Origin of the sequence: Cohnella kolymensis (genome assembly GCF_000829465.1) — a bacterium.
Classification (GTDB): domain Bacteria; phylum Bacillota; class Bacilli; order Paenibacillales; family Paenibacillaceae; genus Cohnella; species Cohnella kolymensis.
This window is the reverse complement of sequence record NZ_JXAL01000016.1, coordinates 115,344-225,031: the sequence shown is the minus strand read 5'-3', so window position 1 is coordinate 225,031 and position 109,688 is coordinate 115,344. Positions and strand designations below refer to the sequence as shown.

General features: G+C 49.8%; 139 protein-coding genes and 5 pseudogenes (2 of these 144 cut by a window edge). 30 read left to right on the top strand and 114 right to left on the bottom strand.

Going from position 1 to position 109,688, the window contains the following annotated elements; genetic code table 11:
- The 8 genes and pseudogenes from SD71_RS11185 to ilvB form a co-directional block, all read right to left on the bottom strand.
- Positions 1-24, bottom strand: the start of a protein-coding gene (locus SD71_RS11185; protein WP_041062759.1) for a hypothetical protein. It extends 402 nt beyond the left edge of the window; only the first 24 of its 426 coding nucleotides appear in the window; it begins with the start codon at positions 22-24; its stop codon lies beyond the left edge, outside the window.
- Between the two features lie 173 nt (positions 25-197).
- Entirely contained in the window at positions 198-746 is a 549-nt protein-coding gene (locus tag SD71_RS11180; protein ID WP_041062755.1) for a peroxiredoxin, read from the bottom strand.
- Between the two features lie 135 nt (positions 747-881).
- Positions 882-1,961, bottom strand: a complete 1,080-nt coding sequence (gene leuB / locus SD71_RS11175) for a 3-isopropylmalate dehydrogenase (RefSeq protein WP_041062752.1) — start codon at positions 1,959-1,961, stop codon at positions 882-884.
- A 169-nt stretch (positions 1,962-2,130) separates the two neighbouring features.
- Complete coding sequence (locus tag SD71_RS11170; RefSeq protein WP_041062749.1) at positions 2,131-3,327, bottom strand: aminotransferase-like domain-containing protein; 1,197 nt, start codon at positions 3,325-3,327, stop codon at positions 2,131-2,133.
- A 21-nt stretch (positions 3,328-3,348) separates the two neighbouring features.
- Positions 3,349-4,899: a 2-isopropylmalate synthase gene (locus SD71_RS11165; RefSeq protein ID WP_041062746.1), complete on the bottom strand. Its 1,551-nt coding sequence runs from the start codon at positions 4,897-4,899 to the stop codon at positions 3,349-3,351.
- 157 nt (positions 4,900-5,056) lie between these two features.
- Positions 5,057-6,050 (bottom strand): annotated as a pseudogene (gene ilvC / locus SD71_RS11160) (ketol-acid reductoisomerase).
- A 169-nt stretch (positions 6,051-6,219) separates the two neighbouring features.
- Positions 6,220-6,705, bottom strand: coding sequence for an acetolactate synthase small subunit (ilvN, locus tag SD71_RS11155; RefSeq protein WP_041062743.1), 486 nt, complete (start codon positions 6,703-6,705; stop codon positions 6,220-6,222).
- A pseudogene (gene ilvB, locus SD71_RS11150) lies at positions 6,702-8,446 on the bottom strand (biosynthetic-type acetolactate synthase large subunit). Before ilvB ends, ilvN begins: the two are co-directional and overlap by 4 nt.
- Positions 8,447-9,043: 597 nt before the next feature.
- Here ilvB and SD71_RS11145 point away from each other — a divergent pair.
- Complete coding sequence (locus SD71_RS11145) at positions 9,044-9,499, top strand: GNAT family N-acetyltransferase (protein ID WP_041062741.1); 456 nt, start codon at positions 9,044-9,046, stop codon at positions 9,497-9,499.
- Between the two features lie 50 nt (positions 9,500-9,549).
- On the opposite strand, the gene SD71_RS11140 is transcribed toward SD71_RS11145, so the two are convergent.
- From SD71_RS11140 to SD71_RS11120, 5 genes and pseudogenes are all read right to left on the bottom strand, one after another.
- Positions 9,550-9,789 (bottom strand): hypothetical protein, encoded by a 240-nt coding sequence (locus tag SD71_RS11140; RefSeq protein WP_041062739.1) that lies wholly within the window; start codon positions 9,787-9,789, stop codon positions 9,550-9,552.
- A gap of 179 nt (positions 9,790-9,968) precedes the next feature.
- Positions 9,969-10,329 (bottom strand): annotated as a pseudogene (gene rplT / locus SD71_RS11135) (50S ribosomal protein L20).
- A 32-nt stretch (positions 10,330-10,361) separates the two neighbouring features.
- Positions 10,362-10,562, bottom strand: coding sequence for a 50S ribosomal protein L35 (rpmI, locus tag SD71_RS11130; RefSeq protein ID WP_041062737.1), 201 nt, complete (start codon positions 10,560-10,562; stop codon positions 10,362-10,364).
- 16 nt (positions 10,563-10,578) lie between these two features.
- Positions 10,579-11,169: a translation initiation factor IF-3 gene (infC, locus tag SD71_RS11125; protein WP_082034180.1), complete on the bottom strand. Its 591-nt coding sequence runs from the start codon at positions 11,167-11,169 to the stop codon at positions 10,579-10,581.
- Between the two features lie 231 nt (positions 11,170-11,400).
- Positions 11,401-12,639, bottom strand: a complete 1,239-nt coding sequence (locus SD71_RS11120; RefSeq protein WP_041062735.1) for a glycosyltransferase family 2 protein — start codon at positions 12,637-12,639, stop codon at positions 11,401-11,403.
- Between the two features lie 484 nt (positions 12,640-13,123).
- Between SD71_RS11120 and SD71_RS24915 the strand changes: the two genes are divergently transcribed.
- Positions 13,124-13,432 (top strand): hypothetical protein, encoded by a 309-nt coding sequence (locus SD71_RS24915; RefSeq protein WP_235427075.1) that lies wholly within the window; start codon positions 13,124-13,126, stop codon positions 13,430-13,432.
- Positions 13,432-13,647: a phosphatase PAP2 family protein gene (locus SD71_RS24910; RefSeq protein ID WP_235427085.1), complete on the top strand. Its 216-nt coding sequence runs from the start codon at positions 13,432-13,434 to the stop codon at positions 13,645-13,647. The genes SD71_RS24915 and SD71_RS24910 overlap by 1 nt, the downstream gene beginning before the upstream one ends.
- Before the next feature lie 463 nt (positions 13,648-14,110).
- On the opposite strand, the gene trmB is transcribed toward SD71_RS24910, so the two are convergent.
- Both trmB and SD71_RS11105 read right to left on the bottom strand, forming a co-directional pair.
- A complete protein-coding gene (gene trmB, locus SD71_RS11110) occupies positions 14,111-14,887 on the bottom strand; it encodes a tRNA (guanosine(46)-N7)-methyltransferase TrmB (protein ID WP_041062733.1) in 777 nt (258 codons plus the stop codon).
- Positions 14,888-15,046: 159 nt separating this feature from the next.
- A complete protein-coding gene (locus SD71_RS11105; RefSeq protein WP_041062730.1) occupies positions 15,047-15,232 on the bottom strand; it encodes a hypothetical protein in 186 nt (61 codons plus the stop codon).
- A gap of 298 nt (positions 15,233-15,530) precedes the next feature.
- On the opposite strand from SD71_RS11105, the gene SD71_RS11100 reads away from it, so the two are divergent.
- The 6 genes from SD71_RS11100 to SD71_RS11075 are packed head-to-tail and all read left to right on the top strand — an operon-like array spanning position 15,531 to position 19,604.
- Positions 15,531-16,490, top strand: a complete 960-nt coding sequence (locus tag SD71_RS11100; protein WP_041062728.1) for a TIGR01212 family radical SAM protein — start codon at positions 15,531-15,533, stop codon at positions 16,488-16,490.
- 1 nt (position 16,491) lies between these two features.
- Positions 16,492-17,070 carry a class I SAM-dependent methyltransferase gene (locus tag SD71_RS11095; protein WP_041062726.1) on the top strand — a complete coding sequence of 193 codons (579 nt, stop codon included), beginning with the start codon at positions 16,492-16,494 and terminating at the stop codon, positions 17,068-17,070.
- A 12-nt stretch (positions 17,071-17,082) separates the two neighbouring features.
- The gene (locus SD71_RS11090) at positions 17,083-17,481 is read left to right on the top strand and encodes a VOC family protein (protein WP_041062724.1); all 399 of its coding nucleotides are present in this window, start codon (positions 17,083-17,085) and stop codon (positions 17,479-17,481) included.
- Positions 17,482-17,486: 5 nt separating this feature from the next.
- On the top strand, positions 17,487-18,458 hold the full coding sequence (locus SD71_RS11085; protein ID WP_041063149.1) for a type I phosphomannose isomerase catalytic subunit: 972 nt from the start codon (positions 17,487-17,489) through the stop codon (positions 18,456-18,458).
- Positions 18,459-18,513: 55 nt separating this feature from the next.
- Positions 18,514-19,023, top strand: a complete 510-nt coding sequence (locus tag SD71_RS11080) for a hypothetical protein (protein WP_041062722.1) — start codon at positions 18,514-18,516, stop codon at positions 19,021-19,023.
- Between the two features lie 59 nt (positions 19,024-19,082).
- Positions 19,083-19,604 (top strand): MogA/MoaB family molybdenum cofactor biosynthesis protein, encoded by a 522-nt coding sequence (locus tag SD71_RS11075; RefSeq protein ID WP_041062720.1) that lies wholly within the window; start codon positions 19,083-19,085, stop codon positions 19,602-19,604.
- Positions 19,605-19,667: 63 nt separating this feature from the next.
- Here SD71_RS11075 and mgrA read toward each other — a convergent pair whose 3' ends face one another.
- The 4 genes from mgrA to SD71_RS11055 form a co-directional block, all read right to left on the bottom strand.
- Entirely contained in the window at positions 19,668-20,657 is a 990-nt protein-coding gene (mgrA, locus tag SD71_RS11070) for an L-glyceraldehyde 3-phosphate reductase (RefSeq protein ID WP_041062717.1), read from the bottom strand.
- 23 nt (positions 20,658-20,680) lie between these two features.
- Complete coding sequence (locus SD71_RS11065; RefSeq protein WP_041062714.1) at positions 20,681-22,426, bottom strand: B12-binding domain-containing radical SAM protein; 1,746 nt, start codon at positions 22,424-22,426, stop codon at positions 20,681-20,683.
- Between the two features lie 84 nt (positions 22,427-22,510).
- Positions 22,511-23,509 (bottom strand): hypothetical protein, encoded by a 999-nt coding sequence (locus tag SD71_RS11060; protein WP_041062711.1) that lies wholly within the window; start codon positions 23,507-23,509, stop codon positions 22,511-22,513.
- Between the two features lie 160 nt (positions 23,510-23,669).
- Positions 23,670-24,662 carry a Gfo/Idh/MocA family protein gene (locus tag SD71_RS11055; protein WP_041062708.1) on the bottom strand — a complete coding sequence of 331 codons (993 nt, stop codon included), beginning with the start codon at positions 24,660-24,662 and terminating at the stop codon, positions 23,670-23,672.
- Between the two features lie 135 nt (positions 24,663-24,797).
- Between SD71_RS11055 and SD71_RS11050 the strand changes: the two are divergent.
- Positions 24,798-25,600 (top strand): annotated as a pseudogene (locus SD71_RS11050) (Cof-type HAD-IIB family hydrolase).
- Positions 25,601-25,677: 77 nt separating this feature from the next.
- Here the strand turns inward: SD71_RS11050 and SD71_RS22190 are convergent.
- The gene (locus SD71_RS22190; RefSeq protein ID WP_052476158.1) at positions 25,678-26,046 is read right to left on the bottom strand and encodes a helix-turn-helix domain-containing protein; all 369 of its coding nucleotides are present in this window, start codon (positions 26,044-26,046) and stop codon (positions 25,678-25,680) included.
- Positions 26,047-26,202: 156 nt separating this feature from the next.
- On the opposite strand from SD71_RS22190, the gene SD71_RS23600 reads away from it, so the two are divergent.
- On the top strand, positions 26,203-26,415 hold the full coding sequence (locus tag SD71_RS23600; protein WP_152619420.1) for a hypothetical protein: 213 nt from the start codon (positions 26,203-26,205) through the stop codon (positions 26,413-26,415).
- Here the strand turns inward: SD71_RS23600 and SD71_RS11035 are convergent.
- The 4 genes from SD71_RS11035 to cysT are packed head-to-tail and all read right to left on the bottom strand — an operon-like array spanning position 26,394 to position 30,185.
- The gene (locus SD71_RS11035) at positions 26,394-27,476 is read right to left on the bottom strand and encodes a sulfate ABC transporter substrate-binding protein (protein WP_041062701.1); all 1,083 of its coding nucleotides are present in this window, start codon (positions 27,474-27,476) and stop codon (positions 26,394-26,396) included. The two genes, SD71_RS23600 and SD71_RS11035, sit on opposite strands and share 22 nt — an antisense overlap.
- Before the next feature lie 42 nt (positions 27,477-27,518).
- Entirely contained in the window at positions 27,519-28,583 is a 1,065-nt protein-coding gene (locus SD71_RS11030; protein WP_041062698.1) for a sulfate/molybdate ABC transporter ATP-binding protein, read from the bottom strand.
- A gap of 1 nt (position 28,584) precedes the next feature.
- Entirely contained in the window at positions 28,585-29,382 is a 798-nt protein-coding gene (locus SD71_RS11025) for a sulfate ABC transporter permease subunit (RefSeq protein ID WP_041062695.1), read from the bottom strand.
- A complete protein-coding gene (cysT, locus tag SD71_RS11020) occupies positions 29,379-30,185 on the bottom strand; it encodes a sulfate ABC transporter permease subunit CysT (RefSeq protein ID WP_407637537.1) in 807 nt (268 codons plus the stop codon). Before cysT ends, SD71_RS11025 begins: the two co-directional genes overlap by 4 nt.
- 246 nt (positions 30,186-30,431) lie before the next feature.
- On the opposite strand from cysT, the gene SD71_RS11015 reads away from it, so the two are divergent.
- Entirely contained in the window at positions 30,432-30,833 is a 402-nt protein-coding gene (locus SD71_RS11015; RefSeq protein ID WP_041062689.1) for a secondary thiamine-phosphate synthase enzyme YjbQ, read from the top strand.
- A 58-nt stretch (positions 30,834-30,891) separates the two neighbouring features.
- On the opposite strand, the gene SD71_RS11010 is transcribed toward SD71_RS11015, so the two are convergent.
- From SD71_RS11010 to SD71_RS10995, 4 genes are all read right to left on the bottom strand, one after another.
- Positions 30,892-31,524 (bottom strand): YigZ family protein, encoded by a 633-nt coding sequence (locus SD71_RS11010; protein WP_041063146.1) that lies wholly within the window; start codon positions 31,522-31,524, stop codon positions 30,892-30,894.
- A 15-nt stretch (positions 31,525-31,539) separates the two neighbouring features.
- Positions 31,540-32,220, bottom strand: coding sequence for a TerC family protein (locus SD71_RS11005; protein ID WP_041062685.1), 681 nt, complete (start codon positions 32,218-32,220; stop codon positions 31,540-31,542).
- 93 nt (positions 32,221-32,313) lie between these two features.
- On the bottom strand, positions 32,314-33,207 hold the full coding sequence (locus SD71_RS11000; protein ID WP_041062683.1) for a hypothetical protein: 894 nt from the start codon (positions 33,205-33,207) through the stop codon (positions 32,314-32,316).
- An 85-nt stretch (positions 33,208-33,292) separates the two neighbouring features.
- The gene (locus tag SD71_RS10995; protein ID WP_041062681.1) at positions 33,293-34,642 is read right to left on the bottom strand and encodes a glucose-6-phosphate isomerase; all 1,350 of its coding nucleotides are present in this window, start codon (positions 34,640-34,642) and stop codon (positions 33,293-33,295) included.
- Between the two features lie 179 nt (positions 34,643-34,821).
- Between SD71_RS10995 and SD71_RS10990 the strand changes: the two genes are divergently transcribed.
- Together SD71_RS10990 and SD71_RS10985 are read left to right on the top strand one after the other, a co-directional pair.
- On the top strand, positions 34,822-35,724 hold the full coding sequence (locus tag SD71_RS10990; RefSeq protein ID WP_041062679.1) for an NAD(P)-dependent oxidoreductase: 903 nt from the start codon (positions 34,822-34,824) through the stop codon (positions 35,722-35,724).
- A gap of 54 nt (positions 35,725-35,778) precedes the next feature.
- Positions 35,779-37,098: an ATP-binding protein gene (locus SD71_RS10985; protein WP_152619419.1), complete on the top strand. Its 1,320-nt coding sequence runs from the start codon at positions 35,779-35,781 to the stop codon at positions 37,096-37,098.
- A 1-nt stretch (position 37,099) separates the two neighbouring features.
- Here the strand turns inward: SD71_RS10985 and SD71_RS10980 are convergent, their stop codons facing one another.
- A complete protein-coding gene (locus SD71_RS10980) occupies positions 37,100-37,381 on the bottom strand; it encodes a DUF3817 domain-containing protein (RefSeq protein ID WP_041062676.1) in 282 nt (93 codons plus the stop codon).
- A 616-nt stretch (positions 37,382-37,997) separates the two neighbouring features.
- Here SD71_RS10980 and SD71_RS10970 point away from each other — a divergent pair.
- Positions 37,998-38,825 carry a hypothetical protein gene (locus tag SD71_RS10970; RefSeq protein WP_041062670.1) on the top strand — a complete coding sequence of 276 codons (828 nt, stop codon included), beginning with the start codon at positions 37,998-38,000 and terminating at the stop codon, positions 38,823-38,825.
- A 116-nt stretch (positions 38,826-38,941) separates the two neighbouring features.
- Positions 38,942-39,418, top strand: coding sequence for a hypothetical protein (locus SD71_RS10965; protein ID WP_041062667.1), 477 nt, complete (start codon positions 38,942-38,944; stop codon positions 39,416-39,418).
- A gap of 81 nt (positions 39,419-39,499) precedes the next feature.
- Here SD71_RS10965 and ppnP read toward each other — a convergent pair whose 3' ends face one another.
- From ppnP to SD71_RS10945, 4 genes and pseudogenes are all read right to left on the bottom strand, one after another.
- The gene (ppnP, locus tag SD71_RS10960) at positions 39,500-39,814 is read right to left on the bottom strand and encodes a pyrimidine/purine nucleoside phosphorylase (protein ID WP_041062664.1); all 315 of its coding nucleotides are present in this window, start codon (positions 39,812-39,814) and stop codon (positions 39,500-39,502) included.
- A 20-nt stretch (positions 39,815-39,834) separates the two neighbouring features.
- Positions 39,835-41,841, bottom strand: a complete 2,007-nt coding sequence (tkt, locus tag SD71_RS10955) for a transketolase (RefSeq protein WP_041062661.1) — start codon at positions 41,839-41,841, stop codon at positions 39,835-39,837.
- 120 nt (positions 41,842-41,961) lie between these two features.
- Positions 41,962-42,860 (bottom strand): annotated as a pseudogene (gene purU / locus SD71_RS10950) (formyltetrahydrofolate deformylase).
- A gap of 44 nt (positions 42,861-42,904) precedes the next feature.
- Positions 42,905-44,038 (bottom strand): deoxyribonuclease IV, encoded by a 1,134-nt coding sequence (locus SD71_RS10945; RefSeq protein WP_041062658.1) that lies wholly within the window; start codon positions 44,036-44,038, stop codon positions 42,905-42,907.
- 136 nt (positions 44,039-44,174) lie between these two features.
- Between SD71_RS10945 and SD71_RS10940 the strand changes: the two genes are divergently transcribed.
- The 4 genes from SD71_RS10940 to SD71_RS24905 all read left to right on the top strand — a co-directional run bounded on the left by SD71_RS10940 (position 44,175) and on the right by SD71_RS24905 (position 46,017).
- A complete protein-coding gene (locus tag SD71_RS10940) occupies positions 44,175-44,609 on the top strand; it encodes a DUF2621 family protein (RefSeq protein ID WP_041062655.1) in 435 nt (144 codons plus the stop codon).
- Between the two features lie 61 nt (positions 44,610-44,670).
- Entirely contained in the window at positions 44,671-45,093 is a 423-nt protein-coding gene (locus SD71_RS24430; protein WP_041062652.1) for a hypothetical protein, read from the top strand.
- A 17-nt stretch (positions 45,094-45,110) separates the two neighbouring features.
- The gene (locus SD71_RS10930; RefSeq protein WP_235427074.1) at positions 45,111-45,800 is read left to right on the top strand and encodes an NAD-dependent epimerase/dehydratase family protein; all 690 of its coding nucleotides are present in this window, start codon (positions 45,111-45,113) and stop codon (positions 45,798-45,800) included.
- A gap of 103 nt (positions 45,801-45,903) precedes the next feature.
- Entirely contained in the window at positions 45,904-46,017 is a 114-nt protein-coding gene (locus tag SD71_RS24905; RefSeq protein ID WP_235427073.1) for a DUF1731 domain-containing protein, read from the top strand.
- A gap of 51 nt (positions 46,018-46,068) precedes the next feature.
- Here SD71_RS24905 and SD71_RS10925 read toward each other — a convergent pair whose 3' ends face one another.
- The 9 genes from SD71_RS10925 to SD71_RS10885 are packed head-to-tail and all read right to left on the bottom strand — an operon-like array spanning position 46,069 to position 54,224.
- Positions 46,069-47,628: a DUF6382 domain-containing protein gene (locus tag SD71_RS10925; protein WP_041062649.1), complete on the bottom strand. Its 1,560-nt coding sequence runs from the start codon at positions 47,626-47,628 to the stop codon at positions 46,069-46,071.
- Between the two features lie 49 nt (positions 47,629-47,677).
- Positions 47,678-48,166 carry an A24 family peptidase gene (locus tag SD71_RS10920; protein WP_041062646.1) on the bottom strand — a complete coding sequence of 163 codons (489 nt, stop codon included), beginning with the start codon at positions 48,164-48,166 and terminating at the stop codon, positions 47,678-47,680.
- A complete protein-coding gene (locus SD71_RS22185) occupies positions 48,163-49,134 on the bottom strand; it encodes a TadE family protein (protein WP_052476156.1) in 972 nt (323 codons plus the stop codon). The genes SD71_RS10920 and SD71_RS22185 overlap by 4 nt, the downstream gene beginning before the upstream one ends.
- Positions 49,097-51,376 carry a hypothetical protein gene (locus tag SD71_RS10910; RefSeq protein ID WP_041062643.1) on the bottom strand — a complete coding sequence of 760 codons (2,280 nt, stop codon included), beginning with the start codon at positions 51,374-51,376 and terminating at the stop codon, positions 49,097-49,099. Before SD71_RS10910 ends, SD71_RS22185 begins: the two co-directional genes overlap by 38 nt.
- A 30-nt stretch (positions 51,377-51,406) precedes the next feature.
- Positions 51,407-52,105 carry a hypothetical protein gene (locus SD71_RS10905; protein ID WP_152619418.1) on the bottom strand — a complete coding sequence of 233 codons (699 nt, stop codon included), beginning with the start codon at positions 52,103-52,105 and terminating at the stop codon, positions 51,407-51,409.
- Positions 52,098-52,295, bottom strand: coding sequence for a Flp1 family type IVb pilin (locus SD71_RS25555; protein WP_052476154.1), 198 nt, complete (start codon positions 52,293-52,295; stop codon positions 52,098-52,100). The genes SD71_RS10905 and SD71_RS25555 overlap by 8 nt, the downstream gene beginning before the upstream one ends.
- 32 nt (positions 52,296-52,327) lie before the next feature.
- Positions 52,328-53,257, bottom strand: a complete 930-nt coding sequence (locus SD71_RS10895) for a type II secretion system F family protein (protein WP_082034178.1) — start codon at positions 53,255-53,257, stop codon at positions 52,328-52,330.
- On the bottom strand, positions 53,176-53,916 hold the full coding sequence (locus SD71_RS10890) for a type II secretion system F family protein (protein ID WP_041062635.1): 741 nt from the start codon (positions 53,914-53,916) through the stop codon (positions 53,176-53,178). The genes SD71_RS10895 and SD71_RS10890 overlap by 82 nt, the downstream gene beginning before the upstream one ends.
- Positions 53,913-54,224: a type II secretion system protein E gene (locus SD71_RS10885; protein ID WP_326998737.1), complete on the bottom strand. Its 312-nt coding sequence runs from the start codon at positions 54,222-54,224 to the stop codon at positions 53,913-53,915. The genes SD71_RS10890 and SD71_RS10885 overlap by 4 nt, the downstream gene beginning before the upstream one ends.
- Before the next feature lie 85 nt (positions 54,225-54,309).
- Between SD71_RS10885 and SD71_RS23970 the strand changes: the two genes are divergently transcribed.
- The 5 genes from SD71_RS23970 to SD71_RS10855 all read left to right on the top strand — a co-directional run bounded on the left by SD71_RS23970 (position 54,310) and on the right by SD71_RS10855 (position 57,344).
- Positions 54,310-54,483, top strand: a complete 174-nt coding sequence (locus SD71_RS23970) for a hypothetical protein (protein WP_161793378.1) — start codon at positions 54,310-54,312, stop codon at positions 54,481-54,483.
- A gap of 357 nt (positions 54,484-54,840) precedes the next feature.
- On the top strand, positions 54,841-55,164 hold the full coding sequence (locus tag SD71_RS10875) for a hypothetical protein (protein ID WP_041062626.1): 324 nt from the start codon (positions 54,841-54,843) through the stop codon (positions 55,162-55,164).
- 67 nt (positions 55,165-55,231) lie between these two features.
- Positions 55,232-56,488, top strand: a complete 1,257-nt coding sequence (locus tag SD71_RS24895; protein WP_041062623.1) for a hypothetical protein — start codon at positions 55,232-55,234, stop codon at positions 56,486-56,488.
- Between the two features lie 389 nt (positions 56,489-56,877).
- The gene (locus SD71_RS10860) at positions 56,878-57,066 is read left to right on the top strand and encodes a hypothetical protein (RefSeq protein ID WP_041062616.1); all 189 of its coding nucleotides are present in this window, start codon (positions 56,878-56,880) and stop codon (positions 57,064-57,066) included.
- 86 nt (positions 57,067-57,152) lie between these two features.
- Positions 57,153-57,344 carry a hypothetical protein gene (locus SD71_RS10855; protein WP_041062613.1) on the top strand — a complete coding sequence of 64 codons (192 nt, stop codon included), beginning with the start codon at positions 57,153-57,155 and terminating at the stop codon, positions 57,342-57,344.
- Positions 57,345-57,405: 61 nt separating this feature from the next.
- Here SD71_RS10855 and SD71_RS23965 read toward each other — a convergent pair whose 3' ends face one another.
- From SD71_RS23965 to SD71_RS10835, 6 genes are all read right to left on the bottom strand, one after another.
- Positions 57,406-57,558 carry a hypothetical protein gene (locus tag SD71_RS23965; RefSeq protein WP_161793376.1) on the bottom strand — a complete coding sequence of 51 codons (153 nt, stop codon included), beginning with the start codon at positions 57,556-57,558 and terminating at the stop codon, positions 57,406-57,408.
- Positions 57,555-57,707: a hypothetical protein gene (locus tag SD71_RS23960; protein ID WP_161793375.1), complete on the bottom strand. Its 153-nt coding sequence runs from the start codon at positions 57,705-57,707 to the stop codon at positions 57,555-57,557. Before SD71_RS23960 ends, SD71_RS23965 begins: the two co-directional genes overlap by 4 nt.
- Complete coding sequence (locus tag SD71_RS10850; protein WP_041062611.1) at positions 57,704-57,898, bottom strand: hypothetical protein; 195 nt, start codon at positions 57,896-57,898, stop codon at positions 57,704-57,706. The genes SD71_RS23960 and SD71_RS10850 overlap by 4 nt, the downstream gene beginning before the upstream one ends.
- A 145-nt stretch (positions 57,899-58,043) precedes the next feature.
- On the bottom strand, positions 58,044-58,568 hold the full coding sequence (locus tag SD71_RS10845; protein ID WP_052476152.1) for a hypothetical protein: 525 nt from the start codon (positions 58,566-58,568) through the stop codon (positions 58,044-58,046).
- Between the two features lie 162 nt (positions 58,569-58,730).
- Positions 58,731-58,970, bottom strand: a complete 240-nt coding sequence (locus tag SD71_RS10840) for a hypothetical protein (RefSeq protein WP_041062610.1) — start codon at positions 58,968-58,970, stop codon at positions 58,731-58,733.
- A 2-nt stretch (positions 58,971-58,972) separates the two neighbouring features.
- Complete coding sequence (locus SD71_RS10835; protein ID WP_052476151.1) at positions 58,973-59,224, bottom strand: hypothetical protein; 252 nt, start codon at positions 59,222-59,224, stop codon at positions 58,973-58,975.
- A 140-nt stretch (positions 59,225-59,364) separates the two neighbouring features.
- On the opposite strand from SD71_RS10835, the gene SD71_RS10830 reads away from it, so the two are divergent.
- Positions 59,365-59,601: a hypothetical protein gene (locus SD71_RS10830; protein WP_041062607.1), complete on the top strand. Its 237-nt coding sequence runs from the start codon at positions 59,365-59,367 to the stop codon at positions 59,599-59,601.
- Here the strand turns inward: SD71_RS10830 and SD71_RS10825 are convergent, their stop codons facing one another.
- The 50 genes from SD71_RS10825 to SD71_RS10585 form a co-directional block, all read right to left on the bottom strand.
- A complete protein-coding gene (locus SD71_RS10825; protein WP_041062604.1) occupies positions 59,602-63,165 on the bottom strand; it encodes a hypothetical protein in 3,564 nt (1,187 codons plus the stop codon). It abuts the gene before it with no gap.
- A gap of 12 nt (positions 63,166-63,177) precedes the next feature.
- Complete coding sequence (locus SD71_RS10820) at positions 63,178-64,572, bottom strand: hypothetical protein (protein ID WP_041062601.1); 1,395 nt, start codon at positions 64,570-64,572, stop codon at positions 63,178-63,180.
- 160 nt (positions 64,573-64,732) lie between these two features.
- The gene (locus SD71_RS23055) at positions 64,733-64,870 is read right to left on the bottom strand and encodes an XkdX family protein (protein WP_082034176.1); all 138 of its coding nucleotides are present in this window, start codon (positions 64,868-64,870) and stop codon (positions 64,733-64,735) included.
- A gap of 14 nt (positions 64,871-64,884) precedes the next feature.
- On the bottom strand, positions 64,885-65,148 hold the full coding sequence (locus tag SD71_RS10815; RefSeq protein ID WP_041062598.1) for a hypothetical protein: 264 nt from the start codon (positions 65,146-65,148) through the stop codon (positions 64,885-64,887).
- A gap of 11 nt (positions 65,149-65,159) precedes the next feature.
- Positions 65,160-65,714 (bottom strand): hypothetical protein, encoded by a 555-nt coding sequence (locus tag SD71_RS23590; RefSeq protein ID WP_152619417.1) that lies wholly within the window; start codon positions 65,712-65,714, stop codon positions 65,160-65,162.
- Between the two features lie 8 nt (positions 65,715-65,722).
- Positions 65,723-66,064, bottom strand: a complete 342-nt coding sequence (locus tag SD71_RS10805) for a hypothetical protein (protein WP_041062593.1) — start codon at positions 66,062-66,064, stop codon at positions 65,723-65,725.
- Positions 66,065-66,457 (bottom strand): hypothetical protein, encoded by a 393-nt coding sequence (locus SD71_RS10800; protein WP_041062590.1) that lies wholly within the window; start codon positions 66,455-66,457, stop codon positions 66,065-66,067.
- Between the two features lie 11 nt (positions 66,458-66,468).
- Positions 66,469-68,241 (bottom strand): hypothetical protein, encoded by a 1,773-nt coding sequence (locus SD71_RS10795; RefSeq protein ID WP_041062587.1) that lies wholly within the window; start codon positions 68,239-68,241, stop codon positions 66,469-66,471.
- Complete coding sequence (locus SD71_RS10790; protein WP_152619416.1) at positions 68,228-68,617, bottom strand: hypothetical protein; 390 nt, start codon at positions 68,615-68,617, stop codon at positions 68,228-68,230. The genes SD71_RS10795 and SD71_RS10790 overlap by 14 nt, the downstream gene beginning before the upstream one ends.
- A gap of 16 nt (positions 68,618-68,633) precedes the next feature.
- Complete coding sequence (locus SD71_RS10785) at positions 68,634-69,263, bottom strand: hypothetical protein (RefSeq protein ID WP_052476149.1); 630 nt, start codon at positions 69,261-69,263, stop codon at positions 68,634-68,636.
- Between the two features lie 194 nt (positions 69,264-69,457).
- On the bottom strand, positions 69,458-69,733 hold the full coding sequence (locus SD71_RS10780) for a hypothetical protein (protein ID WP_041062578.1): 276 nt from the start codon (positions 69,731-69,733) through the stop codon (positions 69,458-69,460).
- Positions 69,734-69,742: 9 nt separating this feature from the next.
- Complete coding sequence (locus SD71_RS10775; protein WP_041062575.1) at positions 69,743-70,105, bottom strand: hypothetical protein; 363 nt, start codon at positions 70,103-70,105, stop codon at positions 69,743-69,745.
- A gap of 67 nt (positions 70,106-70,172) precedes the next feature.
- Positions 70,173-70,301 (bottom strand): hypothetical protein, encoded by a 129-nt coding sequence (locus SD71_RS25550; RefSeq protein WP_268747731.1) that lies wholly within the window; start codon positions 70,299-70,301, stop codon positions 70,173-70,175.
- Between the two features lie 88 nt (positions 70,302-70,389).
- A complete protein-coding gene (locus SD71_RS10770) occupies positions 70,390-71,136 on the bottom strand; it encodes a N4-gp56 family major capsid protein (protein ID WP_235427083.1) in 747 nt (248 codons plus the stop codon).
- 20 nt (positions 71,137-71,156) lie between these two features.
- Complete coding sequence (locus SD71_RS10765; protein ID WP_052476147.1) at positions 71,157-71,354, bottom strand: AP2/ERF family transcription factor; 198 nt, start codon at positions 71,352-71,354, stop codon at positions 71,157-71,159.
- Between the two features lie 273 nt (positions 71,355-71,627).
- Positions 71,628-72,263 carry a hypothetical protein gene (locus tag SD71_RS10760; protein ID WP_041062572.1) on the bottom strand — a complete coding sequence of 212 codons (636 nt, stop codon included), beginning with the start codon at positions 72,261-72,263 and terminating at the stop codon, positions 71,628-71,630.
- A 79-nt stretch (positions 72,264-72,342) separates the two neighbouring features.
- A complete protein-coding gene (locus SD71_RS10755; RefSeq protein ID WP_041062569.1) occupies positions 72,343-74,070 on the bottom strand; it encodes a portal protein in 1,728 nt (575 codons plus the stop codon).
- A gap of 1 nt (position 74,071) precedes the next feature.
- Positions 74,072-74,275 carry a hypothetical protein gene (locus SD71_RS10750; RefSeq protein WP_041062566.1) on the bottom strand — a complete coding sequence of 68 codons (204 nt, stop codon included), beginning with the start codon at positions 74,273-74,275 and terminating at the stop codon, positions 74,072-74,074.
- A 2-nt stretch (positions 74,276-74,277) separates the two neighbouring features.
- Complete coding sequence (locus tag SD71_RS10745; protein WP_082034175.1) at positions 74,278-75,615, bottom strand: PBSX family phage terminase large subunit; 1,338 nt, start codon at positions 75,613-75,615, stop codon at positions 74,278-74,280.
- Positions 75,612-76,046: a terminase small subunit gene (locus tag SD71_RS10740; RefSeq protein ID WP_082034207.1), complete on the bottom strand. Its 435-nt coding sequence runs from the start codon at positions 76,044-76,046 to the stop codon at positions 75,612-75,614. Before SD71_RS10740 ends, SD71_RS10745 begins: the two co-directional genes overlap by 4 nt.
- Positions 76,047-76,668: 622 nt before the next feature.
- On the bottom strand, positions 76,669-77,850 hold the full coding sequence (locus SD71_RS10730) for a hypothetical protein (protein WP_041062559.1): 1,182 nt from the start codon (positions 77,848-77,850) through the stop codon (positions 76,669-76,671).
- Positions 77,851-78,081: 231 nt separating this feature from the next.
- A complete protein-coding gene (locus SD71_RS10725; protein WP_041062556.1) occupies positions 78,082-78,504 on the bottom strand; it encodes a RinA family phage transcriptional regulator in 423 nt (140 codons plus the stop codon).
- A gap of 365 nt (positions 78,505-78,869) precedes the next feature.
- Positions 78,870-79,163 (bottom strand): hypothetical protein, encoded by a 294-nt coding sequence (locus SD71_RS10720; RefSeq protein ID WP_041062553.1) that lies wholly within the window; start codon positions 79,161-79,163, stop codon positions 78,870-78,872.
- Between the two features lie 3 nt (positions 79,164-79,166).
- The gene (locus tag SD71_RS10715; RefSeq protein WP_041062551.1) at positions 79,167-79,541 is read right to left on the bottom strand and encodes a LuxR C-terminal-related transcriptional regulator; all 375 of its coding nucleotides are present in this window, start codon (positions 79,539-79,541) and stop codon (positions 79,167-79,169) included.
- Positions 79,538-79,726: a hypothetical protein gene (locus SD71_RS10710; RefSeq protein WP_041062548.1), complete on the bottom strand. Its 189-nt coding sequence runs from the start codon at positions 79,724-79,726 to the stop codon at positions 79,538-79,540. Before SD71_RS10710 ends, SD71_RS10715 begins: the two co-directional genes overlap by 4 nt.
- The gene (locus SD71_RS10705; protein WP_041062546.1) at positions 79,723-79,947 is read right to left on the bottom strand and encodes a DUF3310 domain-containing protein; all 225 of its coding nucleotides are present in this window, start codon (positions 79,945-79,947) and stop codon (positions 79,723-79,725) included. The genes SD71_RS10710 and SD71_RS10705 overlap by 4 nt, the downstream gene beginning before the upstream one ends.
- The gene (locus SD71_RS23955; RefSeq protein ID WP_161793374.1) at positions 79,944-80,117 is read right to left on the bottom strand and encodes a hypothetical protein; all 174 of its coding nucleotides are present in this window, start codon (positions 80,115-80,117) and stop codon (positions 79,944-79,946) included. Before SD71_RS23955 ends, SD71_RS10705 begins: the two co-directional genes overlap by 4 nt.
- Positions 80,114-80,956, bottom strand: a complete 843-nt coding sequence (locus SD71_RS10700) for a hypothetical protein (protein WP_052476146.1) — start codon at positions 80,954-80,956, stop codon at positions 80,114-80,116. The genes SD71_RS23955 and SD71_RS10700 overlap by 4 nt, the downstream gene beginning before the upstream one ends.
- Entirely contained in the window at positions 80,950-81,123 is a 174-nt protein-coding gene (locus SD71_RS23950; protein ID WP_161793373.1) for a hypothetical protein, read from the bottom strand. Before SD71_RS23950 ends, SD71_RS10700 begins: the two co-directional genes overlap by 7 nt.
- Positions 81,120-81,359, bottom strand: a complete 240-nt coding sequence (locus SD71_RS10695) for a hypothetical protein (RefSeq protein WP_041062544.1) — start codon at positions 81,357-81,359, stop codon at positions 81,120-81,122. The genes SD71_RS23950 and SD71_RS10695 overlap by 4 nt, the downstream gene beginning before the upstream one ends.
- Positions 81,360-81,433: 74 nt before the next feature.
- A complete protein-coding gene (locus SD71_RS10690; protein ID WP_041062541.1) occupies positions 81,434-81,889 on the bottom strand; it encodes a class I SAM-dependent methyltransferase in 456 nt (151 codons plus the stop codon).
- Between the two features lie 12 nt (positions 81,890-81,901).
- Complete coding sequence (locus SD71_RS10685; RefSeq protein ID WP_041062539.1) at positions 81,902-82,258, bottom strand: RusA family crossover junction endodeoxyribonuclease; 357 nt, start codon at positions 82,256-82,258, stop codon at positions 81,902-81,904.
- Positions 82,255-82,524, bottom strand: a complete 270-nt coding sequence (locus SD71_RS10680) for a hypothetical protein (RefSeq protein WP_041062536.1) — start codon at positions 82,522-82,524, stop codon at positions 82,255-82,257. The genes SD71_RS10685 and SD71_RS10680 overlap by 4 nt, the downstream gene beginning before the upstream one ends.
- A gap of 73 nt (positions 82,525-82,597) precedes the next feature.
- Positions 82,598-83,050, bottom strand: coding sequence for a hypothetical protein (locus tag SD71_RS23575; protein ID WP_152619413.1), 453 nt, complete (start codon positions 83,048-83,050; stop codon positions 82,598-82,600).
- 135 nt (positions 83,051-83,185) lie between these two features.
- Entirely contained in the window at positions 83,186-84,538 is a 1,353-nt protein-coding gene (locus tag SD71_RS10665) for a replicative DNA helicase (protein ID WP_041062528.1), read from the bottom strand.
- A complete protein-coding gene (locus SD71_RS10655; RefSeq protein WP_052476145.1) occupies positions 84,535-85,308 on the bottom strand; it encodes a conserved phage C-terminal domain-containing protein in 774 nt (257 codons plus the stop codon). Before SD71_RS10655 ends, SD71_RS10665 begins: the two co-directional genes overlap by 4 nt.
- A complete protein-coding gene (locus tag SD71_RS24425) occupies positions 85,308-85,823 on the bottom strand; it encodes an HNH endonuclease (protein WP_200889586.1) in 516 nt (171 codons plus the stop codon). Before SD71_RS24425 ends, SD71_RS10655 begins: the two co-directional genes overlap by 1 nt.
- 4 nt (positions 85,824-85,827) lie before the next feature.
- Positions 85,828-86,139 (bottom strand): hypothetical protein, encoded by a 312-nt coding sequence (locus SD71_RS10645; protein WP_041062525.1) that lies wholly within the window; start codon positions 86,137-86,139, stop codon positions 85,828-85,830.
- Position 86,140: 1 nt separating this feature from the next.
- Positions 86,141-86,473: a hypothetical protein gene (locus SD71_RS10640; RefSeq protein ID WP_041062523.1), complete on the bottom strand. Its 333-nt coding sequence runs from the start codon at positions 86,471-86,473 to the stop codon at positions 86,141-86,143.
- Positions 86,474-86,485: 12 nt separating this feature from the next.
- Positions 86,486-86,860, bottom strand: a complete 375-nt coding sequence (locus SD71_RS10635) for a single-stranded DNA-binding protein (RefSeq protein ID WP_041062519.1) — start codon at positions 86,858-86,860, stop codon at positions 86,486-86,488.
- Positions 86,861-87,136: 276 nt separating this feature from the next.
- On the bottom strand, positions 87,137-87,925 hold the full coding sequence (locus SD71_RS10625) for a PD-(D/E)XK nuclease-like domain-containing protein (protein ID WP_041062515.1): 789 nt from the start codon (positions 87,923-87,925) through the stop codon (positions 87,137-87,139).
- Positions 87,922-88,548, bottom strand: a complete 627-nt coding sequence (locus SD71_RS10620) for a Sak single strand annealing protein (protein WP_041062513.1) — start codon at positions 88,546-88,548, stop codon at positions 87,922-87,924. Before SD71_RS10620 ends, SD71_RS10625 begins: the two co-directional genes overlap by 4 nt.
- Positions 88,545-88,913 carry a hypothetical protein gene (locus tag SD71_RS10615; RefSeq protein WP_041062511.1) on the bottom strand — a complete coding sequence of 123 codons (369 nt, stop codon included), beginning with the start codon at positions 88,911-88,913 and terminating at the stop codon, positions 88,545-88,547. Before SD71_RS10615 ends, SD71_RS10620 begins: the two co-directional genes overlap by 4 nt.
- A 151-nt stretch (positions 88,914-89,064) precedes the next feature.
- A complete protein-coding gene (locus tag SD71_RS10610; protein WP_041062508.1) occupies positions 89,065-89,364 on the bottom strand; it encodes a hypothetical protein in 300 nt (99 codons plus the stop codon).
- A 93-nt stretch (positions 89,365-89,457) separates the two neighbouring features.
- A complete protein-coding gene (locus tag SD71_RS10605; RefSeq protein WP_041062505.1) occupies positions 89,458-89,664 on the bottom strand; it encodes a hypothetical protein in 207 nt (68 codons plus the stop codon).
- A 157-nt stretch (positions 89,665-89,821) separates the two neighbouring features.
- Entirely contained in the window at positions 89,822-89,965 is a 144-nt protein-coding gene (locus SD71_RS23945) for a hypothetical protein (RefSeq protein ID WP_161793372.1), read from the bottom strand.
- Positions 89,962-90,285, bottom strand: a complete 324-nt coding sequence (locus tag SD71_RS10600) for a hypothetical protein (protein WP_041062502.1) — start codon at positions 90,283-90,285, stop codon at positions 89,962-89,964. The genes SD71_RS23945 and SD71_RS10600 overlap by 4 nt, the downstream gene beginning before the upstream one ends.
- Positions 90,286-90,610: 325 nt before the next feature.
- Complete coding sequence (locus tag SD71_RS22180; protein ID WP_052476144.1) at positions 90,611-91,552, bottom strand: helix-turn-helix domain-containing protein; 942 nt, start codon at positions 91,550-91,552, stop codon at positions 90,611-90,613.
- 174 nt (positions 91,553-91,726) lie between these two features.
- Positions 91,727-92,233, bottom strand: coding sequence for an HNH endonuclease (locus SD71_RS10590; RefSeq protein ID WP_052476143.1), 507 nt, complete (start codon positions 92,231-92,233; stop codon positions 91,727-91,729).
- 192 nt (positions 92,234-92,425) lie between these two features.
- Entirely contained in the window at positions 92,426-92,617 is a 192-nt protein-coding gene (locus SD71_RS10585) for a helix-turn-helix domain-containing protein (protein ID WP_041062500.1), read from the bottom strand.
- 187 nt (positions 92,618-92,804) lie between these two features.
- Here SD71_RS10585 and SD71_RS10580 point away from each other — a divergent pair, with 187 nt between their 5' ends.
- From SD71_RS10580 to SD71_RS22175, 3 genes are all read left to right on the top strand, one after another.
- Entirely contained in the window at positions 92,805-93,176 is a 372-nt protein-coding gene (locus SD71_RS10580) for a helix-turn-helix domain-containing protein (RefSeq protein WP_052476142.1), read from the top strand.
- A 193-nt stretch (positions 93,177-93,369) separates the two neighbouring features.
- Complete coding sequence (locus SD71_RS26210; RefSeq protein WP_152619412.1) at positions 93,370-93,600, top strand: helix-turn-helix transcriptional regulator; 231 nt, start codon at positions 93,370-93,372, stop codon at positions 93,598-93,600.
- A gap of 227 nt (positions 93,601-93,827) precedes the next feature.
- Positions 93,828-95,306, top strand: coding sequence for a recombinase family protein (locus tag SD71_RS22175; protein WP_052476140.1), 1,479 nt, complete (start codon positions 93,828-93,830; stop codon positions 95,304-95,306).
- On the opposite strand, the gene SD71_RS10570 is transcribed toward SD71_RS22175, so the two are convergent.
- From SD71_RS10570 to SD71_RS10545, 6 genes are all read right to left on the bottom strand, one after another.
- Complete coding sequence (locus SD71_RS10570; protein ID WP_082034173.1) at positions 95,251-96,231, bottom strand: CpaF family protein; 981 nt, start codon at positions 96,229-96,231, stop codon at positions 95,251-95,253. The two genes, SD71_RS22175 and SD71_RS10570, sit on opposite strands and share 56 nt — an antisense overlap.
- On the bottom strand, positions 96,194-97,336 hold the full coding sequence (locus SD71_RS23565) for an AAA family ATPase (RefSeq protein WP_041062496.1): 1,143 nt from the start codon (positions 97,334-97,336) through the stop codon (positions 96,194-96,196). Before SD71_RS23565 ends, SD71_RS10570 begins: the two co-directional genes overlap by 38 nt.
- 137 nt (positions 97,337-97,473) lie before the next feature.
- Positions 97,474-98,061, bottom strand: a complete 588-nt coding sequence (locus SD71_RS10560) for a guanylate kinase (RefSeq protein WP_041062493.1) — start codon at positions 98,059-98,061, stop codon at positions 97,474-97,476.
- 35 nt (positions 98,062-98,096) lie between these two features.
- Entirely contained in the window at positions 98,097-99,029 is a 933-nt protein-coding gene (locus SD71_RS10555; protein ID WP_407637536.1) for an SPFH domain-containing protein, read from the bottom strand.
- Positions 99,029-99,463 carry an NfeD family protein gene (locus SD71_RS10550; protein WP_041062486.1) on the bottom strand — a complete coding sequence of 145 codons (435 nt, stop codon included), beginning with the start codon at positions 99,461-99,463 and terminating at the stop codon, positions 99,029-99,031. Before SD71_RS10550 ends, SD71_RS10555 begins: the two co-directional genes overlap by 1 nt.
- Before the next feature lie 286 nt (positions 99,464-99,749).
- Entirely contained in the window at positions 99,750-100,019 is a 270-nt protein-coding gene (locus SD71_RS10545) for a hypothetical protein (RefSeq protein WP_041062483.1), read from the bottom strand.
- A 285-nt stretch (positions 100,020-100,304) separates the two neighbouring features.
- Here SD71_RS10545 and SD71_RS10540 point away from each other — a divergent pair, with 285 nt between their 5' ends.
- Positions 100,305-100,496 carry a hypothetical protein gene (locus SD71_RS10540; protein ID WP_041062480.1) on the top strand — a complete coding sequence of 64 codons (192 nt, stop codon included), beginning with the start codon at positions 100,305-100,307 and terminating at the stop codon, positions 100,494-100,496.
- Between the two features lie 21 nt (positions 100,497-100,517).
- On the opposite strand, the gene SD71_RS10535 is transcribed toward SD71_RS10540, so the two are convergent.
- From SD71_RS10535 to SD71_RS10490, 10 genes are all read right to left on the bottom strand, one after another.
- Positions 100,518-101,231 carry a peptidoglycan recognition protein family protein gene (locus SD71_RS10535; protein WP_161793371.1) on the bottom strand — a complete coding sequence of 238 codons (714 nt, stop codon included), beginning with the start codon at positions 101,229-101,231 and terminating at the stop codon, positions 100,518-100,520.
- Between the two features lie 124 nt (positions 101,232-101,355).
- The gene (locus SD71_RS10530) at positions 101,356-102,357 is read right to left on the bottom strand and encodes an amidohydrolase family protein (protein ID WP_052476136.1); all 1,002 of its coding nucleotides are present in this window, start codon (positions 102,355-102,357) and stop codon (positions 101,356-101,358) included.
- A 32-nt stretch (positions 102,358-102,389) separates the two neighbouring features.
- Positions 102,390-102,584: a 4-oxalocrotonate tautomerase gene (locus SD71_RS10525; RefSeq protein WP_041062477.1), complete on the bottom strand. Its 195-nt coding sequence runs from the start codon at positions 102,582-102,584 to the stop codon at positions 102,390-102,392.
- Positions 102,585-102,611: 27 nt separating this feature from the next.
- Positions 102,612-103,394: a 2-keto-4-pentenoate hydratase gene (locus SD71_RS10520; RefSeq protein WP_041062473.1), complete on the bottom strand. Its 783-nt coding sequence runs from the start codon at positions 103,392-103,394 to the stop codon at positions 102,612-102,614.
- A gap of 25 nt (positions 103,395-103,419) precedes the next feature.
- Positions 103,420-104,439 (bottom strand): 4-hydroxy-2-oxovalerate aldolase, encoded by a 1,020-nt coding sequence (gene dmpG / locus SD71_RS10515; protein WP_041062470.1) that lies wholly within the window; start codon positions 104,437-104,439, stop codon positions 103,420-103,422.
- Between the two features lie 13 nt (positions 104,440-104,452).
- A complete protein-coding gene (locus tag SD71_RS10510) occupies positions 104,453-105,337 on the bottom strand; it encodes an acetaldehyde dehydrogenase (acetylating) (RefSeq protein WP_041062466.1) in 885 nt (294 codons plus the stop codon).
- A gap of 45 nt (positions 105,338-105,382) precedes the next feature.
- The gene (locus tag SD71_RS10505; protein WP_041062464.1) at positions 105,383-106,162 is read right to left on the bottom strand and encodes a 2-keto-4-pentenoate hydratase; all 780 of its coding nucleotides are present in this window, start codon (positions 106,160-106,162) and stop codon (positions 105,383-105,385) included.
- A 19-nt stretch (positions 106,163-106,181) separates the two neighbouring features.
- Positions 106,182-107,666: an aldehyde dehydrogenase gene (locus SD71_RS10500; protein ID WP_041062462.1), complete on the bottom strand. Its 1,485-nt coding sequence runs from the start codon at positions 107,664-107,666 to the stop codon at positions 106,182-106,184.
- Positions 107,667-107,735: 69 nt separating this feature from the next.
- Entirely contained in the window at positions 107,736-108,638 is a 903-nt protein-coding gene (locus SD71_RS10495; RefSeq protein ID WP_052476135.1) for a sugar phosphate isomerase/epimerase family protein, read from the bottom strand.
- 193 nt (positions 108,639-108,831) lie between these two features.
- Positions 108,832-109,688, bottom strand: the 3' portion of a protein-coding gene (locus SD71_RS10490) for a bifunctional 3-deoxy-7-phosphoheptulonate synthase/chorismate mutase (protein WP_041062460.1). 217 nt of this gene lie beyond the right edge of the window; only the last 857 of its 1,074 coding nucleotides appear in the window; the start codon falls outside the window, past its right edge; its stop codon occupies positions 108,832-108,834.

Genomic DNA, 109,688 nt, shown 5'->3' with positions numbered 1-109,688 from the left:
GCTGGCTCCGCAGCAGAAGCTCATCGCTCTTCCCCTCCTTCAGTGGTGCGCCTTTAATTCTACACACTATATTCTCTACTCACAAACACAATTCCTGCCGCCGACCGATACCCAAAAAAGTTACAATTTTTTAAGAAAAAAACAGCGCTCCCCGGAAGATGGTTCCGGGGAGCGTGTTATAGGCTTGTCCGATTTGATTATTTCGCGACGAGGTTCTTGTCTCCAGCTTTCCAGTTCATCGGGCACAATCCGCCGGATTGCAGAGCGGAAAGTACACGGACAGTTTCCTCTACGCTGCGGCCGATATCGTTGTGGTTAACCACTTGATATTTCAATTCACCTTCAGGGCTGATAATGAACAGACCGCGCAAAGCGACGCCTTCTTCTTCAATCAGAACACCATAATCGCGTGCAACTTGTTTCGTAATATCCGAAGCAAGCGGGAAGTTCAATTGGCCGAGGCCGTTGTCGTTTCTAGGTGTATTAATCCAAGCGCGGTGGCTGTGTTTGCTGTCTACGCTGACGCCGAGAACTTCCGCATCCATTTTCTTGAACTCATCATACGCTTCGGAAAGCGCAGTGATTTCCGTCGGACATACGAAAGTGAAGTCGAGCGGGTAGAAGAAAAATACGAGCCATTTGCCGCGATAATCTGCCAAAGATACGTTTCCGAAGTCCTGACCGTTGCCCAGCGCAGTCTCCATCGTGAAGTCCGGTGCGGGACGTCCAACCATACGTTCTGCCATCTTTGTAATACCCTCCTGTCAGTCCGGCCTCTGCAGCCGGTACCATAATGTTCACTTAAAAAATGGTACCATTCGAGGACAGGCTAGTCAAGACGATAGCAATTCTTTTTTTAGAATCGTTATAAATAAAGGTTTTTATCGTAACATTGCTGCCACAATTAGATCGCCCATTGCCGTCGTGCCAATCGCTTTACTCTTGTCTACCGCGATGTCTCCGGTGCGATGTCCGGCATCCAGCACGTTTTTGACGGCACGCTCGATCACATCCGCCGCTTCTTCATAGCCCAGAGTGAGGCGGAACATCAACGCTACCGACAAAATCGTTGCAATCGGGTTTGCGATCCCCTGACCTGCAATGTCCGGTGCGGAGCCATGAACCGGCTCGTACAGCCCGAAGCTTCCTTCACCGAGCGAAGCGGATGACAGCATTCCGATGGATCCGGTGAGCATTGCCGCTTCATCACTGAGGATATCTCCGAACATATTCTCCGTTACGATAACATCAAAGCTCGACGGACGGCGGAGAAGCTGCATGGCACAGTTATCGACCAGCACATGCTCCACTTCGACATCGGGATATTCCGGGGCAATCCGGTTAACGGTTTCCCGCCACAGCCTTGAAGTTTCCAATACGTTCGCTTTATCGACGGAAGCCAATTTTTTACGGCGCTTTTGTGCAACTTCAAACCCTTGATGCACGATGCGCTCGATTTCCGTTTCGTTGTACACGCAAGTGTCGACGGCTTCCCGGCCGTTCTCGGAATCGCGGCGGAATTTATCTCCGAAGTAGATCCCGCCCGTTAATTCCCGAATCACGATCAGATCCGTGCCTTCGAGAACTTCAGGCTTCAGGGTGGAGGCATCCTTGAGACAGTCGAACACGACCGCCGGACGAATGTTGGAGAACAGCCCGAGCGCCTTGCGAATCCCTAACAGCCCTGTCTCCGGACGCAATTCCTTCGGATTGTTGTCCCACTTAGGGCCGCCTACAGCGCCAAGCAGAACGGCGTCCGCTCTGCGGCACATCTCCAGGGTATCGTCCGGAAGCGGAGTTCCTCTCTCATCAATCGCGATTCCGCCGAACAAGCCGCGCTCCAGCTCAAACTGATAGCCGAACAATTCTTCCGTACGTTTCAATACTTTTTCCGCTTCCGCAACGACTTCAGGACCAATCCCGTCGCCTGCGATCACGGCAATTTTTTTAACTTCAGCCATAAATATGTTCACTCCCGAATAGGTTTTGTCGCTCTGATCTCTTTCTCAGTTTTAGCACATTTTCGGCAAGAGGCAAAATAGATAATTGCTATGAGTTCAATAGGATTGAGCTATGAGACGAGCAAAAAAGGGGGCCATGCACGCTGCATGCCCCCCTTAACAAGAACAATTAACGAACCAACACGCTTTCCAAAGCCTGCGACAAACGGCACATTCCGGTAATCGTACCTTCGAAGTCGGTATGCGTGAAGTTCAAGCGCATCGTATTGTGCTGCGGATTCTCGGCATAGAAGGTGGCACCCGGAACAAAGGCCACACCCAGATCGACGGCCGTCTTGAGCAGCTCGGCCGTGTCGATCTGCGCGGGGAGCTCCAGCCAAAAGAACATACCGCCTTTGGGCTCCGTCCATTTGACACCCGGCCATTGCTGCTGCTCGAGCAAGTCTGCCATCTGCCGCATCCGCTTCTCATACTCTTTACGGACGAAGGAGATATGCGCATCAAGATCGAAATGCTCCATCAATTGATAAAGGGTTTGCTGGTCCAAAGAACTGGAGTGCAAATCAGCAGCTTGCTTCGCACGGGCCATATGGCGAATGATATCCGGATCGGCCATCACCCAGCCGGTACGAAGCGCAGGAGCGACGGTTTTGGAGAATGTGCTGGTGTACACCACACAGGAGCCTGCAGGGTGCTGATCCAGAGAAAAGATGGACGGGTAAGTCACCGCAGCATCCCCGAATTTTAGCTCGCCATAAGGATCATCCTCAAGAATAAGGGCATCGTTTTCCCGGCACAATTTCAAGACTCCCTTACGCCGGTCCAGGCTCCATGCTTTACCGGTCGGATTGGAGAAGGTCGGGATGACGTAGACCATTTTGGGGCGGTACTGCTTGATCTTGGCCGCCAAATCCTCGAGATCCATGCCTTCGGCGTCCGTTTTTACCGAAATCAGCGATGCTCCGTAAGAACGGAACACTTGCAGAGCTGACAAATAAGTCGGCCGCTCCACCAGGATCACATCGCCCGGATCAATATAAATGCGGGTTAACAGATCGATCGCTTGCTGCGAACCGGTGGTCAAGAGCATGTCATCCGGCGTGACGGACACGCCTTTGCGTGTCATCCAGCGGCAGATACTTTCCCGCAGCGGCAAATAGCCTTCAGTCAGACCATATTGCAGCGCCTTATTGCCCTCTGCCATCACTCGTTCAAAAGCATTCCTTACGGCAGCGACCGGGAAATGCTCTTCAGCCGGCAGCCCGCCTGCGAACGATATCACCGATTTTTTCTGCGTCAGCTTTAAAATTTCACGAACCGCCGAAGATGAGAACGTACCTAATCTGGCGGAAAACCGGTAGTTCATCTTTATTTCCCCATTTCGCTCTTAGATCAAAGTTACGTTATCGCGACGATTGCGGGCCGGCGCGTTACGCTTATCGATGAGCCGGTTCAAGGCATCCACGTATGCACGTGCGCTTGCTTCCAGAATATCGGTACTGACACCGCGGCCCTGCGCACTGTTGTCGCCCTGTTTGAGGACCACATGCACTTCGCCGAGCGCATCGGTTCCATCGGTTACGGATTTGATCGAATAGTCGTCCAGCTCTACGGTTTCACCTGTCAACGCGTCAATGGCCTGATATATCGCATCCACTGAGCCGTTACCTTCGGCTTTGTGTTCCACAAGCCCCTTGACAGTCTTCAGCTTAACCTTGGCGGTTGGCGTAGTATGAGTATCGAAGGATACGATTAACTGTTGCAAAGCAAACACTTCAGGCGTGTCGATCATTTTCTCTTCCAACAGCGCCCTCAGATCCTCGTCAGTGACGGTTTTCTTCCGGTCGGCGATGTCTTTGAACTTGCCGAAGGCGGCATTCACTTGATCCTCGGTCAACTGTTCGTAGCCAAGGTCGATCAGCTTCTCACGGAATGCGTGACGGCCGGAATGTTTGCCCAGTACCAGCTTGCTCTCTTTCAGGCCGATCGTATCCGGTGACATGATCTCGTAAGTGCTCTTCTCTTTAAGCATCCCGTCTTGATGGATACCGGATTCATGAGCAAAAGCATTCGCGCCGACAATCGCCTTGTTGCCGGGAACGACCATACCCGTCAGCTTGCTTACCAACCGGCTCGTTCTGGCGATTTCCGAAAGATGCAGCGAGGTCTTCGCTTGGAAAAACTCGGCTCTCGTCTCCAGAGTTAACGCCACTTCTTCCAATGCCGTGTTGCCTGCACGCTCACCGATGCCGTTGATCGTACCTTCAATTTGATCGGCGCCGTTCAAGATAGCAGCTAGCGCATTGGCGGTTGCCATGCCTAAGTCGTCATGACAGTGTGCCGACAGTTGAATACGTTCTATCCCGGGCACTTTTTCTTTTAACGTCTTGAAAATGTTCCCGAATTCCTGCGGAGTCATATAACCGACCGTATCCGGTATATTGACAACCGTCGCGCCCGCGTTAATAGCCATCTCCGTAACCTCGCACAGAAATTCCAGTTCCGTACGCCCGGCATCCTCAGGAGAAAATTCGATTTTATCAAAATACTGCTTTGCATAACGGATCGCGCGTTCCGCATTCTCAAGCACCTGTTCCTTCTCCATGCGCAGCTTATGCTTGCGGTGGATCGGCGACGTTGCGAGGAAAAGATGAATACACGGATCTTGCGCGCCTATAAGAGCTTCTTTTACAGCATCGATATCCGGCTCCCGCGAACGGGCCAGGCCGACGATTGTAGCATTCTTCACAGCGCGAGCAACTGCGTTAACCGCAGCCAGATCACCTGGGGATGCTGCGGGGAATCCCGCCTCAATCCGGTCTACGCCCAGCTTTTCCAACTGCAGCGCGATTTCCACTTTTTCTTGCGTGTTAAGGTTAACGCCGGGCGATTGCTCACCGTCTCGCAGCGTCGTATCGAAAATATAAATTTTTCGCATAGCAGGGCTGAACCCGCACACCTCCTGAAGGGCAAATCGGCTTTTTAAAAATTATAGCATAACGAGCCTAGGCTTTAAGCCGGTACGCCGCGCTTTTTTTTACGCTGTTTTAATAAAAACCCCCAGCCATGGCCGGGGGTATACATATCGGAACGGATTACTTCTTGATCCAGTGCATCATGCCGCGCAGCTCGGCGCCGACCGTTTCGATCGGATGCTCGGCTTCGTTGCGGCGGGTAGCCGTAAGGAACGCACGGTTGGATTGGTTTTCCAGGATGAAGTCGCGAGCAAAACGGCCCGATTGAATATCTTCGAGAACGCGCTTCATTTCTTTTTTTCGTCTCGTCCGTTACAATGCGAGGTCCGGTAACATAGTCGCCGTATTCCGCAGTGTTGGAGATGGAGCTGCGCATCGAAGCCAAGCCGCCCTCGTACATGAGGTCGACGATCAGCTTAAGCTCGTGCAAACATTCGAAGTAAGCCATTTCAGGCGCATAACCGGCTTCAACGAGCGTTTCGAAACCGGCTTTGACAAGAGCGCTCGCGCCGCCGCAAAGAACGGCCTGCTCACCGAACAAGTCGGTTTCGGTTTCTTCGCGGAAGGACGTTTCGATTACTCCCGCGCGGGTGCAGCCGATTCCTTTGGCGTAGGCCATGCCGATCTCGAATGCTTTACCGGTACCGTTCTGGTGAATGGCGATCAATCCCGGCACGCCAAAACCTTCGACGTAAGTACGACGAACCATGTGGCCCGGGGATTTAGGCGCTACGAGAAGAACGTCGGCGTCCGCCGGTGCTACGATTTGTCCGAAATGAATGTTAAAGCCGTGAGAGAACATGAGAGCGGCACCTTTTTTAAGGTTTGGCTCGATTTCATTCTTGTACACGCTGGCTTGCGTCTCATCCGGCATCAAAATTTGTACGACATCGGCTTTACGAGTTGCATCCGCAACGGACAGAACCTCGAAACCGTCATTGCGCGCGCTGTCTGCGGATTTACCGGCGCGAAGTCCGATTATCACGTTAAGTCCGCTGTCGCGCAGATTTTGTGCTTGGGCATGGCCTTGGCTGCCATAGCCGATTACCGCGATTGTCTTGCCTTTGAGAACGCTCAGATCCGCGTCTTTTTCATGAAATAAGTTTACTGCCATTGGGTTGTGTTCCTCCTTCAAATGAATGCGCTTGTTATAGCAACCCTCGAAACGGGCGTTCCAAGAGAGAGCGGACTCAGACAAGTCAAGCTTCGGCTGAAGGATGCACGCTTCTCTCCTCGGACCCCCGTTCCGAGCGGGTGGTTCATACGATCCGACAGCGGAACGGTTAACGGCTGCCCCGCGTCATTGCAGTGACGCCGGTGCGGGACAATTCACGGATACCATAAGGCTTCAGCAGCTCGATCATCGCGTCTATTTTATCGGTATCGCCCACGACCTGGACGATTAACGTGGACGGCCCGATGTCGACGACGGCTGCGCGGAAAGTTTCCACAATGCCCAGAATTTCAGGGCGTACAGAAGGATCCGCTCCGATCTTGATCAGTCCGAGCTCGCGCCCGACCATCGGGCTGCCGCTCACATCAACGACTTTAATGACATCGATCAGCTTATACAATTGCTTCTGGACTTGCTCCAGCGTGCGGTCATCTCCCGTACTCACAATGACCATACGGGAGAGTCCCGCCTCCTCGGAAGAACCGACCGTGATGCTCTCGATATTGAATCCGCGGCGGCCGAACAGGCCGGATACCCTTTGCAATACGCCAGGCTGGTCGTTGACCAGAATAGAGATTGTGTGTTTACGGTTCATTCGGCATCCCCCATGATCATTTGATCGATCGTGCTACCTTGAGTAACCATCGGATACACATTCTCATGCTTGCGGACCACGAATTCCACTACAGCCGGACCCGGATGCCGTAATGCTTCCTCCCATGCGCTCCGCGCTTCTTCCTTGTTTGAGGCGCGGAAAGCTTTGACGCCGTATGCCTCCGACAGTTTGACGAAGTCCGGGCTGCCGGACAGGTCGATATGACTGTAGCGATTGTCGTAAATGAGTTCCTGCCATTGCCGCACCATGCCGAGCACTTGGTTGTTGAGAATGGCAACTTTAACAGGGATATTGTTGATCGCACAAACTGCGAGTTCCTGCGCGCACATCTGCATGCCGCCGTCACCGTTGATCGAGACAACCGTGCGGTCCGGATTTCCCATCTGTGCGCCGATGGCCGATGGGAAACCGAAGCCCATCGTGCCGAGTCCGCCTGATGTAACCCATGAACGCGGCTTGTTGAACGGATAATATTGCGCAGCCCACATCTGGTGCTGGCCGACGTCGGTCGTCACGATCGCATCGCCATTCGTCGTTTCGTGAATCATCGATACGACCCATTGCGGCTTAAGTTCGGTGTCGGAATCGATATATTTGAACGGCTTGGCAGCTTTCCATTCGCTCAGCTGAGCGCGCCAGGCATCCGCGTTCTCGGCGCGTTTCGCCAGTGTATTGGCAATTTGCAAGACCGCCCTGACATCTCCGACGATCGGGATATCGGTCTGCACATTCTTGCCGATCTCCGCAGGTCGATATCGATATGAACGATTTTCGCTTTCGGCGCGAACCCATCCAGCTTGCCGGTTACGCGATCGTCGAAACGAGCGCCGATATTGATCAGCAAATCGGCATTCTGAATGGCTGTATTCGCTGTCCACGTTCCATGCATACCCGGCAGGCCAACGTGAAGATCGTTACCGCTCGGAAATGCGCCAAGACCCAGCAGAGTCGTCGTTATCGGAATTCCGGTCTTGGTAACGAATTCGTACAGTTCCTCATGGGCGCCGGAATAGATCGTACCGCCGCCAACCAGCAGCAAAGGCCGCTCCGCCTTTTCAATGGCGCGAATCATTTTGTCCAGTTGATTCCTGTTCGGCTGAACCGTCGGGTTGTAGCCGCGCAGCTCCACCTGATCGACAGGCTGAAATAAAATTTTCTCTGCGGACACGTCTTTCGGAATATCGATCAGCACCGGCCCTTTACGTCCGCTGTTCGCAATGTGGAATGCTTCATGGATGATGCGCGGCAAATCTTCCGCCTTGCGGACCAGATAGCTGTGCTTGGTGATCGGCATCGTGATCCCGACGATATCCGCTTCCTGGAAAGCATCCGTACCGATCAGGCTTGTCGCTACGTTACCTGTGATAACGACCAGCGGCACCGAATCCATATACGCCGTGGCAATGCCCGTCACAAGGTTCGTGGCTCCCGGTCCGGAAGTGGCGATACAGACACCCACCTTGCCGGTTGAACGCGCATATCCGTCAGCGGCGTGGATTGCCCCCTGCTCATGCCGTGTCAGCAGATGATGGAAATCCGAGAAACCGTGCATCGCATCATAAATGTACAGTACAGCGCCACCCGGGTAGCCGAACACGCATTCGACTCCCTCGATTAACAAACTGCGGAGCAGGATATCGGACCCTGTGATGACTTCAGGCTTACTCCATTTTTGAATCAATTCTTCTTTGGATTTCAACGCGGCGTTCAGTGCGCTCATCTTTCTTCCTCCTTTCAACGTGCGAACAATGGAGTGCGCCTTTGGCGTCACGGGTTGTTCGTCACGAACGTGCGAACAATGGAGTGCGCCTTTGGCGTCACGCATCGTTCGTCACGATACAAAAAAGCCTTTCATCCCCGACGCCAATTCTGGCTGTCTGGGACGAAAGGCTGTTCCTTCCGCGGTACCACCCGAGTTTGCCGCGCACTTCGCAGTAGCGGCCTTCAGAAGTATGATTCCACCGTGCTATGTACGGATATGATGTCATACCTCAGCGCAATAACGTGCGCGAACCCGATTCACCCTAATGCGCCCGGTTCGGCGGTTCAGGCGAACAGCTCCGAGGAGACGTCGCGTACAGGGATTAAGGCATCGGTCTCAGCTATTCCGATACTCTCTGAGCAAAAGAGCCCTATCGCTTTTTCCTCTTCACGGCTGTTTGCGTTCTTTCGATTAGCATCAATTATATTATTCACCAAGGCATCCGTCAATACGCAATGTTCGCCGTTACCGGGGTTTTAACTTGTTCATATGTTAGTAACGGATACATTCGCTAAGGGGAGCATTGAATATACTGAAATTCGGGAGGAACTCCTGATGATCCGTTGGAGGCAATCGGCCGATGATAAAGCTATTGTAGAGCTTGTCCGCACGCAGTTGGTCCCTATTTCCCCGTGGCAGCATCCTCCGGAAAGCCGCTTGAGTGAAGATATTAAAAACCGGCTCCGGCGCGGTCCGACCTTGGTGGCATCCCGAAGCCGTGATAGCAGTCCATTCGGATTTCTCCACATGGAACTTCAGGGAACGACCCTGTTCATCGATTTGCTGGCGGTTGACGGCAGCTTCCAGAATAAGCATTGGGGTTCTGAGCTGATGAATGAGGCGGAGCAATACGGACGCGAGCAAGGATGCACAATCGCGCGCGTGTATGTTGATGAAAGCAACAGCAAAGGTCTGCGATTCTACGAACGACTCGGCTACACCAAAGTGAGCCATATCAAAGAGCTAAAGGTCAATGAGCTGATTAAGTCTTTGCAACGCTTCTGGTCGTAAAAAACGGGACCGCGTAAAGCACGGTCCCGTTTGTCTTCTTGTATAACCTTTTACCAAAAGAATCCGTCGAATCCGAATCCGAAAAACGGAGTAGTTCCTATCGCAAGCAAATCAAACAACACTAGCGGTAAAAAAGCTTGGGTATGAGCTTTGCCTTTCGGTTCCTCCATGATCAACTCATTGCCTCTAATGCCGATCAGCTTACCTGAGACAACCGAACCGTCTTTGCGCATTGCATAGATCCGCTGACCCACCATCTCACGGACTTGTGAACGACTAACATGCGCCATAGTTAACCCCTCCTTTCTAGATGCCGACGGAAGAGGTGCCCCGTTCGCCGTCATCCTCGTGGTCCTTTAAGTTATGACAAAAAAAGCCTTGCGGCTTGCACCTTTGTCCTACTTAGGGGAAATGGGGCTCAGCTATCGGGCGCAATAAAAAAAGCTCCGGTTGCCCGGAGCCTCTGTCATTACGCGTTGATTTTTTCTTTGGCAGCGCCGGCCAGCGAGTTGAACGCGTTGATGTCGTTCACGGCCAGATCGGCGAGCATTTTGCGGTTCACTTCGATGCCGGCCAATTTCAAGCCGTACATCATCTTGCTGTAGGACAGGCCGTTCTGGCGGGCTGCCGCGTTGATCCGCACGATCCAAAGCTTGCGGAAGTTCCGCTTCGTCTGACGACGGTCGCGGTATGCGTACATGAGGGACTTCATTACCTGTTCTTTTGCTTTTTTTAAACAGGCGATGCTTCGCGCCCCAGTAACCTTTAGCGAGTTTCAACATTCTATTGCGACGGCGGCGTGTTACGAATCCGCCCTTGACTCTTGCCATGATTCATTACCTCCCGGAAGTTTCTATGACGATTATTTCAAGTTTGCGAGTTGTTGTTTCATACGGTTTACGTCGCCTTTCGCCATCATCGGTTGGCTTCCCAACACGCGCTTCTGGCGTCCCGATTTGTGGGACAGCAAGTGGTTCTTGTAAGCTTTATGGCGTTTCACTTTACCTGTTCCGGTAATTTTGAAACGGTCTTTCAAGCTGCTATGTGTTTTCATCTTAGGCATCAGTTATATCCTCCTGTCAGTGGCTTTGTTTCGGAGCCAAAATCATTATCATGCTGCGGCCTTCAAGCTTCGGCATGCGTTCGACGACACAAAGCTCACCGACTTCGTTCGCGACACGCTCCAGAATCTTCTGACCGAGTTTGGAGTGAGTTATTTCACGACCACGGAACCGCACGGAACATTTCACCTTGTCGCCCTCATTCAAAAACTTGATCACGTTACGAAACTTCGTCTGGTAGTCATGTTCCTCGATGTTCGCACGAAACCATACTTCTTTGAGGTCGACAATCTTCTGATTCTTCCGGGCTTCCTTTTCCTTCTTCTGCTGCTCGTAACGGAATTTGCCGTAGTCCATAATGCGGCACACCGGCGGTTTCGCCTGCGGTGCTACGTTAACCAAGTCAAGATTCGCGTCAATGGCCATCTGCATTGCTTCACGGAACGGCTTGATGCCGAGTTGTTCGCCTTCAGAGCCTACGAGCCGGACTTCCTTCGCCCGAATTTCCTCGTTGATTTGATGATCCTTGCTAATAATGTTCCACCTCCGAATTGAAATGTCGTTTGAGTTATTTGCAAACAAAAAAATGCGAGCCGCATTGACCCGCATCCTAGTCCTAACGTATACGGTGTTACAAGGCACTGCGGCCTGTAATCCGTGTTCCGTGGGCTACGCCATACCCGTCAGCCAAAGCCGATCAGGTGAGAAGCGGGTGCTTCTGCTTGCGCGTGCTGAATAATATTCTGAATCAGTCACAACGAACACTATACCATGCGCATATCGGGATGTCAACGACAAGTGACGGAACAATCCCCGGGACAGTGCCCGGGGAAGCGGATCCTACATCTGTTTGCCTTGAACTTCTTCCAAGCGAAGAACGCGCGTATGCTGGGTGTGACTCCAAGTTTTGTTGTTTTGCGTGAAAAATGCCCAGAACGTGATCGGCCACCAAGTGAAGAAGAAAATCGGGAACAGAACCAGCTTGAGATACATCCGCCAATCGACTTTTTCGAGCAGCATAGCAAGCGGTGTCTGCATGTAGATGTATATCGATATCGGAATCGCCAGCCATGCCGGTGCAAGTGAATAGATGGAATCGAAATACGGATTGCCCGGCAGGAGCAAATCGAACCAAAGCGTGACGGTAATCAAGAAACCGAGCAAGAAATTGTAGGCGTTAAATACATAAAACGCGGCGTCGATTTTGGCCCAGCTTCGTTCTTTGATGCCCTGCCATAAAAGCGGGAGCATGTAACGCCGGGATACGTCGAAATGCCCTTGCATCCAACGCAGCCGCTGGCGGGAGGAAGCCTTGAACGAGATCGGCTTCTCGTCGAACACACGTGCTTCATAATTAAATTTAGGGTAAATATTACGTTGAATGCAGCGGATCGTAAATTCCAGATCCTCAACCAGGCTCGTAGCTCCCCAGCCCATTTCCTTCAGGAGTGCGGTATCAAAGCACATTCCCGTGCCGCCGAGGAAGTTGGAGAGCCCCAGGTTGTAACGAGGCATCTGCCATAAACGGTTACAGAACCAATAAGTAATTCCGTTCGCAGCGCTCACCCATGAGTCGTGCGGGTTTTTAGTGTCCAAGTACCCTTGGATAACACGGTGTCCGTTGCAAAGATCCTCATTCATATATTGCAGGAAGTTTGTGGCAACCAGGTTGTCGGCGTCGAACATGACGATTGAATCGTATTGGCGAGGGCGGTTCCACATCTCCTTGAGCATCCACTCAATCGCATACCCTTTTCCGCGTTGGTGAGGGTTAAAACGTTCGCAAGCGAATACGCCAGGATATTTGCGTACGACGTCAGCCGTTCCGTCCGTACAGTTGTCACAGATTACGAAAATATCAAACAGTTCACGAGGATAATCCATTTTTAAAAGGTTTTCAATCAGTGCGCCGACAACAGCTTCTTCATTATGAGCGGCGACGAGCAGTGCGAACGATTTTGTTGGCTTGTGCGTGATCCGTTCCTTCTTGCGGTACCAGCCGAAGAACGACAGCACGACCTGATACGTGCCGATCAGGAAAAACAACACCTGAATGACGAGAAGAAAAGTGTTTAACATATTCAGTTGTACCCCTAACCCTATTTTCATACCCTTTTTCTCTCTATACGCTGCATGTCTATCTCTCTTCGGTCGGGAGCCGAAGGCACATCCTTGATTGTGTTCGGTTTTGTACCGTTTGTCAAAAGCATGGAATCGTCATATTCGCGGCATTCCCCGGGCATCCGCTGTTCTCACAAGCAGAGCGTTCCTGCATAACCGGATTTCCTCGCTATGCTGTCTGTTTTCGCCGGTTTACACTCGTTTTACTTCCGAAGTCCTAGTTATTCCACACGATTGTGACGCTGGAAGCGAGCAAAAGGTTTCGTGAAACATTGTAAATATCTCCATAAAAAAGTTTACCCATCCGCTGTACAATGTAAAACGCAAAAAGAGGTACGAGTTAACGCCGAATTAATACATACGTAACAAATGCGTTATAAAATTGAAATAGACCGACTACGCCGGGCCGGCAAATTCACGGCCGCGAAAAGGAGATGACTTATTGAGCAGAATATATCGAATGCTTCAGGAAGTGGAGCGTCCGTTGTTCCTGCACGTTAACAGTCGTTGGAATCATGCCGTGTTGAGTTGGATTTTTCACGTGATGTCCTTTGTTGCCGGTGCGTCCTTTAGCCTTTGCTTCTCGATCGCCTGTGCGCTATTTGCTCCGGAACCGTGGAGTACGGCCGGCTGGCAGGCGCTGGCGGCCATTGTCGTCAGCCATATTCCAGTAGCAATCGCCAAGAAGAGCGCACCAAGCTCCGTCCGCATCAAGTATTCCCACAAATCAGAACGAACCGTCGGCCGTTGATGGACCCGTCCTTCCCTTCGGGGCACACTACCGCAGCTTTCGCCATGTTAACCCCGTGGATGCACATGGAGCCGCTGCTCATCCCGGCACTGCTGCCGATTGCAATCGGTGTCGCCTTATCCCGTATTTACTTCGGACTGCACTTTCCAAGCGACACCGTTGCAGGCGCCCTGCTGGGAACGGGAACCGCGCTGCTTGCCGCGATATGGATATAGTATGTGCTGTTAAAAGAATGAGACTGCCTGCGGCAGTCTCATTTCGGTTATTGTGTCTGTGTGTGCGCAGTTGAGCCGGTTTTGCCGGGTAACTAGTCCGGTCCAGTGGGCGAGAGCGCCGAGTTAACCGGTTTTTCCGACTAATTCCCCCGTCCGAGTAGCCGCGAGCATCGAGTTAATCGGTTTTTCCGGACATCACTTCCCCGAATAGTCCAGACGTTCGTTAGGTCAAATTTTAGACGATCTCGCCAAGTTGAGCCTCACAATACGGTGCGTTAGTTCAATTTCTAGACGATCTCGCCCGCACGAGCCAAAAAACACGACGCGTTAGTGCAAATTTTAGACGATCTCGGCCATTCGATCGCTCAAACACCTTACGTTAGTTCAAATTTTAGACGATCTCGCCCGTAGCGCCCAAACAGGCAGCGCAATTACATACATTCGGACTAGGTCCATGTCCTCATCAATCAGCCGGCTCCGGATCAACTACCGGCGAAGGTTCCTTCGCGTCTGCCCGGCGGGATTGCTCGGCCAAGTCCTGAGCTACCACAAGCCGGTGCTGATCGCGCACCTTGGCGCCGATCACGGCTTCCAGCCGGTAGATCGGCATTCCCTGGGCTACGAACTTGGTCTCGTACTCCGTTAAGACGAGGTCATGTCGGACCCCGTGCCGATGCAGATCCAGCGAGATGTTGCGCATTTGAATCTCGATGTCGGAGAAGCTGTTCAGAGAAAACTCGAATAATGACAGCGAGTCGGTCTTAAAATGAATTTCACCGATATCACTCAGCACATATTTATATTTCATCAGGAAACGCGGATGTGTGAGGCGGCGTCTCGCATGCTTCGATTTCGGCCAAGGGTCGCTGAAATTCAAATAAATACGCTCCAGCTCGCCCGGCTCGAACATCAATTCAAGCTCCTCCACATTGCCCCGCACAAGCGCCAGATTGGGCACTTCATCGAGCCCTTTTTCCTCTTTCCATAGTGCCCGCGCTTTTTCACTGCCCCTGCGGAGAAGCTCGTCGTATATGTCCATGCCGATATAGTTGATCCCGGGATTATTAGCGCTCATTCTACTGATGAATTGTCCTTTTCCCATGCCGCATTCAATATGGATCGGTTGGTCGTTCCCGAAAAACTCGTGCCACCGCCCTTTGAGCTTATGCGGCTCCAGCACTACAAGGTCCGGCTGCTGCTCCAAGCTTTCCCGTATATTTTTCCTGCCGCGAAGTCGCATTCCTCATCCCTCCCGCAACACTAGGTTGCATTAACGTCAATGCATCCTATTTTGCCCAAAGTGCGCCCGCTTGTAAAGGAGGTTTTCGTCCATCCGTCAAACACAAAAAAACCGGCACCCTCTGCGGGCAGCCGGTGTAACGCGTCGAATGCGGGAATCTTAATTCATAGGACGGTACTCATTCAATTGATACTGGCCTTGCAGTGCGTTGTTCAGCTTCTTCTTCGCCGACACTTCGATATCATGGTTGTTGTAAAACTTGATACCCGATAGAGCCATGACTTCTTTGAGAGTAAGCTCGACCTTCACGGTATCGTCACCTTGCGGGATGCGAACTGAATTCATGTAACTCACCTCTCCAATTCGATTTACACTGGGTATAGCCGGCACGTGAGATGGAAATGGTGTGAATTCTACTGCCAGATGATCCATAATAAAGGTGTGAGTTTATACGGGTTTGGCGCATTTCTAATATAACATACCATGTTAGGTATTTCAAGTTGGAAACGCTTTATTTTTAATGTTTGTTCTGCATAAGAAAGGCATGCATTTATTCGTTTCATGCATGAGCACCCGCCTGCCTCGCAATTTCCCCCTCTTTTCGCTACAATTAATTATGACTTCATTAAAGGACGGATGCAGCATGGCAACGGATCAATTAGATATTCAAACCCCCATGACGTGGGGAGATAAGAGATTTCATACGTGGAATTACGAAATGCGGGAAACGTTCGGCACCAAAACATTCAAAGTAATGCTGGATGCCGGCTTCACTTGTCCCAATCGGGACGGGAGCATAGCAGCCGGCGGCTGCACGTTCTGCAGCGCGCGCGGTTCCGGCGATTTCGCGGGCAGCCGCCGCAACGATCTGGTTACCCAATTCAATGAAGTCCGGGACCGCCAGCATCTCAAGTGGCCGGAAGCCAAATATATCGGTTATTTTCAAGCCTATACGAACACTTACGCGCCTCTGGAAACCTTGCGGGAATATTATGAGGTCATTTTGGAGCAGCCCGGTGTTGTAGGATTATCCATCGCGACTCGTCCCGATTGCCTCCCCGATGATGTCGTTGATTATCTCGCCGAACTGAACAAGCGAACTTACCTGTGGATCGAAATGGGATTGCAGACGGTTCATGAATCGACTTCGCAATTGATCAATCGGGCGCATGATACGGATTGCTTCCGAGACGCGGTGAACCGCCTGAGAGCCAAGGGCATCCGGGTCTGTACCCATATTATCCACGGCTTGCCGGGAGAATCCCGCGAAATGATGCTGGAAACAGCCCGCCAGGCGGCAGAGATGGATGTGCAAGGCATCAAAGTTCATCTTCTTCATCTTATGCGAAAAACCCCGATGGTACGGCAGTGGCGGGATGGATTGCTGAGATTCCTGGATATGGATGAGTATATCAACCTGGTCGTGGATACTTTGGAGATGCTTCCGCCTCAGATGATTGTTCATCGCCTCACCGGAGATGCTCCTCGCGACCTGCTGATCGGGCCGATGTGGAGCCTCAGAAAATGGGAAGTGCTGAACGCCATCGACGCCGAGCTGGTTCGCCGCAACAGCTGGCAGGGTAAAGCTTGGAGGGGGAGCTAATTTGGGTTTCCTCTCTGTGTTGAGCCAAGCTCAGCGATTTGTAACGGAGCGGGTACGTCCGGGCGACATTGTCATTGATGCAACGGCGGGTAACGGTGTTGACACCTTGTTCCTGTCCAAGCTTGTCGGTGCCGGGGGCAAGGTGTTTGCGTTTGATGTGCAGCCGGATGCACTTGAACACACGCGTAAGCGGCTGGAATCGGTGCGGGATCAGGAGGCGCTTGCTCCCGTCACTCTGCTGCACACGGGTCATGAGCACATCGCCGAAAGCATCCCGGACACCTGTCACGGACAGGTCGCAGCCGTCATGTTTAACCTCGGCTACCTTCCGGGCGGGGAGCATTCGGTTACGACGATGCCTCCCACTACATTGATCGCTCTGCAGGCGGCATTGAAGCTGCTGCGTACCGGCGGAATACTCACAGCTATCGTCTACCCCGGCCATCAGGGTGGAGATGAGGAAGCGCAAGCCGTTGAGGCTTGGGCATCAGGGGTTTCCTCTTTAACCGCACAAAGCGTTATTTACCGATTTCCGCAAAAACAAGCTGCCCCTTTCCTGGTGGCGCTGAACAAACGATAGGAGGATCACAGAATGGCAGTCCGCAAAATCGAGCATGTCGGCATTATGGTAAACTCTCTGGACAAATCGATCCCTTTTTATGAATCAGTAGCGGGTATGGAGCATCTGGAGACGAACACCCATACGAACGGAGTGATTCGCCTTGCTTTTCTCTCGTTCCCGGGTTCCCGCGATACTGAAATCGAATTGATCGAAGGCTTTGCCGGTGAGCTGGCGAGTGCGGGACGTGTTCACCATGTCGCTTTTACCGTAGACAATATTGAAGAAGAATATAAACGTATCCGCTCGCTGGGCGTTGAAGGCCTCGACGAGGAGATTACGACATTGCCCAATGGCAGCCGTTACTTCTTTTTCGCCGGTCCTGACGGAGAAGCGGTGGAATTTTTCCAGTGTGCGAGAGGAGGCAAATGATCGGTATGAGCATACAACCTTATCCTCTGCATTTTAAACCGGAGTTCAAAGAGCGGGTTTGGGGCGGCCGGGCGTTGGAACGCTTCGGATTCGATGTCCCTCAAGGAGCGATCGGGGAAGGGTGGATGATCGCCGATCATCCGAACGGGGTTTCTCATGTGACGAACGGCGCATTGGCTGGAAAAGGGCTCGACGAAATTCGCGAGTTATTCGGGGACACGTGGTTCGGATCAAAAGGCGGCAGCTCCAATAACGGCCGTTTCCCTCTATTGATTAAGCTGCTCGACTGCAACGACGACCTCTCTGTCCAGGTACATCCGAATGATCATTACGAGAGGCTTCCCGCAGGTGAGCTCGGCAAAACCGAAATGTGGTACGTGCTTGACGCCAAACCCGGAGCTAAAATCATATACGGGCTGGAACAAGGCGTCGATCGCGCCTCACTGGCGAAAGCCATAGATGAAGGCCGCATTATGGATTGCCTTCAGGAAGTAAACGTTCGAGCCGGCGACACTTTCTACATTCCGGCCGGCACCGTTCACGCTTTGTGCGCAGGTGTCCTCGTTGCTGAAATCCAGCAGAATTCCGACACCACGTACCGGTTGTATGACTACAATCGGCCCGGACTAGACGGTAAACCGCGTGAATTACACATTGAGGATTCCCTGAATGTCATCGCCTACGAAGGCTCAGGCGCAACCCGAATGGCTACGGACAATGCTAAGCCGGGAGAGTGGCTTGCACTCGCATCTTCTCCTTACTTCACCACCGAAAAAGGAGTCGTACGCGGAGAGTGGCGGCTCACGACCACCGGCGAGAGTTTTGTCGTTATTATCGTCGGTGAAGACTCGGGCAGCATCGAATGGTCCGCCGGCCGCGTCGACGCCAAGGCGGGAGACTGCTTCTTGCTTCCCGCCAACTTGGGGCAATATACATTGGAAGGTTCAATGACGGTGCTCCGCAGCCAAGTACCATAAAAGGAGATTGCTCCTGTTTTGTCGAATGTAATGAACAGGAACCGGATGATGCGTAATGTCGAAAGGACGGGGTCTCGTGCGTCAATGGATGGTATTGGCGGGATTGGGAATCGGTGTTTGGGCTGTGGCCATACTTTTTTTCGTGCTGTTCGGAGATTACGTGCTGCTGGAAGTGGGAGATCCGTATTTCGGTGCTTCACTGTTTCTGTTAGAAATGTTAGCCTTTTTGCTACTGATCGGCATGGCTTTGGTCGTAAGGCTGAAATTGTTCCACGAGCGCGGCTCGGCCACGCGATTCGCCTTTGTTGCCACTGCAGTGGGATTGCTTTTGAATACGGCGGTTGTATGGCATAGACAAGCTGTGTTTCCCGCGTTCAGCGAAGGCCAGCACCACGCTTTCACTGTCTGGATGACACTCGCCTTTGCGCTTGCCTTGGTTGTGCCGGCGGTCATGGATCGTTTGGTCAGAGAATCGCTTCGACAAGTCGACAAATCGGATGTTCAGTCCGAATCTTCCATGAACCCAGCGGACTCCCCGGCCTTGCAGTCGGATGCCACAGAGTAACAACGAACTTAGACGGCGGCGAACCCTTCAGGGTTCGCCGTTCTACTTGGGAGGAATATATGATGTCCGCATCGACCGAACAGCATCGGCGTGAGGCGCCGGCGAGCGTATCCTGCATGGTGATTACAGTGTCCGATACGCGCAACGAGGAGACGGATAAAAGCGGCAGCCTTATTCGGACCTTATTGGAGGAAAAAGGTTTTACGGTCGCCGCGTACGCAATCGTTCGCGATGAATATGAGGGCATTAAGGAGCTGCTTCACAGCGCGGCGCAGAATCCCGATATAGAAGCGGTGCTGCTGAACGGCGGCACCGGAATAGCCGAACGCGACACAACGTATGAGGCGGTGCGTGACAGCTTGAACAAGGAGATGCCCGGCTTCGGGGAGATTTTCCGTTATCTCAGCTTTGCTGAGGATATCGGGCCGGCAGCTATTCTTTCCCGCGCGATTGCAGGCACAATGGGCACAACAGCGGTATTCTCGATGCCCGGATCGACCGGTGCCGTCCGCCTCGCCATGACACGGTTGATCCTGCCGGAGCTTGGACACGTAATGCGGGAGCTGTATAAGGATAAATAGCAGAAAAATAGAAGGTTGTGCTTACAGCGATTATCGCGTTAAGCACAACCCTATTTTATTGCGTTACTTCAATACAGCCTCGATACGGTCAAGTTCATCGCCGGTGAAATCCAAGCGGTCAAGCGCGGCCACGTTGTCGTCGAGCTGGCTGACCCTGCTTGCGCCGATGAGCACACTCGTTACCCGCCCGCCGCGCAGCACCCAGGCGAGCGCCATTTGCGCCAAAGTCTGGCCGCGTTCCGCTGCGATGTCGTTTAAGCGGCGGACCTTGTCCATCTTTTCAGGCGTAATGCTGCTCTCGCTTAAGAAAACGGAAGCGCCGCCGGCACGGGAGTCTTTCGGAATCCCCTCAAGATATCGATTGGTAAGAAGTCCCTGTTCCAATGGAGAAAAGACGATCGAGCCTACTCCATTCTCTTCTAATAAATCTTGAAGTCCGTCTTCGATCCAGCGATCGAACATGCTGTAGCGAGGCTGGTGGATGAGCAATGGCGTGCCCAACTGCTTAAGTATGGCGATAGCTTCTCTCGCTTGAGGCTCACGATAGTTGGAGATGCCGACGTACAATGCTTTGCCGGAGCGCACAATGTGATCCAATGCCGCCATCGTCTCTTCCAAAGGCGTTTCAGGATCAGGGCGGTGATGATAAAAAATATCGACGTAGTTGAGTCCCATCCGCCGCAAGCTTTGATCCAGGCTGGAGACTAAATACTTGCGCGATCCCCATTCCCCGTAAGGCCCTTCCCACATATAGTAGCCGGCTTTCGTGGAGATGACCATTTCGTCGCGGTAAGGCTTCATATCGGAGGCCATCAACCGTCCGAACATTTCTTCTGCCGAACCCGGAGGCGGTCCGTAATTGTTCGCCAGGTCAAAATGAGTGATGCCCAGATCGAATGCATGCATAACTAAATTCCGGCCATTCTCGAACGTGTCGATGCCTCCGAAATTATGCCATAATCCCAGTGAAACAGCAGGCAGCTTCAGACCCGAGCGTCCGCAGCGGTTGTACTTCATCGTTGCGTAGCGTTCGGAGCTTGCTTTATAAACCATTGAACCGTCACCTCTCGCCTCTATTATTTGGCAGCTGCCGCTTGCCCGTCCGGCTGCGGCAGCGCGACGAACTGAGGAGGCGCCTCTTCACCGGAGTACAGAACGACAAGCGCCGTCGGGTTGGCACGATCCACACGGCCCTCTTCCATCCAGGCTGCGTAATCAAAAGTAAGCCGGTCCAGCACCGCTTTCTTTTGCAGATCGCGCTCATCCATACCGAGCCGTAGTGCGGCGTCCTTCAAGCCGGTCGTCCAAGCTTTTTTATCCAGACGTTCTTCCCACCACAGCTTCCGCGGCTTGTACTTGTGCTGGAGATAGTAGTCGATCTTTAATAGACCGAACGCCACATCCAGATCCAAATTCTCAGGCGCATCGGCCTGCAGGAATTCCCATAAGCGCGAGAATAAATCCTCGAGCTGATGCCCAATCCGGCTCCAGCCTTTGGACTCCCAATAATCCCCGAACGCCTGGAAAAAATCGAAGGGAGATGGGTAAGCCTGTTCAATCAGGTATTCCATCGTCCGATCCATGCGGTGCGCGTTCCAGAATTTTTCCAGCACATCCTCCACACGTTTAATCCTTACAATATCGCCGAAAGGCATGAGATCGTTGCCCAGCATTTCGTACGGCGCACGTTCCATATAAATATATCCGTATTTATCGGCGTCATTTCGCAAACCGGTGCCGCGCAGCATTTTGAGAAAGCCGAGCTGAAGCTCTTCCGGACGCAGCGCGAATACATCGTTAAACGTTTTTCGGAAAGTGTCATAGTCTTCATGAGGCAGCCCGGCGATCAGATCGAGATGCTGATCGATTTTGCCGCTTTCCTTCACCTTCGTCACCGTACGGGTCAGCTTGGCAAAGTTCTGTCTGCGTTGAACCGCCAAATTGGTCGGATCATTCGTAGACTGCACGCCGATCTCGAATCGAAACACGCCTGCAGGCGCATTCTCCGCAAGGAAGTCGAGCACTTCGGGCCGCATAATATCCGCCGTGATCTCGAACTGGAAAACACATCCCCTGTGGTTGTCGATCAGGAATTGGAAAATTTCCATCGCATATTCGCGTTTGATGTTAAAAGTACGGTCCACAAACTTGATCAGCTTGGCGCCGCTGTCTATCAAGTAAGTCAAATCGGCCTTAACCCGCTCCATATCGAAATAGCGGACGCCCACCTCAATACTGGACAAGCAAAACTGGCAGCTGAACGGACATCCGCGGCTTGTCTCAAAATAGACCACACGATTGCGCAGAGAAGGAATATCCTGCTCGAACCGGTGCGGAGACGGGATGACGTTCAGATCCAATTTCGGACGAGGCGGTGTGATCACAACCTCTCTGTCTTTACGGTAAGCCATTCCGAAGACAAAGTGGTATTTTTGCTCACCGGCGATCTGCCGGAGCAAATCCCGGAAGGTTTCCTCCCCTTCGCCCATGACGATGAAATCCACGGCCTGCAGCCTGTCCATCCATTCCCCGGTGTCATATGAAACTTCCGGTCCGCCCAGCACGATTTTCACATCCGGCAATACCTTGCGAATCATATCGACAACCGCGATCGTCTCTTCGATGTTCCAGATATAGCAGGAGAATCCGATCACATCCGGCTTCCGCGAGAACAAATCAGCGGCAATGCTCATGACCGGGTCTTTGATCGTATACTCTGCAATACCCACGTCAAACTCGCCTTGGCTGAAAGATTTCAAATAGCGCAAGGCGAGCGATGTATGAATATATTTAGCGTTCAGCGTCGCAACGACGACATTCATCACGTATTTCCCCTCTTGTTGTGCAGCATTATCATCTCTATTGTAACGGAAAATGGATGAGGAGGAAAACGCGATGATCGGCGGTCAGCTGCCCGGCAGCGCAGCGCGCGCTTTTGATTCCAGTGAATCCCGGAAGGCGGCGTACTCCGCGACATAGACTTCGTCGCCGTTTTTGTTTTTGGCCGCTACGGCATCTCCGGTTGTGTTCAGGATGTCCAGCAATTCCCGGGTAAGCTGCCCGGTTATCGTTCCGGAATGCGCGACGGCCGTTTGTTCATAGTGGGTTTTCAGGTCAGGGAGAACCTTGTAGCCGGTGCCGAAGATCGGAGTATTATCCATGCCTGTCAAATAGTATTGGAGATATTGGATAAAACGGTCCTCCGCTTTCTGTCGTTCGGGGGAATCCGGAAAGGTCATTACGTAGCTTTCCGCTGCAAGAGTACGCTTGGTCAGCTCATCCCAGGTAATGACAAGCGCCGCATCGCTGGCCGATCTGGCGTCCGACTCCATTGCCATCAGCGACAAGTAGGCCTTCATTGCGGTCGACACTTGTTCTCCGTTAATAAGCAGCTTGCCGTAGTCCACAACAGGGAATACCATTCCTTCTGCGGTGTCCAGCTTGTAGCCTCCGGCCAATGTTTGTTCAACCAGCATTCGTACGGATTTGTCTTCAATGCCGGTCAATTGATCCTCGGTGAAGGGCCAGCTGAGCTTCAGCAACTGCTGCTGCACATTTTCCGCTTGGAGCCTCTCTGCCGCTTCATTCAAGTTCTTCTCATAATAGGACTCCATAACCCGGATAAATTCATCCGCTTGAGCGGGTCCTGCCCCTGCCATCATGTCGCGCATAGACTGCAGCAGCTCGTGTGCCGGAGCATCAGCCAAAGCCTTTGCCCGAAACTGTTCAATGAGAGTTTGATCACTGCTTGGGCTGGGCGGAGGCGTCAAAGTTTCCGTCGGCATGGGAGAAACCGCAGAAGGCGCAGGAGTTTCCTGATCAGACGTCGCCTTCCGGGCACCGCAGCCGGCCAAGGCAGCACATAAAGCAATAACGGATATCACAACCACCAACCGGTTCCTCATATAGCAACAGCCTCCTCGTTGTAACGGTCTTGGCAAGGAAGACTTCCATTCTTTGCCGGCATCGTCATCTTCTACCTATTACAACGGTAAATCGGTGAATTTGGTTGCAATATAAAAAGCCCGCCGGGCAGGCGAGCAGTTCTTGACGCAGCGAAGGTGATTACAGAGTCACACGCTGCCGAGTGCGGGCGGATCCGAGACAAGCATCGATAAGTCTCATATTGTTGACCGAATCCTCCGGTCTGTATGCCGGAAGTTCTTCTCCCCGCACAACTCTTGCGAATTGATCCGATTGGCGCACATAGGCGTCTACCCCATACGGACCTTCCCTGCGGCTGAAATCTCCGATGTACACGGCAATATCGTCGGTCTCGGCGGAAGGAAGGAAAGACGGATTCAACACGATTCGTCCTTCCGTCCCGACGATCTCCAGCTCATTGCGCGGTGCCGCCCACATGCCGCAATCGAAGGTCAAAGCCACATGCCCCGGAAACTCTACCAACCCGGAAGCCATCATATCCACATTATCGTGTTCCTCGGAGAACAGCGCATGAACGGTTACCGCCTCAGGTTCCACGCCCATAATGAGCCGGGCAGCGCTTAACGGATAGCAGCCGACATCATAGAGGGCGCCGCCGCCCCATTCTCTGACATGACGGATATCACCTTTAGATGCTGCGCCGTTGTAAGTGAATACTCCGCGGATGGCACGCAGCTGTCCGATTTCCCCGCCCGCAATGATTTCTTTTACTCTGGCTATTCTCGGATGATGCCGGTACATGAACGCTTCGGCCAGATGCACGCCAGCGGCCGCACAGGCCTCCACAATTTCCTGAGCCTCTTGCGCATTCATCGCCAGCGGCTTTTCGCATAGTACATGCTTTCCTGCTTGCGCTGCCGCTATGGTCCATCGTTTATGTAAGTGGTTGGGCAGCGGAATGTATACCGCATCGATATCAGGGTCGTCTAACAGCGCTTGATAACTCCCGTATGATCTGGGAATTCCGTATTGCTCCGCCTTCGTCCGCGCTTTACTTTCATCCCGGCTGGCAATGGCAAGCAGTTGTCCCGTCTCCGAAGCTTGAATCGCCGGAATAACCGCGCGATCTCCAATAGCAGCGACGCCGAGTATTCCCCAACGTAAACGTGTCATGCCGCATTCCCCTTCCCCATCTCCGTCTCAAACTGCCATCATTATAGCATGCAGGTTCAGCTTTTCGATATTGATCGTATAGGATACAATAAGACAAAAAAATGCATACCTGCCTGCACAGAAAGGAAGACCCCGATGCCGTACCGTCTAATAGCCATTGATCTTGACGATACTCTCCTAACGGATGATCTGGAGGTATCGGATGCGACCCGCCTGGCGATGAGTGAATCGATCTCGCGCGGCGCCCATATTACGATCGCCACCGGAAGGATGTTCGATTCCGCTCAGAAGATCGCCCGCCAGGTCGGACTGAATGTGCCGATTATTACCTATCAAGGTTCACTTATCAAGAACCTGCTGGACGAACAAGTGCTTTATGAACGGTCCGTCCCCGCGCACGCCGCGCTTCGTCTCTATGAATACTGCTTGGAACACGGCCTGCATTTGCAAAGCTACATCAATGACAAGCTCTATGTTCCGGAGGCAACGAGCTCGTTCGCGGATACGTCAAGCAATCCAACATTCCGTACCATGTCGAGCCGGACTTCAAAAAGATTGTGGGACATGACAAACAAACAAAGCTGCTTATCATCGATGAACCTGCACGGCTGGACGCGCTGCTGCCGGAGCTGCGTGAGCTTCTCGGACCAGAGGTGCATTTGACGAAGTCGAAGCCCGATTATCTTGAATTTATGCATCCGGAGGGGACCAAAGGGCACGCCCTTCGATTCCTTGCCGCTCATTACGGCATTCCCATGGAAGAAACGATCGCTTTGGGCGATGCGATGAACGACCACGAGATGGTGCAAGCTGCAGGCCTTGGCGTGGCGATGGGCAATGCCGTTCCGGCTTTGAAAGAAATCGCCGACTTCGTAACGCTCAGCAACAATGAAGATGGAGTCAAGCACGTACTTGAGAAGTTTGTATTGAATGTTTGATCTGCTATGTCAAAAGGTCCCCTCCGGCAACCGCAGGAGGGGATCTTTTGTGCCGCACCAAGCGGACCATGTAGACCTTATGTAGAAGTTGGCTTTTGTTTATCTGCGTGGTGCGATTCCTTCACCCTCTTGGCTTGCAGCAAACGAAACATCTCCAGGCTTTCCAGCAGGTGCCGGGCTTCCTCGTCGGTCAAAGGCTCCAGTACGCCATCCACCAATATTTTGTTCGAAGGCCTGCCGCCGTCCAATTGTCCCAAGATCAGCCAGTCCAACGATACCTCATACATATCCGCCAATTCGCGCAATATCTCGTTATCGGGCTGCGATTTATTATTTTCATATTTTGAAATGGTCGTATAATCGATTCCCAACTTCTCAGCGACTTCATTTTGTGTCAGCTTTTTTCGTGTCCTTGCCTGCTTTAAGCGCGTCCCGAACGTGTTCATCCAGTCATCCCCTCTTGCGTTTCAGTATAAGGGATTTGTCGAAAGCACCATATCCACTTGAAGATAATTCATATATTTATTTGAAATTTGAAATATATTCAAGTTAAAATATGGATGTTGCCGGATGACAAATGAAAAAGGAGTGGACGAAGGATCATGAACGTCATTTTGCGTCTTCCCGATGGAAAAAAAGTCGAACACACCGTCCCCGACATCGAGCAGCTCATGCTGCTGCTTCGACTCGTGAACGGTGTGACCCTTGACGGTATAACCTATCATATTCAGAGTACCGATCTGATCGTTAATGAAGGACAGTGGTCCGTCTCGGTGACCCTCTACGACCAAACTCAGTTCCCCGCCAGCACCTGATACCAGACACCGCGCTTGGAATACAGAGTGCTGCGCACTTCATCCCAGCCGCCAAGATAATTGATATCGAACAAATCCGGAGGCTCCGGAAACTTGTGCTTCCATTGTGCCGATGCTTCCTCCGATACCGGACGGAAACCGTGCTTCGCGAATAGCTGCTGCGCTTCCTGCCCCCGCAGGAATTCGACGAAACCGTCAGCAGCTTCCCGCACGCCGTGGCGATCGGCATTCCGGTCAACGACTGCCGCGGGATTCTCAATCAGGATTGTGCTGCTTGGAACAACGATATCATATCGCACACCTTTCGCGAGACGTGCCAGCAGCTCGTTCTCGTAGGTGACAATGACGTCTCCGACGCCATATTCGAATGCAGCCATCGAAGCGCGGCCGCTTTTGTCCATCGATTCAATGTTGCGGTGGATATCCTTCAGAAACTTCTTCGCAGCCGCAGGATCTTTGGTTCCCGTTGCTTTTTCGGACAGCTTCAGCCCGGCACCATAGATCGCGTTAATATCCCATTGCGCGCCGCCCGAAGTCTTGGGATTCGGATACAGAATCTTGATGCCCGGCCGCGTCAGGTCGTTGAAGTCCCGGATCCCGAGCGGATTTCCGGGTCTTGTTCCAAGCACGACAATCGACCGGCTCACCATGCCGCGATTAGCGTCACTATTCCAGTCTTCACGCAAAAGTCCCGCTTTGACCAATTTATCCATGTCGCCTTCCATGGCCAGAAGCGTGACATCCGCCTCGAACCCTCCGACAATGGCGCGGGCCTGCGTTCCGGAAGCCTCATAAGACTCCTGGAACGTAACGTCCTGCCCGGTTTGCGCCTTCCAGTGCGCCTTAAATGCGGGCAATATATCGCCTAGCGCATCTTTTGCAACGGAGTAGGCACCGATCACTAATGTGACTTCTGCTGACGGATCCGCAGGTCTGGCGGTGCCGTTGACCGTTGCCGTGGTCCCCGCGCCGCAGCCGGCGGCAAATAGGATAAGGAATACCATTATACCGATTAACCCGGTATTCACGCGTGATTTATGTTTTCGGTTTCCCGCTTTCATGCCTACCTCCTGCGATGCCCGTGCAGTCTGACGCCCGAACGGTTATATATGGACCGGCATCGGATCTTCCTTGAGATTGTTCTCCATGATCCAGCTGTCATTGTCGTTGAACAGATAAGCCCGGTGCACCAATACATGTACGAAATCCCCGGGGTGCAGCACTTCTTTTTCCAGCGAACGATAGGTTACGAGACGTGAACCGGCCACTTCAACCTCCACTAGCCATTCGCTTCCACGAAAGTGGAGGTGCCCGACACGCCCCAGCTCGGTGGCGGAAAGTGCGGTAAATTCTCTCGCCTGGCCGATTTCCACATATTCAGGACGGATGAGCGCTTTTGTGTCCGGCCAGATGCGGGCGGTCTCGAACCCGCGCAATGAACCGATATCTTCGATAATGGTGGACTCCCCGATAAATCCGGCAACAAACGGCGTCTCAGGATTTTTATAGATATCCCAAGGCGTACCCTTTTGCTCGAGGCGGCCTTGGTTAATGATCATAATTTCGTCGGCGACTTCAATCGCTTCATCCTGGTCATGGGTGACGAATATGGACGTGATACCCAGACGATCGATCATATCCCGAAGCCAGGAACGGAGCTCTTGTCGAATCTTCGCATCGATGGCCGCGAACGGTTCGTCAAGCAGCAGCAGCTGGGGTTCCGGCGCCAAGGCGCGGGCGAAAGCCACACGCTGCCGCTGTCCTCCGGACAACTGATGCGGATACCTTTTCTCAAACCCTGTCAAACCCGTAAGCTCCACCAATTCCGCAACCCGCTCGCGGATTTTCGCCTTCGGCCATTTTTTAACTTCGAGTCCGAATGCGATATTTTCCGTCACCATCATGTGTTTGAACAGAGCATAGTTCTGAAATACAAAGCCGATCCCGCGCTCTTGAGGGGGCAGATCATTGACCCGCTTCCCGTGAAAATAAATATGTCCCTCATCCACGGATTCGAGTCCCGCCAGCATGCGAAGAATAGACGTTTTACCGCCGCCGCTCGGGCCTAGCAAACCGATTAACTGGCCTTTGTCGATGGAGAAATTGACGTCTTGCACCGCTTGAAAATTACCGAATTTTTTATTCAAACCGCGCACTTCCACATGCATCTCAATGCACTTCCTTTCGGGATTTGGCCCATTCCATGAATAACAGCAGTCCTACCGACCCCGCCGCCAGTACGAGAGCTACCGAATTTGCAGCCGTAAGGTTAAAATTCTCCACATCCTGATATACCAAAGTGGTGGCCGTCTGTGTTTTGAACAAAATATTGCCTGACACGACGAGCACCGCGCCGAACTCGCCTAATGCCCGCGCCACCGTAAGAACGACGCCATATACGACGCTCCAACGGATGGAAGGCCACGTCACACGCCAAAAAGTGGTCCAAGCGTATGAGCCTAACGTCGCGGCCGCCTCTTCCTGCCCGGCGCCGATTTCCTGAAGAACCGGCATCACTTCGCGCACCAGCAAAGGGAATGTAACGAATAACGTAGCGAGAATCATCCCGGGCAAAGCGTATACGATGTCGATACCCGCCCAGTTGAACATGGCTCCAAGAGCCGTCTCGGGACCTAGAAGCAGCACAATCATCAACCCGCCGATGACGGGAGATACGGCGAACGGCAGATCCACGAGACTATTGAGAAGCTGCTTCAGTTTTTTACCCAGCCATGTTGCGCGAACCAGATAAAGGGAAAGCATAACTCCGAATACGGTGTTCAGCAGCGTTACAACCACAACGATCAAGCCGGTCACCCACAGGGCATGCAGTGTTTCCGGCCGCGTTAAACCGCCCGCAAAGCCGGTCCAGCCCTCATTCCAGGCACCCATCGCAATACGGATGACAGGCACGACAAGCAGCAATCCGAAGAATACTGCGGTTAATCCGATCAAAAGCCGCCTCATACACCTTTCCTCCGCATTTGCACATAGTTGACCAGCCATAAGATGATAAAAGAGAAGGTGAGCAGCAGCACGCTTACCGCGGTAGCCCCCGCTGCGTTGTCGCTTTCGATTTCCCCGAAAATGTAGACCGAAGCGATGAGCGTCTTCCCCGGAATATTGCCGGCGACCAGCACGACTGCACCGAACTCCGCCAAAGCCCTGGAAAAGGCAAGCATGGCGCCGCTTGCGATCCCCGGAAGCATGCCCGGCATGATAACCCGAAGGAATGTTCTCGCTTTGGTCGCGCCCAGCGTATAGGCCGCTTCCTCCTCGGATGAGTCCATCTCTTCCAGCAGAGGCTGAACGGCACGAATAACAAAAGGAAATGTAACGAAAATCATGGCAATGACGATCGCGGGCTCGTGAAACAGTATCGCAAACCCGAACTTATCCGCCCACTCCCCTACGAAGCTCTGAGGACCGAGCAGCAGCAGGATCATCAATCCCGCCACCGCTGTAGGAAGCGCAAAGGGCAAATCCACGAGACTGTTCAGCAGCCGCCGTCCCGGAAACCGATATCGGATTAATACCCAGGCGGACATTGTGCCCACGAGAATGTTGATTACAGCAGCAATGATTGCGAGCTTCACCGTTAGGAATACCGCTTTCCAGGCCAGCGGTTCCGTTATATTGTCAATGAACGCCGACCATCCCGCTGACAGCGATTGGCCGTAAATTCCAAGAATGGGGAGTACGATCAGCACCATAAAATAAATCATTACGGCGCTGCGAAATCCCCAGCTCCACCAACGACCCTGCAGCATGGAACTCACGATGACGTGTACCTCCCGAAGCGTAGAGCTATAAGTAAATTTTATTATTCCTATTAACTTACTCGGTATTAACACTTTACCAGAGGATGGCTATTCCAGTCAATGCCTTTTCATGTAGGCGTCTTGCCATTATCAAAAAATCTAATCTAACCTATTCAATTTGCTTATCAATGGTGAAATGGATTTTAGTCACCAAACAATTGGGTATATAATCAGGAAAAAAACGGAGGGCTGTCCATGCTGTTCAAAGAGTCTCTTCGCACTTCACGGCGTGACGAAATGATCGATATCACCCGCCAAGTCGCCGCGCTTGTATCCCGCCAAGGCATGCAGGAGGGTCTGATTGTTGTGTATTGTCCGCACACCACAGCCGGCATCGCGATTAATGAGAACGCCGATCCCGATGTTAAGCGCGATGTCCTTATGCGGCTGGATGAAGTGTACCCATGGTCTCACCCGCAGTACCGCCATGGGGAAGGAAATACCGCATCCCATCTGAAAGCCATCACAACAGGCACATCCCAGACGGTGATCGTCACTGAAGGGAAGCTGCTGCTCGGGCGGTGGCAAGGCATCTATTTTTGCGAATTCGATGGACCGCGGCAGCGGGAGTACTATGTAAAATTCATTGAAGGTTAAAATGAAAAACCGGAGCATGCCGTGGTTGAAAGTGGCCGCTCCGGTTCTTATACGTTAATCATTCGCTTTCGATATAATAGCTGTCGCCGCCCGCTTCGAGAATGGCCTGGCCTTGTGTCACATCTGTGATCCATGCCTGGAAACGCTCCGCATCGACGGCCTCAGGCAGGCATATCACCCGCACTCGATCGGTGAAAGAGACGTCACCGACCCGGTAACCTCTGCCTCTGAGCTCATTCTCGAGCTTACCGTACCAAGTATAGTCGACGTCTACAATGATCGCGCGATGCAGCACTTTGACGATCGGCCCGGCAGCATCGATGCCTGCCACAGCACCGTCGGTGTAAGCCCGCACCAACCCGCCCGCACCTAACATAATTCCGCCGAAATACCGGGTGACGACGACGGCGGCATTTTTCAACCCGCGATGCTTGATCACCTCGAGAATCGGTTTACCCGCCGTCCCGCTCGGTTCACCATCGTCCAATGCTTTCTGATGCTCGTCCCGTTCGCCCACCACATAAGCGGAGCAATTGTGCGTCGCATCCCAATATTTTTTCTTCATTTCATCGATGAAAGCGACAGCCTCTTCCTCCGACTCGACAGGCCGGGCGTGACCAATGAACCGCGATTTCTTGATGACGATTTCCTGAGCGCCATATTGTCTGACCGTCGAATAGCGCGCTAACATCATACATCCCCGCTTTTAATGATTTTCTTTCATTCTCTTGCGGGCGCCTCTTAAAGAAAGAACTCCATAAGTAACCGCAATCACGATAAAAAGCACAGGCAGCACGTGAAAATTACCCGGGAACCATTCTTCCATGAAACCGTGAAGGATGTCGTCGTTCTCGAGCATCTCTCCTGCTGTGAAAGCAAGCAGACCTGCCCCCAGCCAGACGATGATCGGATACCGCTTCATCAGATTCGTCAGCAGTTGACTGCAGAAAATGATAAGGGGAATGCTCAAGGCAAGACCGATTCCGATCAGCAGCCAGTCTCCTTGGGCTGCAGCCGCAACAGCCACTACGTTATCCAGGCTCATAATCAGGTCCGCGAGAATAATGGTTTTGATAGCTTGTCCCATAGAGAAAGCCGCGGTGTCCCCTTCGTGCTCGTCTTCGTTGCTCAGAAGCTTCATGGCGATATAAAGCAGCAGGAGACCGCCGGCAACTCCGACCAATGGAATCTGAAGCAGCCACACGGCAACAAATGTTAAGACGAGTCTAAGAACGACCGCCCCCATTGTACCCCAGAACACCGCCTTTTTCTGCTGTGCGGGCGGGAGCTTTCGGCTTGCCATGGCAATAACCACTGCATTGTCGCCGCTCAGCACGATGTTGATCAATATTACTTCTAAAAGTCCAAACAGCCACTCAGTATCCATTTTTATCCTCCTATAACAGCTGATCATTTATTTTAACACATAAAGAAAGAGTGCTGCTTCAGCACTCTGAATTCCTAATTTAACCACATCCCACTATAGCACAAATACGAAGAAAATGGCACCTAGAACAGCGGCATTAACGACAAGCAAAGCAAATAACAGGACATAGTAGAGCAGCCGGATCCTGCCGACGAGCCAACATACAACTGCCACAAGGGCCCCGACGGCCCAGCTTAGCGGATAAAGCGCCTGTGCTTTCCAGCTCCACTCTCCGACAAAAGCCAATACAAGGTAGAACAAGCTCACGACCAGATGAAGCGTAAAAATGGCCAGCTTCGCCACCCGGTGAGTTTGTTCCCGGTGCGCCGGTGACAGCCGATTATTGGATGTTACGGCGATTGTCCGTTCCATTTCAGCTGTCATCAACAGCTGCGTATAAGCTGCCGCTAGACCCGCCAATATCTGCACCGCAGCTCCGTACTTATAGCAAATTACAATCATGATCAAATGTACGCTTGCCACTATAGCGAATTGAGCCCACACAGGCTTACAATTGCGCAAAATGCTGACTGCTCGTGAAATGACAGCCAGAGGCCAGCCTTTGCCGTCTTGCAGCGGGCTCGGTATCACCATTGAAATCATGAGGAAAAGAACACCGCACGCCAATAGCAGGCTTATTGTCAAGCAGAGCAATATCGGATGTATTTGCATGTGCCAGACAGGATTTCCAACCGTATCCCAAAAGATCATTGCCAAGCCCGTAAAAGCGGCAAAAAGCAAAATTCCCAGCGCGGCATGCTTGAAATTCAGAACGCTGCGTACATATTTGACGAGCATCCAGCCGGTCCCTGCCGTCAGCCAACCGGCAAACCAGGTCGTTGAGACAGGGAAGTCTGCCCCCCATTCCCATGCGACCAGCAACGCAACGATCAGCCAGACAATGCCTCCCCGCCTGCTCGAAGAGACTTTTGCCGCCTCCGCACTCATGCCGTGTCCCCCATTTCGATGTCTAACCGTCCGGCTCTTCTCCATAAATAAAGAGTGCTGCTCCAGCACTCTTTATTTCTCTTCATTACAAGCGTGCTTCCAATGCTTTCTTCTGCTCCTCAAAGCCCGGTTTGCCGAGCAGCGCGAACATGTTTTTCTTATAAGCTTCAACGCCCGGCTGGTCGAACGGATTTACGCCGAGCAAGTACCCGCTCACTCCGCAGGCGATTTCGAAGAAATACACCATATGGCCGAAGGTATATGGGCTTATATCCGGCAGGCCCACGATCAGGTTCGGTACTTCCCCGTCCGTGTGCGCAAGCAGCGTTCCTTCAAACGCCTTTTTGTTAACGAAATCGAGCGTCTTGCCGGCCAGGAAGTTCAAGCCGTCGAGATCATCGTCCGTTCGTTGGATCGTAATTTGCTCCGCGACCTCTCCAACCTGGAGAACCGTTTCAAAAATGACTCGGCTGCCCTCTTGAATAAATTGCCCCATTGAGTGCAGGTCCGTGGTGAAATCGACGGAAGCAGGGTAAATGCCTTTGTAATCTTTGCCTTCGCTCTCGCCGTACAGCTGCTTCCACCATTCGGAGACGAAGTGCAGCCCCGGCTCGTAGTTAACAAGAATCTCGACGGCCTTGCCTTTGCGGTAAAGCGCGTTACGTACGGCGGCATATTGATACGCTTGGTTCTCGCTCAGGTTTGGATTGTTATATAGCGTGGCTGCGTCCTGTGCGCCCTTCATCATCGATTCAATGTCGATGCCCGCTGTTGCGATCGGCAGCAGACCTACTGCTGTAAGAACAGAATATCGGCCGCCAACGTCATCGGGAATGACGAACGTTTCATAGCCTTCTTCCGTCGCCAGCACCTTCAATGCTCCGCGCGCCTTGTCGGTTGTGGCATAGATGCGTTTACGCGCTGCTTCCTTGCCGTATTTCTTCTCAAGCTCCTCGCGGAAAATACGGAAAGCGATCGCCGGCTCCGTCGTCGTGCCGGATTTGGAGATCACGTTGATTGACCAGTCCTTGCCCTCCAAGGCTTGGAGCAGGTGAGTCACGAAGGTGGAGCTGATGTTATTTCCGGCGAAAAAAATTTGCGGTGCTCCGCGCCGTTCTTTCGGCATTGTATTGTAAAAGGAGTGTTGAAGCATCTCGATCGCCGCACGCGCGCCAAGGTAGGAGCCGCCGATCCCGATGACAACCAGAGCTTCGGAATCGGATCGGATTTGCTGCGCCGCTTTCTGAATGCGGGAAAACTCTTCTTTATCGTAGTCGAACGGAAGGTTGATCCAGCCCAGATAATCCGATCCAGCCCCTGTTCCATTATGTAATTGCTCATGAGCCAGCTTGACGGCCGGCGCCAGGTAGTCGATTTCATGCTGATGGACGAACTGCAGTGCTTTCGAATAGTCGAACTTAATGCTTTTGCTCATATCCATACTCCCTTTCGAAGACCTCAAAGGTCTTGTGCACATTAGATATAGGATACTGAAAAAGTTTCCACTTCACAAGCGCCGCCCAGGAATGCCGGAAACCCGCTCTGCACACTTTTGGATATTGGCACGAAATTGATATAATGGTGTAAAAATAAGACAGATGAGAGGTATTCAAAATGAAAAATGTCGGCTTTGTAGGGCTGGGTACGATGGGCAAACCGATGGCCGAGCATTTGCTCGCTAACGGATTTCGCGTGACTGTGTTCAACCGGACGAAAGCTCGTGCGGAAGAGCTTGTTTCACGAGGCGCCTCTGTTGCCTCCACTCCGGCTGAGGCTGCGAGTGACGCGGACGTGGTGATCACGATGGTGAGCGACGACGCAGCGATCGGCGAAGTGTATGACGGTACCGAAGGATTGCTGGCGAAGGCGCGGCCCGGCACGACAATCATCGATTGCAGTACCATATCCGCAGATTTGGCGCGCAAGCTAGGAGAACGGCTGACGAAGGCGTCTATCCGCTTTCTTGATGCACCGGTTACCGGAAGCAAACAAGCCGCCGAAAGCGGAACGCTGGTGTTCATGGTCGGCGGTGACGCTGCCGTTATTGAAGAGCACAGGGATGTATTTGAAGCCATGGGCAATAAGATCATACATATGGGACCACATGGAAGCGGTGCGGCAACAAAGCTTGCCCACAACACGATGGTTGCCATTCACAACGTCGCGCTTGCCGAAGCAATGGCCATTGCCGCCGCTGCCGGCGTAGATCCGAAAAGCTTTTTGGAGGTTGTCACGGCAGGCGCCGCCTACAGTAAAGCGGCAGAGATCAAAGGGCCCAAACTGTTAGCCGGTGACTGGAGCGTGCAGTTCGGACTCGCGCTGATGCTCAAAGATCTTAAGCTGGCAACCGGCTTCGCAGACCGTCTAGGCGTACCCACTCCGATGATGAGCGCCGCCAAAAGCCTGTTTCAGACCGCGCAGCAATCCGGCCTCGGCACACTCGATTTGTCCGCTGTCGCGCAAGTGTATGAACAATGGATTAACCGAACCTTCCACGCAGATCAGAACAACAAGTAACCATTATATAGAGAGCGCGGAAGCTGTCCGCCTCTCTTGATTCGGGTGATTTCGATGAAATACACGGGCAGAGTCGTCGCTCTAATGATGGTCATTATCTTTTCTTTCATCGAAACGCTGTATCTCTATGAGGCGTACAGTAAGATCCCGATCACCGATTTTATCGATGTGTTCATTTATGGACCGATCGCTTGGTTCGCAGGCCGATTTTACGACAAGTATGTATATCAGAGCAAAGAGCTTCACCGTGCGGAAATCGAAAATCTCCAGCTGATCGAATACAAGAATACGATGAGCGAGAAGCTTTTCGAGGAAAACCGCTACCGGTATCGTTTGATTTTCAACAATATTACCGACGCGCTGTTAATATTCGACTTGGAAGGGAATTTGATCGACGGGAATCCCGCGGTAGAGAAAATGTCCGGGTATTCGGTTGAAGATCTGAAAATCAGGGGATGCCTTTCGGTGATGGTACCGGAGGAACTGGATAAAAAGCTGAAGCATCTCGACAAAGTCCGGAACGGGATCGAACAGGAATTCGACACAGCCATCTATCATAAGAACGGGCGCATACTGAGCATTCATTCGAAATTTCATCCGCTTGTCGTCGACGGTGAAATGGCGGGAATTCTTGAAATCATTCAAGATATTACGGAATCCAAGCAGATGGATGAACGGATCCGCGAATCGGAAAAGCTGTCCGTAGCCGGACGCCTTGCCGCCGGAGTGGCGCACGAAATAAGAAATCCGCTCACCACGATCAAGGGGTTCATTCAACTTTTCAGAGACCGCATTGACGTCCATTACGTCGATCTGATCCTTGTGGAGCTAGACCGGATCAATTTTATCGTCAGTGAATTTCTGGTTCTTTCCAAGCCTCAGGCCGTAGAGTTCAAGCTGACCGATATCAAGAGCCTCGTTCATCATGTCACTGCCTTTATGGAAGCGGAGATGAACATGAACAATGTGCAAATCAGATCCCGATTCGAATCCGATCTGCCTTTGATCAGAAGCGAAGAAAATCAATTAAAACAAGTATTTGTGAACCTCTTTAAAAATGCCATGGAATCCATGGACGGCGGGGGCACCATTCATCTCGATTTGACCTCGGACGGAAGCGTATTGTGCGTACAAATCCGGGACGAAGGAAGCGGTATGCCGGAACATATTCTCCGAAGACTAGGCGAGCCCTTCTATACGACCAAAGAAGGGGGCACAGGTCTAGGATTAATGGTCAGCAAAAAGATCATTGAAAATCACGGCGGAGAGATTTCCTTCGTCAGTGAACTTGAAATAGGCACCTCCGTCTACGTCAAGCTTCCTGTCGCGGAACACGGAACCGGCGATCTGGCGTTATCGAGGAAGCTTGGCTGACTCAACGAATCTTCCGGTCGACCAAGAAAGGGCCGAAAGGGACGAAAGCCGCTGCGACCACGAGCAGAGATTGTTTGAACGAAACATCCCGCACAAAAAACGCATTCACGATCGCCGCCAAATAAAGAATGAACAGCACACCATGCAGCATACCGAACACGGTCACCGCTGAAGGCATACCGGCAGCATATTTAAGGGGCATCGCAATCGCCAGAAGAACGAGGAACGATACGGCTTCAAGGAAGCCGACGGCGCGCAGCCGTCCGATCGGTGTATTCAACACAGGCGGAACCTCCCAATTGTACAAGTTTCTAATAGCCATCATACTCAGAAACTACAGCATTTAATCCTGTAAAAAAGCCTCTTCATTTCATGTTACACATTATATGAAGGGCATAGCAAGCACACAAGGACATGGAATGGATGCATGTCCTTTTTGTTGTTTGTGATCCTGCGCGTGGGAGTTCAACCCTAACATAGAAACATTTGAACTTGTTCTACGTCAATATATCATCGGGGTTGTGGAAAAACCTAGAGGATGGTGAATATGGCAAGATCACAACAATACATCCTAACGTGGTCCGTTAGCTTGTTTTTATCACTTATATACTTTGTTTATTACATTTGGAATTTTGCATCTAACGTACCTATGATTGACAGCGTGTTGGTGTTTATCCAATACTATCTAATATTTGTATTGATGTTTGGAATACTGTTTTACATTGTTTGCAGGTTAATGAGCAAAATACCATTGTTAAATGTGCTGACCATTTCAATTGCTCATTTATTGTTTATGTTCTTACTGTTTCATTCACTAGACAATCTAGATGCAGGAAGTTTTTTTCAACGAGCACCTTGAAGAATATCGGCGTTTTTGAAATGGGTGGTGAAAACGGATCATGCAGTTGAGGAAACATTTCGGTTCGATCATCATTATCATTGTTCTTTTTTTATTAATTTTGGCTTATGTTTACGGGACTCGGGCATACGGTGTCGGAATGAATACTAATGCCAGCGTGAACCATGGTCCTGCACCAATATACGTAAACCCAAATATTTCATTGAACAAGAGCGTCATCAATCAGACGGACTCGCTTGCAATCACCTTGAATTTCACAGCGGAACAGGATATCACCCTGGATGTTACAAGGTTGGCTTTTTACCCGCTTGGAAAACAAGAACCTGCGTTTTACATTCCCATTCCTGAGTGGAGTCACACTGCCTTAAAGCGAGGGACAGTACGGGATAAAAAACTCAGCATTTCACCCATTGAGAAAGGGCTGGACGCAGGGTATTATCAGGTCGTACTTGAGTTTCAAATTGGAGGGACACAACTTTCTACCCCTGCGGATTTGCTGATCAACCATCCTCCAGGAACCTTAAGAGTCGGAAAATTGGAAATCAACCAAATTGCGAAAAAGGAAGGTTATACATTAACGGTAAACTCGCTGACCATGAGCGAAGACAAGGTTGTCGTTGATGTGCAATTTTCGCCGCAGGTGTTAGAGTTTTACTCGGAGTTTCGTCTGGAAGATGGCAGGAAATTACGTGAGTTCGGAAGGGACGCGACACGGAAGCCGCAACCGGAACATCTGCAATTCACGTTTTCTCCTATTCCGAAATCATCATCTCTAGTAACGTTTGAGATCGAGAGCATTAATATACAAAAGCCGGATGGGATTTATGGTGTGCCAGGTCATTGGGCGGTCACTATTTCGTTGCCATAATACGACGGAGGGGTATGACTGTGAGAACATTTCTGTCTTGTACGTCTTTGTTACTGATCCTATTCTTAGTAAGTTGTAATCCGCTAGAGCAAAAGTCTCAGGAAGAGGTATGGTTTGTGACCGAGGCGGATAATGCCTTGAGGGAAGAGATTTTTACGACATGGACGAATTATGTGGACATAATTGAACACACAATAGAAGCTAAATCACCAGAAGATTATAGCTACATAACGGGAAGGATCGATGGTTTGCTTCGGTGGTATGATCATGAAATCAGAAGGTTTATGTCATTGAGCAACATATCACAAGAAGCCGTCGACAGTGTTGTCGCCAAAGAAGCACAACAACCACTATATCGTCTTATCGATAATATGAGGAACAGCTTAGAGCAAATTAGAGATAACATTAAAGGAAATCAGTTTAATGAGATTCATCAGCATGATAGAGAGATGAAGGAAATCATCAAAACTGTACAAAGGTTAAACGGCGGATCATCCAACTATTTAATCGATTCTACACAGAAAGTCGAAACATTGAACACAATCCAAGAATCAAATGCATTGATCGAGGAATTACTAAACATGAAACAATAAACCTTTCAAAGATGAATGCTCTGCAATACAAAAGGACATGTATCCACATGTCCTTTTTGTATTGCTGTAACCTTTGTTTTATTAATCCAGGTACGAACAGCAGTAATCCGTTGCTGCCTTCACTTGTAACTTAAACTTCGCGTTAGCCGGCACTTCGAACTCTCCGGTACCAGAAATCTGCAGCCATTGATCTTGACCCGGCAGAAGCACGGTCAGCTCGCCCGCCAGAATCTCCATGACTTCCCGCTTGTCCGTGCCGAACTCATAATCGCCGGGAAGCATAATTCCCAGCGTCTTGCGGGTACCGTCCGGAAACAATACCGTGCGGCTTGTTACTTTGCCGTCGAAGTATACGTTGGCTTGTTTAACGACGGAAACGTTGTTGAATTGCGACATCGGTTCTCCCCTGCTCCCTATTAAAGCAATTTTTTGAACTGGGCTACAACGTTCTCCACCGTGAAGCCGTATTCTTGGATGACGCGGTCACCGGGAGCGGATGCTCCGAAAGTTGAAATTCCAATGACTGCGCCGGAATCGCCGACAAAACGATCCCATCCGTATGGATGAGCCATTTCCATCGCCAGGCGGGCTTTCAAGTTTTTCGGCAGCACGCTGTCTTTGTATCTTTGATCCTGCTTATCGAACAGATCCCAGCTCGGCATGCTGACGACACGCACCTGTATTCCTTGCTCAGCCAACGCTTTTTGAGAAGCGACTGCCAGTTGAACTTCCGAGCCTGTAGCCAGCAAGATGCCTTGCGGTTGTCCATTCGCAGCTTCAGAAACGATGTAAGCGCCTTTGGACAAGTTCTCACGAGCATTGGCCGTTCCTTCCAGAATCGGGAGGTTTTGACGGGTCAACACTAATGCGACCGGCTTTTCATTGTTTTGCACCGCATACGCCCAAGCTGCAGACGTCTCATTGCCATCCGCCGGACGGATGACCGTCAAATCCGGGATGATCCGGATCGACGCCAGCTGCTCGATCGGTTCATGAGTCGGGCCGTCTTCGCCGACAGCGATGCTGTCATGGGTCAAGACATAGGTGACCGGTAATTTCATGAGGGCGGCAAGGCGCACTGCCGGACGGAGATAATCGGTGAATACGAAGAAGGTACCTCCGTATACTTTAAGGCCTCCATGCAGCATGATGCCGTTCATCGCTGCAGCCATTCCGAACTCGCGTACTCCGAAGTAAAGGTTACGTCCTTCGTAACTGCCCGGTTTGAACGCAGGAAGACCTTTCATGTTGGTCATCGTCGAACTTTCCAAGTCGGCAGAGCCGCCCACCAGGTAAGGAACGTTCTTCGCCAACCCGTTCAATGCGTTACCCGAAGCGACTCGGGTCGAGATGGCCTTATCTCCCGGAGAGTACACAGGCAGGTCGGCATCCCAGTTTTCCGGCAACCGGCGAGAAACCGCCAACTCGAACTGTTTGCCCAGCTCAGGATGTGCGGCTTTGTAGTTATCAAACAATGCGTTCCATGTTTCGTTCGCTTGTTCGCCCGCTTTTCTCACTTCAGCAAAATGTGCACGAACCTCATCCGGCACATGGAATTCCGGGTGATCCCATTCATAGAATTGCTTGGTCAACTTGGCTTCATCGGTGCCGAGCGGAGAACCGTGAGGACCCGCGTGGCCTCCCTTGCCGCCCTTGTTCGGAGAACCGTAGCCGATGACCGTTTTTACTTCGATCAGCGTAGGACGGCGAGACTCGGCTTGCGCCTGCGAAATCGCATTAGAAAGTGCGGTCAGGTCGTTGCCATCCTCAACTCGGATCACCTGCCAGCCATACCCTTCGAAACGCTTGCCCACATTTTCGGAGAACGAAAGATTCAGCTCGCCATCCAGCGTGATATCGTTGGAATCGTAAAGAAGGATAAGCTTGCCCAGCCCCAGATGAGAAGCGAGCGAAGCGGCTTCGTGGGAAACCCCCTCCATCAGATCGCCGTCTCCGCAGATGGAGTAAGTATAGTGATTGATAATCTCAAAGCCGTCGCGATTATAAGTGGCACCCAGCTGCGCTTCGGCCATCGCCATCCCGACAGCCATACCAAAGCCTTGGCCGAGAGGTCCTGTTGTGGCTTCAACACCTGCAGTATGACCGTACTCCGGATGCCCCGGTGTCAGCGACCCCCATTGGCGAAATTTCTTAAGCTCTTCCAGGGGCAAGTCATATCCGCTCAGGTGCAGTAAAGAATATAACAGCATCGATCCGTGACCTGCGGACAACACGAAACGGTCGCGGTTGATCCACCCAGGATTCGAAGGATTATGTTTCATCGTTCTCGCAAACAATTGATAACCCATCGGGGCTGCGCCCATCGGCATTCCGGGATGCCCGGATTTCGCTTTTTCAACAGCGTCAATGGCAAGGGTACGTATCGTTGTTATAGATAATCGGTCAATCGCGCTAGCAGTCATTCAATAACCCTCCTCAATTCTATTCCGCCTATTGTAACATTGTCTTTTTCGGATTTCCATTACACGTCCGTACAAGAAAGACCCCTTAACGAGGTCCTCTTCCTGCTGACCATGGTAATATTACACAAAAGCCACGGTTTTATTTTGATAGACGAGCAGCCGGTCCTCCACATGCCATTTGACCGCACGGGCAAGCACGATCCGCTCGATATGCCGGCCCATTCGCTTCAGCTCGTTCACGTTGTCGCGGTGACTGACACGGTGCACGTCCTGCTCGATAATCGGTCCTCCGTCCAGCTCTTCCGTTACGTAATGCGCCGTAGCTCCGATGAGCTTGACACCGCGGTCGTAGGCTTGTTGATAGGCTTGCCGCCGACGAATGCCGGGAGGAATGAGTGGTGTATGTTAATGATGCGGTTATGGAACTGCTCGATAAATTTCGGGGAAATGATCTGCATGTACCTCGCCAGGACGATCAGGTCCACTTTGCCGGAGGTAAGCTCGCGCTGCTGCCTCTCGGCTTCCGCTTTGTCGGGAGTAACCGGGACATGATGATACGGAATGCCGAAAGATTCGACAAGTCCTCTCATATCGTCGTGATTGCTGATGACCATGCTGATCTCCGCGTCCAGATCGCCGGCCTGCCATTGCCACAACAGCTCAAGCAAGCAATGGTCTTCCTTCGAAACGAAAATCGCAATGCGCTTACGGCGGGCGGCGCGGTAAATGCTCCAACGCATTGTGAAGCGGTCCGCCACGCGTGTGAAATCCTCCTGCAGCGAGGATAATCTGTCCGCCAGATCATGCAGATCGAATTCAATCCGCATGAAAAACATGCCGCCCTCAGGATCCATCGTATATTGGTCGGACTGAACGATATTCGCTCCCTGCTCGTACAGAAACTGCGACACAGCCGCAACGATTCCCGCGCGGTCCGGACAGGAGATGAGCATCCGCGCCCGGTTGCTCTTGTCTTCCCTGCGCTTCACTTCCTGAGGCTGATAATGCTGCTGACTCATGCTTCTTCCGCTTCCTCTCCATATCGCTCAACAAGTGTTTCCGATTACAGACTTGCCAGCCATTCCTTGCCTGCCAGCCATGCCAGCAGCCGCTGGTTGACGGCCTCCTCGCTGTAATCCTCCGTCAACACCCGGTTCTCGATCAACATATCGTACAGACGTTCCATCGGTTCGCGGGGATCCGCCTTTTTCGTTTTCGCATCGGCAGCTTTAAGCTGCTCCCACGAATTCATAACATACAGCCGCGGGTGAACGTCTTCTTTATCGAAAAAGTGATGCAGCCGTTCGACATCCTCCATGAACTCGCCGCCGAAGCGCTCATCGGCATCGCGTCTAAGCAGCGCGATTTCCGCTTCATACATCGGACGTTCCGTCGATGCGGACTTGCCGATCCATGGCGTCTCCAGAATGAAAGGCTTGTCCTTCAGAAGCTCATGGCCGACCACGCCTGCGATGCCCTGATAACCGATCATGCCGGAGCCGATAACGGCATGGCGGTCTTTGCCGGAGCCGAGCGGATTTTTGCTGTCGTTCACATGCACAACCGCAATACGATCCAGGCCGACAATATCGTCGAACTTCTTAAGAACGCCATCAACGCCATTGACGATATCATATCCCGCATCGTGAATATGGCACGTATCCATGCACACCGTCAAACGATCATTCGCTTCTACCAGGTTGATGATTCTCGCCAATTCCTCGAAGCTGCGGCCGATTTCCGTCCCTTTACCGGCCATCGTCTCCAGCGCGATATTCACATCGGTCTCTTTGGTGCCTTCCAATACCTCGTTGAGACCTTCGGCGATCCGGGCAATCCCGTAGTCGACATCTTTTTCAGTGAAAGCGCCGGGGTGCAGCACGATATTTTTAACGCCGATCTTGTGAGTGCGTCGCACTTCCTCTTGCAGGAAATCCACAGCGAGACGATAAGTCTGGTCCTTAAAAGAACCTAGATTGATAATATACGGAGCATGCACGACGATCTCGTTGATTCCGTTCTCGGCCATAACCTCTTTGCCTTCGGGAATGTACAGCTCGTCCACGCTTTTTCTCCGCGTGTTCTGAGGCGCTCCCGTATAAATCATGAAGGTGCTCGAACCGTACGCTGCCGCTTCATTCGCGGCATTCAACAAACCCTTGCCCGAAAAAGACACATGAGACCCAATCTTCAACATATACTAGCTCCTTTCGGCTGCCGTTCCGTGCCCTGCAAGCGATGCCCGGGCCTCGTGTAACAATCATTACTTATTGTATCGTGAACATCGAAATAAATCTAGAAATGAGCTATAATTTCAAACTGAGGTGATTCTATTGAAAAGTGCGCCGGACTGGTTTATGTATTTCATATGGTTTTGGACGATCGTGCTGGTTTTATTTATGAGCATCGGCGGCTTTTTCATGTTCCGCAAGTTTCTGAAGGTGCTGCCGCAGCGGGACGGGAAATCGAAGCTCGACTGGCAAAATTATTGGGTGGAACGAAGCCGCGAGCTGTGGACCGACGAATCGAAAGCGATGCTGGACAAGCTTGTCTCCCCGGTTCCCACGCCGTTCCGCGATATCGCCCGCCACTCGATCGCGGCGAAGATCGGACAGCTTGCGGTTGAGAGCGGGGCATCGGAGGTCACCCGGGAACATTGCATCGAAGGTTACATTCTCGCCACACCGCGGCGCGATTACCGCAGCCTGATGGATTTTCTCGACAAAAACCAGATTGATTATTCCGCTTACAATCATTTACTGCGTTAATAAAAAACGAAACCTTTCTACTTCCATCTCGTCTAACCATCTTAGGAGGTGTCATTACAGAATGAACACAAACAAAAAGACTATCATGGCATTAAGCACGGCTGTACTCGCATTGGCGCTGACTGCATGCAGCGGTGACAACGTGAAATCTTCCCCTTCTCCATCGGCTTCGGCAAGCCCGACGACATCCGCGAGTCCGACCGCGAGCGCAAGCGCCGCTGTGGAAAGCCCGAGCGCCAGCCCTTCCGCTTCTCAGGAAGCTAAAATTACCGATGGCGAATTTGTCGGGGTCAGCGACACCCATACGATTGAAATTAAAACCGAAGAGGGAGCAACATCTTTTCAAGTAAGTCCTGAAATTGTAGAAAAGGTGACTCCTTGGGAAGAAGGAACGAAGGTTCAGTTCCAATTCACGGAGGAAACCTTGGACGTTGACGGTCAACAGGTTAAGCAAAGAACGATTACAACCATCGATAAGCAGTAAAAATGAGGGGTGAGCGGATGCGGCTCATGATTTGCGGCGGAACGGGGTTTATCGGAACCGCCCTGGCACATGCGCTTCTGTCGCGTGGAGATGAGGTTTGGATTGCGACAAGGAAGAAACCTGCGGAGACTCCACACGATCCCGCTCTTGCTCACCCCCGATATGTCACATGGGCGGAGTGGAGCGCTGAACCGGATGCCCTTGGTAAATTCGACGGTATCGTGAATCTCGCCGGCGAATCGATTAACCAGCGATGGAACGGGCAAGCGAAGGCTAGGATTGTTGGATCCCGCGAGGATGCCGCTGCCCGGATTGCCGATATCGTCAAGCGAATGAGTTCCCCGCCTGAAGTTGTCGTCAACGCGTCAGGGATCTCCCTTTACGGTCATTCGGGGGATGAAGTCTTTGACGAGAATTCTCCTGCGCGGCCCGCCGACTTCCTTGGCCGCACGGTCGTGGATTGGGAGAAAGCCGCAGACGCAATTCCCGTGCAGCGTCTCGTAAAGCTGAGGATCGGACTGGTGCTGGCCCGTGAAGGCGGCGCTTTCCCGCTGCTGCGCCTGCCATATCGCCTGTTCGGCGGCGGCAGGATGGGCAATGGGCGACAAGGCCTGCCGTGGATTCATCTGGATGATATGGTGGGCCTCATTCTTTTTTTGTATGGATACGCAGTCGGTATCCGGCGCGGTCAACTGTGTGGCGCCTGAGCCCGTATCGAATGATGAGTTTGGCCGCATGCTTGGCCGTATCACGCATCGGCCTCATTGGTTTCACGTCCCGGCCTGGCTACTCAAGCCGGTGCTGGGTGAAATGAGCACTTTAGTACTTACAGGGCAAAAAGCGATGCCCCAGAAAGCGCTGGATCACGGTTACGAATTTGCTTTTCCGAAGTTAGAAGAAGCCCTGCGGGATATTACCCGCTAGGGCTTTTTTTTTCGTATACATTCTGCAGTCACCAATTTGCAATTCGACTTCTTATGAGGTTATTCTGCTTGTTGATGATTGTTCAAAGCGATAACGCGAATTTGCAAGCACGAGACGATCGCCGGGCTGGAGCGGGTACAATTCATACGGAGCCATGGGTTGATCATTCAGCGAACTGCCATTCCTAGAACCCAGGTCTTTCACCTTCCAACGATTTGAAATGTTCAGAATCTCAAGGTGAGCGCGGGATATTCCGGATGCAGTATCCACATGTTGTGCTGCTTCATCAGAACGGCCAATCACCATCGATTGTCCGACAAGAGCGATACGCTTGCCGTCATCCCCGTTTTCACAAACCAAATAACAGTCTGTCGGCCGCATACTATCATTGGCTGTCAGCAATCCCGTGCGATCTTCCGGCTCAGAAAGCCACGTCGTATCTGAAGCATAACTGTTGTTCCGAGCAGTCATTGCGGGTTCGGGCGACGGAATAACTGTTCCCGGTTCCATGTATGGAGAACTTTGAACAGGAAATCGAGGCATGCCGTTACGTTCAGCTTCCTGTTCGGCCGAAAGGTCTTCCCAACTTCCCGAGACATCAGCCAGTTTTCGCTGACCGGCTGCGTGATTACGGTTCCCCCAAAGGGGCAGACCAATCCACAGGTATATCAATCCCGCTCCTGCCGTCAACATAATAAACATACAGAATAATAATCTTTGTTGTCCCGGTTCGTTGAAATAGAAATATCTCCACGCCGCAGCGCTCACCAGCAAGGATGTACAGACAATTATAGTGCGCCAACGTCCTATTTCCATTTTAGGTGCAGCAATTTCAGCATCATCTTCAGGTTTTGGACTGTTGCCGCCGACGTTCAACCAAGGTGCGGAATCATCTCCGAGCATCTGAGAGACTGAATGCAAATCGCCAGGCGACGGCTGAAAGAGCCCCCAGCTGTTGCCTTTTTTTGCGGGTAACTCGCCGCTGGACTCATCCCGGTCGTATATAAGATTTACACTGCCTGCAGCCGGCTGACTGCCCGGCCGCTTACGATTACCATCACTGCCGTATAGCGGACTGTCGGATGCCGCGATGACATTAGCAAGGTATTGCCGAGCGAATGTTCTTAAGCTTGAAGGCACAAAATCTTTGGATGTCACGAGCCGATACACATTTTGCATGACACCGCCATCCGGGTCCGTGACTCTCATCATCCATCGAATGACAAGACGCTCCAAGTCATCTTGCTTATCAAGCACCGGATTGCATAACGGGATATAGGTGAAATGTAAATCCTGCCAATCGCTTCCTGCAAAAATAAACTCGTCTTCCAGCTTGATCCGGCAGGAATCTAACAGATATAACCTGCATTCCTCCAACACTTCCGCGACCCGGCATACAGCCTTCATCATATCGGCCATCGACCAATTCGCCGTTCTCATGCATTCTGTAAGCATTCGAGTTCCGGATAGCCGGTATCTTAACGAAATGCAGCCGTTCAAATCTGCCATCTCAATGGGAAGTAACCCGGGAATTGCACAAGAGCTAAGCATCTGAAATTGGATTTCGTTAATCGAATAACGAGACAGAGGGGGATCTGATTCTATGATCATATAGTGGCCTCTTTGCTGCTCAAAACGGGTTCGTAAGGATTCCATATCGTCACCAACCTTTTCCCAACAAAATGATATAGCCCGGAGCCACAGCCAGCATAAAAGGAAATTGCGTTCCGCGTCCGAGACTCAGCGGGTGGGCACCCCAAGGCCACTTGATTCTCCCTGCCAGTGTACGCAATAGAGGAACTCGCAGAATTAAGAGAACAACCGAAATCGATCCTGCAAAAAGAATGGAAATGACCAATAGCTGCAATGTGTACGCCGGCCCCATCCATACTCCAAATGCTCCGAACCACTTCACATCTCCTCCGCCGATTCCGCCGAACCAATACATCAGCAACAGAGGAAGCATGCCGGCAGCCGCACCCGCTGCAGCGAATGCCATGCCGCTTAAACCGTCACTTAGGCTTTGATAAAGCAGTCCCCCGCCCATAAATAAAACATTTAACCGGTTGGGGATTTGCATCAGTTTGAAATCTGTCCAACAAGCGGCAATCACCAAAAGACTTACCGCTGACAGCACCCCTATGTTCATTCGTCAACCTCCCCCATGGCCGCAGCAGATCTGCCCGCCACTTCGAATGACTGCTGCCACATTCCGCCTTCCGGACTTGAGACTTGCCAGTTCCACTGTCCGGGAGTTGTTCTCCCTGATACATGCCATGTCCAAGACACGAGCCCGGATGAGTCACTCACTGCGCTGCCCAAATGCTTGGCTTGGCTGATGCCGCTTTTGTACAAGATGGACAGGTCAACCCGGGTACCCGGCGTTGTTCGCAGCACTAGTGTTGCCTTTCGGCCGGGACGGACGGGATTCGGTTCCAACGACACAAAAGTGATATCCAGTGCTTGATCCGATTTCCCTTGAAGCTTGGATTGTGAAGGGCTCCCGCCTATCCACACTCGTTCCCTGGCAGATTCGCGGATGACTAGCTTTCTCCCTAAAAAAGGCACCTGGAATGGGAGAATGTATTCGGCCTGCAGCGTTAAATAAGCTTTCTCCCTGTCATCCTTACTCGGCAGATCGACGGCCGCCAGATGTAACCTGGAATCGTCCAATACATTGTGATCAACAAACTGTCGTGCCAATTCGCCAAAGGCAATTTCGGCCGCTTGTTGTTCTAGGGAAAAGGACCCTTGAGAGGCTTGTTCGGCCCACTCCTTCATCGGTGAGGGAAACATATGACCGTATTCAGTGAGCATTTCCTTGACGGGCAGCCATTTGCCGTGCAATTCTTCCGCTTGTTTATTCAGTTCGGAAGATCTGGCTTGTTCCAAACTAAGAGAAACGGGATACCATGCGGACGCCGCTTGTCTTACGGTCTGCGATACAGCTCCATGCAATGCCATAGATATAACTGACGTCTGGATCATGAATATCAGGAATACAACAAGCATAAGAAACATCGGCATAATCAGAGCGGTCTCCAGCGTCACGCCGCCTGCCGAGGCGCGCGAGCGGGTTTCACTGATAAGAACTGTCCGCGGTATACGTGCTTTCATAGCGGCTCCCCTTCACCGTCCCGCCTAAACTGCCTGCTCGTCCCAAAACTTGTAACAGACCGGGAAAGAACCATAAACTTATAGAAGCGCGGCCTTCACCGCTGACATACGTATAAGCCCCGCTCAACGAGACTCCCGTGTTATGCTCCATAACAGCAATCACACGCGCTGTATGAGCTGACGTTCCGCCGTGAAGAAGCAAGAAAACCCTTAGATAATCCGTGTAAACCGTATCTATCTTTACATATTTCGAGAGTTGCACCGTGCCTTGCTGGATTAACAGTTGAATATCCATTATTGCATTGCGGATTCCATAGACCAGCGCGGCGGCCAGTACGAGAAGGGGATGACCGAGTGTACGACATTCGATCAGGCCCTCCATTGTCCGAACAGCGAGCCGGAAGCCGAAGAGTTCACTATATGCCGCTGCGATGTTTGCTGCGGGATTGTTGAGTCCATATAGAACGTATTCCGTCTCTTGCTGTTGTAATGTCAGTGGGGCTTCACCCCCACCTAGCAGATCCTTCACATAAGAGGGATCATAATGTGACAGCCTGGAGATCGTATATTCGGAGAAATAGAGCTGATCCCTCGTTCCCAACAAAGAAGCTTCAAGCATGTCAAGCAACCCTGAGGAAGCCGACATCGCGTTATCTCTCCCGCGGGCCGGATCGTTCGTATGTACGGCTTCGGCATATTCGGCCTGCTCATTATTCCATTCCAGATTGTTATGAAAAAGTCCGTTCAACTGTTCAAATTCCGCTTTCTCTTCGTCCGAGCCTGGTATTCCACCCAGCGTACCCAGAAAACGCGTTGCCCCCGCCCATGCCGCCTTGGCTTCCCGTTCCTGCTCTTTTCGTTCTGAGTCGCGGGATCGATGTGCTTGCAAAACAGCCTTGCGCCCCTCAAGCTCAGAGCCGCCCGAGCCATAGGCTTCTACAAATTCTGCGTAAGCGGTTTGCAATCGGTTTGCACCCGCTTTCAGCTCTGAGCTTTTGCCTGAAGATCCGGGCACTGAGTAAGCGAGGGATGAAAATGAAGCGGCTGTGTTCGCTAAATCGACTCCAGCCGTTTTTTGAACGAGTATTTCAGCTTTGAACTCTTCAAAAAAGTTCAGATCAAGTACAAGTTGATCTACGGTCTGACGCAACTCTACAATGGACTGACTCTGCTCGCTGGTCAATACGGAATCCGCCGCTTCCCTATTTTCGCTTCCGGACGTTTGTGGGGACATCGATACGGCTTGCTCCGCAATCCTGCTCATCTGTTCATTCGCGTCTTTGGTCTCAGACAACGCTTCTTCGGCTGCTGTGAGCAATTGTTCCGTTTCCGTTCGGATTGCTTCCGAATTCCGGCTTAGAGCCGACGCCAATGACAAAATACCAGACTCATATGCGGATGTCACTGCTTCATAAAGAGGTCCTTCGTCATTTTCCGTACCCGCAGAAGTATCAGCGGTTTTTTCGTTTTTTCCTTTATCTTGCTGTTTCCTTCGCTGCACATCCCGTCTGGCCTCATCCTGCAGCCGTTTGCTAACGTAGTCGTCATACTGCAAAGCCGCTTGCGCAACATTCCGTACACTCCCGACCGGCTGGCCGGCACTCAAGTTGACGGGCGGATAGGTGATCTGGTCGCCCAGCATACGGCGGATCGCTTCGCCCAGGCGCTCCTGATTGGACAGTGCATCATCGAACGCTGCTTCCCTGCGATCGTAAGCCTGACGCATTCGCTCCAAGACATCGACTGTTGCTGTTGCTTCCTTCAATGCATGGGTTACGCCTCGAAACCTCTGTCCTATTTCCAAACTGAGATCGATGGGAGCCTTGTATTTCATCTCTTCGAGCACTTGCCTTCGAAAAACATCGTGTTCGGCCAGAGGACGGCTTTCGGCTACATCTGTCTGTTCCCAGCGAGTATCCAGAAATTTAAAAACACCCGGAACTGCTGCCGCTGAATTGCCTTCCACTGTTTCACGAAATAACGATTCCGCTTGTTCACCGCCTCTGATGAACAAGCCATACTTGGCATACACGATCGGATCGTACGAAGACAGAACAGAACGAGCACCGGACTTAACCGCCAGTTCTGCCTGCTTGCGAAATGCCGCAACTCGCGCAAAGTCGATGAGAAGCGCGGTTAATAGAAGAAACGCGGCGGTAATGGCAATGAAGTATATCGACACCGACCCGCCGGACTCGTAGAAACATGATTGCCTGCAACGCCCGCTCCGCTTATTTTGCAAGGGCTGACTCACTCCCCCCAACGATAAAACTTATAGATTGCGCCGATTTGTCAGAACACTTGCCGCCCGATCCCGAAAGCCGGCCGCTCCTTCGGGAGCCGTCTTCATTTTCGCTGAATAATAACGCACCAGATCAAAGGAACGAACAAATTCAGCCGGTTCAACGACTAAAGCAGACACGTCAGAGGAGGCGGCATCATCTCCTCTCACCCAGGCCAATGGCCGTGGCAGCCAACCGCTGCCGGCTTGAATATTGATTCGCCGTTGCAACCCGATATTCCGATATCGAATGATACCCGTAATAGACTCGGGCATCCGGGATGCGGCTTTCTTTAGCTTGTCCACTGCAGAGGCCCCTTCGTTCTCATTCCTATCTCTATTGATTTCCACTTGTACGCCGTCTTGTTCCGCAGCGAGGCCGAACAGCCCCTCCACTAACGCGTCATCCGACAAGCGCCAATACAAACCGTCGAAGTCGTTGGCCGGGTATCCGCCCGTTGTGTAATCTTTGGCTGAATTCGACCAGTTAAACGCGGAGCGTTCAGCGGTTACCGCGGATGTGTAATAGAGCAGCGATCCTTGCGCGATAAACAATGAAAATAGGAGCAATGCAAATGTCATCATCAGAACCCAAGGAAATATCATTGCCGCCTCTAATGTGACCGAACCGGAAGTGTCCTTCAAACAGAGCAGTCTTCTACGTTTAACGGAATTTCCCATATCACTCAAATACGCTTTCCGCTTTACCTTCCACAGAGTCCATCAGATTTCCGAGAAACTCCATAATCCAATCCTTAAAAAATATTGCCACCATGATCAAGACCGCTGCAATCAGCACTATTTCCAATGTGCCTATTCCTCTCTCATTTCGCCAAAAGCCGTGTGCAGCACAAAAACTCAGCTTACAAAGCTTCACCATTCTAATTCCATCCTTTCAAAGAGATGATAGGGTTACATCATCAAAATTGTCGGCGCACCGACCAACACCATAATAAGCAGAAAGATGACGGCCAGCGGAAAGGCAAGCCGGGAGGAGGCTTGTTCGCCGAGCGTGCGGGCAGCCGCTTTTCTTTTGTCCCACATCTGCGTGGTCAGTTCCCTCAGTGCCGGGACGAAAGTTTCTCCACCTCTTCTCGCATTAATGAGCAGCGTTGTTGCGAACAGCTTCACCTCCGGAACCGCGCATCTGCGACCCATCTCCTCGAGCGCCAGACTCATGCTTTCTCCGCGCTTCATGCATTCGATTGCCGCCTGCAATTCCGTGTAAAGTGTGTGACCGGAGCCTGACTTCTGTTGGGCACAACGGGTTAACGCCCGCATGACATTCTCGCCCGCGTTGACAAGCAGCAGCAGGCGATTAAGCAGTTCAGGCAGCTCCATCAATATCTCTTGTCGGCGATTCTCCACCTTGCTTCGGAGATCTTTCGCCCGCAGTACAGGAATGCATATCGCAATGATCAGCCCCATTAAGAATAAAGCAGCGTTTCCCGCCATTAATCCCAGCAGGCCGCAAATCATCAGAGCCATATACGCTGCTCCCAAACTTTCCGCAGTCCAAGCCATCAATCCCTCCCGCAAGCAAACGCCTCCGCCCAGAACGGCAAGTGACAGCTGCGTTCTGTACAGAATCGGCTGCAGTCGGTCAAAAAGATGACGGTATTCCAGCACAATGTAAAAGGGGCCAGTAATGAGATTCAGTCTTCCGCTTGATCCAAGCCTTCGCTTTCTCTGCCAAGCCGCAAACAGAAGAGTCGCGTAAAGCAGCAGCAAGCCCGCCCATCCAGCCATCATCAATGCGCTCATATCTTGATGTCCATAATGCGGAACATCCACCAGCAGCATACTGACAAGAGCAGCAAGCATACGGTCAACAGGAGCCATCCTGCTCCTTGATGGAGCGGCTGCATATAATCTCCGGCAAAAAAACCCAGCGCTCCTACAAATGCAAAAGGCATTCCCATCATGATCCGGGATTCGAATTTTTTCTGCGCAATCAATACCGACACTTCAAGTTCCATGTCGAGTTTCTCCCCGATCAGCTGTGAGGTTCTTCTGACGACTTCCACTAAATCTCCACCCGATCTTTTACAAATGGTGATCACATCCGTGAAATTCCTCACCTCCTCCAAGTCGGAACGACGTGCAAGATCCTGAAGCGGAACTTCCAACGTCTCGCCGTTATGCATTCGATTCGCAATCACACGTAATTCCATCATTAAATCTGAGCGAGAATCGCCGATTAGAACAATAAGTTCTTGCTCCAAGGTAAGGAATGCATTCTCCACGGATCGTCCCGCAGCGAGCAGCGATGACAGGGCGTGAAGCGCTTCTTTGAATTCTTGCCTCAATCTATTCCTGCGCTTCTGAGCCATGCGCTTCGCATAATGGCGGGGATAGAGCAGCCCAAGCGCTGCCGCTGTCAGCGCAATCCAAACATGGCGGTACATGAGCCACACGCCGGCAAAACAGAAGAAACAACCCAGACAGATCGCCCACAACCTCTGGCCCTTTGTAAGGTGATAAACCCGGTAGTCCGTCATGCCCTTAGCTCCCTAAGAAGTCCGGCGTGCTTAAGCTTGTTTAAATTGTGGAGCGGTTCGACTCGCTCCAATTGCCCTACGATCCGTCCATGCACTTCGTCCCGTTCTTCAAAACGGAACAAGGTACTAAGCTGAACCTCACCATCCTTCACTCCTTTCACTTCAGCAATCTCCGCCACCCGGCGGGCAGAATCACGGAAGCGGCTTAAATGAACGACGACATCAACCGCGGAAGCGATTTGCCGACGGACGACCGTCACCGGCAGGTCGGCTCCACTAAGCACCATGGTCTCCAATCGGGAAATCATATCCCTGGTTCCGTTAGAATGGCCGGTGGATAAGCTACTATCGTGCATATTAGGTATAAGATTGATTTTTACAGGAGGCGACAACATGGGTAAAAAATCTAATGGTTTCCTCGACACTGAAGCAATGAAACTCGGTTACATTCGCATGTTAATGGACGTAAAAACGCAACTCGAAAAGGGTCAGCATCAAGAGTCCATTAAAGCTGTTTTAACCGACCGATTGACGCACATCGAGCAGCGACTGGAGGCGCTCAAATGAGATGTGTATATTTTGAAGTAATTAACTGGAAATACTTTTTCTCGGGCTACTACGAAATTCCAGACGAGTGCGTTGAACCTATTTCGTTTGAAAAACTGCTTAATTGCGAATGGAAATACTTTCGTAGTGGAAGAGATAAAGTCATCTTGAAATGGCGCAAATACCTTCGAGTTATTGAAATAGAAGCGATAGATGATATGACCGAGGAGGTGGCGAAATGAGTTGGATCACTAACGAGGAATGGGCGAAACGTCCAGATAGCTGCTCAAACTGTGGCGGTAACGGCAAAGTGCGTGAATTGGAGAATGGCTGCTGGGTCAATAAAACCTGCTCATCATGTGGAGGGAGTGGCAAGAAATGAACGTGTACGAAAACGATCAACCGTTGCCGCGCATCAACATCCGTTCTCGCTTCGATTTCGACGATGATAAGCCGGTGCAAGGCACTGTGTTCGATGAAGTTAGGGAGCAGATTAAAGCAGAGTGGTGGCACAAGGTTCTGCACAATCTTTTAGCGATCAATGTCGCGCTGCTCGGGTTCGTGGTCATTAGTTGGTGGGTAGGCGGAGGATTTGTATGGGGTACGATGTTTTTTCGCTCGTTACGGCTCGGAGTTGATGAAGCTGGTGAACTACGGACAATTCTGACAACCTGCGATGTTCAAGCGGTGACTGCCTCATAGCTTGTTCTCTCTCTCTCTCAACCGTTGTTCAAGCTGTTCTATCGCAGATCCTTGTAAGGAGGTTACTATGCGTATTCATAAAAAACTCTATTTGGCGCTGAATAAGATTGCGGATGGTTTCAGTTACATTGATTCTAGGCTCGTCACATGCGGTTCTGAGCATGCCTACCGTCTGCCAATGGGTAAATGCCCGTCCGACATTGAGAAGCGTATAGATGCCCTTGTCGCGGCTGTAGGAGCGCCAGTTGAACTCATCGACCGAGGCGGGGCAGTTATTGTGCGAGTGGTGGAAAAGGATTACCCGAAGCAACTCAAATTCAAGGAAAGTGACTTGAAATACGATCGGCTTTTAATGGGGTATGATCGGCTGTTTAATCCTGTTTATTTTAAGCTCATGCACTTATTAATTGGCGGGGCTTCCGGTGGTGGAAAGACGATGGAACTGCGGTTCCTTCTGTATCAGTTAATCCGTATGAGTGCGACCATTAAAATAGTGGATATGAAGAAGTATTCTTTCCTGCCGTTTGAGATTTTCCGTAACGTGGAAGTGGCGAAGAATTTAGAGGATGCAGCGGATATGCTCCATGAAGCGATGGTGGAGTTAGACCGCCGTGAGGACATGATTGTTCGTGCGCGGGATAGAAGTTTAACCGACACGTTTAAACCGTATGTGGTGATTGTAGACGAGGCCGCTTTTATTGCGCCAAAAACGTACTCAGGAAAAGCGAAGGGTTTTGCGCAGTTTTGTGATGACACTTGCGGGGCGTTATCGCAGAAAGGCAGAGAGTCCAAAGTGTTCCTCTTATACTGCACACAAAAGCCGAACAATAACATCGTCAACGGGCAGGTGAAAGCAAACGTTGAAGGGGCATTAGGATTCCGTACCAATTACGGCTATGAAAGCAAGGTGATCCTTGGGGAAACGGGTGCAGAACGCATAAGTATAGCAACGCCAGGAAGATGTATTTTTCGCGGTGATCGCATTTACACCATGCAAACGCCATTTATAGGTGAGAAAGATTGGGAATGGGATGCCTTTCTAGCCCCGCTTAAAGTGGAGGTTCTGCACCATGGAAGTTCTCAGCGTAGTGAACCACAAAGAGTCTATATTGATCTGCCTGACTCGAGTCCCCATAGCAACAACCAAACAACTCTCGAGCCTGAACAATTCGCTCGATCCGCAAAAGAAAGCGTCCAAGGTTCTAAGGGAGATGGAAAAGGAAAAGTTGGTGGGATGGAAATACCACGGTCACGCGAAGATTTGGTTTCTCACAAAGAGAGGCAGAAAGTTGCAGCAGGCTACACCGACGAGGTTCCCGACTGACCTTGACCATGCGCTGAGTGTGATTGACCTATACTTTAACCTTAAACCGAAGTATTGGCTGTATGAGCCGGTGGAGAGATTTGAACACCTGGGAAAGCCCTATGTGTGGAATCCCGACTGTGTGTTTGTGTATCAAAAGAAAGTTTATGTATGCGAATTGCAGCGCACTAAATTAACGGCGAAACGATGGGCGGGAAAGTGGAAGGCATATAACCTTTACTTTAGCCGTAATTACTTCCACTCTGCCGCGTTTCAAACGTGGTCACCTAAGATTATCCTGCCTCAGTTTCTATGTATCTCATCTCAGTCACCGGATATTGTGAGGAATGGGTTTTCAATAACTGGAAGGGATCTCATCGTATGTAGGGAGTTTAAATAGGAGGTTCAACATGAGCATCATTATATTAGGTTCAGTCGCGTTAGTTGGAGTGTTCCTCTATGATAAGATCAGCGATATAAGGCTGGAGAAAAAGTGGGCGTGGGTTGATGAGCAAGTTAAGCCATTACCAAACGGGCGAATCAATGTGGATGATTTCTGTGATGTATTAGATGAAGCGGAGAGGAAATGGAAGTGGTAACTTTGTCGGCTACCACTTCGTTAAGTAGTTCGGTCGAATCGAAGGCGCTAACGCGCAAAAGTAAACCTCGCAAGGAGGATAATTGAATGATCAATTTAACGCAAGAATTTGATATGAAAGGTTACACTCTCGATTTGCAAACTCAGAAATTAAGGGTTGTTGTCTTAGCTATTGACGAAGAATTGGAAAATGGCTTTAAATGTATTGTTGTGGAAGGTAACGATAATTACAAGCGTGGTGAGATCATCAACGTAAAGTTAAGAGTTAGCCCTTGTTGATTAATAGCTTTTTAAAATGTAAGTATTGCGGTCGTCTCGAAGGCGGTTTCACCGCAAAGGATTAAAGTTCTATCGCTGAAATAATGTGCATTTTTTCATTGACCACTATTTTATCGCCGCGTTCCTCAATATACTCGTTCATTTCTTCTTCACTTTCAAACCATGAATAGCAAGAGTAGCCCTCATAAGTGTAGGTTAACAGATACTCATTCATTTCTTTTCCTCCTTCATTTTTTTGAGCCAATAGGCTTTGGTTTGTGAAGCGAACGTGCCATGCGGTAACTTTTGCAACCATTCGTACAGCTTCTTTTCTTCTTCATTGTTCGGGTCAAATGGGACGTTTTTTCTTTTGTACTCCTTCATTTCTTAAACCTCACTTTAGCCCCTAAGAGTTCTGTAAATTGTGGTGTATGTGAATCCACTTCTCGATGAAAATAAAACACCTTGCCGTCATTTCTTAGATAACATGCCGAGGACATTTCCTGTCCCCAGGATTGCCATGTGTAGATACCATCTTGATAAACCTTACCATCGTACTCAACATCAAAACCCATATTTTCACCCCCTTGTCCTTATTATACCATAAAGTTATACATTTGTATAATGCAATGAACAAAAGAAAAAGCCTCTTTCGAGGCGGTGTTGATGGGTTTATGGTGTGCATCGAGACGACCGAATCAGCGCGAGCCGTACAATGCTTCATATGTTTAAAGAAGCAGTTTTCGTATCCACATCCCATCTCAAATCCCCACCTAGCGCATCCTCTAACGCCTTTAATTGTACGTATATCCTTCCATCCTTCTCGATGAAATCCGTGACAGGATTCCCGTTGACCACCACTCGAACAGAAGAAGGCGCAGACACCTTTATCCCATGCTTCTCCACTTCTGCCACAAACTCATTCTTATCAATCCCTGAGCCGGGGCATGTTTTAAGCGTGGTAAACTCGCGGTGAAACTTCACCATATCGCTCCCTCTGCGCCATAGTTGCATGATCGCAAAGCAGAGTCCCGTTGCTGTTGCTAATTGTGCGCCTTCTAGTTTCTCTTTCCCTGCATCAAAGTTACCAATCATCTCAAACATAAACGGATGCACACCGTCACTGTCGGGGTCGTTAAAGCCCGTTGCAGACGCAGGAGGAGTCAGTAAGTCTCTTCCACTCCATATGTATCCATCCGGGTCTATAGTGGCGTGCTGGGCGATGTCCGACCATCCCTGCGACATATGGACCTTCGCATAGCTGTGATGAGTTTATCCCCACCGTTGCGTCTGTAATCGGCTATTGTGGGCTTCCATGTGCCGTGGCAATGGATCTCGCTGAATCTCACTCGACCGGAAGCAGCAAGGGGCTTTAGCACCTGTTCGATGTAATCAGCTAAAGTGCATCTATTTGGCACTGGTGACATCCTCCCGCTTTTTGACGTACTGATACGCCCCGGATGCGGTGAGTCCAATGATGGAGATTAGAGTGATTTTATCTTGGACGTATCCCGGCACAAGCACAAATACAGCCGCAACGAGTAACGCTGTTGGATGCGTCCACTTTTCCTCTAAGCCGAAACTCTTGGCGACACCGACATAAGCGGCCACTAAAGCAGCACATTGCAAAATGAAATTTTCGTCCATGATTAGTCCTTTCCAGGCGCTATGCCGCCCGCTACAATGAATGCGATAAGTGCAATAATGATAGAACCAACAACGGTTGTTCCCGCCCAAAAGACAATCTTATCGATACGGTTAAGCCGATCATGTGCAAACCGGGATGATTGGAGGGCTTCCATAGCAGTGGTGTTGGTGTTTACCATGGTGTTGAGCGTTGATTTAATACTGGCGATATCTTCTTTCATTTCGATTATCATTGTGACTTCAACCTCTGCCATGCTCCAACACCCCCTAAATTAAGCAAAACAAAGAGGAGCCCCATAAATGGAGCCCCTTGAAGGAAGAAACGGCAGGATCACGAATTAGTCTAAACATGTACTTCACCGATTATACTGTAGTAATAGGAGAGTGAGTGGCGTTGAATGACGAAAATTCGTTTTCACAAGATTTTAAAAAAACGATAACAGGCGTGTTAGTGTTGCTTGTGATTGGTTTGTCTGTGTGGGGTATCACTGTCTTGCTTGGCTTCAATAATGACCACCCGCAAGTAAAGAGAACCCCGACACAGGCCGAGATAGATCAATGGAACAAAGAGCGTGCAGATTGCCAATACAGCGATACAGGTTGCGAATGGGATAACAGATGGGGGCAGTAATCACCGCCCCTTCGCAATTTCTCTTACTGTTCTTGGTTTGTCGCCGGTCTGCTGCTCAATGAACAGAATCAAGTCTTGCAGTTGTTTCAGCTCGTTGAGCTTGGCGTAGTAGGCGTATTTCTCCGCGTCGAAGTCTTTAGTAAGAGATGAAATCCCGAGCGTCGGCAGGCGGTTCTTTACGTCCTGGTCGACGTTTTCTGGTTTCTGCATCAACCCACTTAAGCCGCGTCCAATCTGCCCCGTTGCCTGTTCAAACGCATACGCCCCTTTGATTGGTACGCCAAACTCTCCGATACCCGGAACCTCGTACTGCTTTTGTTGGCCGCTAAACTGCTGAATTGGTTTGCCTCTGAATGTATTGAAATTCAGCGCTAATTCAGCCGGTGTCTTTAGCAGCGGGGAAACAGAATCGATAAGCGTTTTCCCCGGTCTTGATAGTTTAGTTAAGTCGCCAAGCGGAAGGTTTAGCCCGAGCATTTTACCTTTGCCACCCTCACCCGATATCGGCATGGAGAAGCTTTCCTTCATGTAATCCGGTATGTTCTCATCGTCCAGACCAACCGCTTGTTGTGCGTTTAACCTAGCCTTATTCAGGTATTCATATTTACGCGGATCGTTGATGAACTGGCGCACCTGAAACGGGATGTTGTTACGCATCCAACGATAGAACGGAACGACCCGAGCAACTACATTCTGTTCAAACGGCGTTAGCTTGGTATAGTCGAATTGAACCTCCCGTACCTTTTCCGCTGCCTTTTCCGGGCTCAGATTGAGCTTTTCACGCGCCCATTTATAAAGTGCGAATCTATTACCTTGGTCGAAGAAGTTACCGACTTCCTGTGATGTCTTAAAGGCGTTAACCGGATTCAGGCGTTGGGTGACTTGGCCCTTGGTATCCTTACTTAGGTTTTTGACCGTCTTTTCAATCGCCTTTTCGGGCTCCTCTCCATAACGAGCAAATTCCACCTGAGAGAGTGCTGTCGAGCTTAGACCTTGCTTCCGGTATTCAGTAAACAACGCAGACTCTTTACCGCCGATTGCTCGCGCCACTTCTTTAAATCCATCTTGTGTGTACTTGGCGATATCTACCGGATTCATTCCACCCACATAGTTGTTAAACATTGCCCCGGCTTGGTTGCGAACGTGATACCCAAGAGAGAACAACGCACCGCGTTTCCAGAAGCTTTGTATGGTGTCGAATGCTTTAAGGAAAGCTTTTGTACCCTCATCGGTGTTTATGCGTTGATAACGGTCAAGGAGAAGCTTCGCTTGCTTGGTGACAATATACTGACCGCCTACCTCATCGGCAAGCCCCATTCCATCCAACACATCTCCGGAATCCTTCAGGAACTTATAATTATTGGTGTCAATCACTTCTGCGCCTTTAGGGACGGTCATGCCTTTAACAAATTTGTTTGCAAACTCAGGATTACTCAGCACTTCTCGCCTGAATTTAACGGCATGAACATAGTCAACGAGTCGCTTTTGTCCTATTGCCGAAGCATAGAACGCGTTAGGCTCGAAGAATTTACGACCTAACTTGTCATTGATGTCCTCCGCGCTTCCTGTTAACTCGCGATTTTTGAGGATGGATTTGTTAGGGTTTCCTGTTCCCCTTGAACCACGATCAACCGCAGATACCCGCGTCCGTCTCGCCCGTTCTTCTTGACTCCATACATGCGTCATGTAGCCTTCAAGTTCAGGGATACCGATGCCGTTCTGTTCAGCAAACTCCCGTATGACTGCGTTACTCTTGACTAGCTTTTGTGCAGCCTTTTGAATCTTGGGATCTGCTGACGATTCACGCGGCGGCCTCGGTATCTCCTTTTGCACGATCACAGGGTTTTTAGCTGCTTCGTGCAGTGTTTGAATATCTGCCTCATGTTGCTTGATTTGATCAACCTTTCCCTGGCGCGTTGACTTGGACTCAGTTTTCAGCGCGTCAAACTGCTGTTTTAAAGCGTCTCGTTGCTGTGTCAGGCGTACATACTCTGGATGATCGGACAGTTTTGCGAATGCTTGTGCGGCTGCTTTTGCTGCTCTGGTTTTTGGCGCTTGCTTGGCGATATCTTTGATGGAGTTTTGGATAGTCGACTTAGCTGTCTGTAGCCCTTTGAAAGTGTCCTGCAAACGTTCAAGCGATCCTGTACGTTGCATTTCTTGTTGGGCAAATCTCGTTACTGTCTCTTCATCCAACTTCCGAGGGACATTGTTCAAACGTTTCAGTTCTTGTACTAAATCATCAGCGTATTGATAGCCAAGCTCATTCGCAACTTCATCAATTGCCTTTCCTTCTTTACGAATCAGCAAGCCATTAGGCATCTCTTGACGAGCAACACCTTTAACACCGTTAGGCGCAACATCTTTAATACGTTTCAACAGTTCAAAATTACTCTCGTGGTTGTCTTTGACTTGTTTCTTGAAATGTCGCAGTACGCTTTCTTGTGCGTTGTCGAAGTTGTTAATCTGACTATCTAATCGTTTCAGTTCCAAACTAGCCTCACGAAGGTTGCCGCGAGTGGTAGAATCCAAATTCTTACCGGCTTCACGCTCCAAACCCGCAAACAGTTTTCGAAGCTGTGAGTCCGTTTGATCAAGCGCATTGCCAAACTGCCCGATGGCTTGATCGTACTGGCCGGAAGTTGCGCGAATGTCTTTGCCGATGTTTTTTATGGAACCCCGGTTCTTGCTGATTTCAGCAAACAAATCCTGTTTATTTTCTGTGCGCCTCAATCCATCTGGAAACTCATAGCCCTTAACGTCCTCAAATTGGCGCAGAGGCTTTTCCATAATCCGCCCAACGTCTGCCCCTGTATCGATGCCTCCCGCGTCCCTTGCGACTCTACCGAGGTTGCCAAGCGTTTCCTCCTGCATGTATCGGCGGCTGTTGTCAGTCTGTTGATTGAGATTCTTTAGAAAATCACTTTTTCCTCCGTCGAGAGTGTCTTTAATCTTGTATTCAGAGTTGAACATATAGCCAAGTCCGTCTTTGACATTTTCAGCAGCCGGACGTAAAGTATTCTCGCTAAACCTCGCAAATGATGGTATCGCGTTCTCTGTGGCTTTGTACGCGCCAGATACAGCTCTGCCAGCTGCTTTCCCAGGTATTGTTACCCCTTTGGCTAGAATGCCGCCTGGTACGTATGTGAGAGGGTCTAGCGCAATCTCTAGACCTGTTCCCACCACCGCTTTAGCCGCGGCATTCATATTCGTTCCCTGCAACAATTCTGAGCCTCTTATTTTATCGTCACCGGATATGCCTCTCTTCAATGCTTCGCCTAAACTCATAGAAGTATTTTTCTTGTGGATTGCGTTCATAACCGATTGCCCCGGACGACCAAGAAGTTCAAGTGTGTCAAAGAAGAAGTTTTGCTTCTGTGGTAAATTGGTCAACCTTTCAAACCAATTTCGTTTATCCGCATTATCCGGTTGGAACCCCGCGTCTTGAATGCGTGTTGAGGCATTCTTAATCTGATTATCGATGGATGTAGTGTCGTAAGGATCAGTCGGCTGTGAGAAACGTTGGAAGCTGCTGTTTGATTTGTTGAAACGAGAAAAACTCATGACATCAGCCTCCTACATCCTCGGCCCGAATTGATCTTTCCACATTTCAAAAGTTACACCGGCTTGTTGTCCTCTTGGATCTTTAATCCATGAACGCCAATCATACATTCCTCTGCCTGCCGATTTTCCTGTCGGGTCAGTTTCCCATACCTTTAAAAGCTGATCGCCTGTCATTCCAGCGAGATTGGATTGAACGACCTGCGGCTTTCCACCTGACCCGCCTTCTGAGAACTTTTGAACGAATGACCGCATGGCTGTTGCGTCCTGCGGTGTGATAAGCCCCATACGCTCACGACCATCGATCTCGGCTTTGGCTTGGCTAGGAGAAATCTGATTGCTAGACAATCCGGTATACAGTCCGTCCATCTCGCTCATCATTTCCTTGGAGATTCCCCCAGGGTTTCCATTGCTGTCTGGCTTATATGGCTGTCCTGGTTGAATACCAAATGACTCTAATCCGGCAGGAGCTTTACCCGATGCGCCCCAAATATCAATTAGCTTGCTAAAACTAGCGTTGCTCGAGGCATTGTTAGAACTCTGACGGGATGTTTTCGCGTTGTACCAAGCAATCGCGCTTTGTATACCGTCTTGTTTAACTCTGTAGTCAAACTCTTTTTGCCAACGCTGATCTTCAACCTTGTCACGACCCACTTGATAGTCATAAGCCCTGTCGGATTCAAACTTACTGCGATCAAAGGTCTGCCCTTGAATGGTACGCTGACCGTTAAAGTTACCCGTAAGCGCTGCTGTATCGGTTTGCTTCTGCCATCCAAACTGATCCCGTCTAAACTGGTCATCAATGCCGAACCGCTGAATATCGATCATGCGATCCAGGCGATCCGCTTCTAGCCTGCTGGTGAGTCCAGATTCTTGACCCGCCGCCTGGTTGTTCAGCAACGCCCTGCGCTCTGAGATATCCGTCAGCATATTCGACTCGTCGCGGTTTATGGAACCGATTGCCCCTTGGCGCTGTGCGTTGCCTTGTGCTTGCGCTGTCAAATTGTCTCCGCTGTTCAGCAGCCCCATGTCTGCCATGGACTGACGCAGCCTTTGGGCGTTCTGCATGGCAACTACATCCGCTTGATTGCGGTTATCGTAGGCATTTTGTTTCGTTTGCGTCTCCGTTTTGTTTAAGCCTTGGAGTGCGGCATCTCGCTCCCTGCGAATAGCATCAAGTTCGGCGGTTTTACGCAGGTTAATGGCATCGTTTAGCTTGGTTTCCATATCAGCAGTCGGGGATACTGTGTCGTTCGTAGGCGGCGCGGTCACGGCATTAGCCGCGTCTGTCCGTGATTTAATGATGCCGTCTAGCTGTGTTTGGTTTGCGGCGCTGCTTGCTTTTGTTACCCCTGACGCTGCCTTACGCGTGAGTTCTGCGGTGATTTGTTCGGGTGTCATTGCGGCCACTATATCGCCCCCTTAAAAGAAAAAGCCCCGCAGATACGGAGCCAAAATTTTACTGTTCGATTTTGATGACTTGGTGATAAAATGTAAAAACTCTCCATCCTTCGGGATAGAGAGCAAAGGGGGAAGTGTCTGCTTGGGGCGGTACTTCCCCTGACCCTTATTACCCTGGGTAAGGTTCGCCTACTATTTCTTCATACTGTGCAGGCGTGATCTTACCTTTTTGTACGAAAACTGCGACCTGTTCTTTGGTGTAGAATCCAGAATCATAATAGTCTTTAACCGTATTAAACCAGTCCATGTATACCGCCCCTTTTACATGAGATCATTCATGACCATAGCTAAGAGAATGTCTGCTTGAGTAGCTTTTAGTTGAGTGATTTCAGCGGGCAAGTCCGGGCCAGGAACAGGTTCAGGAGGCGCGTATTTCTCCACACTCCACTGTCCATCCCATTTGCGCCATAACAAATCCTCGTTCCATCCGTCAGGGAGGTAAACGAGGAGAGGGTGGGACTCGATCTGCTTTAAATTGCTGCATCCGGTGCAGATGAGGTGTTCGTCTAGTTGAGCGTGGATCATGTTTTCCCTCCTTACGGGAACTCGATGAGCTGCCAGTTTGCTGTGGTATTCGTTGTGTTGCTGGCAATCATAATCTGCGTTGTGCTTCGGATATTATAACGTTGCATGGCGGTGGTACTTTCAGTTCCGTTTGCAATAAACGTGACAATGAGTATGGATTTGTTCGGGTCAATCGCGGATACGTTGGTCAAATCCTCAGTGTTGGAACCCGTCAATGCTCTTGAACCTGTTTGCTTGGATTTGACCGCGACGTATTCCAAGACAACCCATTCCACTATCGCCGTTCCGACTCCGCTAGAGCGCTCAATCGCTATACTTGTTGCAGCGAGCGAAGTCACCCGAACCAAGCAGTTGTTATGTGTAGAAGACCCACCGTTCACAAAGGTGATATACACTATCGACTTGGTAGGATCAATTGATGAAATGGGAATTGAGGCCGTTGAATTTGCGCCCATGTTGTAAGATCCGCGCTGAATGCTTTTAACGTTGTTCCCACCGCCAAGTCCGATGTCTAACCCTTGAGGTTGATTGGTGAGTCCCGTAACCGAACCAAAGTTTCGTATCATCGTATCACCTACGCAATCTGCTCAAGGATGCCGTATGCTGCAATGTTGCAATCTGTCCCTGCGTCTTGTTTGGCGGCGAGAATCTGAGTGCCGGTGAACACCAACGCCTTACCTGAGAGGTCTATGAGCGTCGATGTACCCGCAGGAAGGGTGATGGCGCTTATCTGATTTACGGCGGCTGTACCGTTCTTGTAGAGCGTTACAATACGCTGAAAAGATGAGGTGTTGCAAATCCACAGTCCCGTTAATTGCCCCCGGTTTGCGGCAGAATTCGTATAAACCGCTGTTGCTGTTGTGCTGAGTGCGGTTGGCGGAGTTATTTCGGTTGGTGTGCGATCCCCGGTAGCCATTTACAGCATTCCTCCCATAGAGAGTATTCGTTTATTGTTCAGGTTCATCGCGTCCATCTCCGCTTGTGTGGCGGGGTCGAACGAGAGTTTAGCAGGTGTAATTGAGCCATCCGGCAGGGTTCCCACACTAACTGCGGCGATTTGAGCTTTAAGGTCGGTTAACTGCGCCCATACCGTTGCCCCGGAAACCCCTGAGATCGTGGCAGATCCGATGCTGTGCGCCCCGCTATCTCCTGATGTGGATGACATCAGAGAATCAATTAAGGCGTTAAACGCAACTTTAATTTGATCCGGCTGGCTGTCAAAGTATCCTTTTAGTTGTGCGGAGGTCATAACTGGCCTGTCAGCTAATGTTGCGATTAAGTCAGATAATGCGGTGATTTTATTAAGCATTCTGCACCCCCTTATTTAACGAGGCTTTGCGGAGAGTAGATGATGCTGATGGAGAGTAAGCCTAAACTCTCATCAATCTCCTGCCCCTTAAAGTAAAGCTGGAAATAGACGATCTTTTTCGCTTTGATCTTGGTCATGGTGCTTTGTGGGAAATTGTTCACCAGGAAAGTGAACTCTCCAAAATTAAAGTTGTTAAAATCAAACATGTTCATTTTCAGCCTTGCGACTAACGGGCTTTGGGTTTGATCGGTGATGTAGTACATTTCAGCAGAGGTCGCAGAGTCCGGCTTGATGGTAACCTCAACCTTCTCCACCAGTTTCCTTCGCTCATCCATGCCAAAAGCATTCTGTTTGCCGTACCAATGCCAGATGATTGCTTGGGTGTTGTCGCGGTACGCCGCGTTTTCTCCCAGCTTTTTCAGGTAATAGACATTTCCCGCCACATCCCCGAAATAAAGCCGCGAATCAATCTCCCACACACTCGTAGCCGGGAAATTGTCCCACGGATACCACTCGTTGAGGCGATAGTCCCATACATACACGTTGCCGTTAAGGAAGATCATGTACTTTTGGTCGAAGTCGATGGAAATAGCATCCTTGAGATTCGGTTCAGCGAGCAGTAACTTATCAATACGCTTAGAAATCTGCGACACATTGCGCTCATCCCGCACATTACCCCCGGCGAGCGTGTATACACCGTTGCGTGTGAGCGATACAGGCGCATTCTCCACGATCTGAGACGAGAGAGGAGCGATACACCCTACTGTGTCGTTAATCGGTCTAATGGGGAATAGCGCCTTTCCTGTGCTGTCCTGCTCGTATCGTAGTGACCACTTGCTGAACTCTTTCTCGATGACGGCGGTATCGTATTGGATCACCATGTTCTGAATGTCATCGTCTCCGCCTACCTTTTGGAACGCATTCTCCGGGAAGTAGTTGGGACGGTACACATCCGAGCGATAAAGGATGTTCTTACTCCACATGAACACGCGAGTGTCATTTGTTCCGCCGTACAGCCTCGCATTTTTGCAAGCCGTGATCTTCTGCTTCATGCCTGCTGTTGTCTTGCTCGCGGTTATGACCACGTTGTTCGGCGTTCCTGTGGCTGGCGCAGTGGTAAAGGTGACTTTGCCTAATGTGCGGTCAACGGTCAGCCCCGAGCCCTCGTTGATGGTCGTTACGCCGACTACTGCGGTAACAGGTGTTGCGTCTAATCCACTTAGTGCGAGTTGAAACACGGTCGCTGTGCCATCCCCGGAGAAGGATTGCTTAAACTTCGTGCCAAGTAGGTTGAAGTCCTCAAACGCTGTTCCGCCCCCTGCTGGAGGTGTGGAGATGAACAGTGTCGGAATGTATGGGTCAGGTTCTTTCACCGTTGTCCCGTCATACTCCAGGTAGTTCGTGCCGTCTTGGATGTACACTTTCCCGGCCATCGCGAACATGTTGCTCCTGCTATTTGCGAGACTCGCATAAATGGAAGTCGGCTGTGTTCCATCCACGGGCATCCGGTACAGGTTCGTTCCCGCGTGTAAAAGATGCTCAGTCGTGCCGTCACTCTTGCGATAGTCGAACGCGCTCCACACTGTTCCGCCGAGGGCTGTGGGAAACAGTTTCGCGTACCCTGTGCGTTTGTCTAATGCGCCTTCGGTGTCAAGTGTCATGTTGAGCATGGAAGGTGATTCGTTATACTCCAACTGCGTGGGATCGACGGATACGTTGATTCCTTTGAAGCGGTTGATGCGGTCAATTTGGGAGGGGACGCTTGATGCGCTAATACGTGCCATAGCCATCCGCCCCCACGCTGTAGACATCGGTTATCGGTGTGATTGTTGCGCCTCGCTTGCTCTTTAACTCGTCATAACGTGCGTTAAAGAACGCCGCTTTCCCTTGGTCGTTAGGATTGTCGATAATCATAAGGTGTGCGGCGAGTCCATAAGGGAGTGCTTGGAGACACAGCGAGTCAGGTAAAGAGAGAGGCTGTGCGAGATCCGCGATAACAGTCGGTGTCTCCGTCTTCGGCAACAGTTCCGCTTGCAGGGTGGTTAAGACGCTTGGTGCGTATTGGCGGTATGATGCGCTAGTTTGGATTTCGTCTAGTAAAGCAACAGCTATATTGAATACCTGTTCACCTGTAATTGCCACTTCTATAATCACCCCCAAAAATAAAAACACCCCGTTAGGAGTGTCTTCGTATTGGTTCAGTCAGGGCTTTGTCAATGCTCCAACCTAATTTGTATATCCTAGCCCATAATGTAGCGGATGGAACTTTGTATTCTCTTGCTAAGTCGGGTATGGTTGCCCTTTTACCTCTTACTTCGATAAATCGGTTGTTACGCTTGTTGTTAGCCTGCACAAGAACTTCAACCCATCTGCAATTTTGTTTCGTATAATTCCCATTCACATCTATTCGGTCTAGCGTTAAACAATCTCGGTAAGTGTCGCCCATATCTTCCATAAAACCATCGAAAGTCAACCACTTGCTGTCAACCTTAATTCCTCTTTTCCCATAAGCCTCATAATTACGTCCTGAGTTGGGATTGTTGCATCGTTGCACCATGTTAACCCATACGGTGTAAATGCGGGTGTGTGTCATTCCGTGTGTTTGATTTAAAGCGACTATTGTGTTTGTTCTTAAACATCCGCAACTCTTGCTGTGCTTGCGTTTGATGTTGTCACTCAACACAATCGTTTCATTGCCGCAATCGCACTTGCACAACCACTGTATGTGTCCGAACTTATCTTTGCCTGCTTCTCTGATGACTGTCAATTGTCCAATGCGTGTTCCAGTAAAATCAATCTTTTTCACGCTCGACACCTCCGTAGTGTTATCCGAATATTGAACATGGGAAACGCAATTCGGAATACTGCGCTTGTCGCCCCGTCGGGCTATCCCACTATTAAATTATACCATATTTGGGCATGATTTGCTATGGTTCGACTTGTTCCCCTGTGACCATTGTTCACCTTCTTTCCATGAAAAAACGCCCCGGTTAGGAGGCGTTAGAGGATGCCAAATTCTTTCCATTGATAGAAATATTTTTGATACCCTAATTGCGCGGCTGTGTATGTTAATTGTTGTGGTGGATCTCCCCACATGAAGGTATGAGTCCCCATCAAGGCTTCATATGTGGGGTTTTCTGCAACATCTCCGAAGAATGTATTGAAGATTTGTTTATCCACTGCTTGATATGTTCCGTCAGGGTAACGCTCCAGAACAATGTTTCCTGAATCGTCAATCAAGCCGGCTTCGGCAAGTTTCTGGAATAGTTGTTCCATGGTTTTCACCTACAGTCCTAAGAGTTGGGCTCGCAAACGTCCGTATGTGTTGGGAACTGCTGCGGAGTTTTTTATGAAAAACCTCACACTATACCCCAATACACCCGAAGACCCTGTTAATGGGTGACTACGCCAATTGGGGGAAAGGACTGCATTTTGAGTAGAGGCCACAGTAGAACCAATATCTGTTGCTCCAGAAAAATCTCTTCTACCTACCCCCACATCGTATTGTTGATCGCTTTGGGCAAGTACCACTACATTTCTTACCCAATGTACATTGTCAGTCCAGTTTCCAAATATAATTGCACCCGCCGCCATGTTGGAGGCATCTATTGCCAAACCGACGTCCTTGTTTTCGCTGTAAATCAGCACGCTTAACCCTCCTTATAAACAAAAATAAGGCAGAGCTTTTACACTCTGCCTCCTATGGTTGGGAAGACTATTCTTTATTCTTTTTGTCTGCTACTTGCTTGAAACCGGCTTTTTCAAACGCGGCTGCTTGCACCTCGTCATTCAACTCTTGCTCGGCAATCACTTTACCATCTTCATCCTTCAGCACGTATTTCATGCTTACCCTCCTAATTAGGCGATTTTATGTGCGAACAGCGCATTGACTTTGTTTGCCAAAACAAATGCGTCATAACGCTTGCGTCCCTCTACGAGTTTGCCATTGACCCCGGGTGGATTATCATGGATCTTGTATCTTCCAGTTTTTGTGCGGCAACAGTCGCGATAGGGTGAGTCAGGATGAACGCATGGCTTGCAGGCAGGTAGACCGAAGGAACTTTGACGATCTTCACGCCGTCCACTTCGCCCACTTGACCGTTGATGAGCATGTTTTGAGCAATCTCAGATGCCTTGATGAACGTGTTATCTTGCTTGAGGAAGTTGTAGTAGGCAGGCGTAACAAACGCGATACGGCCCGTTACCGGCACTTTGTCCTCGTCCAGCGCAGCACCTGCGTCCAGCAGCTTCACATAAGCGTTGGAAGCCGTGATAGCGGCTGTGGCGGTGTGACCGTTAGTGATGGCGGCTGCCGACATGGCGGCCAAACGGTAGACGTCGATCTCCGGCACAATTACTTCATCAATCTGACGAGCAAGCGCCTTGCCTGCTTCCATCACGCCTTGTGTGTCCTGAGTGTTTGCACGGTCGATGGTGAACGTGAAGGAACGGTCACGCGTCAGCAGCATCGTTTGAACCGTGTTGTCCAGTTCAGCAGGAGTTCCGTAACGGGATGTGCCTGTCTTAGTATAGTTGTTCATTGCTACTGTTGGGATGGAGTAGATTTTGATGGTGTCTACACCTGTCCAATCGTATTCCCGGTTAACTGCGGATTCGGTAACGGATTTCAGTTTAAAGCGATCGTCTACCTTTTTCTCATATTTCGCGGCGAGGTTCATTGCCAATGTAATCCAGCTCCTTATGCGGTGTTATTCCGCCAATATTTTTCTTCTGCCTTTTCTCTTTCTTGCTTTGCTTCTTCCAATGTGTCGAACGTTCCAAGGTGTACTCGTCTACCGTTACAGTTGATCTGCGCACAGAACTTTTTACCGTTCGGACTTGGATACACACCGTTCACGCCGGTTGAATTGTTTTTCAAAATACGACGATTGCGCATCTGTTCTTCCTTTGTTGCCCAGCGGCAGTTAGACGTTTCATAGTTGCCGTTAACATCGTTGCGCTCGATAGAATGCCGGGATGTTGGACGTTTGCCCCAACTAACCGACCGAACCGCACGCCTGTCAGATCAATGTGGGTACTCATCAGACAGAATTAAACCCCCTCAAAAAGTCGTCCTCACTCGCCACTTCATTGCTTCCGTGGTCTGTGACGCTTCCGATAGGGGCTCTTTGTTGGTTCTTTTGGTTTTGTTCAACGACTTTTACTTTGGTTAAGAGATCCGCACGCTCTTGCTCCATATAGGCGTATTTGAGCGGCACACCGTCTGCAACCCTTTGCCATGTTTCAGGCTTAATGGTCTTGGGGTCAACGTCCGGGAACTGAGCGACAAACTCGTTGTATTGGTCGTTCTCTCGCTGTTTGGATTCGAGTTCCTTTTGCTGCGTTTGATACTGTTCGCGGAACTTCCGATTTTCCACAAGCTCCTTAACCACCTCATCGGGCAGGCCTTGGTCTTGGTACTTATCCATGAGTTCCTTTTCAGCCGTTGCCTGTTGTACTCAGCCTCAGTCGTGATCGGTTTCCCGTTCCACGCATAGCCTTGCTCGGCAATCCAAGCATCACGCGCTTGTTGTGCGGCTTCTTGTCGGACTCTCTCGATGCCTTTATCATAGTTGAGTCCCTTTTGTGCGAGGGTTGTCGCTTCCTCAAGACTGATTTCCTTTTCTTCATGGTTATATTTAATCTTGAGTTTTTGCGGCTCTTGCGTTGGCTCTGCCTCTTCCTCAGTCGGTTTGGTATCCTCTACTTCGGTTAGGGTTTCTGCCGGTTGTTCTTGTTCTACCTCTTGCTCCGGGGCTGGTGTGGCCTCGTAGTCGTCCGGTAGAATCGCGTCATCATCAAACATAGGTAAAGCCTCCTCGCGCTATGGTAGGCGCAAATTTGCCCAGTTTAGAGTCGTATGGCAGGACAATAAAAAAAACACCTTACGCAGGTGCTTGTTGCAGTAATTTCTGTATGATTTGTTCTTTCACATCAGGTGGCGCTTGTTCAAAAGCTTTGCGTTCTTCCGGCGACAGTTGCTTGAGTGCTGCTTGTATGTCGATATCCTGCGGCTGGTTAGCCATCTCTTGTTGTGCCATCGCCTGCTGTTCCTGCATCATGGCTTGTTGCTGCATCCGTTGCTGAATGCTTGCGATAAGCTCCTGCTTCTGCGGAATGTACTCGTCAGGTATGCGCTGTAAATAGTCGATGATGTCCAGGTGTCCCTCTTTGAGCAGGTTATCCATCGTCTGTACGCTGGCGATCTCTGACCAATAGGAGGCTTCGCCCACATCAGCTTTAACGTCTAGCCACATATCCTTGAAGATGCTGAAATCAAACGGTAGTACCTGCTCACCCACTTGAACCGGACGCGGCCCGTAGTATGTGCCGATCATGTCAAAGATGATGCGCCCAATGTCTTCAAACCACTCATGCAGGTTTGCTTTCGGGTTCTCCAAGGGAATAGCCGACGACTTCTGCACCGCAATGATGGCTGATGTGTTTTTGGGATCAACGTTACCCATTGCCGCGTCACTGATTCCGAGTGTTTCCTTTGTGTACTGCATCGCAAGTTCAATAGCCTGAATGATTTGATTGCTCATGTTTCCAGGCTCAAGGTAACCGGCAATATTCTTGATATTCGCCTCATGCCCGATCCCGGTAACAGGGATGGCATCACCAATACCGTTTGACCAATTCTCGATAATGTCTGCGTTGTACACCGCTTTTGGGAATGCCGTCATCATCAAATGATACATAACCATGGCGAACATGCGATTAATGAAAATTTGGTTCGGCAACATCCCCGTACATAGTGCGCGTCCGTGGTACTGGTTCTTCTGCTTCTCCCAGTTCAGCCATGCCACAGGATAGTGAGAAAGCTCGGTGTCAATGTCCTTGTAAATGTAGGCTGTTTTGACGCTCTTACTGGCTTTGATCGTCTTGGTTTTCTTGTCGTAGCGGTATACGATGATATATTGTGCTTTGCCGTAATCGTCTGCTTCTACCTCGATGCGCCCTGCTTCACCTAACTGTTCGCCGTAGTCCACATCTGAGGTAATTTCGCCGTTTTGTTCCTTCGACTTGTACCGTTTGGCTTCATCTCGCAGGCTTTCGACCATATCCCGGCCTGAGACGATGATATAAGGCTGCTTATCGATGCGGGAGTTGTTGGCGTTACCGAAGAACACATTAGAGCCATCCACCATCTCCATACAAATCTCGCCTTGTACGTCTTGACCACCGTTGTATGCTCTCTTCTCGATGTCGAAGTAGAAGTGTGCGCAAGCGTCTCCGGTTATGGCGGAATCAAATAAGGCTTCACGCTGCTTATACTCCATTTTGAACTTCTCAAGCAGAGTTTTGGTTTGCTCATTTGCCACCTCGATTGGGTCTATACCCTCCATCATTGGAAGGTCGTTACCGTATCCCAAAGGCTTATAGTGGATTTTGATGTTCGATGTGGTCATGGAAGCGACGAAAAAGGTAATAACCCGCTTGATGATGTTAAACACGGGCTTCGGCATGTTCGTATCCGGCAGATTGCGCCATTGATCGCCCTGGAAGAAGGCTAGATTCGCATCAACGGTGTCGTAATAGTTCGGCGTTAAGCGGTTGTTGTATCGCTTGCCCGCCTCGTATAAGTCCCAATCTTTCGTTGTATCGGCCAATCTATGTCACCTTCTTTCGCTCAAGGGCTTGCGATACGTCATAGTTCATCAGTGATTGGAAATGTTCGTGCGTCTCTTTGGCTTTGCGCTTAACCTCGGGATCGGGTTCATCATGCTTCGCCGGTTTCGGCTTTCTTGATTGCAGATAAAGAAAGATCAACGCAGAAAAGACTGCCCCAGTGAGCAGTCCTTGTAGGTAATCCATATTTACCACCTCATCAATTCTTTAGGTGCTGTACCGCCTGTCATCGCCTTAACCATCTTAGTGTGCTTCTCCTGCGGTGTCGGATTGTCAGGGTCAGGCGTGTGCTTCTGCTCCTCTTTGAACTTCATGCACTCATCATTCATCGCGTAACGTGTCATGTCGATTGCATGGTTGTTCTTGTCGGGATAACCTGCTTTAAAGTTGCCGTTTGCGTCTTTCTCAAGCTCATACGTTAGAAACTCTCTTGCTGTCTCTGGGCAACGTTCGTCATCAATTATGATGGCTTCTAAGTCCTGCAGGAACTTAACGCCGTACTCGATACTGTCCGGGCCTTTCTTCACGCCTCTGATGCGTAAGCCATATTGCCGCAGCTCGTGGATACTCTTAGGTTCTGCGGAGTCTGCAAGGATCTGCTCGTTCTGTTTGTTCTCTTTTGCAACATGCTCATATGCTGCATGATTGCTTAAGCCCACTTTGTAAAACTCATGGAAGATATATAAACGCTTCTTCTTGCGGTCGTAGTGCATCACGCCATAAGAGAAGGGGTCTATCGCATAGCCAAAGTCGATGCCTCGCCGGATGTTGTAGAAGTCTTTGATTTCTTCATCACTGATCGGGCGTATCTGTACATTGCTGAACACTTCGCCGCCTGTACCGGTGACTTCGCCCAGGTATTCATGTTCGTAGGAAGTGGGTTTAACAGATTTAAGGTGATTAGCCTCAATTAGGAACTGATCGCCTAACCATTCTTTCGGCACACTCAAGTAATTGCTGTGGTGCACTGTTCTATCCTCGCGTGTATATTGAACCTCCGCGTTGACCCAATTGTTCATGGACTTCGGCGGGTTGTAGCTGTATAACACAATATGTTTAGATCCGCCACGCATTAGAGATTGGTTAATCATCCGTATCTCTTCCATGCCTGAGAACTCGTCTACTTCCTCGTACCAAATGAATTTACAGTAGCCTTTGCTAAACTTGATGGATTTGATCTTCTTAGGGTTATCTGCGCCTCTGAATATGATCTTCTGACCAGTTGGAATGTAGGTTAAACTCAGTGGGCTTATTCCCCTGTGCCAATACCGATCCACACCGAGTTTTTCAATGGCCCAGGAGAGCTGTTCATAAACTGAATCCTTTAATGTGTCCTTCACTTTACGGAGTGCAACACAGTTTGCTTCGGGATCTTTCATGATGCCGAGTATGAGTTCAATGGCGACGAATGACGACTTAGTGGAACCACGACCGCCTTTGAGCCAATAGTGCGTATGTTTATCTTTCTTGATGTCCAAATGAACCGGATGAAAGGATGGTGCTATGACATCTGCTAACTTAATCATTTGATATCATCCACAATCTGAACGCCTAATGTGCCGCTATGCTCGATTTTGTCTTTGAACATACCTAAGTGCTTGCCAATGAGCTCTAAAGCTCTGTTTGCCCCTTGGCTGTCAAATTGGTATTCGCCGGTTTCTTTAAGTGCGCGTTCCTCATAATCCCATTTCATCACGGGTTCAGCTTTCATTGAACGATCGGCAACTTGAACGAGTTTAGCAAGCACCCATTCGGCCTCAATATTAAGCTTTTCTGAGCGCTCAGTCATCTTCTCGTCTATATACGCGCGAACTTCAACATGTTTCAACAGTCGTTGTCCTTGTGAATAGGCTGTCTTTTCACTGTAACCGGCTTTCTTGGCTGCTTCGGTGGCATTGGGTTCCACGAGATAATAGTCAGCAAACATTTGTTGTTGCGGATTCAATGCCACTTCCATCACCCCGTTTCCCATTCGCTATTTGTATCAACATGCGCTGTGCCCTTCTTGCATATATGGCAATATAGATGTTTAATATGTCCCGGAGTTCTACGCCTTCCGTCTATGCGCCATATTGGATGTTTAGATTCACATTCACTGCATATCAGTATCACGCTCACTGTTGGCCTGTTGTTCTTGCTCATGTTGGAACCATCTCGATCATCCTCCTATGTTTATTTGGGTGATGTATGTTTAACTAATTCAATGGGTTCCCTCCATTCCCTTGCCTAACAGATTGGGATCACACTCCGCCTATTCGGCTATCAGATTTGCACTCATTTGCATGAATTTTTATATCTGACTCCGCTAAATCGACCATTTCTTTGCACATTATTACATGATATGCGCTCTATCCAATAGGTCTTTTAAAGTGATTGTTGGTTTATCTGCTGTGTTTTTCGCTTTTGTACAATGGTTTCTGATCGCGACTGACCTAGCATCTTCAATCGTGCGCTTTATTTCATCCCACTTCTTTTCATACTCTGTGGTCATCTTCTCACCTCAGTTTTCACATGATCCGTCTTTACAGTCGTTTCCGTATGCTTCTTCTTCGGTGACAGGTTCGCTCATCTATCTCACCTCACACATAATGAATCCTTTTTACGGCATCCCTGCTGTATTCAAATACCTGAAACCGTTTATGCGCTGTTGTATATCCGTAATCATCGTGGTAATCGTCAATCTCGTTTGCTGTTGGCATCCTTCTGATGACAGTCCCGCGTTTGTCTATCACTCGCTCATGGTGTAAATGACCGGTGAATATTTCTCTCGTCTTAGCTTGTGACCACTCTATTGGAAACTCTGTTGAGAAGTTTTCTGTAAGGTTTTCTTCTTTCTTTTTATCCCCGTGGTTCACTCCAACAAAGTTCAGCCCTAACATGTGGACTTTTCTTTCTTTGAAGCTGGTGTCAAACTCTGCCTGTGGGAATTTTCCTCTGAGGTACTTCACAAACGACCACGACATTGATTCATCGTGATTACCTTTTGAGTACATGATTTTCGTTTTAGTGTTTTTATTCTTTAATGCTGCCACAATGATAGGCTCATAGAACCGCGCTGCATCTTCCCATGCCTTTTCCATGTCTATCTTGCCTATAAGTGTTCCGCTTGCTGTCTGCCCTCTAAAGTTATCTGTATGGAGAAGGTCTTGGCCTACGATTATGAGTATTTCTTTGTATCCTGTTTCGATTAGGTTTAGGATCTCTGTCTGTGTTGCCTTATACGTGTCGTAACTGCTTATGCCGAAGTGCATATCAAAGAGAGGAAGGCTCAAATACCTTTCCCCTGTAGGTATTATATTCTGTTTTACTATTACGCTCGGTACATTGCTTAACCTCTTTATGAGGCTATCCCAATCGAATCCGTTCACCTTTGGCTTAACTGATATCTTGCTGCTGAATAGTGTTACTGTTCCGTCCTGCTTATTATGTTGGTTCCAAATGCTGGACTTCGCGCCAACAATCTCCCATGCCTCTACACTGTATCCATGCGCTTTAAGGAGGTATGACGGGTCTTTCGATTCCTCTATGGACATCCTCACCAGTTTATTGCTGCTCTGTGTGCCGTCCTTGTGTATCTCGACTTCCTCTTTGTAGTTATGTATCTCTGGAGTGTCTGTCCTTGGCTGTGTGCCAATCTGACCCTTCACCCATGTGCGAAACTGTTCACCATTGGCGAATCGGGTTTTCTTTGCGAGTTCGTTCCAGCTCTCGGTGATTTCTTTGTTGCGCTTTTTGATGCCAATCTCTAAAAGCTTGTCCATTCCATCACCTCTGGCTTCTAAGTGCCCCGGCCCCCACCACTAGCCGCCATTGGGGCATAACCCAACGCAAAGAACCATCCAACACGGATGGCTATTGCGTGCTCCATACAAAGAAAAAAGCCTTCGAGGAGGAAGGCTCTGAAACCTATTATTATATTCTGCTCATATTACCATTATGCACCGGGAAAATGATTCAAAAGTGCAATCTTTGTGCAATTATAGGGTATAAGGTCATCTCCAGCCTATTTTATCGGTGATAGCTTCAATGATATCATCCCGCCAATTCATGATTTGCCTTCGGCTGATGTGTAAGTTTAGTGCGATCCCTTCCCAGGTAAGCGTTTGAGGTCTTGCCCAATATCTCATCTTTATCATGTCGCTCTTGTCTTTGGGAAGCCTGTCCACCACGCTCTCTATAGCCTCCACTATGCGCTCCATTTGCTCAATGCGCCTATGACTCACCATTAGGGTTGCCGTTCGTCCTGTCGGGTCACTAGGGAGGCTAGAGCGCCCTCCACCGTTGTTGTCCGGTGTTGCTGTGGCGTAGAGAATTTCATTCTTGAGGCGCACAATTTCTTTTCTTGTGTCGTGGTAAGCGTAAAGTTCGGACTCTACATGTTGGAAAGTGCCTTTGCGTATCTTTGGTTTTAACATTGGCTTCCTCCCTTATACCTCACTTGTGAGGTATATCCCTCGACTGTCCTCAATGATGTTTTTAAGTTGTAACCGGTGTGTTTCAGTTTCAACGAATAGTGTTGCGTCAGGGTCAGCGTTTGTCTGAGTGAAATACTCCATCAACTCACGAACCGTCATATCTCAGCCCCCCTTAAATATCGGTAAATGCAATAATAAGTGTCCATACGCCTGTTGCTGCCCATAAACCTATAGCAAAACCGAGTTTAAATTGATTGATTTTCAAGGCTTAAACCTCCTTTTCGGCTTGGGCTTTTTTAACCGCTTCCCATAGCGCATCGCACAATGTATCACCGTGATTTGTGCCTCTCCCTTGTTGGAATACATCATAGCCTGTCGTAATGCATCATGCCGCGTACTGGAATCTTATCAATGTGGAGCGTTGGATACTCTTTTGTTTCAAGGAACTCAATCATCTGACCAATAGATAGCAGCGGGAGGACTCTTGTCTTCATGTCGTCTAATTCCCATCCTAGATAACCGCTAGGAACATGACCTGTAGAATCGACTTTTGGATAGTAGTAAGCGTCTCCGTATTGCGGATTCCACCATTCACGAAGTTGTTCTTTTTGCTCGTCAGATATTTCACGAAGTTGGATCTTGGTTATCCGTTGTTTCATTCTTTATTCCCCCATCCCTAATTGCAGGCACATGAGATTGAACGTTACCTTGCTCACGCCTAATCTCTCAGCTATGCGGCTTCTCGGGAGTACGTTGTAATGGTTGCGGATGTATAACGCTTCATCGTCGGAAATCTCCACCTTTTGTTGTTGAGCGCGTTTTGTTCCATTTGTGAGCTTGTCCACTGTCTTGTAGCAATCGACCAGGACTTCACTTTTTCCGCCGGTGGATTTGATGGCTCCAAGTTCCCTCAGTCGTGCGAAGTAGTTGCTTACCGTTTTCTTGGGTATATTAAGCTTTTCTGCCATCTCAATTTGGTTGAGTCCTGTGCCGATAAGTCCCAACACACTGGCTTCGCGTTCCGTGAGTGTGATCATTCCGTTTCCCCCTCATACTGGCTTAATATGGCTCTTGCACCTCTGCCCCCTTCTCTCAGTATCTCGTAGCCGTTAAGGGGCGTGTACAGGGATGTAGAGGCGTAATAGGCGAGTGCCGAACGCAGGGCTATATTCTCGTCGGTCAGTTCGTCGCGGGAACGGATGGCTTCTTGTAATGGGGTCATGGTTTCGCCTCCAATGTCTCAATGAGACGGTTTAGATACCACTGAGCCTTGCGTAGATCCTCAACTCCGTTCTTCTTCTTCCATCTCCAAAGGTACTTTATCGTGTTCCCTGTGGCGTATCCCTCGAATCCGACTAATCCGCTTGTTGCTGCTTCTATGGCGTGGATACACTCCACTTTACCGGCTGTATAGTGTGATGGATGATTGACGTTATCGTTCATACTGTTTCCTCCTCCGGGTTTTCCGGTAACTTCTCACTTGTACTGGATATTCCGGTAACTCTTTTGTATTCTTCGTATAGTTCTTTCATCAGTGTTCTTGTTACTGTTCCTCCATAGGGTAGGTCTTTGTAAATGTAGTCTGTGATTAGAGTTTCTTTTAAGGGATTCATGTGCGGCCCCCGCTAACGCTGGGCTGTTCGGTCGATTCGATGCCCTGCGGCCCTTCGTCATACTGCGCGAAGCATCCACATCCGCCTAAGTCGAACAAATCCACTTGTAACCCCAGCCCCGATTCCCATTCCTCACGTAACTGTCTAAGGGTGAAGGTCTGTTCCTCTCCATCCACTGTGCGGGTGAGTATCGACACATCATCACGCCCAAGATATTCTCGCATCTCCTGCTCTTTCTGCTCATGGTGCTTATAACGCTCTGGCATCGTTTTTAAGAGGTTTAAAAAGTGTGCCTGCCCAGCTCGTACACAGAACCCGCCGCAGTTGTTATGGCTGAATCCTAGCTCGTACAGGCGCGGTGTTTTAATACCGATGTCTCTTAGCTGGCGTATCATCTGATGCTTGTCCAGGTAAGGTTCCTCGCTCATTGGTGCTTCAACCTTGTATGGAGCCCAATGCTTCACGATGCTGTTTAAACGGTGCATTTCTGACCAATCAATCCCGACATAGAGTGTTGTTTCATCCGGGTTGCAGTTAGCGTCCACCCATTTCCTCGCAACCTTTTGTTTAAGTAAGTGTGAACACTGCGCTATACGGCTATTTCCGATCCAACGAACATCTTTGAACACTTCCCAAGGGTTCCGCCCGTCTTTGAGCCACACTAACTCGCATCCGAAGTTGTCTGCTGTTTGTTTTAAGAATCTGTATAAGTCCTCATCCTCAATGAGTGTATCTGTGAAGAGTGGGGTTACATTGTCTTTGCCGTGTTTGTCGATCACTCTTTTAGCCGCTGCCCAGGAGCCGATGCCCCCGGAGTACATCACTACATGCTTTACCATCTCGGCATCGCGCTCCTTTTCTTTTGCTGCTGTGTTTTAAATGGCCGGCGCTTCTTCTTCTGCCTTCTCACAATCTCCTGTGCGGCCTGGTGTTTATAGATGCCTGCTTCCGGGTCATTGCATGCCACCTCGTATAATTGAGATAAAGTGGCTTCTTTCCAGTTCATATGTCCTCCGGGTCGGGTACGTCATCGAACATTGCGCGGTTAAAGGGTGCATCGGGAAACTCCATCAGGTATAGGTGTGTGTGAAAGGAGAATTGCTCGGTGTGATGGACGATGTAAACATGGCCCTTTGTGAGTCCGAAACTATGGGCTCTGGATACTTCTGAGGCGTATCCTCTTGCCATATATCTGACTTGGCTCCATTGTGTGGGAATGTATTGGGTTATTAGTTCATCCATGATTAGACCTCCTTGTTCGGCTGCCGCCTTCGGCTAGGTGATGCGGTCGAATCGAAGGCGGCAAGCCGCAAACCTTAGTCCTTCATAAACACTAACCAGTGTGTTTTGCTCCTCCGATTCCCGAATAACGGTTTAACTCCTATTGCCTTGATTACTTCAGATAATTTGATTTGATCCTCGTTCCACTTGAAAATAAGAGTCCCGTTTGGCTTCAAAACTCGCATACACTCCTTAAATCCTTGAGCTATGTCATTCTGCCAATCTTGTCCGAGTTTTCCATACTTCTTAGCCAGCCAAGAAGCATCGCCGACTTTCGTTAAATGAGGTGGGTCAAACACCACTAAGTAAAAGGAATTGTCGGCAAAAGGTATATTTTTAAAATCTGCTATTAGATCGGGATTCACTTCTAACTTTCGTCCATCGCATAACGTGTCACTTAGCTGGCGGATATCCATGAACACTGCATCATTATTTTGTTTGTCAAACCAGAACATCCGACTCCCACAACATGCGTCTAAAACTCGTTCCACTTTGGTTCCTCCTCAAGAAACACTCTCGATAATAATTTCCGATCGCTGCTCTTTCTCCTCAAACACCCATCTCTTTTCAACGGTGAGTTTCATTACCTGTTTGTCATCGATATAGGCGATTTTATTGAGTCCGTCTAAATAGGCTTTTGCGAGATTGTCCACATCCACATCGGGAACCGGCATCATGTAGGCTATCGCGGTAACGGTGATATCTCCCTCTACAGGTTGTTTCACTCCGCAGGCTTTTGCGTCCCATCCTACCTGCTCTTTGTAGGCGAGGTAACGCTTTGCCTGTGTGCTGACATACTTGCTGCGCTGTGTCATTCTCACGGCGGGTACGGGGCGACCTGGGACGATGATTTTTATCATTGGGCGATAGCAGCCTTAAGTTTGTCGATTACAGCGTCTATCCCTTCTGCGTATCCGAAGTGATAACTTGATGCTGGGTCCCATCTTTGCTTGTTGTACTCATCAAACTGTCGTTTTGCGATAAGTTCCATCTCAATGATTATCCGCTCTATTGCTTCTTTCATCGCTGTACCTCCCTTGTTTGTTTTTAGGAACTCCGTATGCCAGTGGCTTGATTGTTGTCGATAAAATTCAATTAGTTCTTTATCAGTGAAATCGTCGTACACCGCTGTACCTCCTTATGGGTTATCTTCGATTCGACCGAATAGGCTTAACGTTAGTGGTAGCCGTATAAGGGCTTTAATCCTCTAGTTCATATTTAGATGGTTCAAAGGGTAAAGGATCTGTATCGGCTTGGGCGTGTGCGGTCGAATCGAAGCGTCCATCTTTAATTGCTTCACACAAGAGGTTCAAGGCATCGATCGCTTCAGGGAAACCCTCGCCTAGCCCCGCCATATAGCCGATTAACATTGAACCATCAATATTCCGCACTCCTTTTTGTTTCTTCCGCCCACTTGTTATGCGATTCCAGCATGAATTGCACTTCCACACACCATCAATGCACTGACAATCCCCTTTCATACCGGCTTCAACTCCTCCAACTGAGATATAAGTTCTTTCATAGCTTTGATATAACGGTCTTTCTTCTTCATGTCCGTTTCCTCTGCTATGACAACCTCTGCCTTTTCCACTCTCGCGAGGATTTGATAATACTGCTTGTTTTGAATGGCGTGAATAGCTGCGCGTAAGCATCGTCCAGTTCGCCTAAGTCGGAAGGTTCAAGGTTTAAAAGTGTGTTTCTCATGTCCTCGGTTATGTCTCCCATTCCGTAGGATTGATTAACAAGAATGGGGAAGTTTTTGCTCAAGAACGTCTCGGTGCTTTCGTTCATCGCTTCTTCCTCCCCTTTTCATGTGCCGTTATAAATCCATCTTGGTTTGGCGTGTAATCAATTGGCTTCACGTAATCGGTGAACCGCTGAACGTTGCTTTTAAACTCGTACTTGAAATCCCGTTCGCCTGTGTAACGTCCCTTGTCGATGATGGCTGTAATCGTCTTGGTGTTCTCATCCTGCGTATCGGAAGCGTCTGCCCATAGAATCTCAATCGTGTCTGCGGCTTGCTCAATGTCTCCCGATTCTTTCAGGTGATGTTTGCGCGGCCTTGTCGTTTCGTCTGCTGCTTCCCGGTTGATTTGCGCCAAGAGGATCACCGCGCAGTCCAGTTCCCTTGCCAGCATCTTCATCTTCCTTGCGACATCCCCGACTGCCGTTGCTCTGCTTTGCCCTTTATCCTGTTTGATATCCATGTGAGTGAGGTAATCAACGAATATAGCGGCTATTCTCCCATGTGTGCGTTTGAAGGCGGATGCGACCGATTTAACGTGTCCTATCGTTACGCTCGGAGAATCATCAAAGTAAATCGGCAAACTCTCGATTTCCGCTTCAACCTTGCGGCATCTCTGAATTTCTTCATCCGTCAGCACGTTCTTAAAGATTTTTCCGTAATTGATGCCGGTGAGGTTGGAAACGATACGTTGCCCGATTCTCTCTGTCGGCATCTCCTGCGACCAGAAGATTACCGCGCCCTCATCCTGCTTCGCCATGTTGTAGGTCATCTGCGCGGCTTTGGCGGTCTTACCCGTGCCTGACCTACCGGAGAGAACGTGAAGCCACTGGCGACCGATTCCACCGCTCCACCCGTCAAATGCGGGGAATCCTGTTTTAATCATCTGCGGCGGTTTCTTGCGCTGCTCATCCATTCGCTCAACGGTGATTTTGGATAGCGCGGAAATGGTCTTGGACTGAAGCGACTTTCCGAACTTCTCAACAAGGTCGAACACTTCCGCTTCGGTGTCTCCGTCCCTTGTGTGAACCAGCTCGTTCAGCTTGTCGGCGTACTCCTTCACCTTGCGATAAGCGCTGTTTGTTCGCACTAACTCGCCGTAATGGTCACAATGTCCTGCGTATGGCACGCTTTCCTTGAGATCGCGGATATAACTCATTTCTCCGAACTCTTCTAGCTTCTTACCGGCGCGGAACAAGTCTTTGAGGTGAACGGCATCGACTGGCTTTCCCTTTTTGTAAAGGTGGCGCATGGCAATCCACAGCAATTTGTGGGAACTGTGGATGAAGTCCGAATCCTCAAACTGATCGCCCCATTGGTTGATGCGGTCAGGTTCTTTAAGTAGGCATCCTAAGAATGATTGCTCGGTTTGGACATCTTGGTCGAATAGGCTCACCCGTACCCCTCCACTGGTACATCATCTTTTAGTGGTCTGTATGGATCTTTGTACTCGTACACAGGTACTTTTTTAATCTCTGTTTTTTGGTTTAAGTAGGTATCAAATTTACTAGGGCTGAATAGAGTGTCAGGAGTAAGATACTTTTCCATCTTTGTTCCCTTCCACTCTGTACACTTTTTATCAATGACTGTTTTAAAGTCGTCTAAAGTGTAATTCTCATTCCAACGTGCGCTTATATGCTGCCTTGTGGCTTTTGCGGATGAACGATAACTTGTCCCGGCTTTTTCGTTTAAGTAGGTAATAATTTCATCGAATGGGACATACTCTTTAATATCTGGTTTGGTTTGGTTAGGTAAGGTTAGGTTAGGTAGCCCCTGCACGTGCGGTGGTTGTGTTTCGTTTGTGCGTTGCACATGCAATGCACGTTTGCTTCTCATGCGTTCTTTGTTCGCGTTCTTCTTCTCAAGCAAACGACCGGCGTAATCGTACCAATCATGCAAGTGCATCAAATCTCCCTCTCGGTCTATCCAACCACAGGAGATTGCAGCATCCACAAACTGAACAGCGTCACCTTTCCAACCTGCGCCGTATGCGATAACTTTGGGCGGCAACCCTGAGATATCGCCATCCGGCGCATTGTCTAATGCCCAAGTCCAGAGTTTTGACATATGCGCCCCGGCGTACAGTTCATCAATATCTAAGATTGCGGATAATAAGATGGTTTTCTTATGTGTCCATAACGATTGGTGAAGTTCGATCCATGCCATTAGTTCGCACCCTTTCTGCGGTTACATGGCATACATAAAACTTGCAGGTTATTTAATTCGTTCGTCCCACCTTGAGCAATGGGTACTATGTGATCAATTTCTAGTAACCCTTGTGTTTGGCCGCATTCTTGGCAAGTAAAATCATCCCTCAGAAGAATGATAGGACGTATCCGAACCGCCATTGATTCCCATGCTTTGCGAACTTCGCTGCGTTCCTTTCGGCTGTACCTTCCGTTTTGCCAATCATGAATGGTTAGGCGATCTTCTGAATCTAAAAAACCAGAATCAATAAGTGCGTTTACAAATACCTCTGGATCGCCTTTCCACTCGCATTCCTCGGCAATGTACCAATCATCAAACTTCGTGATATCTCCGTCTTTTGCAAACTCCAACGCCCACCACCAAAAGAGATGCAAGTACCCAACTATTTCTGGAATGGATGCATTTAGCGTCCGAGCCAGTTTCTTTGTTTTGGGATGTCTTGCTAACCCTTGATGGCTTTCTATCCATGCCATCGCCTCAACCCCTTAACGATTTTTTGTGCTTTACACCTTCACCAGTGGAATCCAGCCAACGATGGCATTCAACACACGCATCTTTCAAATCTGCTGCTGTGGTTTTATGCTTGATCGTTCCCCGGCCTGTGAGATGCGCTTGTTCGGTTGCAGGAGCGCCGGTACATTTCTCTTTGACTTCGCAAATCCCGCCTGACCTATCGCGCACTTGCTTGCGTACTTTGGCGCTTATTGCGCCCATTTGCTTCTGCGTTTCTTTCGTTCGGTTGTGGATGATGCCGGACTTAGGAACAGGGTTGAAATCTCCGATAGGCATTTCACACCTCCTGCATCGTTTTCAACAGCGTCTGTATGCCGCTTTTCTCCGACTCTAGCGCCATCAATGCACGTTTTGACGCATCATACTTGGTATCAGCTAAGAGGCGTTTAAAGCCGTATTGCGCGACAATGGGATCCCCTTTGGCGAGCTTTTCAATGAGTGTTGCTTTACCGCCGGATTTCTCTAGTTCGTCTATTTTGGATGCTAATGCGATGTTATAGTCCATATCTGTTTGGGCGACATCATCTGCCATTCGCATAAGCGCGTCAGCACTCTTGGAGAGGCGTTGGCAGACGTTGTAAAGGGATTGGTTAAGGGCGACGAGATCCATGTGTGAGCCCCCTTAAAAAGGAAGGTCAGAATCTGAGATGTCCAACGGCCTGCTTGAATCTGCGAACGGGTCTTTGTTACCTTGCTGCTTCGGTTCCAGAAACTCCACTTGCTCCGCTATCACTCGCACCGCTGTTCGCCTCTGACCGTCCTTTTCCCACTGGTCAACCTTTAACCGCCCCTCAATGAGAACCCGTTTACCCTTACCGCTATAACTTGCAACCGCATCCGCTGTCTTGCCCCACATCTCAACATCAAAGAAGAAGGTCTGCTTCTTGTCTCCGTACCCGTCATCTACTGCGAGAGAGGATTTGGCAAGCGTCTTTCCACCAACTTCCTTCGTTTCAATGTCCTTGCTCCAACGACCAGATAAGATAACCTTATTCATTTGATTGCCTCCTATTTTTTGGGCTTGTCCTTGCTATAAAAGAGGCCGAAGCCTCAGATGAATCCGCCAAATTCTCTGTGTGCAAACAATGCTCTAGTTAATTTAGGGTGTACGCGTTTCTTTATGACTGTTATAGAATCGTCCTCGTACTGTGTGAGTACTTTTACATATCCTGCTGATAGGGGTCTCAAGGCTACAAGTTTGAGATGGTCTGTTCTCTCATAGCCGAGGGATGAGATATACTTTTCACCCATGTGCGTGATCCAGGTCTCCATTTCAAGCCCCTTCTAACAGACTCGCAAAGTGAACAATCTCCGCTTTTTTTGTTGACCGGCAGTAACGGCATTTCTCGCAGCGCCGTGGTTCCTCTAACCCCTGCTTCACTCGCACAATGTGGGGAAGGTTGACGCTTACCAAGTTCAACTCCCGTTCAAGCGTGGATTCATCGAACATGATCACCGCTTTGTCGGGTTCATCTTCCTTACTGACAGCCACAATGTAGGGTTCTAGCGCCTCCCCTTTATGTAGCCGCACCAACTGTTGATACACAGACATTTGAGTGAGGTATCCATAGGCTTCAACAAAGGAGACATAAGCGCCGTTGTGCCAGTATCTTTCGCGTATGGACTTCACGGTTTTGAGGTCAACAATCCGATCCTCTGCGAGAACGTCTATTTTGGCTTTCCACGGTACTCCGAACAGTTCAGCGGTGATAATGACTTCCTTCTCCCCTTCAAGCATCTGAGCGCAAAGGGGATCTTCTAGCACGGTGCTAATCATCTTGTCTGCGTGGCGATATTCGGCTTTCAATTCGCCCTTTGTTGCGCCTCGGGATGAAAACATTTGCGGGTGCTTTTCGATGAAATCAATCTGTGCTGTGACGCTTTCTATCGCGGCGTGTACGTAGGAACCGAGCAAGAGCGCGTCATGCTGCGGCTCCGTGTATTCGCCGTTCAGTTTGGCGAGCGCTTGCGCTTCACAAGCGAGAAACCCTTTGTACTGGCTGTTGCTCATATAGAAACGGTCAGCTTCAGCAGAGAAATAATTCTCATTGGTCAGTTTCATGCTGATTGCTCCTTTCTGGGCATCTGCTTGCAGAGGTCGAGGAATTTAATCGCCTTCTCCATGTTAAGATCAGCAAACTTGCATTCGTAGAGTTTTTGGCATTGGGCATCAATCGCGTTTAGTTTGTAGCCTTTTGTCAGCCATGCCGTTTTGATCTCACCGACCACTTTTGCTAGGGCAGCGCTTGGTTTCTGAGCTTCTTGCTTTACCTCTTCCTTTTGGGCTTCCTTGGGTTCCTCTGCGCTTTCGGGAAGGTCTTCCCCTGCGTAGATGTATAGGCCGAGTCCATGAAGCGCAATAGATTTCACTAGACCGCGCTGGATGCTTGTGTTGATTTGGAATGCGTTTGGTTGGGTGATTGGACGGTTGTTGTTATCAAGCACCGGATGAATCTGCGATAAGGTGACTCCCTGGCACGTAACCGCCACTTCGACAAAGTAGCCGCATTCGGTTTTTAAATACGGCATTCCCTCGTGTCTGACTACTTCCCACGTTGCCGTAGGGTCTGTTTCCCGCAGCGTCTTGACCGCGTAAGGCCAACTTAGATAACTGAATTTGCCTTTCTTTTCTATGTGTTCGCCTACATCGATAGCGGCGAGTTTTGAAAAGTAGTTGTCGCTCATTTCATCGCCTCCGGTTGAATTGTTGCTGCTATCTGATCTTTCACGCTGTATAGTTCCGTTAACACTGTCTCTGCCTCGGTGTGGAAGTCGTGCCGGGCTTCGTCAATTTGGTCTGCGAGTATGTGATGTGCAGCGCGGGACAATCCTTTTTCCCGCCATGCTTTTTCGATTAAAGCGGTAACGATCATCCGCGCTTCCCGGCCGTCCAGGTGAATAGTGAATGTGTTGTTCATGCCTCTTCCTCCAATTTCAGGTGCTATATAATCGGGATCTCGCGGGTCGATCCATCCTCTGTAGCGCTGTTCGTAGCGCCGTTGGTTCTCTTCCTCGCGGTACTCAGCTTTATGGTTCTCGTAAGGGCTCATACCTCTTCCTCCCTCTCTAGCCAACCAAACGAAACTGCACAATCGTCACACGCATCGTCTAAGACATCTCCGCGCAATTCACATCCGCAGGTATCGCAGATAAGCGGCATTTCCTGATAATCGGGGCGACCAACTGCAAACCGGTCGAAACTTACGCCCCACATTGTGCATCCTCCTTGGCTACGTGCGGCCCATGGACACAGAAGCAAATGTCCCGCTCGTTGTCTTGCGCAAGAAACGCTGTCCAGTGCGTTTTTTCGTCCTCTAGCGGCATGTCAGAAGGTGATAACTGGTTAAAGGAATCTTCAACCATGGCGTTACGGAGTATTGCGGAATCCTCTTGGCTTAGTCCGTTCCTTCTTGAGTGAAAGCTAACTGATATATCCGGGCGAAGTCCTGTCATGCTTTCTACCTCGTCTTGAAACTGTTTGAGTAATTGATAAGCGCTCATTTTTGTTCCTCCTAATTTGAATTTGTGGTATGCTTTAACCGAATATTTTTTCTTAAGGGAGCCATTTGCTGATGGCTTCTTTTTATTGTGCGATCAATCCCATTGGATCTTGATGAACAATTTCTCGCCGTTAGTGTAAATGCTGTTTCGCAAAGGTAAATTGAAAGCTTTGTAATTTCCGTCTGCATATTTTTGAAAAGGTATAACGTAGCCTTCCTCCTCCAAACAAGCTTGCAACAGTTCGTAGATGTACTGAATCTCCTCTTTCCGTTTTTTGTGTTTCTCGTTAGTACTCAACATCTTTTATTCCTCCTTTGGGGTTGACCTTGCCGAAAGGCCATCGATTCGACCGAACGGCTTAACGAAGTGGTAGCCGAATGCGTAGTCTTGTAAAACAACACCGTAACCACCATCACAACCAAGAACACCAGTACAGCTAATGCAGATTGACCGGGACTCATTCCGTCACTCCCCATACATTGCATCCCTCTAGACCAAAGTTTGCTAAGATTTCCTGCTGCTCTCCTTGTGAAAGTTCATTCCACGCTTCCGTGGTCATGTCGATGTCAAAGAATGAGGTTCCTTTATCTCCGCTGATCATTGTGATTCCTCCTTTAGTCCTTCTTTGGTACGCTCTGGATAGAACCGATAAATCTCTAGGGCGTTTTCGATTGCGTATCTCTTCTCGTAAGAACCGACCACACTATTTCGCGCCTGTGCTCTTCTCTGCGAATTGCTGTGCATAGACGTGGTTCCTCTAATCGCGTTTAAATGGGTTTTAGTGGCTTTGGTTAACTCGCTTTTTGTGCCATACAGCATCGCTTCAAGTTCTGACCTGGTGTAGTTTTTTGCCATCATCCGTGACCAGTCGTTGTAATCTTCATACTTCCATAGCGGTTCTTGCCGTTCGCCTGCACTCATTTAGAAGACTCCTTATATTTGCTGGCGAGCCACCGAATGCGCCGGTACTCCTCTTTGAACTGTTTGCGAGTTAATGCGCGGTTCAACGTGAGCATGATGTCGTAGGCTGCTTTCATCCGGCTTCCTCCTTTGGTTTGTTCTTTTCAATGTCCCGGTGGATCTGAAGGATCAGTTCGTCACTCTTTCACAACTAGAAACTTTTTGAGATGGTCCAGCTTTTTTTTGAAGTTCCTCAACCCGTTTCATTGCAAGGTCCAAAACTTTAGTTAATATTTCTGCATGTTCTTCGTAATGGGTGAGTTCATCTTCAAGTTCTTTGACATACTCAAGAGTGATCTCTTTGATGTGAAATTCCTCCTTTTTCGGCTCGCGCTGATTCGGTCGTTCCGATGGCGCTACGCGCTTCGGTGCATCGGCCTTCTTCGTGCCATAACTCGCTCTCTCCGTCTGCAACATCTCGTTTGCATTTGTCGCAAAACCACCTCACTGTCGTTCCGCATTTCGCACAAGCACAATCGTCAAGGAACCTACAATCGGACTCACTTTTCGTCTCCTCCTTGTAATGGTTAAGTGCGTTAGCAATGACTTCATAAGCCAATGTGATTTGTTCACTCCACCCCATTGACATTTGCAAGTGTTCTTTCGCTTCTTCTAGTGCTTTTGTCTTTGTGTCTAACTCAGCAATAAGTGGTGCATGATCAGCAGCTAATTCGTTTATTGCGTCCCTATACTTTCGCTCGCTGTGATCCTTTGCAAATAACTGGCCTTTAGTGCGTTCCAACTCTTGTTGTAACTGTTCGTTTTCTTCTGTTAGTCGTTGTATGGCTGACGATGTTCTATTTGCTCGCATCCAACCTTCCCGTTCGTTTTTTAACCGTTCAATCTCGAATTTTCGTTTGATGCTTCGCTCAGTGACACCTTCCAACTCACATTCCTTTGCATTTAACTCTTCGCGGAGATCCACCAATTCTTGGCGCAACTGTTTGATTAACTTGACGTGACCTTTCTCAGGGTGAATCGCCACATATCCCGCTTTTCCCATCAACTCCCCGTAGGAAACTCCGTAACCTTTTGCGTAAGCCCTTAGTGTGTCAGGTGAAGGATTTATTGGCGTATTCGAGCGTGGATCAACTCCACTTTCGAGGGCTTTGATGAATGCGTGGCTTAGTCCAGTTTTCTTTGCTGCTTCACGTAAGGAATCATTTCCTCGTATTGATTTAAGAAGTTGGTATAACGTTTGTGCTTCGACTTCTTCAGTAGCCTGCAATCTTCATCATCTCCTCGTATTCAGTATCTAGCGTCCTTGCCAGTTTTTTGATTGTCACAGCTTTTCAATTCTCAGGTTGCGAAGGTAATTTCCGAATTCTAACTGCACTTTTTTGCCTCCTTTGCCCTTTCCTCTTCTTTTGCTTTCATTTGCTGGCACGCTTTTTCGAGCAACTCATACGGACACTCGATCCATTTCACTGGATGGCAAGTGAGTTCTGCGATATTCCGTTACAGCAAGTTCCGCATCGCGTATTTCATAGAAAGAACCAAGGTAAATGTGTTTTCCTTGATTAGTAACACGAGCCCTAAACTTTCTTGTTTTCGGGTCGAGAGAAACACCGCGAATACCACTCTTTGAGGTTCGATTAGCACCTTTTCTGTTTTGAAGGTTTTCGTGTGAGGTCACAATCCGCAAATTGCTTTTGCGATTATCGAACTTGTTTCCGTTGATGTGATCGACCAGTGAAACTTGAGGTGCGTTGGTAATCAGCCTGTGTAGGTAGTTCATTTTTCCGTCCACAAAGCAGGTTGCGTAACGTTCTTGTGCTGAGATTTTGCTACCCAGCGCTTCTAACTTTCCTAAGTCCTCAGTGTCAATGAGCATTTCTAAATCCGTTCCATTTCTGCGTTTAAGGAAGATCGATGTGACCTCACCGCGAATCTCATAATGATTTTTCATGCACTACCCAACCTTCTTTTGTGGCTCTGAATTGGCATTCGTGAAAGTCACTCCATACTTGATTTCAAACTTGGCAAGCAGCCGGTGTAGTCTTTTCCATGCTTCTTCGCTAAGTCCAGGGTTATGTGGATGGTTGTTCACGCATAAGCACCTCCGTTGTCGCACATATTAAGCGATACGCTTAGTTGATGGTCAAAAAAATTTCTTTGGTGTTTCTCCAATGGCTTCTGCGATCAAAAACACGTCTTCTAGGTACACTCTACGGCGGCCTTTAGAAATATCTTTGTACCAAGATACAGAGCGCTCACAGTGCTTTGCGACATGCGTTTTGGTGATGCCTTTCTCGATTCGTTTCTGCTCAATGCGCTCGATTACCGGATTCATCTTTTCACCTCCTATTAAGCGTAACGCTTAGTTCCTAAATAGAATATACACTAAGCGTTACGCTTATGCAACCCATAAAATGGATTATTTTAAACTTTTTTTATGCTTTTCGCTTAATCAATTACTCGTTGCGCTTAATACTGCTATTATATACTTTGTACTTAGTGGGTAAGGAGGTGTGAAGAGGTTGAGAAATAAGACTTTAGGAGAACGGTTGAAACACGCGAGGGAGAATGCGCGTTTAACGCAGATACAAGTGGCCAAGAAATTAGAGGTATCAAATGGAGCTATATCGGGATACGAACGAAATTACCGAGATCCAGACACCGAGACGTTAAAGCGGCTCGCTGACCTTTACGGCGTATCAAACAATTGGTTGCTAACAGGTGAGGAAACAAAAGAGAGCGTCGCCTACACGCTCCCTGAAGGTGTTTATGAAACCCTTATTAAAGAGGCCGAGTCGCTTCATGGCGTTAACCTTCATGATGATCCAGTGGTTCTGCAAGCTGTTCGGAACATAATTGATTCAATTGCTCAAACGAAGAAACAATCTCAATAAAACTATTTATTAATTCGGTTGGTTCAATGTTTAATTCAGTTCTCTGGATGACTGTTTCAGCGAGTTTAAGCAGCTTGTCCTGCATTTGCTCATCTCCTTTAGTGTGCAGCCGCCTTTGGTAAATTTATGATAGCACATTTTTAGAACAGGTGTTCTTATTTTAGTTAAAAAATTTTTATAGGGTGGCAATGGCATGGTCACAATCGACTTTGTACGTTGCCGAATCCCCGAACACTTATTCCGCCTAAAACAGACACAGACATGGCTTGCAGATCAAACCGGCATTAGCAGGCAACGCATTTCGGCATATGTGAACTTGCGGGTGATCATGTCTTATCCTGTTGCTGTGATTATTGCGCGGAGCCTCAAGTGCAGCCTAGAAGATTTATATGTGATTCGCATATCGGGGATAGGCAGGGAGTAGCGATACTCTCTAGCTAAATGTAACGTTTTTACGTTACACCCTCACACGACTTGTTCAATCATCTTACGACCTGAAAAGAACGTTTTCAAGTCAATATTTTACATTTTCACATCAATTTTACCTAAATAAATCCAAGTCCCTATATACCCAAAATGTGAATTGTCGAAACATTGAAATAAATTAGTTCGTTCGACACCCCCTGAAATCATCATTGAGGAGAGACATACATGAAAGTCGCAATATATGTTCGCGTGTCAACTGAAGAACAGGCCAACGAAGGATATTCCATACGCGCACAAAAAAACCAATTGGTTGATTATTGCCGTGTTAATGAATACGAAATCTCGAACATTTATATAGATGAAGGTATTTCCGCAAAAGATACCAATCGCCCGGATTTGCAGAAGCTTTTGGCTGCTGCAAAAGAAGGCGCGTTTGATGCTGTGCTGGTGTATAAATTAGATCGCTTTACGCGGTCTGTAAAAGACTTGTACGAACTTTTAGAATACCTTTCAAGCCTTGGGATTGGGTTTATCTCACGCCAAGAGAAATTCGATACCACAACGGCGATGGGCCGCGCTATGATCGGTATACTCGGTGTGTTCGCGCAATTTGAACGGGAATTGATTGCCGAACGTGTGCGGTTTGGGATGGAGCAGAAGGTTCGAGAAGGTAAACGTCCAGGAGGGAAAGTTCCTTTCGGATACGATAAAAATGAAAGACTCATCGAAGAAGAAGCGGAGCAGATCCGCATGGTACGCCGTTTGTATATGGGCGGGCTCAGTTATCAATCTGTTGCCGTTCGCATGACGCGGGATGGGCACAAGCGAAGAAAATACGATTGGACAGCCACCACAGTCATGCTTACGCTAGAGAATGCTTATTATGCCGGTATCATTCGTTACGGCACAAAAATGCCGAACGGGAAGTACGCATGGAGGAAGAAAGAAACGAGAGTCAAAGTGCTGGATGTTGAAGGCTCTCACGAACCCATCTGGACGGTTAATGAATACGAAGAACACATTGCACGCATGCGGCGCAGATCCGTGGGTGGAAACGGAAGCAAACATGATTATTGGTTTAATGGTGTTCTCCGCTGTGGAAGGTGTGGCGCTGCCATGTACGGAAAGCAGACAACAAGACGAACATTGAAAAGCGGCAAAGAAGTAACAAATTCGTATTATTGGTGCAGTCGCCGTAAAGACAACAAGAGCTGCAACATGCCGATGTTTCGAGAGTCCCATGTTACGCACTTAATTATGGAGCATATCGAAAAGATTCGCCTCGATCATATGGCCGTTGAAACCGAGAAAAAAAGTCTGAAGAAACAGGAGGACGAAAGAAAGCAGGAAGCGTCACGGTTAAAAAGAGAACTGGATAAAATCCGGGCGAGGATTAAGAAATGGCAGTACGCATTTGCGGAGGATTTGATTACGGATTCCGACCTGAAAAAGCGGATGAATGAGGAGAAAGATTTAGAAGCTCAAACGCTCAGTAAGCTGCACGCATTAGAAACATCCGAGGAGTCCGATATACTCGACCGTTTAGTGGGACTTACTGAACAATGGACAAGCCTAGACGATGCAGATAAAAACGAACTTATCACTACCGTCTTTGAGAAGATCACGCTCCACACGGATGAGGTTAATGTTAAGGGTGTGAAGAACGCCTTCTTTCCGGCATCCATTGAGGTTGAATATAAGTGATTTTTTTTGTACCTTTTATACATGATGGTCTTCCTTCGTGTCCGGTATTCATCGCTTGAAGCATGTCTAACGCTTCCGCTCCGCGCACTTCGCCGACAATGATGCGATTCGGTCGCATTCTAAGCGACGCCCGGATCAAATCGCGGATGCCGATCTGCCCTTTCCCTTCACTATTCGCGTTACGAGTTTCTAAAGATACCAGATTGGGAATCGAGCGAAGCTGCAGCTCAGCGGCATCCTCAATCGTTATGATGCGTTCACCTGCCGGAATCCACTGAGACAGTGCGTTAAGAAAAGTGGTTTTGCCGGAGCCCGTTCCTCCGCTGATAAACAAGTTATATTTCGCGATCACCAGCTCCCGCAGGAAATGGGCAGCCTCCCCGGTTAAAGCCCCCAGCTCCACCAGATCTTCCATCCCGAGAGGCTTCTCGGGAAAACGGCGAATCGTTACCGTAGCTCCTTTCAGCGCCACGGGCGGCAGTACAATGTGGATTCGGGAGCCGTCCGGCAAGCGTGCATCCACGATAGGCGACGACTCATTCACGATGCGGTTGACACGCCCCACAATATTCTGAATGAGATCTTCCAGTCTTTCCGGGCTTTCAAATCCGAGATTTACAGCTTCAAGGCGCCCCCGCCTCTCGATAAATATTTCATCGTGGCCGTTGATCATGATCTCTGTAACTTCGGGGTCTTCCAATAACGGCTGCAATGCATCCAGTCCGCGAAAAGAATGGAAAAGACGGTTGACCGATGATCTTCTCTCCGCTGCGGTCATTCGGCGCGTCCTCTCCCGCTTGAACAATTCGCTCTCGATTAACTTCATCAGCTCTTCATCCGATACGGTGCTGTCCCAGGACAACCGCGCTTTAACCGCCTCTCTTAGCTCAGCCAGTTCCCCGGACATGAGCCCGGTCAGTTCCATTGTGTTCCCCCTCCTTTCTCCGCCCGGCATTCGGCGCCCTTATCACTATGTTCAGCTGATCCAACAGCATATCTATGGCACCGCAAAAAGCCGGCGAACCTAGCAATCGGCCAAGCTGATCTACTGTTTTCCACTCTGGAATGTAAGGAAGAATTGCTGCAGGTGAGCCGCCCGGCAGCGTACATTGGCGACTTGCTTCGTGCCTGGCTCTATTCATGACGAATAACACCTTGTCGAGCTTCATGCTTGATTGACCTTGCCAATAACGGAGAAGTTTGTCGGCTTTAGCGAACGACTGCGCATCATCCGCCGTCAGCCAAACAACCTGATCGCTGAGATCCAGCAGCTTCATATGCCAGTCACCCGCGCCGCTGTCGGGGTCGATGATAATGAGATCGAACCTCCCCGTACTGCGAAGCCCCTCAAGCAAGGATTCAAGCAATATCGGTGTTAAGGCAAGTCTCTCACCGGGATGATCCGGCGCATCTATATAATGGGTGCGTAACTGCGAATGATGCCGGCAAAACCTTTCAAAATGTTCAACTCCATTATCCGGGTGCGCCTGTAAGCTGTATAACAAACGGGATAGACTATCCGGCTCGCCCTTACCGAAAAAAGAAGCCGTTGCATTCAAGGTCTCCAAATTTAAATAGAACGTCCGAAAGCCTCGCTCCCCGGCTTGGCGGACCAGGTTTAATGCCGCCGTTGTTTTGCCCGCACCTCCCGAAGCGGAGAATAGACTGACTATCCTGCATCCGGAAGGCGAGACCGATACAGGCCCGGCGAGTGCTGAGCGGATATGGGCAAGCAGGGCGGGTAAGGGCTGATATTGCTGGATTTCCAGCCACTCACCGCGTCCTGTACCGATTTCCTCCACCAAGGCGACGGCCTTCGAATTCCCGGAAGAAAACTCGGACAACTCGAGCAGCATTGCAAGTTCTGCGATCCATACATCAAACACCCTGCCGTTCTGAAGTTCCCTGTGAAGCGCTTCTTCGTGGGTAAAGGCCGAGATTGCCCAAGCCGGTTCCTCTTCCCGAAGATACTGTGCCAGCTTGGCAACATACTCGTGCTGCCGCATCGCTAAAATCACTCTTTTGGCCATAAATTCCTCCCTTCCGGAGAACACAAAAAAACCGCAAACCCCGGCGATTGAACGCAGGAATTTGCGGTGCTTCCGCTTATCTTTTTCGAATGTAGAGATAAGATAACATGAGTTTCCAGAATCGTCAACCGAACAATTCAATCCTTATCGATCAAACCCCGCTGAAGATAATTTTCAAGGGTATTCGAAATCTCATACGTGGCCTGACCCAGATCGAAATTTTCAACGGCATGTTCGCAAGACGAGCGATAATCCATGTCGTGATCGTAGTGGCTCAGGTGCTTTTGAATGATCGATTCGTCCAGTCCCTGTTTTCGTTCCCGTTCCTCAACCGTCCGCCGATCCGCGTAGATGAAGAATCGGATAACCTTGTCTCCGTACATATTTTTCAGAATATCGGCACCGTCCCGATTGAGCACCGTATAAATGCAGCCGTATTTGTTCAAGCCCAGTTCAACATCCAGGCCGCGAATGCCGTAATAATCGCCGTCGATCTCGACACTCTCGAGAAACTCTTCTTGCCGCTCCATCTGCTTGTAAAGCTCATGACTGATAAAATGATAATCCTGTCCGTCCACATCGCCCGGACGCGGCGCCCGAGTGACGAACGATATCACCTTCGCCATGCCGAACGTCTGGCCTACAGCTTCCGCTACCGATTTCCGCCCCGAGCCGTCCGGTCCCGTATAGACGATAATTTTATCTCGGTCCTTCAGTTCGTACACTCGCAGTCGCCCCCCTTAGCAAAATAATCTACATACTATTTCTCGCTCTTAGCTTTGAATACCTCCCCGATAGCCCCAATACTTCCAAGAGTTTCCACTGCGCTGACCGGCAGGAACACCTTGTTCGCCGGCCCTTTGGCAATTTCCGCGAGAGCTTCAAATGAACGATAGGCGAGCACATTCTCATCCAAGCCGGCAGCGCGCAGCAATCCGATCCGGACCTTCTCGGCCGCCGCCACCGCTTCAATAGCTTTCGCCTGCCCCAGCGCTTCCAGTTCCTGCGCTTGGCGCAAGCCTTCGGCCTCGCGGATCCGGGCCTCCTTATCGCCTTCGGCTTTAAGAATCTTGCTCTGCTTATCGCCTTCCGCACGAAGGATCACATCCTGCTTCGCGGCTTCGGCGGCCAGAACGATAGCGCGCTTGTTACGCTCCGCTTTCATCTGTTTATCCATCGCTTCTTGAATGTCGCCAGGCGGTTTGATATCCAGCACTTCAACGCGCTCGATCCGGACGCCCCATTTCTCCGTTGCTTCATCCAATGCCAACCGGATATTCGAAGATATTCTCTCGCGGCCGGACAGCGTCTCATCCAGCTCCATGTTGCCGATAATCTGCCGCAGCGTCGCGGTGGTGATATTGCGGACTCCATATACATAATCGGAAATGCCGTATGTCGCTTGGTCGGGAGCTACAATTTGATAAAAAATGATGGTGTCGATCTGTACTTGCACGTTGTCCTTCGTAATGACTGTCTGAGGAGGCACGTTCGCTTGTTGGATCCGCAAATCGTGGAACACGCGCACATGATCTACAATGGGGACTAGAATATTCACGCCGGGCGTCAGCAGCCGATTGAATTTACCGAGCCGCTCGACCACGCCTACCTTTTGCTGGGGAACGATTTTGACTGATAATGCCACGATCACTATGACAATCAAGAGAACCAGCAGCACAATAGCAATGCCCACTAAAAAGAACCTCCCCATCTTTGGACTTCAAGAACGGTCGTGCCCCGGCGGATGACCATTACCTTCTCATTCTTAAGCAACTGCTGTTGTGAGACAGCACTCCAGGTTTCGCTGCCGACTCTGACGATACCGGCTTTACCGTCAATGATATCTTCAATCACGATGCCCGGCTTTCCGACCAGCTCATCGATCGCATCGCTGTAACCCCTTGCCTCCCGGATTCTTCGCGTCAGCGGTTTCGTAAATACGGTAAGTATAAGAGCCGCAGCTCCTCCGGCCAGCGCTTGCCACACAAATGTTTCAGGCGCGGCCAACGCAACTGCCGCAGCAACAATCGCACCGATACCCAGCCACAATAAATAAAAAGTGAAAGTGAGCATCTCGGCGATAAACAGAACACCACCTACGATCAGCCATATCGCCCACCACTCCATGCCGCTGCGCCTCCTCTCCCCACTACTCATATTTACGATTTTTTAAGCGTGTTCATGTCTTTAAAATAAAAGGCTCTCCCAGCATCAAACTTGGGAGAGCCTTTTATGGCTATTACGGCTTAGCAGCCGAAGGCGATGCCGATTCGGATGGAGAAGCGCTCGCCGCTTTCTCAGCATTCTTCTGTTTGGTCAATTCCGCTTGCGCCCTGTCTTGAATCGACTTCAGCGCCTCATCAATCGTCTTTTTATCTGTGACAAGCTGCTCTATTTCCGATTTTACAATTTCTCAATAAGCGAAGAAAAAGCCGGCTGGAGCTTTGTCGAATTCCGAAGAATTATTTCTTTTCGGTTCCAGCTTATAGAATGCATCCATTTTCCTGCCGTCCTGATCCGCATTGTAAGCCGTCCATGACGACAAATTAAAGCCCTGTGATTTGCCGTTGATTTTAGCGAATTGAGAAGCCGCATTGACGCTAAAAATCAAGCTCACGTCTAAATAGCTGCTTTGATTCCGGTTATTCGGATCGACCGGGGCCGTAACGATACCCCAATTCACAGGTGTTCCCCTTCTTTCGTGCCCCCGCCGCCCGTACAAGCGCTGAGTAAAGCTAGTGTAAGTGTGGCAATTAAAGGCACTTTAAACCATTTTCTCATTTTATAGGCCCCCTGATAAATACCACTTTACACCAAATATAAAGGATTTTTATCAGGGCGTACATATCATTTTTGCTAAATTTTTATAGATCTGATTAATGATTGGAAGGCTTAATTCATACTGAGGATTGCATACTTTCGGTTGCTGGGTAAAAGGTATTAGAAGCAAGCGACAGGAGGTTATTTAATGCTTTTTGCTCTTTTGGCTGTTCTCGTTGTGATGGATATAAGCGCGGCCTTCCTTTTCTGGATCACCGGATTCTCGGCCGGTCTGGCCCCGACGATGATCGTCGCCGGTCTGCTTTTAGCATGTGTCAGTGTGGTTGTCGCACGGAGCGATGCCGAGGAAACGAAGAATTCATATAGACAAAGATGGTAGAGGAAAATGATTAAGAACTCGTTATTTGCGTGCCAAAATGATCGTATTGAGCCAGGTAAGTTCCGAGACCGTTAACGTCCCTTGTTCAGCTTTTTGTACCCAGGACGGGTCGGTGATCACTTTCTCCCGGAGCAATGCCTTCAACACATCTACCAGCATTTTTCGTTGAGCGTTAGTCAGTTCCAAGGTGTCATCCTCCTTCCCGGCAGCCAATACTTGCTCGACAAACCACGCTTTATCGATTCCGGAGCCCGGACATGTTTTTAGCGTTGTAAATTCCCGATGAAACCGGATCATGTCGAGCCCTCGATGCCACAGCTTCATGATCGCCAGGCACAAGCCTGCTGCGGCCGCGAGCTGTGCGCCCTCAAGCTTCTCCTCACCTTTGTCGAAGTTACCGATCATCTCGAACATAAAGGGATGGACTCCGTCGTTGTCGGTATCGTTATAGCCTGAGGCAGATGCCGGTGGAACGAGCAAGCTCCTGCCCGACCATATGAAACCGTCAGGATCGATCGTCGCATGCTGGGCAATATCGCTCCAGCCCCGAGTACCGGTGTGAAAGCGCCACATCGCGCGTACGTAATAATCCCCCGGCCTCGTTCGGAAATCTGCAATCGTCGGACTCCATGTATGATGAACGTGAACTTCGGAGAAGCGAACTTGTCCCACCGCCGGCTTGAGTATTTGCTCAGTATAATCGCGCAAGGAATAACGCACAAAATTCGGAGCCACTTCCATCGCCCGCCTTTCTTAATCGACTTACCCTGATCACGAGAACCGAACCTTCTTGTGTTCTTTCATAATAGAAAAAGTGAAGCAATGCGTTCGGGCAATCTGCTATCAAAATGAGTTCGCTCTAGCAAAAAAACACCCTTGCGCTCGAAGCGTAAGGGTGTTTTTGGTTCTGTGCCCGTGAAACATTATTTTCCAAAAGTGAATGAAAGCCTTTGGAGCCGACAAACCCCGCAGGCCATTCACATAAGTCGAACGGATAGTCAGTCCCCTGCACGACACGATCCGCTCCGACCAGTTCGATCAGATAATCCAGGGCTGCCGGGTTCCACAGCACCGTATCGTACCAGAATCGCTTGAGGTACTCCTCGGGTGCTTGCGAAAGCGGACCGGACACAGCCTTCCATTTCTCGTAGCCCTTATTTAAACGTCCGATCTGGTAAGGGAGAAACCCGCCGCCGTGAGCCAGCAGGAATTTGACGTCCGGATAGGTATCCAGCATACCGCTTAAAAGAATATCCGCTGCTGCCACAGTTGTTTCCCAAGGAACACCGATCAAGTTCGGCATCATACGGGAACTGAGGCGCGGGTCTGTGTTTAACAACGGGTGAATAAAAATAACTGCCTTCCGGCGATTAGCCGTCTCCCAGAACGGGGTGAACCGGCTTTCGCTCAGCAGGTTGCCCGACCATGAGGAGGCAACAATTGCACCCTTCAAGCCCTGGTCCATTGCCCTTTCCAGCTCAACCGCCGCCTGTTCCGGAGCATTGAGCGGCACTGTCGCTAAGGCCGACAGCCGCTCTCCATGAGCATTGACCCACTTGGAAAGGCTGTTGTTATATACAGCTGACAGTTCGGAAGTAATCTCCACAGGAAACTCATAGAGAAAGAGCTGAGGAATAGGGGAGACCAGGGAGTGGCTGATTTCCGCCCCTGCCTGTTCATCGAGATAAAGATCCGCGTTAATGAACGCTTCCTTCAGTTCAAAGTCCCACTTCCCGTTGATACTCAGAAATTCCGCCTTGGTGGGATCCTTCTTTAACCATTTTGCTTGAATGGAATTCTGATTCTCTTTCAACCAATCCATCACATCGGATGGAATAAAGTGCGTGTGTACGTCATGCATATGGATACCTCCGAGCGGAACGGTTTAGATTGTCAGCGATTCGGAATATCCGAAGTGGCGACGCCGCCGATACCCCAGTGCGTCTTGGGTACTTCAGTGACCAGCACGCGGATGCGCTCTTTCGGTGCATCCAGCTCGGCAGAGACTGTTTCCGTTACGCTGGCGATCAAGGATTTGATTTTTTCCGGCGGTCTGCCTTCCAAGATTTGAATGTTGATGATCGGCATGTGTCCAGCTCCTTATATGTCGACAATTTATTCCTTTACTTTAAAATCGATCGTTCCCAAGCCGTCAAATTTGGCCGAAACGGTGTCTCCAGCTTGAAGCATAACGGCTCCTGTAATCGCACCGGCCAGGATCGTCTGCCCCGCTTTGATTTTCAAGCCTTTTCTCGCAAGCATATTGGCCAGCATTGCAATGGCATTAGCAGGATGTCCCAGAATCGCCGCGCCTGCGCCAAGCTCGCGGATTTCCCCATTGATGCTCAGAGTTACGCCAAGCAGATCCAACTCAAGTTCCTGCGGCCGTCTAAGCGTCGTGCCTAAGAACACTCTCGATGAGGAAGCATTGTCGGCAATGACGTCCGGGAGGGTAAAGTTAAAATTCTCATACCGGCTGTCGATAATCTCCAAGGCCGGAATGATATATTCGGTTGCTGCCAAAATGTCTTCCGCCGTTATATTGGGCCCTTGCACATCTCTGCCCATAATAAAGGCGACTTCCGCTTCCACTTTCGGATGGATCAGTTCGCTCATGGACAGTTGGTCGCCATTTACCACCATGTAATCGAACACATAGCCGTAAATGGGCTCTTCAACGCCCATCTGTTTCATTTTAGCCTGGCTGGTCAAGCCCATTTTCGGTCCGATGATTTCATTGCCCGCTTCCAGCTTCATCAATACCAATTGTTCTTGGACCTCGTAAGCCGTCTCGACATCCAGATCTGTATGTTCCTTCGTTATTTTCACGACTTCCCGCTTTTCCAGCTCGGCGGAATTTAGAAATTGAGCGATCGATTTAATCGTTGCTTTATCCATGGTACGCCTCCTTGTGAAGCTGAGCTCAGTTGGCCTTTCTCTGTCTTGCCAATTCGTCAGCGACATCTACGATCATGTCTTCTTGGCCGCCGACCACTTTGCGTCTTCCAAGCTCGATCAGAATATCACGCGAGTCGATTCCGTACTTCTTGGATGCGCGTTGCGCATGCAGCAAGAAGCTGGAGTAAACTCCTGCATAGCCAAGCACCAGGTTATCTCTTGTAATCTCTTGAGGAGATTGCAGAAGCGGAGCAATGACTTCTTCTGCGGTATCCATCAGTTTGTACAGGTCGATTCCTGTCTTGATGCCCATATTCTCCAGAACGGCGATCAGCACTTCCGTCTGCGTATTGCCCGCTCCTGCGCCGAGACAGCGGATGCTGCCGTCGATTCTTTGCGCGCCTTCTTCGATCGCTGCCAATGTATTGGCCATGGCTAAGGAGAGATTGTTATGTCCATGGAAGCCGACATTTACTTGAAGATTCTGACGCAGCGCACGCACCCGCTCTTTTACTTGATGCGGAAGGAGTGCCCCGGCCGAGTCTACCATGTATACCGTGTCGGCTCCATAGCTTTCCATCAGCTTCGCCTGCTCGACCAGCTTCTCCACAGGCGCCATATGGGACATCATCAAGAAGCCGACAGTTTCGAGTCCCATTTCCTTCGCTTTACTCAAGTGCTGGGCCGAAACATCCGCCTCCGTCACGTGCGTCGCGACTCGGGCCATTTTCGCTCCGATGCTGACAGCCTGTTTGAGATCGGTGATCGTACCGATTCCCGGTAAAACCAGAACCGCCACTTTGGAGTCGCCGCATACGGATACCGCAGCTTCGATCAGTTCCATTTCGTTCGTGCGGGACAGGCCATATTGAAGGGTAGAGCCGCCCAAACCGTCTCCATGCGCAACTTCAATATAGGGAACGTTCGCCTCACCCAAAGCCTTGGCGACTTTCTTTACTTGTTCTACGGTATATTGATGAGCAATGGCATGGCTTCCATCGCGCAGAGCTACTTCCGTAATCAAAATATCGCGTTCGGTACTCATCGTAACGACCTCCTTATTTCACCGTTTGAGAAAGTTTATGAAGTGCGAACTCTTCGGCCACCTTGACTGCCGCCGCTGTCATGATGTCCAGGTTTCCTGAGTATTTCGGCAAATAATCCCCGGCGCCTTCGACCTCTACGAAAACGGTTACTTTGTTGCCTTCAATGATAGGCTCTGTCCTCAAGCGATAGCCCGGTACATACGTTTGAATATCTTTTGCCATGTCGGAGATGGACTTACGAATCGCTTGCTCATCCATACGCTCAGGATCGACAAGTGTGTACACGGTATCTCTCATCAGAATCGGAGGTTCGGCAGGGTTAAGAATAATGATGGCTCTTCCTTTTGCCGCTCCGCCTATCTTCTCAATACCGTGAGCTGTCGTTACCGTGAACTCGTCAATGTTGGCGCGCGTTCCAGGACCCGCGCTTTTGCTCGAAATCGTAGCCACGATCTCCGCATACTGAACGGGACTCACACGAGAAACCGCATGAACGATCGGTATGGTCGCTTGACCGCCGCAAGTAATCAGATTGATATTGTCCTTTTCGAGATGCTCACGGATATTTACTGTTGGAACCACCAGCGCGCCAACAGCGGCAGGTGTTAAATCTACAGCCATCTTGCCCGCTTCTCTCAAAGCTTTCGCGTGGCGGACATGAGCCTTAGCCGATGTCGCATCGAACACGATGTCGGCAAGTTCAGGTCTTTCGAGAAAACCCGGAAGCCCGTTGTCGATCGTCTCATAACCCAAGCCTCTTGCGCGAGCCAATCCATCGGACTCCGGATCGATTCCGATCATCGTCGTAAGCTCCAGAACGTTGGATCGGGCAAGCTTATACATTAAATCGGTGCCGATATTGCCTGAACCCAGCACTGCCACTTTAACCTTGGACATACTCTGATCCTCCTTTTATCTGCTGTCACCCTTATGGGCTATCCTTTATTTGAAGCTGACGCTGACTTCGCCTAAATGCGCCAATCTGGCGCTAAAACGATCGCCGGGCTCAGCGTTTACCGCTGCCGACAATGCCCCGGACAATATGACTTCACCGGCCTTCAGGGTTATGCCGAACTCGAACAGCTTATTAGCCAGCCAAGCGACACATGTTGCCGGATGGCCCAGAGCGGCTGCTCCGACACCCGTATTCATCATCTCGCCATTCTTATATAGAACGCTGCCGACCATGGACAAGTCCACGGCATCCGGCTTCACCCGCTTGTCTCCCAATACATATAAGCCGGAAGAAGCGTTATCGGCAACCGTATCCTGAAGCTTGATCTTCCAATCGGCCACCCGGCTGTCGACAATCTCCAAAGCAGCGACCACATAGTCTGTGGCAAGCAAGACATCTAGAGCAGATACACGAGGGCCGATCAAATCTTTTTTCAAAACAAAGGCAATTTCGGCTTCCACTTTTGGCTGAAGTACGCGGTGAAAAGGAACTTCTCCGCCGTTGTGAACCACCATGTCATCAAGCAGATGGCCATAGTCCGGCTGGTCGACGCCGAGCAACTTCTGCATCGCCAAAGAGGTCAGACCGATTTTCTTGCCGACAATTTTGCTGCCCGCTTGCACCTTCTTGTCGATCGTATGCAATTGCACTTGATAAGCATCTTGAATGGTTAATTCGGGATCAAGCGCGGTCAAGGGCTCTACGCCCTTGCCGCTGACAACCGCTTTCTCCAGATGTTCAGCGAATTGTGCCGCTTTGTCTGTCATAAAATTTCCGCCCCCCCAATTACAGCTTGATACAAATATTCGTCAGCTCAGAGTAGAACTCGAAGCTGTGCACGCCGCCTTCGCGTCCGACTCCGCTTTGCTTCATCCCGCCGAACGGAGTCCGCAAATCACGCAGGAACCAAGTGTTAACCCAAACGATACCGGCTTCAATGCTGCCTGCGACACGGTGTGCACGGCGAAGGTCGTTCGTCCAGACCGACGCGCTCAATCCGTAGTGAGTATCGTTCACTTGATCAAGTACTTCCTCTTCCGTATCGAACGGAATGACAGTAACAACCGGCCCGAAAATCTCCTCGTTCACGACACGGCATTTGCGGTCAAGCCCGGTGATGATCGTCGGCTCCAGGAAGTAGCCCTTATCGAATCCTTCCGGACGCTTGCCGCCGGTCACAATCGTTCCGCCTTCTTCTTTCGCAAGCTTGATATAGCTTGTAACTCTATCGTAATGCTCTTCACTGATAAGAGCGCCGACTTTGGTCTTCGCGTCGAACGGATCGCCGACCACGAGTTCTTTGGTCTTGGCTACGAATTTCTCCAAGAATTTCTCGTACGCCGGGCGCTCGACATAAATTCTCGAACCGCAGAGGCAAACTTCGCCTTGGTTAATAAAGCTGGACTTGAGAGTCGTTTCAATCACTTCATCCAAATCCGCATCTGCGAAAATGAGGTTCGGGTTTTTACCGCCCAATTCGTAGGAAAGACGTTTCAAGCTGTTGGCAGCGGACTTCATGATGATTTTTCCTGTAGTCGTTTCACCCGTGAAGCTGATCGCGTTCACATCCGGATGTTCGACCAGCGCGGCGCCTGCAGAATCCGGACCGAAGCCGTGGACCAGGTTGACTACTCCATCCGGCATTCCGGCGTCACGACAAATTTCTGCCAGTACTGTCGCCGTCATCGGCGTTAACTCAGCCGGCTTCATGACAACCGTGTTTCCAGCAGCAAGAGCCGGAGCCAGCTTCCATGTCATGAGCAGCAGCGGGAGATTCCAAGGATTGATCAACGCTACCACACCGACAGGACGGCGAACCGCATAGTTGATCGCGATATCGTCATGCTGCGTCGATTCCGCAGTGAGCGTGCGGATGTAATCCGCGAAGAACTGGAAATTGTAAGCCGCACGAGGGACGTCGATGCTCCCGGAAAGCCAAGTCGGCTTACCCGTATCGAGAGATTCCAGAATGGACATTTCATCTTTTCTTTCGATAATCAAATCTGCAATGCGGCGCAGAATAGCGACCCGCTCATTGGCGTTCATTTTTTTCCAAGGGCCGTTCAACGCTCTCTTGGCAGCCGCTACCGCGAGATCAATTTCCGCAGCACCGCCCTCCGCTACCGTCCCAATTACCTCTTCCGTGGCCGGATTGATGTTGTCGAACACTTTTCCGTTCTTGGAAGGAACGAATTTTCCGTCTATGAAATGCAAACAATCGAATCCCTTAACCGTTTCTTTTGTCGCCGGCGCTTTAACCGTTTGTGTCATATCCATTCTCCTTTTTGCCTGTTTTGTTACTCCTCTGGTGCGGAGTTTTTTCCATCTTCTAACCCCATCTTAATGATCCGATGTTCCGTATTGAACCGGTATTTTCCTGTATACGGAACCATGACAAAAATAAATGGATGAAACCTTTCTAATAAATGGTGAGCGCATCCCTTTCAGTATCGAATTTATGCCACTCCTCAATGGAGCTTTTAATATTCGCCTCTTTCTTCTCTCCGAAATATTCCAATGACACGTAACCGCTGTAATTCCGTGTCTTGAGTTCCTCAAGGAGAACCCGGTTATCAATGTCGCCGGAGAAGATAGAACGGGCTTGCTCTTATACCAGTTCTCATGATCCCAGTTGTAGTTTTTGATATGTACATGTTCCACCAAAGGATAGAGGGCCGGCAAAGCCTCCATTTGATCGATGCGTTCCACATTTAAGTTGGCGCCGTCAAATACCAGCTTAAGACGAGGATGATCGACTTGTTCGAGAAGCAGCAGTACCGATTCCGTATTGTCGATAAAAGTATCGTAGTGAACTTCCACGGCAATGTTCACTTCATATTGATCCGCCATTTTCATTACGTTCTTCATGTCGCTCATAATTTGGCCCCATTGTTCCGGAGAAGCGCGGCGCGAAGAGACATGGCCTACGAAGGAGCGGATCAGCGGACACTTCAACTGCCTGGCTACATCTAACAACCGATTCATGCTCTTATAGTCCTGCTTTAAATCTTTTTCACCCGAGAACCCTCCTGAGAAAGTCGTGTATCCGCTGATCACAGGCACCGCAAATCCATACTTTCGCAATGTTCCAGCGAGCTTGTCCAGGGGTCCTTGTTCCTCTTGAAACCTCTCAATATGACCCATCCACAATTCTACGCCGTCAATACCAAGCGGCGATGCCCATTCCAGCACCTTTTCGATCGGCCAATCTTTGAAACCCGATGTACATAAACTCTTTTTCATCCGCACCCTCCGCTATTAGATCGATCTAATAAAGGTTTAAGAAATCGCTTACAATATCTATATCATATTACATTTTAACCGGCAAGAAAACACGTTTGTTCACTTCTGCGGAACATCAAACGGCCAAAGCAGCAAAAACGGGAAAAGCGGTCCGCCCGATGTGGCCGCATTTCCCGCAACTGCATGTCATTCGTCAATTCAAAAATCCCGAACTTTTTAACTCGCGGAAAAACTCAACAAATTGATTCACATCGAGCTGCTGCTGCGCATCGGTTAAACTAAGAGCAGGGTCCGGATGCACCTCCACGAGTATGCCATGGGATCCGGCTGCAAGCGAAGCTTTGGCGCAAGGCAGCAAAATATCTCTCCGCCCTGTAGAGTTGCTTACATCTACTAAAACCGGCAGATGGCTTTCCTTCTTTAAAATAGGGATGGCGGATATATCAAGTGTGCTTCTCGTCCAAGTCTCATAGGTACGAATGCCTCTCTCCATTAACATGACCTGAGAGTTGCCGCGGTCGAGAATATACTCGGCGGATAGAAGCAATTCCTCCAGCGTTGCGGATCTCCCTCTTCTTAATACCACCGGAAGCTTGGCGTCGCCTGCCGCTTTCAGCAAGGAGAAGTTCTGCATATTCTTTGCGCCGATCTCCACGATGTCAATATAATCTGCAGCTGCCCGAAGCTCCGAGGAATCCATGATTTCACTCATCGTTACCATCCCGAATTCGTCTCCGACCCGCTTTAATATTTCCAGACCTTCTTGACCCAAGCCTTGAAAATCATAAGGAGAAGTACGGGACTTATACGCTCCAGCTCTTAGCACATCGACACCTAACGTCTTTAACGCCTCAGCCGTTTCTCTTAGCTGACCATAGCTCTCAACGGTGCAAGGTCCCGCCATCACGATCTTGTGCTCGCCGCCTATTTTAACTCCTTTTACCTCGATCACCGTATCTTCATTTTTGCGCTTACGGGTGACGAGCAGATGGTTTTTGTGCTCTTCTTCAAGCATTTCAAGAGACGCCTTGAAAATTTGCTTGAACAAAT

Coding starts and splice junctions, on each gene's coding strand:
- SD71_RS11180 (WP_041062755.1), bottom strand. CDS start 746: ATGGCAGAACGTATGGTTGGACGTCCCGCACCGGACTTCACGATGGAG.
- leuB (WP_041062752.1), bottom strand. CDS start 1,961: ATGGCTGAAGTTAAAAAAATTGCCGTGATCGCAGGCGACGGGATTGGT.
- SD71_RS11170 (WP_041062749.1), bottom strand. CDS start 3,327: ATGAACTACCGGTTTTCCGCCAGATTAGGTACGTTCTCATCTTCGGCG.
- SD71_RS11165 (WP_041062746.1), bottom strand. CDS start 4,899: ATGCGAAAAATTTATATTTTCGATACGACGCTGCGAGACGGTGAGCAA.
- ilvN (WP_041062743.1), bottom strand. CDS start 6,705: ATGAACCGTAAACACACAATCTCTATTCTGGTCAACGACCAGCCTGGC.
- SD71_RS11145 (WP_041062741.1), top strand. CDS start 9,044: ATGATCCGTTGGAGGCAATCGGCCGATGATAAAGCTATTGTAGAGCTT.
- SD71_RS11140 (WP_041062739.1), bottom strand. CDS start 9,789: ATGGCGCATGTTAGTCGTTCACAAGTCCGTGAGATGGTGGGTCAGCGG.
- rpmI (WP_041062737.1), bottom strand. CDS start 10,562: ATGCCTAAGATGAAAACACATAGCAGCTTGAAAGACCGTTTCAAAATT.
- infC (WP_082034180.1), bottom strand. CDS start 11,169: ATGCGGGTCAATGCGGCTCGCATTTTTTTGTTTGCAAATAACTCAAAC.
- SD71_RS11120 (WP_041062735.1), bottom strand. CDS start 12,639: ATGTTAAACACTTTTCTTCTCGTCATTCAGGTGTTGTTTTTCCTGATC.
- SD71_RS24910 (WP_235427085.1), top strand. CDS start 13,432: ATGGACCCGTCCTTCCCTTCGGGGCACACTACCGCAGCTTTCGCCATG.
- trmB (WP_041062733.1), bottom strand. CDS start 14,887: ATGCGACTTCGCGGCAGGAAAAATATACGGGAAAGCTTGGAGCAGCAG.
- SD71_RS11105 (WP_041062730.1), bottom strand. CDS start 15,232: ATGAATTCAGTTCGCATCCCGCAAGGTGACGATACCGTGAAGGTCGAG.
- SD71_RS11100 (WP_041062728.1), top strand. CDS start 15,531: ATGGCAACGGATCAATTAGATATTCAAACCCCCATGACGTGGGGAGAT.
- SD71_RS11090 (WP_041062724.1), top strand. CDS start 17,083: ATGGCAGTCCGCAAAATCGAGCATGTCGGCATTATGGTAAACTCTCTG.
- SD71_RS11085 (WP_041063149.1), top strand. CDS start 17,487: ATGAGCATACAACCTTATCCTCTGCATTTTAAACCGGAGTTCAAAGAG.
- SD71_RS11080 (WP_041062722.1), top strand. CDS start 18,514: ATGTCGAAAGGACGGGGTCTCGTGCGTCAATGGATGGTATTGGCGGGA.
- SD71_RS11075 (WP_041062720.1), top strand. CDS start 19,083: ATGATGTCCGCATCGACCGAACAGCATCGGCGTGAGGCGCCGGCGAGC.
- mgrA (WP_041062717.1), bottom strand. CDS start 20,657: ATGGTTTATAAAGCAAGCTCCGAACGCTACGCAACGATGAAGTACAAC.
- SD71_RS11065 (WP_041062714.1), bottom strand. CDS start 22,426: ATGAATGTCGTCGTTGCGACGCTGAACGCTAAATATATTCATACATCG.
- SD71_RS11060 (WP_041062711.1), bottom strand. CDS start 23,509: ATGAGGAACCGGTTGGTGGTTGTGATATCCGTTATTGCTTTATGTGCT.
- SD71_RS11055 (WP_041062708.1), bottom strand. CDS start 24,662: ATGACACGTTTACGTTGGGGAATACTCGGCGTCGCTGCTATTGGAGAT.
- SD71_RS22190 (WP_052476158.1), bottom strand. CDS start 26,046: ATGAACACGTTCGGGACGCGCTTAAAGCAGGCAAGGACACGAAAAAAG.
- SD71_RS23600 (WP_152619420.1), top strand. CDS start 26,203: ATGAACGTCATTTTGCGTCTTCCCGATGGAAAAAAAGTCGAACACACC.
- SD71_RS11035 (WP_041062701.1), bottom strand. CDS start 27,476: ATGAAAGCGGGAAACCGAAAACATAAATCACGCGTGAATACCGGGTTA.
- SD71_RS11030 (WP_041062698.1), bottom strand. CDS start 28,583: ATGCATGTGGAAGTGCGCGGTTTGAATAAAAAATTCGGTAATTTTCAA.
- SD71_RS11025 (WP_041062695.1), bottom strand. CDS start 29,382: ATGAGGCGGCTTTTGATCGGATTAACCGCAGTATTCTTCGGATTGCTG.
- cysT (WP_407637537.1), bottom strand. CDS start 30,185: ATGCTGCAGGGTCGTTGGTGGAGCTGGGGATTTCGCAGCGCCGTAATG.
- SD71_RS11015 (WP_041062689.1), top strand. CDS start 30,432: ATGCTGTTCAAAGAGTCTCTTCGCACTTCACGGCGTGACGAAATGATC.
- SD71_RS11010 (WP_041063146.1), bottom strand. CDS start 31,524: ATGTTAGCGCGCTATTCGACGGTCAGACAATATGGCGCTCAGGAAATC.
- SD71_RS11005 (WP_041062685.1), bottom strand. CDS start 32,220: ATGGATACTGAGTGGCTGTTTGGACTTTTAGAAGTAATATTGATCAAC.
- SD71_RS11000 (WP_041062683.1), bottom strand. CDS start 33,207: ATGAGTGCGGAGGCGGCAAAAGTCTCTTCGAGCAGGCGGGGAGGCATT.
- SD71_RS10995 (WP_041062681.1), bottom strand. CDS start 34,642: ATGAGCAAAAGCATTAAGTTCGACTATTCGAAAGCACTGCAGTTCGTC.
- SD71_RS10990 (WP_041062679.1), top strand. CDS start 34,822: ATGAAAAATGTCGGCTTTGTAGGGCTGGGTACGATGGGCAAACCGATG.
- SD71_RS10985 (WP_152619419.1), top strand. CDS start 35,779: ATGAAATACACGGGCAGAGTCGTCGCTCTAATGATGGTCATTATCTTT.
- SD71_RS10970 (WP_041062670.1), top strand. CDS start 37,998: ATGCAGTTGAGGAAACATTTCGGTTCGATCATCATTATCATTGTTCTT.
- ppnP (WP_041062664.1), bottom strand. CDS start 39,814: ATGTCGCAATTCAACAACGTTTCCGTCGTTAAACAAGCCAACGTATAC.
- tkt (WP_041062661.1), bottom strand. CDS start 41,841: ATGACTGCTAGCGCGATTGACCGATTATCTATAACAACGATACGTACC.
- SD71_RS10945 (WP_041062658.1), bottom strand. CDS start 44,038: ATGTTGAAGATTGGGTCTCATGTGTCTTTTTCGGGCAAGGGTTTGTTG.
- SD71_RS24430 (WP_041062652.1), top strand. CDS start 44,671: ATGAACACAAACAAAAAGACTATCATGGCATTAAGCACGGCTGTACTC.
- SD71_RS10930 (WP_235427074.1), top strand. CDS start 45,111: ATGCGGCTCATGATTTGCGGCGGAACGGGGTTTATCGGAACCGCCCTG.
- SD71_RS24905 (WP_235427073.1), top strand. CDS start 45,904: ATGAGCACTTTAGTACTTACAGGGCAAAAAGCGATGCCCCAGAAAGCG.
- SD71_RS10925 (WP_041062649.1), bottom strand. CDS start 47,628: ATGATCATAGAATCAGATCCCCCTCTGTCTCGTTATTCGATTAACGAA.
- SD71_RS10920 (WP_041062646.1), bottom strand. CDS start 48,166: ATGAACATAGGGGTGCTGTCAGCGGTAAGTCTTTTGGTGATTGCCGCT.
- SD71_RS22185 (WP_052476156.1), bottom strand. CDS start 49,134: ATGAAAGCACGTATACCGCGGACAGTTCTTATCAGTGAAACCCGCTCG.
- SD71_RS25555 (WP_052476154.1), bottom strand. CDS start 52,295: ATGGTGAAGCTTTGTAAGCTGAGTTTTTGTGCTGCACACGGCTTTTGG.
- SD71_RS10895 (WP_082034178.1), bottom strand. CDS start 53,257: ATGGCTCCTGTTGACCGTATGCTTGCTGCTCTTGTCAGTATGCTGCTG.
- SD71_RS10890 (WP_041062635.1), bottom strand. CDS start 53,916: ATGACGGACTACCGGGTTTATCACCTTACAAAGGGCCAGAGGTTGTGG.
- SD71_RS10885 (WP_326998737.1), bottom strand. CDS start 54,224: ATGATTTCCCGATTGGAGACCATGGTGCTTAGTGGAGCCGACCTGCCG.
- SD71_RS23970 (WP_161793378.1), top strand. CDS start 54,310: ATGGGTAAAAAATCTAATGGTTTCCTCGACACTGAAGCAATGAAACTC.
- SD71_RS10875 (WP_041062626.1), top strand. CDS start 54,841: ATGAACGTGTACGAAAACGATCAACCGTTGCCGCGCATCAACATCCGT.
- SD71_RS24895 (WP_041062623.1), top strand. CDS start 55,232: ATGCGTATTCATAAAAAACTCTATTTGGCGCTGAATAAGATTGCGGAT.
- SD71_RS10860 (WP_041062616.1), top strand. CDS start 56,878: ATGAGCATCATTATATTAGGTTCAGTCGCGTTAGTTGGAGTGTTCCTC.
- SD71_RS10855 (WP_041062613.1), top strand. CDS start 57,153: ATGATCAATTTAACGCAAGAATTTGATATGAAAGGTTACACTCTCGAT.
- SD71_RS23965 (WP_161793376.1), bottom strand. CDS start 57,558: ATGAATGAGTATCTGTTAACCTACACTTATGAGGGCTACTCTTGCTAT.
- SD71_RS23960 (WP_161793375.1), bottom strand. CDS start 57,707: ATGAAGGAGTACAAAAGAAAAAACGTCCCATTTGACCCGAACAATGAA.
- SD71_RS10850 (WP_041062611.1), bottom strand. CDS start 57,898: ATGGGTTTTGATGTTGAGTACGATGGTAAGGTTTATCAAGATGGTATC.
- SD71_RS10845 (WP_052476152.1), bottom strand. CDS start 58,568: ATGTCGCAGGGATGGTCGGACATCGCCCAGCACGCCACTATAGACCCG.
- SD71_RS10840 (WP_041062610.1), bottom strand. CDS start 58,970: ATGGACGAAAATTTCATTTTGCAATGTGCTGCTTTAGTGGCCGCTTAT.
- SD71_RS10835 (WP_052476151.1), bottom strand. CDS start 59,224: ATGGCAGAGGTTGAAGTCACAATGATAATCGAAATGAAAGAAGATATC.
- SD71_RS10825 (WP_041062604.1), bottom strand. CDS start 63,165: ATGAGTTTTTCTCGTTTCAACAAATCAAACAGCAGCTTCCAACGTTTC.
- SD71_RS23055 (WP_082034176.1), bottom strand. CDS start 64,870: ATGGACTGGTTTAATACGGTTAAAGACTATTATGATTCTGGATTCTAC.
- SD71_RS10815 (WP_041062598.1), bottom strand. CDS start 65,148: ATGATCCACGCTCAACTAGACGAACACCTCATCTGCACCGGATGCAGC.
- SD71_RS23590 (WP_152619417.1), bottom strand. CDS start 65,714: ATGATACGAAACTTTGGTTCGGTTACGGGACTCACCAATCAACCTCAA.
- SD71_RS10805 (WP_041062593.1), bottom strand. CDS start 66,064: ATGGCTACCGGGGATCGCACACCAACCGAAATAACTCCGCCAACCGCA.
- SD71_RS10800 (WP_041062590.1), bottom strand. CDS start 66,457: ATGCTTAATAAAATCACCGCATTATCTGACTTAATCGCAACATTAGCT.
- SD71_RS10795 (WP_041062587.1), bottom strand. CDS start 68,241: ATGGCACGTATTAGCGCATCAAGCGTCCCCTCCCAAATTGACCGCATC.
- SD71_RS10780 (WP_041062578.1), bottom strand. CDS start 69,733: ATGGAACAACTATTCCAGAAACTTGCCGAAGCCGGCTTGATTGACGAT.
- SD71_RS25550 (WP_268747731.1), bottom strand. CDS start 70,301: ATGAAATACGTGCTGAAGGATGAAGATGGTAAAGTGATTGCCGAGCAA.
- SD71_RS10770 (WP_235427083.1), bottom strand. CDS start 71,136: ATGAACCTCGCCGCGAAATATGAGAAAAAGGTAGACGATCGCTTTAAA.
- SD71_RS10765 (WP_052476147.1), bottom strand. CDS start 71,354: ATGCGCAATCGTCGTATTTTGAAAAACAATTCAACCGGCGTGAACGGT.
- SD71_RS10760 (WP_041062572.1), bottom strand. CDS start 72,263: ATGTTTGATGATGACGCGATTCTACCGGACGACTACGAGGCCACACCA.
- SD71_RS10750 (WP_041062566.1), bottom strand. CDS start 74,275: ATGGATTACCTACAAGGACTGCTCACTGGGGCAGTCTTTTCTGCGTTG.
- SD71_RS10745 (WP_082034175.1), bottom strand. CDS start 75,615: ATGATTAAGTTAGCAGATGTCATAGCACCATCCTTTCATCCGGTTCAT.
- SD71_RS10740 (WP_082034207.1), bottom strand. CDS start 76,046: ATGGAAGTGGCATTGAATCCGCAACAACAAATGTTTGCTGACTATTAT.
- SD71_RS10730 (WP_041062559.1), bottom strand. CDS start 77,850: ATGGACAAGCTTTTAGAGATTGGCATCAAAAAGCGCAACAAAGAAATC.
- SD71_RS10725 (WP_041062556.1), bottom strand. CDS start 78,504: ATGTTAAAACCAAAGATACGCAAAGGCACTTTCCAACATGTAGAGTCC.
- SD71_RS10720 (WP_041062553.1), bottom strand. CDS start 79,163: ATGAAACAACGGATAACCAAGATCCAACTTCGTGAAATATCTGACGAG.
- SD71_RS10715 (WP_041062551.1), bottom strand. CDS start 79,541: ATGATCACACTCACGGAACGCGAAGCCAGTGTGTTGGGACTTATCGGC.
- SD71_RS10710 (WP_041062548.1), bottom strand. CDS start 79,726: ATGACCCCATTACAAGAAGCCATCCGTTCCCGCGACGAACTGACCGAC.
- SD71_RS10705 (WP_041062546.1), bottom strand. CDS start 79,947: ATGAACGATAACGTCAATCATCCATCACACTATACAGCCGGTAAAGTG.
- SD71_RS23955 (WP_161793374.1), bottom strand. CDS start 80,117: ATGAATCCCTTAAAAGAAACTCTAATCACAGACTACATTTACAAAGAC.
- SD71_RS10700 (WP_052476146.1), bottom strand. CDS start 80,956: ATGGTAAAGCATGTAGTGATGTACTCCGGGGGCATCGGCTCCTGGGCA.
- SD71_RS23950 (WP_161793373.1), bottom strand. CDS start 81,123: ATGAACTGGAAAGAAGCCACTTTATCTCAATTATACGAGGTGGCATGC.
- SD71_RS10695 (WP_041062544.1), bottom strand. CDS start 81,359: ATGGATGAACTAATAACCCAATACATTCCCACACAATGGAGCCAAGTC.
- SD71_RS10685 (WP_041062539.1), bottom strand. CDS start 82,258: ATGATAAAAATCATCGTCCCAGGTCGCCCCGTACCCGCCGTGAGAATG.
- SD71_RS23575 (WP_152619413.1), bottom strand. CDS start 83,050: ATGCTTACGCGCAGCTATTCACGCCATTCAAAACAAGCAGTATTATCA.
- SD71_RS10655 (WP_052476145.1), bottom strand. CDS start 85,308: ATGGCATGGATCGAACTTCACCAATCGTTATGGACACATAAGAAAACC.
- SD71_RS24425 (WP_200889586.1), bottom strand. CDS start 85,823: ATGGCATGGATAGAAAGCCATCAAGGGTTAGCAAGACATCCCAAAACA.
- SD71_RS10645 (WP_041062525.1), bottom strand. CDS start 86,139: ATGCCTATCGGAGATTTCAACCCTGTTCCTAAGTCCGGCATCATCCAC.
- SD71_RS10640 (WP_041062523.1), bottom strand. CDS start 86,473: ATGGATCTCGTCGCCCTTAACCAATCCCTTTACAACGTCTGCCAACGC.
- SD71_RS10635 (WP_041062519.1), bottom strand. CDS start 86,860: ATGAATAAGGTTATCTTATCTGGTCGTTGGAGCAAGGACATTGAAACG.
- SD71_RS10625 (WP_041062515.1), bottom strand. CDS start 87,925: ATGAAACTGACCAATGAGAATTATTTCTCTGCTGAAGCTGACCGTTTC.
- SD71_RS10620 (WP_041062513.1), bottom strand. CDS start 88,548: ATGAGCGACAACTACTTTTCAAAACTCGCCGCTATCGATGTAGGCGAA.
- SD71_RS10615 (WP_041062511.1), bottom strand. CDS start 88,913: ATGAGCCCTTACGAGAACCATAAAGCTGAGTACCGCGAGGAAGAGAAC.
- SD71_RS10610 (WP_041062508.1), bottom strand. CDS start 89,364: ATGAGCGCTTATCAATTACTCAAACAGTTTCAAGACGAGGTAGAAAGC.
- SD71_RS10605 (WP_041062505.1), bottom strand. CDS start 89,664: ATGTTGAGTACTAACGAGAAACACAAAAAACGGAAAGAGGAGATTCAG.
- SD71_RS23945 (WP_161793372.1), bottom strand. CDS start 89,965: ATGATCAGCGGAGATAAAGGAACCTCATTCTTTGACATCGACATGACC.
- SD71_RS10600 (WP_041062502.1), bottom strand. CDS start 90,285: ATGAGTGCAGGCGAACGGCAAGAACCGCTATGGAAGTATGAAGATTAC.
- SD71_RS10590 (WP_052476143.1), bottom strand. CDS start 92,233: ATGAAAAATCATTATGAGATTCGCGGTGAGGTCACATCGATCTTCCTT.
- SD71_RS10585 (WP_041062500.1), bottom strand. CDS start 92,617: ATGAATCCGGTAATCGAGCGCATTGAGCAGAAACGAATCGAGAAAGGC.
- SD71_RS26210 (WP_152619412.1), top strand. CDS start 93,370: ATGGTCACAATCGACTTTGTACGTTGCCGAATCCCCGAACACTTATTC.
- SD71_RS22175 (WP_052476140.1), top strand. CDS start 93,828: ATGAAAGTCGCAATATATGTTCGCGTGTCAACTGAAGAACAGGCCAAC.
- SD71_RS10570 (WP_082034173.1), bottom strand. CDS start 96,231: ATGGAACTGACCGGGCTCATGTCCGGGGAACTGGCTGAGCTAAGAGAG.
- SD71_RS23565 (WP_041062496.1), bottom strand. CDS start 97,336: ATGGCCAAAAGAGTGATTTTAGCGATGCGGCAGCACGAGTATGTTGCC.
- SD71_RS10550 (WP_041062486.1), bottom strand. CDS start 99,463: ATGGAGTGGTGGGCGATATGGCTGATCGTAGGTGGTGTTCTGTTTATC.
- SD71_RS10540 (WP_041062480.1), top strand. CDS start 100,305: ATGCTTTTTGCTCTTTTGGCTGTTCTCGTTGTGATGGATATAAGCGCG.
- SD71_RS10530 (WP_052476136.1), bottom strand. CDS start 102,357: ATGCATGACGTACACACGCACTTTATTCCATCCGATGTGATGGATTGG.
- SD71_RS10525 (WP_041062477.1), bottom strand. CDS start 102,584: ATGCCGATCATCAACATTCAAATCTTGGAAGGCAGACCGCCGGAAAAA.
- SD71_RS10520 (WP_041062473.1), bottom strand. CDS start 103,394: ATGGATAAAGCAACGATTAAATCGATCGCTCAATTTCTAAATTCCGCC.
- dmpG (WP_041062470.1), bottom strand. CDS start 104,439: ATGAGTACCGAACGCGATATTTTGATTACGGAAGTAGCTCTGCGCGAT.
- SD71_RS10510 (WP_041062466.1), bottom strand. CDS start 105,337: ATGTCCAAGGTTAAAGTGGCAGTGCTGGGTTCAGGCAATATCGGCACC.
- SD71_RS10505 (WP_041062464.1), bottom strand. CDS start 106,162: ATGACAGACAAAGCGGCACAATTCGCTGAACATCTGGAGAAAGCGGTT.
- SD71_RS10500 (WP_041062462.1), bottom strand. CDS start 107,666: ATGACACAAACGGTTAAAGCGCCGGCGACAAAAGAAACGGTTAAGGGA.
- SD71_RS10495 (WP_052476135.1), bottom strand. CDS start 108,638: ATGAAAAAGAGTTTATGTACATCGGGTTTCAAAGATTGGCCGATCGAA.